The 115,343-nt window shown below is 43.0% G+C and carries 91 protein-coding genes and 1 pseudogene (2 of these 92 cut by a window edge); 40 read left to right on the top strand and 52 right to left on the bottom strand.

All coding sequences use genetic code 11. The features are described 5' to 3' along the window. Window positions 1-84, top strand: partial view of a DMT family transporter gene (locus tag ACROAE_RS09300; RefSeq protein WP_432401025.1) — the final stretch only. 810 nt of this gene lie to the left of the window's left edge; the window shows 84 of its 894 coding nt (coding positions 811-894); the start codon falls outside the window, past its left edge; it ends in the stop codon at window positions 82-84. Between the two features lie 71 nt (window positions 85-155). On the opposite strand, the gene ACROAE_RS09295 is transcribed toward ACROAE_RS09300, so the two are convergent. Both ACROAE_RS09295 and ACROAE_RS09290 read right to left on the bottom strand, forming a co-directional pair. Then, window positions 156-677, bottom strand: a complete 522-nt coding sequence (locus tag ACROAE_RS09295; protein ID WP_432401023.1) for a DUF1993 domain-containing protein — start codon at window positions 675-677, stop codon at window positions 156-158. Between the two features lie 164 nt (window positions 678-841). Then, complete coding sequence (locus tag ACROAE_RS09290; protein WP_432401021.1) at window positions 842-1,357, bottom strand: hypothetical protein; 516 nt, start codon at window positions 1,355-1,357, stop codon at window positions 842-844. Between the two features lie 311 nt (window positions 1,358-1,668). Between ACROAE_RS09290 and ACROAE_RS09285 the strand changes: the two genes are divergently transcribed. Next, on the top strand, window positions 1,669-2,286 hold the full coding sequence (locus ACROAE_RS09285; RefSeq protein ID WP_432401019.1) for an excalibur calcium-binding domain-containing protein: 618 nt from the start codon (window positions 1,669-1,671) through the stop codon (window positions 2,284-2,286). A gap of 3 nt (window positions 2,287-2,289) precedes the next feature. On the opposite strand, the gene ACROAE_RS09280 is transcribed toward ACROAE_RS09285, so the two are convergent. Further along, on the bottom strand, window positions 2,290-3,297 hold the full coding sequence (locus ACROAE_RS09280; protein ID WP_432401017.1) for an AraC family transcriptional regulator ligand-binding domain-containing protein: 1,008 nt from the start codon (window positions 3,295-3,297) through the stop codon (window positions 2,290-2,292). A 164-nt stretch (window positions 3,298-3,461) separates the two neighbouring features. Between ACROAE_RS09280 and ACROAE_RS09275 the strand changes: the two genes are divergently transcribed. The 4 genes from ACROAE_RS09275 (at window position 3,462) to ACROAE_RS09260 (ending at window position 7,223) form a co-directional block, all read left to right on the top strand. Further along, a complete protein-coding gene (locus ACROAE_RS09275) occupies window positions 3,462-4,928 on the top strand; it encodes a flavin-containing monooxygenase (protein WP_432401015.1) in 1,467 nt (488 codons plus the stop codon). A 35-nt stretch (window positions 4,929-4,963) separates the two neighbouring features. Further along, window positions 4,964-5,734, top strand: coding sequence for an SDR family oxidoreductase (locus tag ACROAE_RS09270; protein ID WP_432401013.1), 771 nt, complete (start codon window positions 4,964-4,966; stop codon window positions 5,732-5,734). A 42-nt stretch (window positions 5,735-5,776) separates the two neighbouring features. Then, a complete protein-coding gene (locus tag ACROAE_RS09265; RefSeq protein ID WP_432401011.1) occupies window positions 5,777-6,784 on the top strand; it encodes an alpha/beta hydrolase in 1,008 nt (335 codons plus the stop codon). A gap of 160 nt (window positions 6,785-6,944) precedes the next feature. Continuing rightward, window positions 6,945-7,223 carry a DNA polymerase III subunit epsilon gene (locus ACROAE_RS09260; protein WP_432401009.1) on the top strand — a complete coding sequence of 93 codons (279 nt, stop codon included), beginning with the start codon at window positions 6,945-6,947 and terminating at the stop codon, window positions 7,221-7,223. Window positions 7,224-7,445: 222 nt separating this feature from the next. On the opposite strand, the gene ACROAE_RS09255 is transcribed toward ACROAE_RS09260, so the two are convergent. Beyond that, window positions 7,446-8,195, bottom strand: coding sequence for a class I SAM-dependent DNA methyltransferase (locus tag ACROAE_RS09255; protein WP_432401007.1), 750 nt, complete (start codon window positions 8,193-8,195; stop codon window positions 7,446-7,448). Window positions 8,196-8,494: 299 nt separating this feature from the next. Here ACROAE_RS09255 and ACROAE_RS09250 point away from each other — a divergent pair, with 299 nt between their 5' ends. Then, the gene (locus ACROAE_RS09250) at window positions 8,495-9,529 is read left to right on the top strand and encodes a polysaccharide lyase family 7 protein (protein ID WP_432401005.1); all 1,035 of its coding nucleotides are present in this window, start codon (window positions 8,495-8,497) and stop codon (window positions 9,527-9,529) included. A gap of 109 nt (window positions 9,530-9,638) precedes the next feature. Here ACROAE_RS09250 and ACROAE_RS09245 read toward each other — a convergent pair whose 3' ends face one another. Beyond that, on the bottom strand, window positions 9,639-10,043 hold the full coding sequence (locus ACROAE_RS09245; RefSeq protein WP_432401003.1) for a hypothetical protein: 405 nt from the start codon (window positions 10,041-10,043) through the stop codon (window positions 9,639-9,641). A gap of 729 nt (window positions 10,044-10,772) precedes the next feature. On the opposite strand from ACROAE_RS09245, the gene ACROAE_RS09240 reads away from it, so the two are divergent. Next, window positions 10,773-11,261 (top strand): TIGR00645 family protein, encoded by a 489-nt coding sequence (locus ACROAE_RS09240; RefSeq protein ID WP_188956336.1) that lies wholly within the window; start codon window positions 10,773-10,775, stop codon window positions 11,259-11,261. Window positions 11,262-11,385: 124 nt separating this feature from the next. On the opposite strand, the gene ACROAE_RS09235 is transcribed toward ACROAE_RS09240, so the two are convergent. The 5 genes from ACROAE_RS09235 to ACROAE_RS09215 form a co-directional block, all read right to left on the bottom strand. Then, window positions 11,386-11,871, bottom strand: coding sequence for a hypothetical protein (locus ACROAE_RS09235; protein WP_432401001.1), 486 nt, complete (start codon window positions 11,869-11,871; stop codon window positions 11,386-11,388). Window positions 11,872-11,955: 84 nt separating this feature from the next. Beyond that, window positions 11,956-12,216, bottom strand: coding sequence for a hypothetical protein (locus ACROAE_RS09230; protein ID WP_432400999.1), 261 nt, complete (start codon window positions 12,214-12,216; stop codon window positions 11,956-11,958). A 78-nt stretch (window positions 12,217-12,294) separates the two neighbouring features. Then, window positions 12,295-12,489, bottom strand: a complete 195-nt coding sequence (locus tag ACROAE_RS09225; protein ID WP_432400997.1) for a hypothetical protein — start codon at window positions 12,487-12,489, stop codon at window positions 12,295-12,297. 271 nt (window positions 12,490-12,760) lie between these two features. After that, window positions 12,761-14,389 carry a chaperonin GroEL gene (gene groL / locus ACROAE_RS09220; protein WP_432400995.1) on the bottom strand — a complete coding sequence of 543 codons (1,629 nt, stop codon included), beginning with the start codon at window positions 14,387-14,389 and terminating at the stop codon, window positions 12,761-12,763. A gap of 57 nt (window positions 14,390-14,446) precedes the next feature. Further along, window positions 14,447-14,737, bottom strand: a complete 291-nt coding sequence (locus tag ACROAE_RS09215; protein ID WP_011639076.1) for a co-chaperone GroES — start codon at window positions 14,735-14,737, stop codon at window positions 14,447-14,449. 214 nt (window positions 14,738-14,951) lie between these two features. On the opposite strand from ACROAE_RS09215, the gene ACROAE_RS09210 reads away from it, so the two are divergent. Beyond that, the gene (locus ACROAE_RS09210; RefSeq protein WP_432400993.1) at window positions 14,952-16,418 is read left to right on the top strand and encodes an MATE family efflux transporter; all 1,467 of its coding nucleotides are present in this window, start codon (window positions 14,952-14,954) and stop codon (window positions 16,416-16,418) included. A gap of 93 nt (window positions 16,419-16,511) precedes the next feature. Then, window positions 16,512-16,877 carry a hypothetical protein gene (locus tag ACROAE_RS09205; RefSeq protein ID WP_432400991.1) on the top strand — a complete coding sequence of 122 codons (366 nt, stop codon included), beginning with the start codon at window positions 16,512-16,514 and terminating at the stop codon, window positions 16,875-16,877. A gap of 48 nt (window positions 16,878-16,925) precedes the next feature. Here the strand turns inward: ACROAE_RS09205 and ACROAE_RS09200 are convergent, their stop codons facing one another. After that, window positions 16,926-17,510 carry an FxsA family protein gene (locus ACROAE_RS09200; RefSeq protein WP_432400989.1) on the bottom strand — a complete coding sequence of 195 codons (585 nt, stop codon included), beginning with the start codon at window positions 17,508-17,510 and terminating at the stop codon, window positions 16,926-16,928. Window positions 17,511-17,755: 245 nt separating this feature from the next. Here ACROAE_RS09200 and cutA point away from each other — a divergent pair, with 245 nt between their 5' ends. From cutA to ACROAE_RS09170, 6 genes are all read left to right on the top strand, one after another. Next, window positions 17,756-18,082, top strand: a complete 327-nt coding sequence (cutA, locus tag ACROAE_RS09195; protein WP_432400987.1) for a divalent-cation tolerance protein CutA — start codon at window positions 17,756-17,758, stop codon at window positions 18,080-18,082. Continuing rightward, a complete protein-coding gene (locus tag ACROAE_RS09190; RefSeq protein ID WP_432400985.1) occupies window positions 18,079-19,938 on the top strand; it encodes a protein-disulfide reductase DsbD in 1,860 nt (619 codons plus the stop codon). Before cutA ends, ACROAE_RS09190 begins: the two co-directional genes overlap by 4 nt. A gap of 155 nt (window positions 19,939-20,093) precedes the next feature. Beyond that, the gene (locus ACROAE_RS09185) at window positions 20,094-21,812 is read left to right on the top strand and encodes a cation:proton antiporter (protein ID WP_432400983.1); all 1,719 of its coding nucleotides are present in this window, start codon (window positions 20,094-20,096) and stop codon (window positions 21,810-21,812) included. A gap of 174 nt (window positions 21,813-21,986) precedes the next feature. Next, window positions 21,987-23,129, top strand: a complete 1,143-nt coding sequence (gene galK, locus ACROAE_RS09180; protein WP_432400981.1) for a galactokinase — start codon at window positions 21,987-21,989, stop codon at window positions 23,127-23,129. 24 nt (window positions 23,130-23,153) lie between these two features. Then, complete coding sequence (locus ACROAE_RS09175; RefSeq protein ID WP_432400979.1) at window positions 23,154-24,194, top strand: aldose epimerase family protein; 1,041 nt, start codon at window positions 23,154-23,156, stop codon at window positions 24,192-24,194. After that, window positions 24,184-24,597 carry a DUF2391 family protein gene (locus ACROAE_RS09170; RefSeq protein WP_432400977.1) on the top strand — a complete coding sequence of 138 codons (414 nt, stop codon included), beginning with the start codon at window positions 24,184-24,186 and terminating at the stop codon, window positions 24,595-24,597. Before ACROAE_RS09175 ends, ACROAE_RS09170 begins: the two co-directional genes overlap by 11 nt. 190 nt (window positions 24,598-24,787) lie before the next feature. Here ACROAE_RS09170 and ACROAE_RS09165 read toward each other — a convergent pair whose 3' ends face one another. Then, window positions 24,788-25,228 (bottom strand): hypothetical protein, encoded by a 441-nt coding sequence (locus tag ACROAE_RS09165; RefSeq protein WP_432400975.1) that lies wholly within the window; start codon window positions 25,226-25,228, stop codon window positions 24,788-24,790. A 508-nt stretch (window positions 25,229-25,736) separates the two neighbouring features. After that, window positions 25,737-26,741, bottom strand: coding sequence for an NAD(P)H-quinone oxidoreductase (locus tag ACROAE_RS09160; protein WP_432400973.1), 1,005 nt, complete (start codon window positions 26,739-26,741; stop codon window positions 25,737-25,739). A gap of 195 nt (window positions 26,742-26,936) precedes the next feature. Between ACROAE_RS09160 and ACROAE_RS09155 the strand changes: the two genes are divergently transcribed. From ACROAE_RS09155 to ACROAE_RS09145, 3 genes are all read left to right on the top strand, one after another. Further along, window positions 26,937-27,731, top strand: coding sequence for a substrate-binding periplasmic protein (locus tag ACROAE_RS09155; RefSeq protein WP_432400971.1), 795 nt, complete (start codon window positions 26,937-26,939; stop codon window positions 27,729-27,731). 169 nt (window positions 27,732-27,900) lie between these two features. Then, window positions 27,901-30,357 carry a M1 family metallopeptidase gene (locus tag ACROAE_RS09150; RefSeq protein WP_432400969.1) on the top strand — a complete coding sequence of 819 codons (2,457 nt, stop codon included), beginning with the start codon at window positions 27,901-27,903 and terminating at the stop codon, window positions 30,355-30,357. Continuing rightward, window positions 30,354-30,872, top strand: coding sequence for a DUF6702 family protein (locus ACROAE_RS09145; RefSeq protein ID WP_432400967.1), 519 nt, complete (start codon window positions 30,354-30,356; stop codon window positions 30,870-30,872). Before ACROAE_RS09150 ends, ACROAE_RS09145 begins: the two co-directional genes overlap by 4 nt. Window positions 30,873-30,971: 99 nt before the next feature. Here ACROAE_RS09145 and dauA read toward each other — a convergent pair whose 3' ends face one another. The 6 genes from dauA to ACROAE_RS09115 form a co-directional block, all read right to left on the bottom strand. After that, window positions 30,972-32,696: a C4-dicarboxylic acid transporter DauA gene (dauA, locus tag ACROAE_RS09140; RefSeq protein WP_432400965.1), complete on the bottom strand. Its 1,725-nt coding sequence runs from the start codon at window positions 32,694-32,696 to the stop codon at window positions 30,972-30,974. A gap of 223 nt (window positions 32,697-32,919) precedes the next feature. After that, window positions 32,920-34,191: a sensor histidine kinase gene (locus ACROAE_RS09135; RefSeq protein ID WP_432400963.1), complete on the bottom strand. Its 1,272-nt coding sequence runs from the start codon at window positions 34,189-34,191 to the stop codon at window positions 32,920-32,922. Then, window positions 34,191-34,877 (bottom strand): response regulator transcription factor, encoded by a 687-nt coding sequence (locus tag ACROAE_RS09130; protein WP_432400958.1) that lies wholly within the window; start codon window positions 34,875-34,877, stop codon window positions 34,191-34,193. Before ACROAE_RS09130 ends, ACROAE_RS09135 begins: the two co-directional genes overlap by 1 nt. Before the next feature lie 18 nt (window positions 34,878-34,895). Then, window positions 34,896-38,069 carry an efflux RND transporter permease subunit gene (locus tag ACROAE_RS09125; protein WP_432400956.1) on the bottom strand — a complete coding sequence of 1,058 codons (3,174 nt, stop codon included), beginning with the start codon at window positions 38,067-38,069 and terminating at the stop codon, window positions 34,896-34,898. A 2-nt stretch (window positions 38,070-38,071) separates the two neighbouring features. Further along, window positions 38,072-39,277, bottom strand: coding sequence for an efflux RND transporter periplasmic adaptor subunit (locus ACROAE_RS09120; RefSeq protein WP_432400954.1), 1,206 nt, complete (start codon window positions 39,275-39,277; stop codon window positions 38,072-38,074). Next, on the bottom strand, window positions 39,274-40,680 hold the full coding sequence (locus tag ACROAE_RS09115) for a TolC family protein (RefSeq protein ID WP_432400952.1): 1,407 nt from the start codon (window positions 40,678-40,680) through the stop codon (window positions 39,274-39,276). Before ACROAE_RS09115 ends, ACROAE_RS09120 begins: the two co-directional genes overlap by 4 nt. Window positions 40,681-41,070: 390 nt before the next feature. Here ACROAE_RS09115 and ACROAE_RS09110 point away from each other — a divergent pair, with 390 nt between their 5' ends. After that, a complete protein-coding gene (locus tag ACROAE_RS09110; RefSeq protein ID WP_432400950.1) occupies window positions 41,071-43,428 on the top strand; it encodes a bifunctional diguanylate cyclase/phosphodiesterase in 2,358 nt (785 codons plus the stop codon). 34 nt (window positions 43,429-43,462) lie between these two features. Here ACROAE_RS09110 and ACROAE_RS09105 read toward each other — a convergent pair whose 3' ends face one another. Together ACROAE_RS09105 and ACROAE_RS09100 are read right to left on the bottom strand one after the other, a co-directional pair. After that, entirely contained in the window at window positions 43,463-44,842 is a 1,380-nt protein-coding gene (locus ACROAE_RS09105; RefSeq protein WP_432400948.1) for a sigma-54-dependent transcriptional regulator, read from the bottom strand. A gap of 15 nt (window positions 44,843-44,857) precedes the next feature. After that, entirely contained in the window at window positions 44,858-46,819 is a 1,962-nt protein-coding gene (locus tag ACROAE_RS09100) for an ATP-binding protein (protein ID WP_432400946.1), read from the bottom strand. A 426-nt stretch (window positions 46,820-47,245) separates the two neighbouring features. Here ACROAE_RS09100 and ACROAE_RS09095 point away from each other — a divergent pair, with 426 nt between their 5' ends. Continuing rightward, complete coding sequence (locus tag ACROAE_RS09095; RefSeq protein WP_432400944.1) at window positions 47,246-49,036, top strand: flavocytochrome c; 1,791 nt, start codon at window positions 47,246-47,248, stop codon at window positions 49,034-49,036. Window positions 49,037-49,133: 97 nt separating this feature from the next. On the opposite strand, the gene ACROAE_RS09090 is transcribed toward ACROAE_RS09095, so the two are convergent. Next, window positions 49,134-49,703, bottom strand: coding sequence for a DUF7010 family protein (locus ACROAE_RS09090; RefSeq protein WP_432400942.1), 570 nt, complete (start codon window positions 49,701-49,703; stop codon window positions 49,134-49,136). Between the two features lie 253 nt (window positions 49,704-49,956). Between ACROAE_RS09090 and ACROAE_RS09085 the strand changes: the two are divergent. Then, window positions 49,957-50,247, top strand: a pseudogene (locus ACROAE_RS09085) (transposase domain-containing protein); the annotation flags it as partial. A gap of 44 nt (window positions 50,248-50,291) precedes the next feature. Here the strand turns inward: ACROAE_RS09085 and ACROAE_RS09080 are convergent. After that, window positions 50,292-51,329, bottom strand: coding sequence for a DcaP family trimeric outer membrane transporter (locus tag ACROAE_RS09080; RefSeq protein ID WP_432400940.1), 1,038 nt, complete (start codon window positions 51,327-51,329; stop codon window positions 50,292-50,294). A gap of 117 nt (window positions 51,330-51,446) precedes the next feature. Next, window positions 51,447-53,024 (bottom strand): multiheme c-type cytochrome, encoded by a 1,578-nt coding sequence (locus ACROAE_RS09075; protein WP_432400938.1) that lies wholly within the window; start codon window positions 53,022-53,024, stop codon window positions 51,447-51,449. 509 nt (window positions 53,025-53,533) lie between these two features. Here ACROAE_RS09075 and ACROAE_RS09070 point away from each other — a divergent pair. After that, a complete protein-coding gene (locus tag ACROAE_RS09070; protein ID WP_432400936.1) occupies window positions 53,534-54,136 on the top strand; it encodes a TetR/AcrR family transcriptional regulator in 603 nt (200 codons plus the stop codon). Between the two features lie 87 nt (window positions 54,137-54,223). Here ACROAE_RS09070 and ACROAE_RS09065 read toward each other — a convergent pair whose 3' ends face one another. Beyond that, complete coding sequence (locus tag ACROAE_RS09065) at window positions 54,224-54,967, bottom strand: DUF1499 domain-containing protein (RefSeq protein WP_432400934.1); 744 nt, start codon at window positions 54,965-54,967, stop codon at window positions 54,224-54,226. Between the two features lie 236 nt (window positions 54,968-55,203). On the opposite strand from ACROAE_RS09065, the gene ACROAE_RS09060 reads away from it, so the two are divergent. From ACROAE_RS09060 to ACROAE_RS09050, 3 genes are all read left to right on the top strand, one after another. After that, entirely contained in the window at window positions 55,204-55,725 is a 522-nt protein-coding gene (locus tag ACROAE_RS09060; RefSeq protein WP_432400932.1) for a type II secretion system protein, read from the top strand. Window positions 55,726-56,023: 298 nt separating this feature from the next. Then, on the top strand, window positions 56,024-56,515 hold the full coding sequence (locus ACROAE_RS09055; RefSeq protein WP_432400930.1) for a DUF2798 domain-containing protein: 492 nt from the start codon (window positions 56,024-56,026) through the stop codon (window positions 56,513-56,515). A 34-nt stretch (window positions 56,516-56,549) separates the two neighbouring features. Then, window positions 56,550-56,846, top strand: a complete 297-nt coding sequence (locus tag ACROAE_RS09050) for a DUF3861 domain-containing protein (RefSeq protein ID WP_432400928.1) — start codon at window positions 56,550-56,552, stop codon at window positions 56,844-56,846. Window positions 56,847-56,899: 53 nt separating this feature from the next. Here the strand turns inward: ACROAE_RS09050 and norR are convergent, their stop codons facing one another. After that, window positions 56,900-58,480: a nitric oxide reductase transcriptional regulator NorR gene (gene norR / locus ACROAE_RS09045; protein WP_432400926.1), complete on the bottom strand. Its 1,581-nt coding sequence runs from the start codon at window positions 58,478-58,480 to the stop codon at window positions 56,900-56,902. 184 nt (window positions 58,481-58,664) lie between these two features. Between norR and hmpA the strand changes: the two genes are divergently transcribed. Next, window positions 58,665-59,846, top strand: coding sequence for an NO-inducible flavohemoprotein (gene hmpA, locus ACROAE_RS09040; protein ID WP_432400924.1), 1,182 nt, complete (start codon window positions 58,665-58,667; stop codon window positions 59,844-59,846). Between the two features lie 99 nt (window positions 59,847-59,945). On the opposite strand, the gene ACROAE_RS09035 is transcribed toward hmpA, so the two are convergent. Continuing rightward, window positions 59,946-60,695: a single-stranded DNA-binding protein gene (locus ACROAE_RS09035; RefSeq protein ID WP_432400922.1), complete on the bottom strand. Its 750-nt coding sequence runs from the start codon at window positions 60,693-60,695 to the stop codon at window positions 59,946-59,948. Between the two features lie 70 nt (window positions 60,696-60,765). Then, window positions 60,766-62,142, bottom strand: a complete 1,377-nt coding sequence (locus ACROAE_RS09030) for an MFS transporter (protein ID WP_432400920.1) — start codon at window positions 62,140-62,142, stop codon at window positions 60,766-60,768. Window positions 62,143-62,388: 246 nt separating this feature from the next. Here ACROAE_RS09030 and uvrA point away from each other — a divergent pair, with 246 nt between their 5' ends. The 3 genes from uvrA (at window position 62,389) to ACROAE_RS09015 (ending at window position 68,419) form a co-directional block, all read left to right on the top strand. Next, window positions 62,389-65,253 (top strand): excinuclease ABC subunit UvrA, encoded by a 2,865-nt coding sequence (gene uvrA, locus ACROAE_RS09025; RefSeq protein ID WP_432400918.1) that lies wholly within the window; start codon window positions 62,389-62,391, stop codon window positions 65,251-65,253. A gap of 50 nt (window positions 65,254-65,303) precedes the next feature. Next, entirely contained in the window at window positions 65,304-66,275 is a 972-nt protein-coding gene (locus ACROAE_RS09020) for a M28 family peptidase (RefSeq protein WP_432400916.1), read from the top strand. A gap of 254 nt (window positions 66,276-66,529) precedes the next feature. Further along, on the top strand, window positions 66,530-68,419 hold the full coding sequence (locus ACROAE_RS09015; RefSeq protein WP_432400914.1) for a DEAD/DEAH box helicase: 1,890 nt from the start codon (window positions 66,530-66,532) through the stop codon (window positions 68,417-68,419). A gap of 191 nt (window positions 68,420-68,610) precedes the next feature. Here ACROAE_RS09015 and ACROAE_RS09010 read toward each other — a convergent pair whose 3' ends face one another. Next, the gene (locus ACROAE_RS09010; protein ID WP_432400912.1) at window positions 68,611-69,579 is read right to left on the bottom strand and encodes a DMT family transporter; all 969 of its coding nucleotides are present in this window, start codon (window positions 69,577-69,579) and stop codon (window positions 68,611-68,613) included. 208 nt (window positions 69,580-69,787) lie between these two features. Between ACROAE_RS09010 and ACROAE_RS09005 the strand changes: the two genes are divergently transcribed. The 3 genes from ACROAE_RS09005 to ACROAE_RS08995 all read left to right on the top strand — a co-directional run bounded on the left by ACROAE_RS09005 (window position 69,788) and on the right by ACROAE_RS08995 (window position 74,757). Then, window positions 69,788-70,891, top strand: coding sequence for a phosphoribosylaminoimidazolesuccinocarboxamide synthase (locus tag ACROAE_RS09005; RefSeq protein ID WP_432400910.1), 1,104 nt, complete (start codon window positions 69,788-69,790; stop codon window positions 70,889-70,891). Between the two features lie 493 nt (window positions 70,892-71,384). Further along, entirely contained in the window at window positions 71,385-73,538 is a 2,154-nt protein-coding gene (locus ACROAE_RS09000) for a TonB-dependent siderophore receptor (protein WP_432400908.1), read from the top strand. Window positions 73,539-73,635: 97 nt separating this feature from the next. Then, entirely contained in the window at window positions 73,636-74,757 is a 1,122-nt protein-coding gene (locus ACROAE_RS08995) for a PepSY-associated TM helix domain-containing protein (protein ID WP_432400906.1), read from the top strand. A gap of 87 nt (window positions 74,758-74,844) precedes the next feature. On the opposite strand, the gene exeM is transcribed toward ACROAE_RS08995, so the two are convergent. Then, window positions 74,845-77,460, bottom strand: a complete 2,616-nt coding sequence (gene exeM, locus ACROAE_RS08990) for an extracellular exonuclease ExeM (RefSeq protein WP_432400904.1) — start codon at window positions 77,458-77,460, stop codon at window positions 74,845-74,847. A 683-nt stretch (window positions 77,461-78,143) separates the two neighbouring features. On the opposite strand from exeM, the gene ACROAE_RS08985 reads away from it, so the two are divergent. Together ACROAE_RS08985 and rimO are read left to right on the top strand one after the other, a co-directional pair. Beyond that, window positions 78,144-79,583, top strand: coding sequence for a methyl-accepting chemotaxis protein (locus ACROAE_RS08985; RefSeq protein WP_432400902.1), 1,440 nt, complete (start codon window positions 78,144-78,146; stop codon window positions 79,581-79,583). A gap of 273 nt (window positions 79,584-79,856) precedes the next feature. Beyond that, entirely contained in the window at window positions 79,857-81,275 is a 1,419-nt protein-coding gene (gene rimO, locus ACROAE_RS08980; protein WP_432400899.1) for a 30S ribosomal protein S12 methylthiotransferase RimO, read from the top strand. Window positions 81,276-81,416: 141 nt separating this feature from the next. Here rimO and ACROAE_RS08975 read toward each other — a convergent pair whose 3' ends face one another. After that, on the bottom strand, window positions 81,417-82,784 hold the full coding sequence (locus ACROAE_RS08975) for a hypothetical protein (RefSeq protein ID WP_432400897.1): 1,368 nt from the start codon (window positions 82,782-82,784) through the stop codon (window positions 81,417-81,419). Window positions 82,785-83,010: 226 nt separating this feature from the next. Then, window positions 83,011-84,390: a metalloprotease PmbA gene (pmbA, locus tag ACROAE_RS08970; protein WP_432400895.1), complete on the bottom strand. Its 1,380-nt coding sequence runs from the start codon at window positions 84,388-84,390 to the stop codon at window positions 83,011-83,013. 147 nt (window positions 84,391-84,537) lie between these two features. Here pmbA and yjgA point away from each other — a divergent pair, with 147 nt between their 5' ends. From yjgA to ACROAE_RS08950, 4 genes are all read left to right on the top strand, one after another. Then, window positions 84,538-85,071, top strand: a complete 534-nt coding sequence (gene yjgA / locus ACROAE_RS08965; RefSeq protein ID WP_432400893.1) for a ribosome biogenesis factor YjgA — start codon at window positions 84,538-84,540, stop codon at window positions 85,069-85,071. A 71-nt stretch (window positions 85,072-85,142) separates the two neighbouring features. Next, entirely contained in the window at window positions 85,143-87,608 is a 2,466-nt protein-coding gene (locus ACROAE_RS08960) for a hypothetical protein (protein ID WP_432400891.1), read from the top strand. Between the two features lie 215 nt (window positions 87,609-87,823). After that, window positions 87,824-88,225: a hypothetical protein gene (locus ACROAE_RS08955; protein WP_432400889.1), complete on the top strand. Its 402-nt coding sequence runs from the start codon at window positions 87,824-87,826 to the stop codon at window positions 88,223-88,225. Window positions 88,226-88,569: 344 nt separating this feature from the next. Beyond that, entirely contained in the window at window positions 88,570-89,460 is an 891-nt protein-coding gene (locus ACROAE_RS08950; RefSeq protein WP_432400887.1) for a LysR substrate-binding domain-containing protein, read from the top strand. Between the two features lie 35 nt (window positions 89,461-89,495). Here ACROAE_RS08950 and ACROAE_RS08945 read toward each other — a convergent pair whose 3' ends face one another. After that, complete coding sequence (locus tag ACROAE_RS08945) at window positions 89,496-90,050, bottom strand: aspartyl/asparaginyl beta-hydroxylase domain-containing protein (RefSeq protein WP_432400885.1); 555 nt, start codon at window positions 90,048-90,050, stop codon at window positions 89,496-89,498. A gap of 505 nt (window positions 90,051-90,555) precedes the next feature. Here ACROAE_RS08945 and ACROAE_RS08940 point away from each other — a divergent pair. Beyond that, entirely contained in the window at window positions 90,556-91,068 is a 513-nt protein-coding gene (locus tag ACROAE_RS08940; protein ID WP_432400883.1) for a hypothetical protein, read from the top strand. Between the two features lie 165 nt (window positions 91,069-91,233). Here the strand turns inward: ACROAE_RS08940 and ACROAE_RS08935 are convergent, their stop codons facing one another. The 19 genes from ACROAE_RS08935 to ACROAE_RS08845 all read right to left on the bottom strand — a co-directional run. Further along, entirely contained in the window at window positions 91,234-92,382 is a 1,149-nt protein-coding gene (locus ACROAE_RS08935; protein ID WP_432400881.1) for an ABC transporter permease, read from the bottom strand. Beyond that, entirely contained in the window at window positions 92,379-93,551 is a 1,173-nt protein-coding gene (locus ACROAE_RS08930; protein WP_432400879.1) for an ABC transporter permease, read from the bottom strand. The genes ACROAE_RS08935 and ACROAE_RS08930 overlap by 4 nt, the downstream gene beginning before the upstream one ends. A gap of 21 nt (window positions 93,552-93,572) precedes the next feature. Next, a complete protein-coding gene (locus ACROAE_RS08925) occupies window positions 93,573-94,559 on the bottom strand; it encodes an HlyD family secretion protein (RefSeq protein WP_432400877.1) in 987 nt (328 codons plus the stop codon). Next, window positions 94,549-95,946, bottom strand: a complete 1,398-nt coding sequence (locus ACROAE_RS08920; RefSeq protein WP_432401173.1) for a TolC family protein — start codon at window positions 95,944-95,946, stop codon at window positions 94,549-94,551. Before ACROAE_RS08920 ends, ACROAE_RS08925 begins: the two co-directional genes overlap by 11 nt. 241 nt (window positions 95,947-96,187) lie before the next feature. After that, window positions 96,188-97,636, bottom strand: coding sequence for a metalloprotease TldD (gene tldD / locus ACROAE_RS08915; RefSeq protein ID WP_432400875.1), 1,449 nt, complete (start codon window positions 97,634-97,636; stop codon window positions 96,188-96,190). A gap of 59 nt (window positions 97,637-97,695) precedes the next feature. Then, on the bottom strand, window positions 97,696-98,532 hold the full coding sequence (locus tag ACROAE_RS08910) for a carbon-nitrogen hydrolase family protein (protein ID WP_432400873.1): 837 nt from the start codon (window positions 98,530-98,532) through the stop codon (window positions 97,696-97,698). Further along, the gene (locus ACROAE_RS08905; protein ID WP_432400871.1) at window positions 98,456-102,700 is read right to left on the bottom strand and encodes a YhdP family protein; all 4,245 of its coding nucleotides are present in this window, start codon (window positions 102,698-102,700) and stop codon (window positions 98,456-98,458) included. The genes ACROAE_RS08910 and ACROAE_RS08905 overlap by 77 nt, the downstream gene beginning before the upstream one ends. Next, window positions 102,700-104,190, bottom strand: coding sequence for a ribonuclease G (rng, locus tag ACROAE_RS08900; RefSeq protein WP_432400869.1), 1,491 nt, complete (start codon window positions 104,188-104,190; stop codon window positions 102,700-102,702). The genes ACROAE_RS08905 and rng overlap by 1 nt, the downstream gene beginning before the upstream one ends. A gap of 83 nt (window positions 104,191-104,273) precedes the next feature. Continuing rightward, complete coding sequence (locus tag ACROAE_RS08895; RefSeq protein WP_432400867.1) at window positions 104,274-104,861, bottom strand: Maf family protein; 588 nt, start codon at window positions 104,859-104,861, stop codon at window positions 104,274-104,276. A 41-nt stretch (window positions 104,862-104,902) separates the two neighbouring features. After that, window positions 104,903-105,394, bottom strand: a complete 492-nt coding sequence (gene mreD, locus ACROAE_RS08890; RefSeq protein WP_432400865.1) for a rod shape-determining protein MreD — start codon at window positions 105,392-105,394, stop codon at window positions 104,903-104,905. Beyond that, window positions 105,391-106,491 (bottom strand): rod shape-determining protein MreC, encoded by a 1,101-nt coding sequence (gene mreC, locus ACROAE_RS08885; RefSeq protein WP_432400863.1) that lies wholly within the window; start codon window positions 106,489-106,491, stop codon window positions 105,391-105,393. The genes mreD and mreC overlap by 4 nt, the downstream gene beginning before the upstream one ends. Window positions 106,492-106,552: 61 nt before the next feature. After that, complete coding sequence (locus ACROAE_RS08880) at window positions 106,553-107,602, bottom strand: rod shape-determining protein (protein WP_188956447.1); 1,050 nt, start codon at window positions 107,600-107,602, stop codon at window positions 106,553-106,555. Between the two features lie 193 nt (window positions 107,603-107,795). Beyond that, on the bottom strand, window positions 107,796-111,614 hold the full coding sequence (locus tag ACROAE_RS08875; protein WP_432400861.1) for a DUF6701 domain-containing protein: 3,819 nt from the start codon (window positions 111,612-111,614) through the stop codon (window positions 107,796-107,798). Continuing rightward, on the bottom strand, window positions 111,604-112,059 hold the full coding sequence (locus tag ACROAE_RS08870; RefSeq protein WP_432400859.1) for an MSHA biogenesis protein MshP: 456 nt from the start codon (window positions 112,057-112,059) through the stop codon (window positions 111,604-111,606). The genes ACROAE_RS08875 and ACROAE_RS08870 overlap by 11 nt, the downstream gene beginning before the upstream one ends. After that, window positions 112,049-112,876 (bottom strand): prepilin-type N-terminal cleavage/methylation domain-containing protein, encoded by an 828-nt coding sequence (locus tag ACROAE_RS08865; RefSeq protein WP_432400857.1) that lies wholly within the window; start codon window positions 112,874-112,876, stop codon window positions 112,049-112,051. Before ACROAE_RS08865 ends, ACROAE_RS08870 begins: the two co-directional genes overlap by 11 nt. After that, window positions 112,876-113,460: a type IV pilus modification PilV family protein gene (locus tag ACROAE_RS08860; protein ID WP_432400855.1), complete on the bottom strand. Its 585-nt coding sequence runs from the start codon at window positions 113,458-113,460 to the stop codon at window positions 112,876-112,878. Before ACROAE_RS08860 ends, ACROAE_RS08865 begins: the two co-directional genes overlap by 1 nt. Continuing rightward, the gene (locus ACROAE_RS08855) at window positions 113,450-113,968 is read right to left on the bottom strand and encodes a type II secretion system protein (protein ID WP_432401171.1); all 519 of its coding nucleotides are present in this window, start codon (window positions 113,966-113,968) and stop codon (window positions 113,450-113,452) included. The genes ACROAE_RS08860 and ACROAE_RS08855 overlap by 11 nt, the downstream gene beginning before the upstream one ends. Window positions 113,969-114,195: 227 nt before the next feature. Continuing rightward, window positions 114,196-114,708, bottom strand: a complete 513-nt coding sequence (locus ACROAE_RS08850; protein WP_432400853.1) for a type II secretion system protein — start codon at window positions 114,706-114,708, stop codon at window positions 114,196-114,198. A gap of 67 nt (window positions 114,709-114,775) precedes the next feature. Beyond that, window positions 114,776-115,343, bottom strand: partial view of a pilin gene (locus ACROAE_RS08845; RefSeq protein WP_432400851.1) — the 3' portion only. 38 nt of this gene lie beyond the right edge of the window; 568 of the gene's 606 nt are visible here — the last part of the coding sequence; its start codon lies beyond the right edge, outside the window; its stop codon occupies window positions 114,776-114,778.

Here is a 115,343-nt window from a genome sequence, read left to right as displayed (position 1 = left end):
GCCGGAATGATATTAGCCTCAATCGCACCGACATTAATCAATCTATTACGGGTTAAGTTACGCCGCTCTGCGTTGATAAAGTAGCCGATTAGTAACGCTTAAAAATTAAAAAAGGATAAGCCATGGCTTATCCTTTTTTGTTAACCCGTATTAACTTAAAGCACTGGCACTTTATAAGGCATAGCACCTAAATAATCTTTTTTACCGACTTCAACGCCGTTATGACGCAAAATTGCGTAAGCCGTAGTGATATGAAAATAGATATTTGGAACCGCATGCTCAATGGCAAATTCATATCCTGTTAGATACTTACCTTCCCAACGCGGCTGCGACACATGCACCTTGTCAGCATGGCCAAAATCAGCCTCACTAAAACCTTCAAGATACTTTAGCACTGATGCTATACGCTGACGCAATTCTGCTAATGTGGTTTCACTGTCATCGTGCTTTGGCACTGTGTCCATGTTTCCAGTTAAACGAGCTACACCCACTTTTGCCGTGTCGCAAGCAATCTGCACTTGGCGAATAAGGTTAAACTGATCAGGCGCTAGGCGAGAATTTAACAGCACAGCCATGTCGACTTTTTTCAGTGCAGCAAAGGCTTCTGCTTTATCAAGAATATGGTTTAAATTATTCAGCATCTTGCTGAATTGCACTACAGTCAGATCGTAAAGCATGAAAAATCCCTCAATGAAGCTGCAAAAACGGCAGCGTGTAAGTAGTTAGTCTTTAGTATTTAGTAGTTAGTAATGGCGAATCAGTAATAACGAGCTTGATTGCAACAAGATGAACCTATTTTCATGCTCATGCAACACATTACTCCGACGAGTATCGCGAGCTTTTACAGTAATGCCCGCAATGCATTAAGCGCATCAACCGAGAAACCCTGATCATAAAAGTAAATCACTTTACCCTGAGGGTTTAACAGCACAACCCGAGCATTATTTGGCTTATCGTTACCGGTAAAAGCTTGTACTTGCTCACCATCTTGATAAACAGTGACCACGCCTTTCCATAGCGGTTTAGGAATACCCGAGCGCATACCGTTGTTTATCAAAGTGCTAAACATCCTCGGAAATAATCCCTGAATAGTCGGCACTTCGTAAACCGGCACCTGAGTTTGGGTCATGTCGAGCCCAATTAACCAACGATCAATATCAAATTGCGAATCTTGTTTATAGCCAATTAACAGTAATGATGTTGTTCCTTGTAAATCGTCCGGCAGTGTCATCACCTGCTGCTCAAGGGTTTCCCCTGATACAGAAGGGAAAAATTGACCTGTAATCGCCTGGTTTGGATAGCTGGTGCTGCAGGCACTGAGAAGCAATATGGCAGTAATTGTAATTAAAAAACGCATGGTTAAGTCCTTTGATAGCAATAACGATTATTGATATACGCTTACAAGCAATAAAAAGATTGTAGTACCCAAATTCAGTTTAGAAGTGTGATCTTCAACACATTACTTATTATGACTCAAATTAAACTGCTCTTGATATTATGAAGACAATATTAATATTGAATTTTCGGTAATCAGTAACGTTTTTTGTCTAAGTCTATCGACAGTAGCATACCCACATAATTAACTTACATCTTTTATCGTTTACGATTATATTACTGATTTAAAGTATAATTTTTTATTTACGTCATCTCGATTAGGAAAGTATCGCCATGGAAAGAGGCACGTTAGTTCGCTGGAACGATGAAAAAGGCTTTGGGTTTATCAAACCTGAAACGGGTAATGATCAAGATATCTTTATTCATATCTCAGCGTTAAAGCACATGGCCAGAAAGCCCGTGGTTGGTGATGAAATTGTATTTCATCGTGAAAATCAGCCAGACGGAAAAATCAGAGCCATAAAAGCCAGCATCGAAGGCGTTGCCGTTGTTGCGAACACCCTGCACTCATCAACCAATAGCACCGCACGAAACACAAATCGACCCAGCCAAAAACATCACAATCATCGTAACAGCAGCCCAATACTCGGCCGTATGTTTATGATTATTCTGTTTCTTGGGGTCGGGATTTTCGGCTATAAGCAATATGAGAAAATGACGGCTGTCCCGGTGTTAACCAATGCTGATATTGACCAAATGCAATGGCAACCTTCAGTGCCAAATCCAAGCGCTATTAACCAGCAACCACAGTTTAGGTGTGAAACAGGTAAGACCCATTGTAGCCATATGCGCTCATGTGCCGAAGCGACGTTTTATATCAATAACTGCCCTGGCACAAAAATGGATGGAAATAACGATGGTGTGCCATGCGAAATGCAGTTCTGTAATTAACACTTAACGCAGCTTCTTTGTTTGCTTGCGATACTGGCTTGGGGTCATCTGTTTGCAGCGTTTAAAGCTGTGGCTAAAATTGGCCCCATTGCTGTAACCAAGCCTCTCAGCGATTTCATCCAGGTGCATTGGCGTTAATAGTAAAGCCTCTGCAATGCCGACGCGCACATCGTCTCGCACCTTGCGCCAACTGGTTTGTTCCTGCTTAAGTTGCCGATGTAAAGTGCGAGTAGTACGGGCTAAATGGGCGGAAATGTCTTCCATTGATGCTGTTAAACCTAAATGCACTAGGGTGTCTTTTACCAATTTGGCGACGGGTTTCCAGTTTTGTTTTTGCTGTAATAATTGGCTGCATTGCGCTTCGCACAGTCTGGCCGTGGCTTCATTGGCTTTGGTTAATGGTAAATCGAGCAGAGGCGCTAAATGAGCAAAGCCATTGTAATCAGCATTAAATCGAATATTAACCCCGAGGGTTTGCTCAATATCCGCTATTGATAAGTGCGCCGGTGGGACTGCAGTAAACTGCAGTGTTATCGGTAAATCTTTATGTTCAAAGACTTCGCGCTGGATCATCGCCGCGCCAACCATATCTCTTACCAACACCAGTTCGCCTAACTCGCCCGGCACATCACATAAAAATGTCAGCGCAATATCATCATTAATCTGGTTTAAGGTAATTTGCGAAAACACATAGGTTAAATCTAAATAACGTAAGCCCAGTTCAATCGCTTTTCTGGCGGTACTGCTGGCTAAAAGAGCGTAACCCATGATGCCATAACTGGTTAAATGGTATCGACTGCCTAAAGCTACGCCAGCAGTAAACGGCGACGATGTGTGCTGTACTAGATTATTTAATACCTGTAATTCTTGTGTATCTTCAACCAGTTGGTCGTGATCGTGTAATTGCTCGCTTGTCAGCCCTGAGCCATTAAGTAAAACGCCCTCTTCAACACCCTGCTCAATGCCGTAGGCCACAATAATTTGCACACTGGTAATGCTGCGAAATGCCATAAGTGACGACCATGATGTCTTAAAATCACAAATATACGTCCATTTTAAGCGTAGATCAATTAAGCGTAATTTCCTATGCTGGGTAATCGACACAATTTATTAACAATATTTGCATGCGCATGCAGAATAATAAGACTCACAATAATGAGAATAATTGAGGCCCTATGACTCAAACAAAACGCAACCCTTCAGTGGTGATTATTGGCGCCGGTATGACAGGCATTTTAATGACCATTAAACTGCGCGAGGCAGGCATTACCGACATTGTTGTCCTGGAGAAAAAAGAGTCTGTTGGTGGTACCTGGCGAGAAAACACCTACCCAGGCGCAGCTTGCGACGTACCTGCGCACATGTATACCTATTCGTTTGAGCCTAACCCAAACTGGAGTCGTTTTTTTGCCCGCGGACCAGAGATAAAACAATACTTTGAGCACGTGGTCGATAAATACGATGTCGCGCGTGATATACGTTTTAATGAAGCGGTAACCGACGCCAAATATACCGATGGAAAATGGACCGTAAAAACAAACAAAGGGCAAACCTACATTGCCGATTTTATGGTGTGTGCCACCGGCATTTTACATCATCCCCAATTCCCAAATATTGCTGGGCTAGACGAGTTTAAAGGCGCTAAGTTTCATACCGCACAATGGGATCATAGTGTCGAGATATCAGCCAATACTCGTGTTGGAATAATCGGTACGGGGTCAACGGCGGCGCAAGCGATACCTGAATTGATTAAAACTGGCGCGGCCGTGTCGGTATTTCAGCGTACGCCGCAATGGTTAATGCACCTGCCGGATTTTACGTTTTCACACACCATGCGAAAACTCATGACCCGTTTTCCAGTTATTACCAAAATCCATCGCAATACCGGTAAATTCTTTTTAGAGCATTTTTTTACCAAAGCCGTGACCGGCCAGTTTATCCAAAAACATTTGTTGAGTTTTTTGTGTAAAGCAAACTTACGATTAAGTATTAAAGACAAAGTATTACGTGAAAAGCTTCGGCCTAATTATCAAGTCGGTTGCAAGCGAGTCATTATCAACAGCACATTTTATAAAGGCATTCAAAAACCCAACGCACAGCTGATCACCGAAGGCATTGAGCGCATTACTGAAACCGGCATTATCACCAAAGATGGCAAGCACCACGAACTGGATGTATTAGTGTTATCGACCGGATTTAATGCATTTAATTTTATGCGCCCAATGAACCTCATTGGCCGCAATAATGTACACATTGATAAAGCCTGGGCACATAAAATCAAAGCCTACCGTTCAATGCTGCTTAGCGACTATCCAAACTTCTTTTTAATGCTTGGCCCCAATACTCCCATTGGTAATTTTTCGGTTATCGCCATGAGCGAAGTACAAACAGATTACGTGATCAAATTAATTGATAAATGGCGTGCGCATGAATTTGATGAGTTTGAAGCCAAACCACAAGCCATTGATGACTTTACGGCTTATGTCAAAGAGGGTTTAAAAGGCACCAGCTGGATGGGTGGCTGCCAAAGTTGGTATTTAGACGCCGATGGCGACCCTATTTTATGGCCATACACCTGGCAGCGGTGGGTTGATGAAATGAAAGAGCCGCAAATGGAACATATCCATACCACCACGTTTTAATTAACGGTTAACAGAATCATTAAATGGATTTCGTAATGAATAAAAACACCATATTTATTAGCGGCGCGGCTTCAGGTATTGGTCTCGCCACCGCTCAGCACTTTTATAAAAAAGGCTACTGGGTCGCCATGGCCGACATCAATATGGTGCAACTAACACAAGCCACCGAAATATGGGATAGAACGCGAATACGCTTGTTTCAACTGGATGTTGGTGATGTTTCACAAGTACAACATGCTATGGCTAAATTTTGTGCTGAACATAATGATTGTTTGGCGATATTGCTCAATAACGCCGGCATCCTAGAAATTGGCCCGTTTGAAGCCGTCTCGATTGAGCAACATCAGCGCACCCTTAATATTAATGTTAACGGGCTGATGAACTTATGCCATGCGGCCTGGCCCTATTTAAAAAACCATGGCAATAGCACTGTGATTAATATGTCATCGGCCAGCAGTGATTACGGCGTACCAGAATTGGCAAGTTATTCCGCCAGTAAGTTTGCAGTAAAAGCCCTGACCGAAGCGTTAGAACTAGAGTGGGCAAAATATGGCATTAAGGTTTGCGACGTCATGCCGCCCTTTGTGGCAACTAACATGCTTAAATCACAACAAAACAGCGCTAAAGTGCTGCATCGCCTTGGGGTGAATATCACCGTTCAAGATGTGGTTGCTGTCATCGACAAACAAGTTAGACGTCCAAAAACTCACCGAACAGTCAGCGTGTTTTATGGGGTATTACACAGATTAAGTAACGTATCACCGGCGTTTATTAATCGTTTAGTGATGAAATGGTTAAGTCGATAACCCCTTTCAAGAACTACAATAAACATTAAAAAGGCCATAAAAATGGACAACAATAATAAGCCTCAACCATCATCTGACAACACAATATTACACACTGCTAAACTCGAATCGTCACAGTTAAGCGCCGCTAAAATGTTGTCACTACTGCCTTTATATAAACTCCCCGTAGCACTGTTTAGGGTTATCTATGCTGCAATGGATAAGCTGGTTGGGCTGAATAAAATTGCCATGGATAAGGTGACAGATTTAACGATTCCAATCAGCACAGATCTTGGCGACACAAATACCATTAACCTGCGGATTTACCACCCCAGCAGTAACATCCCTAAAAAGTCCTTAGTGTATTTTCACGGTGGTGGTGGCGTGATTGGCAGTATTAACACTCATGACCGTTTTTGCCGGTTTTTGGCTAAGCACGGCAACATGAATATCATCTCAGTGGGGTATCGTTTAGCCCCTGAGCATAAATTCCCTAGCGCCATTTGTGACAGCATCGAAGCCTGGAACTACATTAACGACAACCATCAACAGCTTAATATCAATCCAGAACATATCGGTGTTGGCGGCGACAGCGCAGGCGCTTATTTAGCCTGCATTATTGGTTTACCGTCATTACACACAACGCTGCCAGTACAAGTCAAAGCAAAACCTAACTTTCAATTTTTAATTTACCCCATGGTCGATTTACAAGGGCTCAGCGAGTCTTACCGTTGTTTCAATAAGCAGTTATTGGTAACACGCGATTTAATGGATTTTTTTAGAGGCCACTATGTCAATTCACTCGACGAAGTCACCCTGCCCTTAGTCAGCCCACTTCAGGCCGTCGATATAAGCGATTCGCCTAGCACTTACTTATTAACACTTGGGTTTGATCCATTAAGGGATGACGGTATTGCCTATGGTAATCGATTAAAAGGTGCCGGCGTTAACATCCACCACGAGCACTATGACGATTGCATGCACGGGTTTATCTCCATCACCACACTCAGCAAACGCGCCAAACAGGCTTGTCATGATATTGCTGCAGCATTGAAGCGCTTTAATGATTAAATGGCAGATATGAAATAGTTTGATCGCTTATCCCTGCATTCAGATTAGTTAACAAACCAACTTATGCTAAAATGCGCGCTCAGCTTTATGAATGTGCAACCTAACTCATTTGTTTGACTGAACCATCGCCCCAAACAGTAATAACAAATGAGGATATATCATGAGTAAGCTAAATGCAGAAGAGCGCAAAGCGCGCGATAACCAACGTTTTTCACAACGTGTTGATGAACGCAGAGTAAAAGGCGAAGATGTGGTCGGCTATGCACTGGCCAACGAGAAAGCGTTTAAATTTCTGACCAAGACAGAAAAACACAGCTTTAAAGAACGACAAGCCACGCTTGCAGAAGAAGCAAAATTGAAAAAGCTACAACAATTTGAGCTTAAAACACAGCAAGAACTAGAAAAAGCTGAAGCGGAATTTACTGATACTAATCAGTAACCGAAGTGTAAACACCAGCCATTAGTCACCATAATGGCTGGCTTGATTTAAGTAAGAAACCTGAGCCCTGGTTAGAGCCCTAGTTAAGTAGACAATCTATTTAGCAACATTATTTACAGGCTCAAAATCCTACCCATTAATGTGTGCAGAATAATAGCTAAAAATTCATTAGCGAACAGATCTTTTGCACAACAGCCCAAACGCCCACTCAAGCCTTAACTTTTAAATATCCCGTTTAGTACACACAAACAAGGCATTGCCTGAGGCTAAATCCCACGGGATGATTCTATCGTAATCGTGTTCAAATATTTGCACATCAAAATAGGGGCTTAACAACGATTCCAACTCAGTAAAGCTTGTGGCGACCATGGAATGAGAGTCTTGCCACATCTGTGTGGCGTCAAACTGAGTTTTGGCAATACTCAAATTAAGAGTCTGCATCTCACCTGCACCGCTGTAATGCCAACCCGACTCAAAAATAAATCGGCTGTCTTCAAAATCAGCACTGTGACGCACTAAGGCATTATTATTAATCTTGTGCTTATCGACAGAATTAAAACAAAATAAACCGCCAGAATTTAACGCCTTATGCACACTGGCAATACAGGCTTTAAGCGCCTCGGTACCTTGTGAATAATGAATGGAATACAAAAAGCAGGTAATTAAATCGAGCTTCTCTTCAACATAAAACTCAGTCATGTTTTGCAAACTAAACAGTGCTTCAGGGCAACGACGCATAGCAATGTCGAGCATAGGCTGATTAATATCAAGCCCGCTGCTTTGAAAGCCTAAGTCGATAAAGTGCCTAACATGCGGCCCAGTGCCACAAGCTAAATCTAAATGTTGTTTACCATTATTGCCCAAAATCTGATGCAAACGAGCTACGCTATTGCTTTGCTGTTGGTAGTTAATATCACAACACATTAAATCGTAATAACCGGACAAATCGGTATAAAGGGCATTGGTAGACATAAAATAGAATCGAAGACAGGCTAAATTTAAGGTGGCGCATCATATATCAATTAGCCTGATTGAGAAATCATTAAAACCAGCCAATCCATCAACAATATTGACGCGCTAAACTTTCGCTCCAGTAAATTTGAACGATGCTGGCTACAAACCCTTATTACGGCCGATTTACTCCGTTGATTACCTGCTTAACGATGAGCTAACTCACAGTTAGCGCAACGAATACAAACCACCATTTGTAATACAATATGATTGTTGTATTCTGGTGTTCTGTTTTAGTCATGGTTTTGAGGAACAATCCAATGAGAAAGATCCAACTGAGTTTGTTAACCGCCAGTTTACTTGCCGGTTCTGCAGTCGCTTCAATTGAACTTGATACAGCCAAACAATTTAATCTTGACCCCACCCATGCTCCGGCACAAAACTTCGATCTATCTAAATGGAAAATAACCTTACCGGAACTCTCTACTGAAAAATCAGCCAAGGCGTTAGAAATAGACAAGCAACAGCTTAGCGACACCCAAACGCCTTATTCTCATCCGCAGTGGTTTTATACTGATAAAAACACCGGCGCATTAGTGTTTGTTGCGCCAAATGAAGCACCAACCACCCCCAATAGTAAAAACACTCGCAGCGAACTTCGCGCCATGTTGGCCGATAAATACAATGAGCCTAAAAACAATTTTGTCGTGGCATCACACCCTAATGCCAGCGAATACGGCGCGATTGGCGGGCAACTAAAAGCAACGCTATCAGTCGATAAAGTCAGCAGTAGCGGTAATGACAAAAAGAATGGTGCATATGCTGTGGTTATTGGTCAAATTCATGGCTCAGATAACGAACCGCTTAAAATTGTTTACCGTCAATTGCCAGAGCATGATTATGGCTCTTTAGCCTGGAGTTACGAGCTTAACCCAGAGCCAAAGCTACAAGATGCTGTCGACAGTAATGGTAAAAAACTTCGCCAAGATATTCGTCATAATGTGTTTGGCAAATACAACCTGCGCCAGGGTGCTAGCGATCCAAAAGATGGCATTAAATTAGGTGAGATATTCGCGTACGAAGTGAATGTTGAAGGCGATACTATGAAGCTGACATTTACCAAAAATCCAGGCAGCGACAAACCTATCGTAAAGACCTTCGAAGTTAACCTGGCTCAGGGGAATTACCAGGGCAATAAGGTCGACCTAGGTTATAAAAATGATTGGATGTATTACAAAGCGGGCGTTTATAACCAATGCAACACCAATAAAAGCAGTTCAGATTGCCAATGGCGCGGCATGGAAGCAGGCGACTACGCCCAGGCGAGCTTTTATCAACTTGAGTTGAAGCAGTAATTACTCTTGTAAACCGTGTAAATAAAAAGCCTGCTGACAATCAGCAGGCTTTTTATGTTTAAGCAAGGTTAAGTTATTTTACGATGTTTATACCTCCCCCCAAAAACACCTACCGTACCAAACGCATCAGTTCATTAGCATCTAACACCGCAGGCTTTCTTTTAATGAGTACACCTTGAGAGTCAAACAGAAAGACTTCAGTCAATCCAGCATTATGCTTAGCAATAAATGCTTCCCCCTCTGGCGTTGCCGTTCTGGCAAGTAAAAAGAACACATTATCACCAAGATGATCACGGGCTTCATTCATTTGCTCAGTTTGGGTGATACTCGACACAAGGTTAGGATCGTAAACAAACACAATTGCAGGTTTACCCGTGCCTATCTGTTCAAGATCTGAGGTAAATCCCTTAGGCATTTGCGTAACGAGTAGGCTAAACAGCAGCACGATTAACGCAATGATACCAATTGCAATCCAGGGCATTTTTCGCTTGGTGTTTGAATTCGCTTTATCCATAATGATAGATCCCTCTTATTGCTGATGAAATATAACTAGGGCCTGTTGATCTTTGCAGGTTAAATTTTGTTCGAGTTAAAAACGTTTTAATCGAGGCGAATGGATTGATGCCTAGTCATCTAAGCAAAATTCATTCAACAAAGAGTAAAACGTTTTTAGCCGAACCCTTCGGGCAGCGTTTGTTGGCCATTTTTACTGCGTTATCGACTTTTTATGTAGAATAACTACACCTCTAAGTCTCTGCCGCGCAGTTGTATATGTGAGTAATGGCCAACAATTCGCTGCAAAAACAACCTTGAAAGATCAACAGGCCCTAATGATTTTAGTTTAATGGGTCAACCTGAGCACTAGATTAAAATAGACTAAATAAATATACACGTCAGCAGGTTATCTTTTAGTCTGCCCTAACAATTCCTTTTATCCTACTAATTAACCTTAACTCTGGATAAATAAGATACGCCACAAAAAGTCTAGCCTGTTACCCTATTGACTTACTGAGGTATTAACAAGCTGTTAGCGCTATTTTCATGAAAAATTTAAGCTGCTACCCAATGCTGTTTTCAATATTTTAGAGTCAGTAATAGGTTTATTGACTACCACTAAATCTTAGATAAAGCATCACCAGACTTGCCATAATATGTCAGCGCAGTTACAGTTCACTATCCCATTGTTTTACAGCAAATGGCTCGATTGATTTTTAGCGTATTTATTTGAAGGGTTACTATTTTTATGGAACAAATATTTGAAAAATTGATGTATGCATCCCGCTGGATCATGGCGCCGATTTATTTGGGATTAAGCTTAGTCTTACTCGCCTTAGGCATAAAGTTCTTTCAAGAGATCTTTCACATCATTCCGATTATTTTCACCATTGCAGAAGTGGATCTCGTGCTCGTTACCCTGTCACTCATCGACATCACCTTAGTCGGTGGTCTGCTGATTATGGTAATGTTTTCAGGTTATGAAAACTTCGTATCACAACTTGATGTCGGCGAAAACAGTGAAAAACTCAGCTGGCTAGGCAAGATGGATTCCGGTTCACTTAAAAACAAAGTGGCCGCATCGATTGTCGCCATTTCATCAATTCATTTACTCAAAGTCTTTATGAATGCCGAAAACATCGAGAACGACAAAATAATGTGGTATTTGCTCATCCATATCACCTTCGTATTATCGGCCTTCGCCATGGGATATCTGGATAAGATTACCCGTAAGTAACCAGTCATATCCAAATAAAAAGCCCAAACAAAAAGCCCTGATACATCGCTGCATCAGGGCTTTTCTTTTTCTATCGATTAGTACCACACTTTAGGATCAGCCTTATCATTCTGCGCAGTGTCGACTAATTAGTATCTAATTTCTGAACCTTTTCTATAGGAGAATCTAGTTCGGATTCAGTATTTATATACTCACATAGTGCAGTCGTATTATTAGATAATTCCTCGGTTAAAATATGTTTAGAAAATACCTCACCACTTTCTCTGTCAACAACATAAAATGAACTAATTGATTTTAAGGCATTAAATCCAGAAGTGATTTTTTCAAATACAAAATATTCGATATGTTCTGAATTCGACTCTGCATTATCAACATACCTTTGAATCACTGGAATAATATATTTTTTATCAAGGCAACTAACTAAAAACTCACCTTTTAAGCTAAGTTCATTTGCTCCTTGCATCTCAACAATAACATTATAATTTAAAGAGTTAGGGGTTTTTAACGTGTATTGATGATCAGATAAAGGCTCGATAGAAAACATGTTTGCGTGAGCGTTTGGAAATGAAAGTAACAGGATAAAAAACACTTTTAAAAAATTAGAAAACATCACTAAAAACCTGCCTATTCATAATCATTATTTTACTCTGTTTCTAAACAGCCCACACTAAATCGATTGATCAGGTTGGTGAATTTATCGAGGCAAACGGCTTTTTGCCAGCAACTGCATAAGCCTATCTCGAGTAGCTAGAAGTTCAGTTCTTTTCGATTTCAAAAGTTCTTCAGTCATCCCCTCTTTACCTTCAAAAAATAAACGTCTAAAGTCTTTCAGTTCCTCCCCATAAGTTCTTACCAACTCTGAAGATTCAACAAAGCCAAACAGAGCCAGTTTTGATTCAGCAACGGTTAGCTCTTTAAATACAGCAAAAAGTTCAAGCTTTGATGTATTAAACATAGCTTGTCTTTCTTCCGACATCTTTGTTGTATTTGTTTTATGTCTTGTATGCTCAACTAAGTAAGCCCAATAAACCAGTCATGAATGAGTAACCTCGACGATATTTAATGCAACTGATTCAAGAATTTCATCAATACGCTTATTCCGCTCAACGCTCTCTTCATGCTTGTTCTTCCTATTGGTAACAGTTACTGTCCCAATAACTGCGATAATGCCACCTAAACCTATTTTCACCGCATTATCAATAATCTGTAATACTGTTAAATCTGCCATGCCAATTCCTTTTGCTCAAAAGACTGAACTATTCCAAAGATCTATCAACATCACTAATAACAAAAAGCCCCGATACTATAAGTATCGGGGCTTTTTAAATTCTTTTACAAGAAATTTAGCTTTAGACTTTAGACTTTAGACTTTAGACCAGCATACAATTCATCTAGCGCAGGAAAAATCAGCTTAGAGCAAGGCTTTTTGTCACGAAGCGTAGTGTTTTTCTACGTGAGTGGCAAAGTAACGCCGCTATAACTGATTTTAACCAGTTAGATTACATCATGCCGCCCATACCACCCATTCCGCCCATATCTGGCGAAGAATCTTGTGGTACTTCAGCTATCATCGCTTCAGTGGTAATCATCAAGCCAGCAATCGATGCTGCGAACTGTAATGCACTACGCGTCACTTTAGTTGGGTCTAGGATACCCATTTCTAACATGTCGCCGTAAGTGTCGTTGCCAGCGTTGTAACCGAAGTTACCTTCGCCGTTTTTAACAGTGTTAGCCACAACTGATGCTTCTTGACCTGCGTTAGTTGCGATTTGACGTAAAGGTGCTTCCATAGCACGTAGTGCGATTACCACACCGTGCTTTTGGTCTTCGTTCAATACTTCAACATCTTTAATTTTGCTTGCTACGCGAACAAGGGCTACACCGCCGCCTGCTACTACGCCTTCTTCTACCGCTGCGCGAGTTGCATGTAATGCATCTTCTACGCGGGCTTTTTTCTCTTTCATTTCAACTTCAGTTGCTGCGCCAACTTTGATTACTGCAACACCGCCAGCTAACTTAGCCATACGCTCTTGAAGTTTTTCTTTGTCGTAGTCAGATGTTGACTCTTCAACTTGTTGTTTAATTTGAGAAACGCGTGCTGCAATTTGCACTTGGTCGCCGTTACCATCAATGATGGTGGTGTTATCTTTAGTAATGATAACGCGCTTAGCTGTACCTAAATCTTCTAGTGTGGCTTTTTCAAGTTCTAGGCCGATTTCTTCAGCGATAACAGTACCGCCAGTTAGAATTGCCACGTCTTGTAACATTGCTTTACGACGGTCGCCAAAACCAGGTGCTTTAACAGCAGCCACTTTAACGATGCCGCGCATGTTGTTTACAACTAGCGTTGCTAATGCTTCGCCTTCAACGTCTTCTGCAACCATAAGCAATGGCTTACCGGTTTTCGCTAGACCTTCAAGGATTGGCAATAATTCACGAATGTTAGACACTTTTTTGTCGACTAACAAAATGAATGGGCTGTCTAGTTCAACGCTGCCAGTTTCTGGCTTGTTGATGAAGTATGGTGATAAGTAACCACGGTCAAACTGCATACCTTCAACAACGTCTAATTCGTTTTCAAGCGCTTGGCCTTCTTCAACGGTGATAACGCCTTCTTTACCGACTTTTTCCATTGCGGTAGCAATGATGTCGCCGATTGATTCGTCAGAGTTAGCAGAAATAGTACCCACTTGAGCAATGGCTTTAGTGTCTGAACATTCTTGAGAAAGTAGCTTAAGTTCAGCAACAGCTGCGATAACCGCTTTGTCGATACCGCGCTTAAGATCCATTGGGTTCATACCCGCAGCAACTGCTTTTAGGCCTTCAACAACAATAGCTTGTGCTAATACTGTTGCAGTAGTGGTACCGTCACCGGCTGCATCATTGGCTTTAGAAGCAACTTCTTTCACCATTTGTGCGCCCATGTTTTCGAACTTGTCTGTTAATTCGATTTCTTTTGCCACTGACACACCATCTTTGGTGATCATTGGCGAGCCAAAGCTTTTATCTAAAACAACGTTACGACCTTTAGGGCCTAAGGTTACTTTAACTGCGTTGGCTAGGATGTTAACGCCTGCAAGCATTTTTACGCGTGCGTCGTTACCAAATAAGACTTCTTTTGCTGCCATTTTTTGATGTTCCTTTAAATTTAATGATTAATTGGAAAGTCGATTGATGCGTGAGGCTTAGCCTACTACTGCCATCAGGTCAGCTTCTGACAGGATCAAGACTTCTTCACCGTCAATTTTTTCTTTCTTAACGCCGTAACCTTCATTGAAGATCACAACGTCGCCCACTTTAACGTCAAGTGGAGTAACTGTGCCGTTTTCTGAAATGCGACCATTGCCTACAGCAAGGATTTTACCGCGAGTTGATTTTTCTGCTGCGCTGCCTGTAAGCACGATGCCGCCTGCAGATTTTGATTCAACTTCTAAACGTTTAACGATAACGCGGTCATGTAATGGACGAATATTCATCTATGAACTCTCCTAATGATGTGATGCCCAAAAAACGAGGCTATTAACTAACAAAAAAGGGTTTTCCCCTTGATGCATGTGATATGGGGGTGATTGATCACAGATCCAAGGGGAATTTTAAAAAAAACTACACTTTTTTTAAGTCTGTTTTATTAAAGCCCGATTAATCCTGATAGAATTCGACACCTTTAAAATCCCAAACGATAGAGAATAGATGAAAGACAGACACGGGTTGCTCAGCGCACCTATTGGCCGTGTACTATTTAATATGAGCTTGCCTAACCTGATTGGAATTATGACCATTCTGGGAGGCAGTCTTGTAGACATCTTTTTTATCAGCCAGTTGGGGACCGAAGCATTAGCGGCGGTGAGCTTTACCTTTCCGGTTACCTTAGTGATTTCAAGCATTGGCATTGGTATTGGCGCTGGAGTGTCGACTAACCTTGGGCGTTTAATTGGCTCTGGCCATGCGCCAGAATCTAAGGTGTTTTTGTTTGACGCCTTGTGCATGACTTTATTGATTATTTGGGGTTTATCGATACTCGGCTGTGTGTTTATTGAACCCATCTTTAGCCTGCTAGGTGCCAACGAAGCCAGCTTACCGTTAATTAATGACTATATGTGGTACTGGTATTTAGGCGCGCCAGCACTGGTGTTGTTGATGGTGGGTAATCAAGGATTGCGTGCCACGGGCGACACTCGCTCCCCGGCAAAAATTATGATGTTGGCTGCAGTAGTGAATTTAATTCTTGACCCTCTGCTTATTTTTGGTATTGGACCATTTCCGCGCTTAGAAATACAAGGTGCCGCCATTGCAACCACGCTGTCATGGGTTGTGGCAATGTCGTTAGCCGGTTATTTGATTGTGTTCAAACGTAAACTGGTTGAGTTTGTCAGTTTTGATATTGGCCGCTTTATTTTGCACTGGAAAGCCCTTGCACACATTGCTCGCCCTGCCGCGTTAATGAATGTGATTAACCCTATTGCCAACGGTATCATTATGGCCATGCTAGCGCGCATTGATCATGCTGGTGTCGCTGCATTTGGAGCAGGTATTCGTCTGGAGTCGGTGTTATTAATTGTGGTGATGGCTTTATCATCAAGCTTAATGCCGTTTATCGCGCAAAATTTAGGAGCCGATCAACCAGAGCGTGCCAAAAAAGCCTTATTGATGTCGCTACAATTTGTGTTTGTGTTTCAAACCCTGTTATTTATTCCGCTGTATTTTAACGCCACAGCCATTGCCCAACTGTTTAGTAGCGACCCGTTAGTGATCGATTGGTTGAGTTTTTATGTCATGGTGTTGCCCGCAGCCTATGGCCCGTTAGGCATTGTGATTATTTTTGCGACCAGTTTAAATGCTTATCATAGACCACTGAGTTCACTGGTGATTAACCTATGTCGATTAATGTTAATCATGCTGCCATTAGCGGCGCTAGGCGCTTATATTGGTGGTGTTAAAGGTATATTACTGGCATTACCTATTACTAACACCTTAATGGGCATTGCTTGTTATTATCTGGCCACTCAAATTAGCGAACCCGAGCACATTAAGCACAGTGTACCGTGCGGCGATAAAACCAATGGGGCCAATAATGGTCAGCGTTATGATAACGACCACGACAGTAAATCTGAGCGTAATAAAGAACTGTTGCGCACTAATACTAATCCCTCAGATTAATTCGACATTAACCTTATGCCCAACGCTTGCCTTTAGCGGGCGTCAGTGAGTTAATATCATTCATTATTCTCCTTAACATTCAGCCGTATTATCATGAAAAAATCCCTCTATGCCGCATTATTGTCGGCCATTATATGCCCTGGCAGTGGTCAGGTTTGGTTAGGTAAAAAATGGTTGGGCTGGGGGTTTATTAGCGTCAGTTTGCTGTGCGTGATGGTGTTAATGAAGCACATTATTGGCCGGGCGCAAGTGATTGCCGATCAGATTTTGGCCGGCAATATTGGCAACGATTTAAGTGCCATTTACGCCGAGGTGTCTAAAGCGGCAATCGACACACAATCGGCTGACTTGTCTGCCATCACCTGGTTGTTTATTGCTAACTGGGTGCTCAGTATTGCCAGCGCATTTTGGTTAGGTGCCAAACAAGATAAGCAGCGACAAACAAAAACAGCCGACTAAATCATAGGTAGTCGGCTGTTTTCGTTGGTTGGGTATAGACTCATTGAGTTACTTTTTGTCGTCTTTTGGATCTATTGGCTCAACATCAATAATGTCGTCGTCAGATTGTTTTTGCTCTATATGATGGCTGCGAGGCTGCTCGTCTTTACGCTCAAAATCGCCATCAAACGTATTGCCGTTTTGGTCATCGGGGTTTTGTCCGCCAAATGGACCCGGTTGACCAAATGGGTTTTGTCCTGCACTGAATCCGCCTTTAAAACCCCCATTAGCAACCACGCGTAATTGCATACGTTTATACAAAAACGCCGCGATGGGTGCTCGGGTTAATGGGGTTAATAAAATTAAGCCGATAAAGTCAGTCACAAAACCTGGGATAAGTAATAACACGCCTGCTGCGGCTAACATCATGCCTTCAACAATTTCTTGCCCTGGCGCTTCGCCACGCGCAAGCTTTTGCTGCACGCTCATTAAGGTGCTTAACCCCTGGCTACGTACAAGCGACACTCCGACAACGGCAGTAAATAACACTAAGCCCACCGTGGTCCAGGAGCCAATGGAGCTGGCCACTTCAATCAACACATTGAGCTCTACAACCGGAATAAGTACAAATACTAACAATAAAATAAAAAACATATTGGCCTCTAATCATCGCTTTTTGTTACAGTTGGCGACTGGGTAAATAATAAAGTAGCGACGTATAATTATACGCTAGCGACCTAAAAAATAATGCCGATGAAACTTAAATGGGGGTTATCGGGTCTGTTTTCAAGACAGGTCACGATTATCATCTGTGTTTAGTGAAAATTCCGCGAAATAAGCGTAATGTGATGACGCTTTTAGTATAACGCCTTTAACTTAAGTAAACTTTAAGACTATATATGTATAAACCCAAGCAACTCGTGATTTTAACCACGTGTCCAGATGCCGAAACAGCAAAAACTATTGCCACGGCACTCGTTGAAAACCAATTGGCTGCTTGTGTGCAAATAGGCCAAGCCATAGAGTCTGTTTACTGTTGGAACAATGAAATTTGCCAGTCACAAGAAGTGCCATTGCAAATAAAATGCATGGCAGAACAGTATAATGCCATTGAGCAACTTGTGATCCAAATGCACCCTTATGAAGTACCTGAATTCATTGCCACTCCGATTATCGGTGGTTTTGGCCCTTATCTACAATGGATAAAAGACAACTCATTATCATGAAAAAAATCGTCGTATTCTGCCTCACATCATTGCTATTGATGTCATCAATCATCCTCTCGCCAACGGTACACAGTGCCAATAGCACGAGTAACACATTTAGCTTTTTAAGCAATGAACCCAAGCTGATGCCAGTGAAAGAGGCATTTGCGTTTGATTATGAGCAACAAGGTAATCAACTCAAAATCAGCTTTGTGATTGCCGACGGTTACTACTTATATCGCGATAAGTTGCAGTTTTCTGCGAATGGCGCGGTGATTGGAGATATTGAATTACCTCGCGGTAAAAACCATCACGATGAATATTTTGGCGACCAGGAAGTCTATTACTCGTTTGTAGAGATCCCAGTTGCGCTTAAGCAAGCTGACGCTGACGCGCTATTACAGGTGACGTTTATGGGTTGTGCTGAGGGCACATTATGCTATCCGCCAACCAAAAACGACGTCAAATTAACGGCTGTTGCTGATAACGACGGTAACATCGCCACCAAAAAAGTCATTGGTGCGCCAGAAGCAACGCAATCAGTTGCTGACACCGAAACGACAAAAGCACCCATTACTCAACAAGACACGCTTAACCAGATGCTGCAAAACGACAGCCTGCTATGGACCTTAGTGATCTTCTTTGGTTTAGGTATCGGTTTAGCGCTTACACCTTGTGTGTTTCCTATGTACCCAATTTTGTCGGGCATTATTGTTGGCCAAGGTAAAAAGCTGTCTACCGCTAAAGCCTTCACCTTATCAATGGCCTATGTGCAAGGCATGGCAATTACCTATTCTTTATTAGGATTAGTGGTTGCCTCAGCTGGGCTTAAGTTTCAAGCGGCGCTGCAGCACCCTGCCATTTTGATTTTCTTGGCAGTGATGTTTGTATTATTGAGCTTGTCGATGTTTGGCATGTACGATTTGAAACTGCCATCCAAGTGGCAAGAAAAAATGAATTCGATGTCGAACAACCAAAAAGGGGGCAACCTGATTGGCGTGTTCATGATGGGGGTGATTTCAGGCCTTGTCGCGTCACCTTGTACTACCGCGCCATTGTCTGGCGTGTTGATTTATGTGGCGCAGTCTGGCGACTTGCTGCAAGGCTTTTTAGCATTGTACGTTCTCAGTATGGGCATGGGCTTGCCGTTATTAGTGATTGGTACTTCTGGTGGTAAAATCTTACCGCGTGCAGGTGCCTGGATGGACATCATTAAAACCATATTCGGTTTCTTACTGATTTCGGTCTCTATTGTGATGGTGGGTCGTATTTGGCCTGGCCTAGTATCAGACTTATTGTGGTCGATATGGGGCGTGGCGCTAACCGGCTACTTAATGCACCAAAACAAACTCAGTGAATTTAACTGGAAACAAACCACCCGTGGCGTATTACTGTTGCTGACATTGTTAGCCAGTTTCTCGTATGGTTTCCAGGCGCTGATGACAGGTTTTGGCCACGAGACACCAAGCATTACTCAAGCGGGTATTGAGGGCAAAGGTAAAACCGAAGCCAATCACTTTATTCGCATTAAGTCGCTGGCTGATTTAAACCTCGAGCTCGATAAAGCCAGTATTAGCGGTAAAACCGTGATGTTAGATTTATACGCAGACTGGTGTGTTGCCTGTAAAGAGTTTGAGGCCATTACTTTTAAAGACAAAGAAGTGGCTAAACGTTTGGATCAAATGATTTTACTGCAAGCCGACGTTACCGCCAGTGATGACATTGATATTGAATTACTGGAACATTATGGCGTGCTGGGCTTACCCACGTTATTGATGTTTAACCAAGACGGCGAGCAACGTGAAGACTTACGCGTAACCGGGTTTATGGGCCCAAAAGACTTTGCCGCTCATCTTGATCTGTTATTAGCTAAATAAATTTTAAAATTAGCTAAATAGAATTTAAAAACTAATTAAAAACAGCATCTTTAATGACTAAAGATGCTGTTTTTTGTATTTACGACATTAAAGTCATCGAAAGTTACACTTTTTCTTATACAATGTGGTTTTGTATTCTTCATCCAAGGAGTTTTATGGAACCCGCTATTCTTATTATCACCTTATTGTGCGGCATGTTGGTGAGTCGAGTCGGTTTACCGCCACTCATTGGATATCTTGCCGCGGGCTTCGTATTATTCACTTTCGGCATAGAAGACAGCAGCTTACCTATTTTACAGCAACTCGCTGATTTGGGTGTCACCTTACTATTATTTTCGATTGGTCTTAAGCTCGATCTCAAAAGCCTGTTTAAAGCAGAAGTCTGGGCGGGCTCAAGCCTGCATTTAATCGGTTCTATCCTGTTTTTTGTGCCAATACTCAAACTATTGGGCTTTTTAGGCATAGAACAACTCGACGGATTTTCGATAAATCAACTGATGCTAGTGTCATTCGCACTGAGTTTTTCAAGTACCGTATTTGCGGTAAAAGTGCTTGAAGACAGCGGTGATATGCAGTCGCTTTATGGCCGTGTCGCAATTGGTATCTTGATTATGCAAGATATCTTTGCGGTGATATTTTTAACCATTTCTAAAGGTAATATCCCGTCAGTTTGGGCCTTTGGCTTATTGTTATTGCCTCTTGCTCGCCCGTTAATTTATAAAGTTTTCGACCGAGTTGGTCACGGTGAAATGCTGGTGCTCTTTGGCTTAGTCATGGCATTAGTTGTGGGTGCTTGGTTGTTTGAAGCCGTCGGTTTAAAACCCGATTTAGGCGCGCTTATTATCGGAATTTTACTGGCTGGACATGCTAAATCATCAGAGTTAGCCAAGTCGATTTACTTCTTTAAAGAACTATTCTTAGTCGCCTTCTTCTTAACCATTGGTTTAAATGGCCTCCCAACCTTAGCCGATATTGGTTTAGCGGCTATTTTAGTTGCGCTAGTGCCCGTTAAAATTGTGATGTTTTTATACTTACTCACTCGCTTTAAGTTACGTTCGCGCACCTCGTTGCTGGCCTCGTTTAACTTAGGTAACTACAGTGAGTTTGGCTTAATTGTCGCGGCAGTGGCGGCACATAAAGGTTGGTTACCACCAGAATGGCTGATCATTATTGCGGTGGCATTGAGTATTAGCTTTTTATTTGCTGCGCCACTTAATAATAGCGTCAGCAACATTTACCAACGTTATCAAGCCAGACTTAGCAAGCTTGAACGCCACCCATTACACCCAGAAGACCGACAAATCCGCATTGGCAACCCACGTTTTTTGATTTTGGGTATGGGCCGAATTGGTTCGGGTGCATACGATGAGTTACGCGCTAAATATACCGGTGAAATTTTAGGGATTGAGCACAAGCAAGAATTGGTGGATTTTCATCGCAACGAAGGGCGTAACGTCGTGCAAGGCGACGCCAGCGACACCGACTTTTGGGAAAAGCTTGAACGCGCGCCGCATTTAGAATTGGTACTACTGGCAATGCCGCATCATGTGGGTAATTTATTTGCAGTAGAACAACTACAAAAAATGAACTACGAAGGTAAGATTAGTGCCATTGTGCAATATGCTGAAGATGGCAACGCGCTCAAAGAATTGGGTGTGCACACAGTGTACAATTTATATGAGGCTGCGGGCGCCGGTTTTGTCGACCATGTGATCCATGAGCTATTGGATTCACCGCCAGAAATTGTGCCAGAATATGCCGCGGCTAATGTGGGCGAAAATGCAGTCGATAATGTAGATGAAAATGTGGCTGAAAATACAGCCGCAACAGATGATGCAGAGATTGAAGCGCAACAGATTAAGTCGCCATCATAAAACTAATCAACCTCAGCTCGGAATAATAAACGCCTACAAATTATTGTAGGCGTTTTTTGTTTGCGACACAGTATTTTCATTTTTGCTTCAGATAAGAAAATCTAAGTTACAGACACCGTAAAGTCATGCTATAACTCAAGGGTTCTTGTCACTTTTTGTTGGATTTTTTGAAGTATGTCAAACCCTGCTCAACGCGCGACTAAATTATTTGTTCAAACATTCGGCACCAAGCCTGACGAGTTATATCAAGCGCCTGGGCGAGTGAATATTATGGGTGAGCATACCGATTATAATGAAGGGCTTGCGCTGCCCGCGGCCATTAACTTTCATACTGTAATTGCGGTTAAACACCGCGACGACAATTTATTCCGCGCCGTCACCACAGCCTTTCCTGGGCAAATTGAACAATGGCATTTTGGTGAAGAAGGCCCTGTTGCTGCCGCGGATGATTGGACACATTACTTAAAAAGTGTCACGGCAGCCATGAATCAATCAGGCTTACAAGCCAAAGGGCTAGACCTAGCCATTGTCGGCGATGTACCACTTGGCGCTGGGTTGTCGTCGTCTGCGGCGTTAGAGATTGCTTTTGGCACAGCCATTAGTTATGCCAGTCAATTGCATTTATCGCCGTTAGCCATTGCCCAATTAGCCCAGCGCGGCGAAAGCCAATTTATGTGTTTAGACTGCGGCATGATGGACCAAATGATCAGCGCCCTGGCCGAACCCGACCACGCACTATTAATTGATTGCTTAGAACTTGAGAGCGAGCCGGTGTTATTACCCGAAGAGCTCAGTATGATTATTATCGACCTTAAACAAGGCCGACAAGCATTTGTCCAACAATTTGAACAACGTAAAAAAGAGTGTAGCCACATTACTCAATTGCTAGGGCTCGATTCGTTACGCGACTCTTCATTAAGTTTATTGAGCCAAAGTAAAGATCTGCTCAGCGAGGAACAATTCCGCCGAGCGCGTCATATCATTACTGAAAATCAACGCACCAGTAATGCCGCTCGCGCTTTACAACAAAACAATATTGCTCGCTTTAGCCAGTTGATGGCGCAGTCTCAAGCATCAATGCGTGATGACTTTGAGATTATCACTCCCGAAATAGACGCCTTAGTTACCCTGATTTCTACCTTAATAGGTGAACAAGGCGGTGTGCGCATGAGTGATGGCTGTGTACTGGCATTAGTGAACCATGACTTAAGCGACGATGTGATTAATTTAGTTGAGAATCAATTCTTTACTCAAACAGGAATTGAAGCAACCATTCACTTATGTTCAGCCAGTGGCGGTGCAGGACGCATCCGCTAAATTAACCAAAAGAGAGAGGCGTAAATGGTACGTTTTAGTGTGCTTGAACCTTGGCAAGATCCCCGTGGTGGAGAGATTGAACGGGTTAGAATTGATAATGGCATCATCGCACTTGAAGTATTAAGTCTAGGCGGCATCATTCGATCATTATGGACACCCGATCGAAATGGCGAACGTAAAAATATTGTTTTAGGCTGCGATAGCGCTGAAGACTATTTAGCCCAACAAGTCCATTTAGGCGCTGTTGCTGGGCGTTACAGTAATCGCATTGCTAATGGTGCAATGGAATATCAAGGCCAGCGCTACTCGTTGAGCGTCAATCAAGCCACCAACTGTTTACACGGTGGCGCTGAAGGCTTTAACCGTAAATTGTGGCAATTAGGCACCTTAAGTGACGGAGTGCGGTTAACCTTAAAAAGCCCAGACGGCGACATGGGGTTCCCGGGCAATTGCACTGTACAGCTAGACTACCGCTTAGTAGGCAATAACTTATATGTAGAAATGCTTGCTAGCACAGACAAAGCTTGCCCAATTAGCTTAACCCAACACAGTTACTTTAATTTAGACGGCAACCGCAGTGACACTAATACCGAGCACACTTTGCAAGTTGATGCTAAAACCTACCTCACCATGAATGATGTTGGCGTGCCGACCGCAATAGAATCTACTCAGGGCAGTGACTTAGACATGACTGTCGCCACGCCGATGTCAGTGCAAACTCAGCGTGCTGCTTTAGCCGCTACAAAAGGGTTTGATCACTGTTATGTTCTCGATAACCCAGGTGCTGATCTGCAACGCTTTGGCTGTTTAGCCAGCCCAAACAGCGGCCGGAGCATGACGGTTTACACTAACCAACCTGGGGTACAAGTGTACGGCGCTAACTTTTTACAAGGCACTGTTGCGAAAAAGCAGCGGGTATTAGCCGATCATCAAGCAGTATGTATTGAACCACAAATGCTGCCAGACTCGCCTAATCAACCACATTTACCGGGTGCTAGCAATGTGTGGATTACGCCAGAGAGCGTCTATCATCACATTACTCGTTATCAGTTCGATGCCAAGTAATCCGCCGGCAAAGCCCACCTTTAACACCGAAGATATTGGCCAAATTGCAGTCGGGGCTTTTGCCCTGTCTGTGCCCATTGCGTTTTCGGAAGAAGCGTGGCGACTATCGGCGAGTTTACCAACGTTAAACTTAGTGCTTGTGGTGTTTTTGTCGTTGGCGTTTATCACTCTATTTGCTTATCAGAGTGTGTTTCAAGGCAATATCATTACACGCAGGCGGGCTTTCTTTTTACGGGTGGTCGCAGCCTATTTATTGACATTAATCGTGGTCGCGATTGTGTTGTTAGCATTAAATAAACTGCCGCTATTAACAGAGCCTATCTTAGCGTTAAAGCGGATTATTTTAATCGCGATGCCCGCGTCAATGGGCGCGATCATTGTCGACAGTTTTGATAAAGAATAACCTACGCCTAAGTCTTAATGATTTAATGTAAACGCTTTAGTCTAGGCGCTTAAGTTTAGGGGCTTAGCCCAAAAAGAAACGGCATAAAGAATTAACATTCTTTATGCCGTTTTCATCAATGGGTATCGCAAGCTGATAAATCACTACTACACAATATGCTGCTATCAATAACAGCATATTATCCACGCGATTAATCGTCTACATTATCACCCATGTCATCAAAATCATCACTATCGTCGTCATCAGAGTCATCAAAATCTGGAATATCATCATCTGAATCTACAACTTCATCTGGCTCAACCACAGGTTTTGCTTTGCGAGGTGGTGCCGTATCTGGCACTTTTGACAAGTCTATCCGTGATTGGTGCTTTAACATAAACTCAGCACGTGCAGCTTTCCAAGCATCCCCAAACTCAGCCATAGCGGCTTTTGCTTGTTCGTCATCTAAGTCGTGTAAGTTAACTTTAACGATGTCTTCTACGAATTCAACAATCGTATTGCGCGTAGTATGAAACATATAAACGCGCCCAGGTGACGCTTGTGGTAGTTGATTATCATGAACCACGACAGTATTACCTTTCGATGTTCTTAATTCACCAAACCAAAGTTGTTTTTTTGCTGTGTTATACATATATGCTAACGCCCTTAAATCAACACATATACTCAAAATGATGCAAGGTAATGAGTTAAAACACCCTCATTCTGCACCACGATTATCTCTTCTGTATTTACGTGGGTATTTAAACAGAATATTTCTGAGAATCAATGCCTAAAACGATGAATTTTTCGCGCAACCGCATAAAAATGCCAATATTGGAAAAATTTGCCCAGATAAAGACCATTACCATTACTAAAAAAATGGTCTTTAAGCTACCTAACGATACGATTGAATTGCTACCGTTAGTTCACAACCCCAATTGAATTTTGCTCAACTGACTCACTACAATGTGACGTTGTGGGCTGCATTAGACCCTCTTAATAAACATTGATAACAGGACAATAGCTGAAATCAAACAGCCTTCAAGTTTTTTATCTAAAAAACCTTGTCAATATCGCATTATCTTTATCACGCTTTTATTCATCTCAATTCAGCACTTGCCCTAAGATATTACGACCTGGCCAAATTGAGATACGTAAATTTACGCCAATAAATCTAATACTATCTTACCTTTATGCTTACCCGACTCCATTAACTCATGTGCTTTTACTACCTGCGAAAACGGAAATACACTGTCGATTGGAATGTTCATTTTGCCGGCGTTTAATAACGGCCATACATGTTCAGCTAAGCCTTGGGCAATTTGTGCTTTATTTTCTACGCTTTGCGGGCGTAATGTCGACCCAGTCCACACCACTCGTTTAGCCATAATACGAAAAATATCTACAGTTGCCTGTGGGCCACGTTGCATGGCAACTGACACCATACGGCCGTCTGTCGCAATGGCTTTGAGGTTTTCATTGATAAAGTCACCTCCGGCAATGTCCATAATGACATTAACGCCAACACCCTCTGTAGCCGCTAATATCGGCTCAACAAATTGTTGTTCATTATAATTAATCGCAGCACTGGCACCTTGATCTAAACAATATTGGCATTTTTCATCGCTGCCAGAAGTTGCAAAGACTTTTGCGCCTAAACGACTTGCCATTTGAATTGCAGTAGTACCGATACCGCCAGAACCGCCGTGGATCAATACCGTTTCACCCGCTTTAAGTCCGCCGCGAATAAACAAGTTACCCCACACAGTAAAAAAGGTTTCTGGTAATGCGGCTGCCTGCACATAACTGTAACCCGTCGGAATAGGTAAACAATGTGCTGCGTATGTATTCACTAACTCGGCATAGCCGCCACCTGGCACTAACGCACACACTTTGTCGCCCACTTGCCACTGAGTAACATCGTCTGCCACGGCAACAATTTCACCGGCGACTTCTAACCCTATAATCGGGCTGGCATCTGCTGGCGGTGGATAAGCACCAACGCGCTGTTTAATGTCAGGGCCATTGACTCCAGCAGCATGCACCTTAATCGTCACCTGGCCTTTTGTTGGCATGGCAAGCGTTGATTGGGTCATGGTCATCACACTGGGTTCGCCAGGCTGCTCAACCATTACATGGGTAAATTGTCTATTTACTGTCGCCATAAAAATATCACCTTGGTTAATTGTTACCAAAAGGTAACTTTGATTAATAGTCTGTTACTGGTACTGGTTGCCTGTTCACAAAATAGGCATATTTGTTAGCAAAACATAAAGTAGTATCTTTTTTAATCAAAAAAGATTGCCTATACACTTTAAACCATTACTATACCCGCCCGTTCAAGTCATGGAGCACAATAGTTGTTTAAGTACCTGTTGATACTACTGTCGCTAATCAGTATTCACGCCCATGCAACGCCAATCCGTATTGCGTCGGATATTTGGTGCCCTTATATCTGTGAAAATGAAACGGGTTATGTTGTTGAGCTAACAAAACGCGCCTTTGAAATTCAAGGACAAACAACTGTATTTGTGACTATTCCTTATAAACGTGCCCTTATTGAGCTGCAACGACACAATATTGATGCGGTACTGGCATTAACGCCTAGTGCCATTGCCAACAATCAACTCATCGACGCGAATGTTATTATCGGCTATAACAGCAATGACTTTTATACCCTCATTGGTAAAGACGAGTCGTTTGAAACCATTGCCGATCTGAACCAAACTTCACAAGCAGCGGCAGTCAGTGGCTACGACTATGGCGTTGAACTTGATGCCTGGCTAAACGCTCATCCAAATACCTACTTTGCCTCGGGTAACGATCCGTTAGCGATGAATATTATTCGATTAGTAAAGGGTCGGCACTCGGTTATTGTCGACAACAAAAATGTCATTGAGTACACCGCAAGTCAATTAAACTTAAGTCAACACTTGCGCTATGCTGGCACCATTGGCCAGCCAGTGCCGTTACATGTGGGCTTTAGTCAGCAAAACCAGGCCAATGCGACCCTTTTTGCTAACGGCATTGAAATGCTAAAAGCAAATGGTGAGTATCAAGAAATAATTAACAAATACAAAATCTTACCTGGTATTACAGCGAATAAAGCGCGACATAAGCGCTTACGAAAATTTCTGCCTGCCATAAATCAGTGATACTCCCTGTTTATTGGGCACACAAAAATCCGCTTTAAAAGTGCAAACTTTCGTAACATTATTTCTCTGTATATTCACTTCAACTTAGTTACACTCTGGCCACAAAAAATACAATAAATCATCATTTTGGCAATATTGGCACTGGCTCGCTGGCGTCAAAGGAGTGTTTATGCGCGTGTATCGTCAACTGCTCGTCTTGGCACTGACCAGTTCAGCAATGTTTACCAGTTCGGCTTCAGAAATCGTCCAAAGTAAGGGCCACTTTGTCGATAAATTTCGCCAACTTGAAGAAAGCCTCCCTACCCCAAATGATTACCGCAATGCAGCAGGCGAACCAGGTAAAGAGTATTGGCAACAGCAAGTTGACTACAAAATTAATGTCACATTAGATGAAGAAAAGCGTCGTATTGAAGGTGAACAAGTGATTACTTATCACAATAACTCTCCGTATACGCTTAAATATCTATGGTTACAGCTAGAGCAAAACCGCTTTAAATCAGATTCAATTGCTGAGCGAAGCAGTGCTTTTTATGGGGTTGATGGTAGCGTAAGTGCCACCAACACTTATGGTGATAATGCATTTGCAAAAATCAGCCTGCAAGACTTACGACGCCAACAGTTTTTAGCCGATAACAACTTGGGCTATCAGATTGCTGCTGTGACCGACGCCAACAAAAAACCGCTCAAGTACACCATCGTCGGTGCTCAAATGCGAGTCGACTTACCCACGGCATTACGTCAAAACCAATCAACTCAATTGCGCATTAACTACGGCTACAATATTTTGGAAGAAGACGCTGTTGGGGCTCGTTCGGGTTATGAACACTTTCCTGACGATGACCGCAAAGGTGGCAACGACATTTTCTTGTTAGCACAGTGGTTTCCGCGAGTAGCCAGTTATTCAGATTACGAAGCGTGGCACAACAAAGAGTTTTTAGGCAGCGGTGAATTTACTCTCGAGTTTGGTAATTACGATGTGAGTATGACCGTGCCGAGTGACCATATCGTCACAGCCACAGGCGTATTACAAAATAGCAAAAAAGTGTTGTCTTCAGAGCAACTTAAACGTTTAGAAAAAGCTAAAACCGCTGAAAAGCCAGTGTTTATAGTATCGGCAGATGAAGCTCTCGCCAATGAGTCGAGCGCGGCTACAGGCAGTAAAACCTGGCACTTTACAGCCGACAATGTTCGCGATTTTGCATGGGCATCATCGCGTAAATTTATATGGGACGCTCAAGGTTATCAGCAAAAAGACAGTAATAATCCGCACGTAATGGCAATGTCGTTTTACCCAAAAGAAGGTGGCGAACTGTGGCAGCGCTATTCAACAGCGTCAGTGATTCACACCCTTAAGGTCTATTCGCGCTTTACCTTCGACTATCCCTACCCTGCAGCCATTAGCGTTAATGGTCCTGTCGGCGGCATGGAATATCCAATGATCAGCTTTAATGGTCCTCGTACCATTTGGCACGACGATGACAGCCGTACTTATACCTTGTCGGAAAAACAATTCTTAATCGGCGTGGTGATCCACGAAGTCGGTCATAACTATTTTCCGATGATTGTGAATTCAGACGAGCGCCAATGGACCTGGATGGATGAAGGCATCAACAGCTTTTTAGACGGTATTGCGACTCGCGAATGGGACCCTAAACTGTCTTGGGGACGTGAGCCAAGTGATGTGATTGAATACATGAAGTCTAACGTGCAAGTGCCGATTATGACGCAGTCAGACAGTGTGTTGCAACTTGGCCCTAATGCCTATATTAAACCTGCTGTTGCGCTCAATATTTTGCGTGAAGTGATATTAGGCCGTGAATTATTTGATTTCGCCTTTCAAGAATACAGCCAGCGTTGGATGAACAAACGCCCAACACCAAGCGACTTTTTCCGTACCATGGAAGAAGCCTCTGGGGTTGATTTAGATTGGTTTTTCCGAGGTTGGTTTTACAGCACCGATCATGTTGATATTTCGTTAGACCGCATTTATAAACTGCGTTTAGACAGCAACAATCCAGACATTGATTTTGAGCGCCGCCGCCAAGATTATCAAGGTAAACCCATGCCTTATTCGGTAGAACGTAATCAACAAAGTGGTCAAAAAAGCTGGGTTGAACTGAACTCAGACAACCTTGATTATCATGACCAAAATGATCAATTTAGCGTCACCAATAAAGAACGCAACAAGTACAACAAAAAACACGCCGAACTCGACGAATGGGAACAACAAGTACTCGCTCGAGCCATTAAAGAAGATAAAAACTATTACGTCTTTAACTTTGCTAATCTCGGCGGCCTCGTGATGCCCATTTTACTCGAGCTAACCTTTGAGAATGGCAACACAGAATCATTGGTTTTACCTGCTGAAATTTGGCGCCGCTCCCCCTTTGAAGTCAGTAAACTCATTGTGACCGACAAAGACAATGTTTTAGTGTCGGCGGTGGTCGATCGTCGCGGTGAAACGGCCGATGTCGATATTGAAAATAACTATTATCCACGCCAAATTATCCCTTCACGTATCGAAGCCTTTAAAGAAGAAGAGCGTAAGGGCAATCAGTATCGCGATATTATGCATGACAACAAAGAAGCGCTTAAAGAACCCGAGATTAAGGTGAAAAAGAAGTGATACGTCAATTAACCTTACTATTAATCAGTATTGTGAGTTTGGGTTTCTTTACAGGAGAAGCTCTTGCCCACCAGCAAAAAGAAGCTTACACCAGTATTGTGTTCAATCAGCGCAGTGGCATGCTTGAAATCCAACATCGATTTTATTTACACGATGCTGAGCATGCCGCCCAGCAAGTGATCGATAAAAACACGGATTTGATCAGCGATCCGGTTGGTCGTGATGCCTTTGCTTATTACGCTATTTCGACCTTTTCAATGCAAGACCAAAAACAGCAACCGCTCACGCTGACTTATGTTGGCACCGAGTTAGAAGGTAAGTATTTGTGGGTGTATCAAGAAACCCCGATAACTGTAGATATGGATGGGTTTTACCTAAAAATGACTGCGCTACAAGAACTGTGGTCAGAACAAACTAACCACATTAATGTAGAGCGCAATAAACGTGTCACTTCAGCAAGGCTGCATATTGCTGATTCGTGGCATTATATTGAAGTCGTTAAACCTGCCAAATAACTAAATCTATTCAATAGATAGCACTTCTGCGCTGTGGATCGTTATAACGGCTCCTGTAAGTTTACTTATAGGGGCTGTTAAGTTTACTTATAGGGGCTGTTAAGTTTTCACTACATCATCGAGTGCATCGGTGAGTGTTGAATACGTCACACAATGTACGCCATCGGGTTTAAAGCCGGCTTTTGCCAAGGTTTTAAGTGGCTGAAATTGAAAATCAGCTAACAGTACCCGGGTATTATCGTGCTTACATTTAGCGATATATTTGTATAACGCCGCTACACCACCCGAATCTAAAATAGACACCCCGTCAAAATACAACACCACACCATCTTGTTCAGCACTTAAATGTACCAACTCACCAAATACCCCATCAGCAGCGGCAAAAAATAATGGTCCGTTGATTTTAAATACTTTCCAGCGCGGCGGTAGTTCTACATGAACATGCTTTTTCTGCTCGCTAATGTCTTGTACCTTGGTCATGTCGGCCACTTGTTTCATAAACAATAACGATGCCAAAATAATCCCAGCGCTGATCGCTATCACCATGTCGAAAAAGATGGTCAATAATAAACACACCATTAATACCAGCACTTCACTGGCAGGGGCTTTTTTGATTAAGTGAATAATCTTGGGCGCTTCGCTCATGTTCCACGCCACCATGATAAGCAATGCAGACATCCCCGCCATTGGGATATACGCCAAAATGGTACTCAACGATAATAAAGACACCAATACCACCAGCGCGTGGATCATTGCGGCAATGGGGCTCACTGCACCGGATTTATAATTGGCTGCCGACCGAGCGATCGCTGCAGTGGCCGTAATCCCGCCAAAAAATGGGGCAATAATATTGCCGATACCCTGGCCTAATAACTCACTATTGGCACTGTGCTTTTTACCTGACATACCATCTAGCACCACAGCGCACAGTAACGATTCAATGGCCCCTAACATGGCAATAGCAAATGCGGCAGACAATAAGTCACTGACCAGTTGCCAAGTGAATACCAGCGGCGTTTCGCCCATTTGTGCCCGCAGCCAAGGCCACTCAAAATCGGGCAGCATTGACGGTATACCGGCACCGATAGAGCCGTCGGCTAAGGTAAAACTGAAGGTTGAGCCTATCGTCGACACATGAAACCCTAACAGGTTTAACATCAAAGCCACCACACTCGCCGCCACCACTGCGGGCAAATGAGCGGGTATGTTTATCTTGAGTTTAGGCCACAAAATAAACACCACTAAGGTGCTTATCCCCACCAGCATCGTCGGCCCGGAAAACCCAGGAATTTCTTGTATTAACGTGGCAACTTTACCCACAAAGCTCTCTGGCATGTCAGTAATGTTTAAACCAAAGAAGTCTTTAACTTGCAATACCGCGATAACCACCGCTATACCACCAGTAAAACCTAACGTGACTGACTCCGGAATATATTGAATAAAGCGTCCTAAGCGAAATAACGCCATAACGATTAACATCAACCCTGACAAAATGCTGGCAAGCAGTAATCCAGACAAACCATATTGATGCACGATAGGATAGAGGATCACCACAAATGCGGCTGTCGGCCCAGACACGCTATAACGCGAGCCACCGGTGAGCGGAATAACAAACCCGGCAATAATGGCGGTATATAAGCCGTACTGCGGTGCCACGCCAATAGCGATCGCCAGCGCCATGGCTAACGGGATAGCAATAATACCGACGGTAAGGCCAGCTAATAAATCTTTAGACAATGCAGTAACACTGTAGGGATTGTCTTTTAGTGATTCTCGGAGCGCGTGCCCGATACGGAGAGAAAATAAATGTGTGCGGTATTTCATTGCAGCGATCCCATAACCTAGTACGGCGTCAAGATACCCCTCATTATAGACCGATTGTTTCACAGCACAATCGAATTAAGTTAACACTTGATGATAATTTAATTATCATCACATTATAATAAAAAATCCTATAATCCGATGTACTAGTCCTCCGCATAGAGACAATAAAAAAGCCACTGAAGTGGCTTTAGGAAATCATGCTGTAAAACAAGTGGCGACCAACTTAATAACGGCCACTTTTATGACAAAAATCAACGGATACTTTACGGCCCCGATTGGTTTCAATGTTTTGATATGGCCAATCATATTGAGTGATCAAACGCGTGGTGAGCTCAAGCCCTAAACCAAAGCCTAAATCTTCACTGCTGTTGGCGTGCGATTCACACTGATTGATAATACTCACCGATGCAGCTGACTGCTCAATAGTGACCGACCCTTCTAACGTATGTTGAAACGCATTACGAATAAGATTGGTCATGATAATCCGGCATAACGTGCTTGGGAGTTGTTGCGCTGACTCATCTGTATTGATGTGAATTTCAATATTTTTGCCATGGGTTAAATACGTTAAATCTTGCACTAATTGACGGATCAGTAGCCCTAGGTGAACCTCATTTAGCGGTAAGCTTTTACCTTCACGCCGATTTAGCCACAATAACGTTTCAGTTAAATCTGTCATTGTGATGCCAGCACGTTCAATCCGCTCAACGACCAGTGCTTGTTTTTCAGCACTCGCGCCTTTGCTTATTAATTTTTGCAGTAGCTCGGTATTGGTACGAATAACCGCTATAGGCGTGCGCAACTCATGGCTGGCATAACTTAAAAACTGTTGCTCGCGCGCTAAGCTGTCTTGCACCGTGCTTAAACTGGTTTTAATGATGGAGGCTAAGGTATTAAGCTCGCTGTAGTGAAAGTCTGGCGTAGACAACTCAAGCTGTTGAGTATTGAGGCCTTTGGCCCAATTTTTGAGCCTTTCTATTGGCAACGTAACACGGCGCATCACCAAAATCAGCACTACAGCAAAGGCAATAATGCCTAATATTGCCGTTAGCAAAATGATTAAAAAATATGGCGGACCATTTCGCTTAAAGGCACCTATTTTACTGCGTTCAAATACCGTTGACACAAAACGTATTTCATTATCGTGTTGAACTTTCATTACAAAATAACCGGCATCAGGTGGGGTGATTAAGTTACCGCCGACAATAGCCTTATTCAGTACATTTAATTCTGTTGGTGGCTCAAGCATAATTTGGCGCACTTTTTCGGGTAGATCTTGCCAACGACTGGCGACTGTAAATGATTCAAACTGATAGGGCTTTGCGTCTGATACATTTTGTTGCTGGCCCTGGGCATACATTGATACTCGCAAAGACGCATCCATGCCCGAGATAAAATAGTGCAGGCTTAATGCAGACAAAATCAAAATGGTACTGATACCCGTAATCAACATTGCCAATAATATATAAAGCCGAATGCTAGGGATTATTTTCATTATGAATGGCTTTCCTTTATCGCAAAACCGTAACCGCTGATGGTGTGCAATAACTTGTGCTCATGCTCGGCATCGACTTGCTTACGCAAATTAAAAATGTGTACTTTTAAGCTGTTACTGTCGGGTTGTTCATCGCCCCATACCGTTTGCATTAACTTTTCCCGCGACACAGGGTTCGGGCTGGCTCGCATGAGTACGGTTAAAATTTTCAATGCGGTCGGCGACAGTTTTAATTCGATATTGTTACGAAAAGCCTGTTTTTGCTGTACATCAACGGTTAAATCGGCCAGCGCTAAACGCTGCACCTGGCCACTGCGCCGACGGGCTAATACCTTAACTCTGACAATGAGCTCTTCCATGGCAAAGGGTTTCACTAAGTAATCATCTGTACCATTGGCGAAACCGCTGAGTTTATCGTCTAGCGTGTCACGCGCCGTTAGCATTAATACCGGAACATCAATACCTTGAGCGCGTAATGACTCACACACCTGCAAACCGTTCATTTTAGGTAAATTTAAATCCAGAATCACCGCGTCATAATGATTCTGTTGAATTAAATGAAGTCCTGCCAGGCCATTTGCACTGTGATCACACAAAATGTCTTCTAGCTCAAAATACTCAATAACCGCTGTAGCGAGGTCAAGATCGTCTTCGACCAGTAACAATTGCAACTTATCCATTGTCATCAAGCGGGCTCCTTAGTGTTATGCTGGCGCAGTTTCGTCATTATTAGGGCGTAACTTATTCATTATACGAGTGATAAAGTCTTTTGTTTCACACTGAATCAACAACAGTGACGGGGTTAAAATCAAGGTGATCACTGTGGCAAACAAAATACCATAACCCAGCGCCGCTGCCGCAGGAATTAAGAACTGCGCTTGCAATGAGGTTTCACCTAATAATGGAGCTAACCCCGCAAACGTGGTAACCGATGTTAGCAACACGGCACGAAGTCGTCCGGTGCATGACTCAACAATGGCATCGTGTACCGACAAGCCTTCTTCTTTAATCAATTCATTAAAGCGTGACACCAATAATAGGCTGTCGTTGACCACCACACCACTGAGCGCCAATATACCATTTAACGATAAAATACTGATGGTTAAGTCGTTCCACCAATGACCTAAAATCGCCCCAACAATACCAAATGGAATCGCGGTCATGATAATAACAGGTTGCACATATGACCTAAGCGGCACGGCCAGCAAAGCATAGATAGCGATTAACGCGAGCACAAACATAGACTCAATAGAGCTCGTGGTTTCTGCCTGTTGTTCTGCTTCACCAGCAAAGTTAAAGCTTACCCCTGGATATTGCACTTCAAGCTGCGGGACTAACGACTGCTTTAATTGACTCACTAACTCATTGGAAGCAATTTTATCTTTGTCTAACACCGCACTGATATACACGGCGCGTTGGCTGTCTATGCGGGTAATATTCGAGGGTTGATAATCATTAATGATTGTTGCCACATTGCTTAATGGCACTATGGTTCCGTCGCTGGTACGCACATTAGCAAGCTTAATATCACCGATGGTTTGGCGGTCTTCATCAGGATAACGAACACGGACTTTAACCTCGTCTTTACCACGTTGAAAACGCTGAACGACACCACCGCCAAACGACTGCAGTATTTGAGCCGATAAGCTTTCGGTATCAAATCCTAGGGCGCGACCTTGTGAAGTTAATTCAAAACGATATTGTGGCTCACCTAGGTCTAGGTTGTTATCAATACCACTGACGCCGTCCATGGTTTCAATTGCCGCTTTTAACGCTTGGCCGGCAGCAAAAACTGATTCGGTATCGCTGGCCTTAATCTCAACTTTAAAATTATCGAGCATTTCTTTTTTCGCTAATACTTTAAGCTTTTTGACTCCTTCCATTTGGCCAACGGCCTCAGTCCATTTAAGGGTAAATGCTTTTAGCGTATATGGGCTATTAGGGGCTAACTCAACTTGCACCTGGCCTGAGCTACTGCTGCTGGCCAACACATGTAGGCTTGTTAAATAACTGTCCTTACCCTCACTATCACTCGATTCGGTAGATGATTGCGCTGAAAGCTGTGCATCAACATCTTTTGCCGCGCGCTCTAAGGTGGTTAAATTTTTATAGGTTTGACCAAAACTGGCATCATTTTGCATTGAAAAATCAGCCACGGCAGTATCACCGGTAATATCAGGGAAGAATGCCACTCTCACGCTGCCAGTTATCGGCATGCCGGCCACCATAATAAACATCGCGATAAACACCATAAGAACGGCATAGCGAAAACGCAGGGCAAACTCAATTAATGGCTGGTAAATCACTCGGCTAAACCACTTTAAACTGCTGTCTGCTGCATGTTGAAGATGGTTAAACCATGATTTCTTGGCGCGCTTTTTAGTATCGATATGAGCTAAATGTGACGGCAGAATAAACTTAGACTCTACCAGCGATAACATTAAGCAAATCGCCACTACCGTACCAAACTGGGCATAAATCTGCCCTAAACGCCCTTCCACATTGGCTAATGCCACAAACGCCACCACAGTGGTTAACACACCAAAAATAGTTGGCGTCGCGACTTTTAACGTACCTTTAATGGTGTTATCGATGTTGTCGCCGTATTTTTGTCTGGTGCTATACACGCTCTCACCGACCACTACCGCGTCATCCACCACGATCCCCAGGGCCATAATAAAACCAAAGGTGGTCATTTCGTTCAGGGTTAAGCCGGCAAAATTGTTGGTCATGAAAAACAAGGTGCCAAAGAACACAAACGGCAAACCTGCTGCCACCCAAAATGCCACGCGAAGGTTTAAAAATAACGCCAAAATAATAAACACTAACGCAATACCGCTTAGGGCGTTTTTAACTAATAGGCTTAAACGTTCGGTGATCATGGTGCTTTTGTCATACCACGAGGCAATACTGACATTCTCGGGCAATGCACTCGAGTTACGCCACTTTTCAACCACCTGTTTAGCTTGCTCAACAATATCAACGATGTCGCCGCTCTCATCCATAACAATCTGAATCGCGCTTGAGTTGGCATTGTTATAACGCGACAACACAAAGGTGTCGTCGGCAAAACCGTCTTTTACCGTGGCGATATCGCCTAAGGTTATTAACGAACCCTGGCTGTTTGTAATGATTGGCAAAGCCATAAAGTCTTGTTGTTGATATGCCTGATCTGACACTTTTAAACGCACGGTTTTATCGTCGTTGTATAAGCTGGTCGAAATGGATGTCGCCGATTCAGCATTAATCGCGCTGGCCACTGTGGCAAGCGTTAACCCATAGGCTTGTAACTTAGCTTCATCAACTTCAATCGAAATCATGGGCTCAGCTTTGGCTTTAATCTCAAGGTCATGAATCGCATCCTGGCTGAGTAAATCTGACTTTAATTGCTCGGCTAATGCCTGCAATGTTGCGCGGTCAGCATCGCCATAAATCTCAATCCACAATGCATGGTCTTGCATGCGCATTTTATCGATAACGGGATTTTCAGCTTCGCTTGGAAAGTTATAAATTGCGTCGACATTGGTTTTAATGTCGGTGAGTAAGGTGTCTAAATCATACGAGCTGGTTTTCTCAATCATCACACTACTGCCATTGGCATTAGAGGTTGAGGTGATGCGCTTAATGCCTGGTACGGTTTCTAGGGCATCTTCAATTTTGATTGCGATACCTTCTTCGGCTAATACCGGATCGCCACTGTCGTATGTGACAGACACGGTGACATTATCTGGCTCTAAACTCGGAAAAGCCTCTTTACGCAGGCTATTAAGCGAGAACAAACCCACGATAATCATGCTAATAAGCAATAAGTTAGCGGCCACTGAATTTCTGGCAAACCAGGCAATTGCCCCTGTGTGTGTTGATTGAGGAACAGACATGACTATACCTCTTCCTTAGCAAGCACTTTGGTGCCGACTTTAAAGTGACTTAACGGGCGTTTTACAATTTGCATTGTGGCTGGCATACCCTGTTTCGTGGTTAAAGGCATCACGTATACGAAACCGGCTTTTTCAAAGGCAATCGTGACAGCTGACTTAGCGAGTAGGCTATGTTCGTCAACAAACCAAATGTCGCCTTGTTGCGAAATAGCCGATGAAGGTAATTGCCATAAATTCTCTAATGACTTGCCGTTTATCTGCGCTTTAACAAAGGTACCTGGATACAAATCAGTTTGCTGTGCCAGCGGGTTGTCGACCACCACCACTAATGAACGTTGACGACTCGCTTGGGTTAAATGCTGCTCTACCCGCTCAATATAACCTTGCCATTGATTTAGACCATCGGTGCTTTGTAACGTCACACTCCAGGGAGTTTTGGCTAACTGGTCGTTATCAAATGCAGGTAAGTTTTTCCATTGCTGCTCAGACAAAGGGACGTTGATTTCAACTTCAGCCACACTGTATAAGGTGCCAAGTTGGGTGCCCGTTTGCACATAACTGCCAGGTTGAATATCACGGCTAATAATCAGCGCATCAAATGGGGCGGTAATTTGGGTATAAGCCACATCTTGTTGGGCTTTTTTGAGCCCAAGTTTGGCATTATCCAATGCGGCTTTGGCCTGGGCTAATTGCGGGGTACGCAATACCAGCGGTGATGCTGGCTCGCCAGATAAACCTGAGCGCAACCACTCCGCCTTAGCTTGCTCGCCTTGGCGTTGCTCTTCTAATAAATCGAGTTCAGCTTGCGCTAGGTCGGTTTGCGCTTGAGTTAATGCTTGCTGATAACTGGTGTCATTGATTTGGCCCAGTACCGTGCCTTTTTCGATCACCTGGCCTGACTCAAATTGACGATTTAGCTCAATCACCTTACCGTTCACTTCAGCACTTAAGGTGAGCTCAAAGCGTGGTCTTGCTTCACCAAAACCTATCACTTCTGCCTGGTATTCCTGGCCATTAACGGACACTACTCCTACTTGAGGTAATAGCGTTGCTGGTGCACTTTTTTCAAGGGGCTTAGCCGGAGTTTCCGCTGTGGGTGCTTTTTGATTAGGCCCTGGCGGCATTTTAGAGGCGGTATAACCTAATGCTGCAAAAATGCTGCCCACAGATAAAACAGTGACAATAACGTTCATACGGTTAAGTTTCATGCGGATACCCCTAGACCTAATGCCAGGCCTAAATCAATGCGGTTAACAAGACGGTTATAAATAGTGGTGGCAAGCTGCGCTTCAATATCATAGGTTTGCTGCTGCACTGTGAGTAGGTCAAAAATATCAACCAAACCCTGACGATACTTTTCTTCGTAACTCACAAAACTACGCTGAGCACTCATTTGTGCCTCGGTTAAATATTGTTGTTGTTTGGCAAGGGAATACTCTTGACCAACGGTGTTTTCAACTTCGTTTACGGCGTTGAGTAAGGTGTCTTGATAAACCCAGTAACGCTGCTCCGTGGTTAAGCGAGCCAATTCGGCTTGCGATTTCAATTTTCCACCTTGAAATAACGGTGCAGATAACTGCCCAAGCACACTCCATAGCGGGCCGGTGAGTAATGCATCACTTGGCGACTCTGCCATGTCGGTTAAGCTGGCAGATAAACTGATCGACGGTAACATCGCTTTATAAGCAGCGTCGGTGCGTAATGATTCTGCTTCAATATTATAAAATGCCGTTTTAATGTCTGGGCGGCGGCCAAGATTTTGCTCACCAAGTACACTAATTGGATTGATCACTGCCGGAAATTTCGCTGCAACATCTGCCGCTAAATCCTTGCCAGTCCACTGCCCGGTTAATAAAGTTAAATCACGTTTACTTTGCGCAAGTTGCTCCTGGTAGCTCACCAATGTTGCACGAGTGCTAGCTGCGCTGGTATTGGCGTTATCAAGGTCTTCTAAACTGCCTAAGCCCACCCGATAGCGCGCCATAATCAATGCCTGGTTGTTTTCGAGTACCGCTAAACGTTGCGTTTCAATCGCCACTAATTGTTGCTGTAGGCTAATGTCTAACCAACTGCGCATCACATTGGCAACCACTAAATCTTTGGCACTTTGTAAACTGGCTTGTGAACTGGCAATGTCTTTTAGCGCAGCATTACTGCTGTCGGCGATTTTTTGCCATAAATCCAGTTCCCAACTGACGGTAATGTCAGTGGTGTAGCTGTCGTCACTGTCTTCTGTTTTTGAGCCGCTAAAGCCCGCATCTACCGATGGTAAACGGCTTGCAGAGGTAATACCGTGCTGGGCATACGCCATATTTAACGCCACAACGCTTTGTTGCAAACTGGGATTATTTTGCAGTGCTGCCGTGATAAAACGCTGTAATTCAGGCACATTGACCAGATCGGTCAAATTCGCCACTGCAACGACTGAGGATGTAGAGGTATCATCAGCCTTTGATTCAGCCAATAACTGCGCCAATAAACGTTGGCTAACATCGGCCTCCGTTTTGCTCGCTTGGTCACTATAATTGGCATAGTCAACGCTGCTGCAACCCAAAAGGCTCGACACCATCAGCGCAAGCATGACATTACGTACCGCAGGTTTTACCATCATCAACCGCCTCTCCAAAACATGTGTATGACACAATAATGGAACAAGTGTACTGATGAGCTGGTTAAGGAGGGGTTAAGATGGATGTTGTCGCTCATCTCTGATCGAGTTTTTTCGAGTTAAAACATGTTAACTGAAGCGAATTGATTACGGCCTATTAACCAAAGCAATGATTGATTCGCGGAGTCACATTTAACCATTTGTATGTAGGTCTGAGCGATGAAAGTTAGAGGTGCTATATCTATTTACTGAAAGACAAATTGTCACTCACAATTTTAAACCTTTCATTGTAATATTTATTATATTGGATTTTTAACCTATTCTATTAAAACAGATTATCAATGCCCTCAACCATTAGGTTAATTAGATGGTTGTTCCCAAGGAAGACGTCGTATGGCGATAGCGCAAAATCAAACTATTACTAGCAGTATGGGGCGTTGGATGCTTTACGCCATGGCTGCACTGTTGATATTTGTGGGTGTCTGCTTTCTGTGGATTTCGAGCCATTTAATCAATTCACGCTTCGATAATTTTGACGCTAAATTTTACGAGCAACAACTGATGCGGGTTAACGGTGTATTTGAACAAAACAACCAGGCATTTGAATCAAGCTTAATTGATTACGCCCACTGGAATGACACCGAACAATTTGTACTCGGTAATAACCCGACTTATATCGAAGATAACTATACTTCTGAAGCACTGGATAATATCCAAGTAAATGGCTTTATCATTACTCATTTAGATGGCAGCGTAGTGTCTGCGCCATTAGTGACACAAGCAGAAAACTTAGTACCAATGCCTGAAATTTTATGGGCAATACTGCAACCTGTTATACCGTCGCTTATGTCACCCACACAAACAACAGTAACCAGCAAAATCATTTGGCACAATAACGTCGGAATTATGATATCTGGCGTTGCGATTACCAACACGTTCAAAAATACTCCATCAAGCGGTTATTTATTTTTTATCCGAATTCTTAATGAGTCGTTTTTGAATGGTTTGCGAGAGTTAACCCTTGTGCCTTTTAAGTTAATCAAAAGTTCATCAAGCCCGCAGTCGATATCTTCAGTCGTACGGCAAAATAATGATGGAGATAATCAATGGTTAGCGACTAAATCGTTAATCGGCTTAGCGGCAAAAACACAAGTACAAGGTGGTACACACCTTCAGGCTGAACGAGATCTCACCTTTAATTTATTATTATTTAGTGTGCTGGGTTTAACACTGATTTCACTTATTGGTAATTATTGGATTGTACATTTTAAGGTATTAAACCGACTGCGTATATTTTCAAGACTTGCTGACCAATATAGACAAGAGTCGCATTCAACCATTCGCTGGCTGGTAAAAGGCCATGATGAATTAGATAACCTCGCACAATCTCTTAATGAATTTATTGCAGAGGTAGAAGTACGACATGAAGATTTACATCACCTTGCTCACCATGACCCACTAACCGGTATTGGCAATCGACGTCTATTACAGGCAAAGCTAGACATTTACATGCATCAACATGAGCTCACGCCCCATTTTTCCAGTACGTTGCTGTTACTCGATCTTGATGGCTTTAAACTGCTTAATGATGGTTTAGGGCACTCTGCTGGAGATCATATTCTTAAGTTAATAGCCCAAAGAATGACTTCTCAAGTACGAATAGATGACACTGTAGTGCGTTTAGGCGGTGATGAATTTGCTATTTTATTAGAAGGTACCGATCCCGATGGTGCTCACCTATTTGCGGAACACTTACTCAAACATATTGCAGAACCTTTTGAGTATGAGGGTCATAAACTAAACCTACAGGCATCAATCGGACTCGCTCCGCTCAAATATGCGCTATCTAAAGAAGATGTTATTCGCAATGCCGATCTCGCCATGTATGAAGCGAAACGCAGAGGAAAAAACCAAGCTGTCGTCTTTAAAATTAACTTCCTTGATATCGTCTCTCGCCGTATGCAGCTTGAACAAGCATTGCGAGAAGCATTAAATGAACAAGAGTTAGACATTTGGTATCAGCCTATCATTGATGCAAGGAACGGCGGTATTATCGGCCTAGAAGCGTTATCTCGTTGGAAATTATGCAGCGAATTTATCCCGCCCGATGAATTTATTAGTATTGCAGAAACATCAGGGATGATTACAAAACTAGGACAGCAAGTATTTGATAAGGTTGGCGCTGAGCTGCAAGCACTGCGTATTGATTACCCGGAACTGCAATGTAATGTCAATTTATCACTGAGGCAGTTTAGGGATTCAGATCTAACAAAAGATATTATGCAATGCATTGAGAAGTACCATTTACCGCCTTCTGCACTGCATTTAGAGCTGACTGAAAGTATGATTGCTGAATCAGAAACCGAAATATTGCCCACCATGCAAAATTTAGTAAAGCATGGGTTTAAATTTCATTTAGATGACTTCGGCAAAGGATACTCGTCACTTGAACGCCTAAAAAGCTTGCCTTTTGACACCTTAAAAATTGATCGTAGCTTTGTTGTCCCTCTTGGGCAAAATGATCACGTTATGGTGAAAAATATTATTAATATCGGCCATGAATTAGGCATGAACTTAATTGCTGAAGGTGTAGAAACAGAAGTTGAAGTTAACAAACTCCTGCAACTAGGTTGTCATCAAATTCAAGGTTATTATTTTGCTCGTCCTATGCCTCTAGATGACTTAAAAGTCTGGCTGGTAGACAACAAAATACAGCAACTGTCTGCACACACATCAATAAAAGAGGATTAAAAAGATAGTGCTAGTCATAACAAGTACAGAAGCACTAATGCCCTTTTAGTCGCCGACTCAAAGCGCTTTGGCTGATCCCCAATATTTGCGCTGCGGCGGTTTGGTTATTGGCTGTGCGACTCATGGCTTCATCGAGTAATGCTTGGTTCATTTGGGCGATGGTCGGCAATGACTTCGGAAAGATAATTCTATCCGCTGGCGCAGCTATTAATGACTTATGTTCATTTATAGCCTCCATAAACGGACTGGTATTAAGGGCTATACCGTCACTTCTGCTTACGGCATCAAATACCATTCCCTTCAGCTCATGTAAATTACCGGGAAAATCATAACTTGCTAACTGAGAGGCCAATTCTGCGGGTTGTATGGGTGCGGGTAAATTCATTTCAGTTGCGGCTAGGGTGATAAAATGATTGATCAACATCGAGATATCTAACTGACGCTCAACCAGTGGCGGTAATTTAATTTTATGCGCGCGCAATCGATATAAAAGATCGCTTCTAAACTCGCCAGCGTGATGAAGCTTAAGTAAATCATCTTGAGTCGATACCACGAATTTACATTTTACTGGGTATGCGGTGTCACTGCCTAAAGGATAATATTGCTTGTTTTCAAGCAGGGCTAATAATTTCACTTGTGCATCAAGTGGCAGTGCGCCAATTTCGTTAAGATAAAGTACGCCGCTGCCGACTTGATGCAATAGACCTGCAACCGCTTCAAGTTCACCATTATGGTGATGATACAACTGACCACACATTTTTTGTTCAAAGTATTCACTGCTAATGCCCGCAAGATTAATGCAGATAAAAGGTTCATTTGGGCTATAAAGCGCATGGCAAGATTTTGCGAACTCACTCTTACCGGTACCGCTCGCACCAGAGATTAACAGCGGTTCAGGGCTACACGATACCGCTTCAAGGTAGCGAAATTGATCTAATAACAACGGCTCACAGGTTAAAATATTATTAAATGCTTGTGGGTTATCTAAGGTGCGACTTAAAAACCTCTCTTTAATGTATAAATAGTTACGCTCAAGCCCAACCACTTCAAGTGCTCGTCGCACTGTCCGTGCAAGGTCGTCGACATTATCTGTTTTAATAAAATAGTCATAAGCGCCATTTTTAATACACCGTACTGCGGTATCCACTTCATTTACCCCAGTAACAATAATGACCCGAGTATTAGGAAAGTCACTGCGGATCATCGCTAACAGCTCTTCACCTGAATGAAATGGCATCGTAAGGTCAACCAATACCAGTGCATAGTCACCCACCTGCAAACGACTTTGAACCTGACGACTGTCAATACAGGTGTCAATAACAGCTTCGGGAACCAGGCGGTTTAATGTCACGGCCAGTGTGCGTAACCATGCGGCTTCATCGTCGATTAACAGAATATTTCGAGCTAACTTCATTGGTTAAATCCTAGTTTAATGCGCTAAAGCAAACGTTAAGCAAATCCGAGTACCTTGGCCTAACGTTGATAATATCTGCATTTCGCCTTGGTGCTCTTTAATAATTTTACTGCATACCGACAACCCTAGCCCACTGCCACCTTCGTTGCGTCTGGTGGTAAAAAAAGGTTCGGTAATTCTTTTTAATGTTGCGCTATTCATGCCGCAGCCATTATCGACAATACTTAACATTGCCTTATCGTCTTGTACGTTGGTTTCTATGACTATCTCAGCTTGTTGAGCAGTGCAGGCGTTACAGGCATTTTGAATAAGGTTAATTAATACTTGATGCAGTTGCTGAGCATCACCTTTAATACAAGGTGAAAGCTCAGATAATATGATACTGACTTGATGTGTTTTAGTTTGATTTGCCGTTAACCGCTGCGCGACTTGAACAACATCATTTAAACACACGCGGGTATATTCATCGGCTATATGCGGCATGGCATAACGTTTTAAATCATTGACGATTCGGCTAATACGTTTAGCGCCCTCTTCAATGGCGCCGCAACTGTATTGCAACTCGTTGATGGCGACGTCGGGATTAAGCCCCGCAATAAGCCAAAAAGGATTTTGTTTTTGGTAATAGCTAGCCGCAGGCGCTAAGTCTTTCATCGCCGCACTAAATAACGACACTGCATGGACAATTAATCCAGTGGGATTATTAATTTCATGGGCTATACCGGCAGATAATTCCCCCAGTGATGCTAAGCGACTGGCCTCTTCATTGGCCTGGCGTAAACGATGCTGCTCGGTTGACTCTTCAAGTAAAATAACCACCTGGTCTTGAGCTATGGGGTGGATTTGTAACTGCCAAAACTGTTGTTGGTAATGCATATCTGCGATAAGCGATTTTTGACTGGATAACACATTAAGCACCGCGGTCTTAAGCACAAAAACGTCGTTGTCTATGTAGTAAAATGCATCTGAGTCTAACAAATGAATATTGTTATCGTTACTCCATAAATGCTGTAAGGCGTGATTAACGATGGTCACGCCATTGGGAATGCCATCGAGCACAGATTGAAACTGTTGTGACAGTTCGGATATCTCGGCTTCAATCAGTTTACGTTGCATCAATTGGGCATTTAGCGCTTTAGCGTGACGGCGTAAACTCGCACTAATAAATCCGGTGTAGACCAACCCTGCTGCAGAAATGATGGCAACCACAATCGCAAGTGCGAACAGGCGCTTTTCGGTAAAGGTTAAATCGACTTTTTCGCGGCCGGTGCCAAACCATTTATTGACCAGTAAATCATATTCACCCGACAACTTTAATTGCCTTAATGCATCATTAATTTGCTTCATCTGCCTGGCTTTAGTGGCATTGGCGACAAAATTAAACGCGCCGTAAATTAATGCATCACTAGAGCTTCGTACCGACGGATACAAGGGCTGTAGACGCCGAGCAACAAAGCTTTCGGCAATCACCACGTCGACCTGATTTTTAATCAGCAACTGAAAGCCTGTTTCATAAAGATCAACATCAACCCGATCAAACTTTTGCAGTTTGTCGGACAAAAATACATCAACAAAAGCGCCTTTTTTAATGGCGACACGCTTACCGGTTAAATCTGCCCAGTTATTGATTAACGCTTTACCCTGCAAGGTATAGGCTTTGGCGTGGGTGGCATAAATAGGGTCCGATTGCGCTAACTGACGGTTCATATTTATTGGGCTCACTACCGCAATCACATCAATGTCGCTGTTGGGGTTATGCACATCGTTTAACAGTTGCTGAAAACTCTTGCGCCGAACAACAATCCGCGTGCGGGTTAACTGGCCAATTCGGTTCATCAGCTCAATATTGAAGCCTTGATCGACACCATTATTGCGCCATTCAAGCGGCGCTGTATTTGAGTGCACGCCAAATACAATGCTGTCTTGCGCCAGCACTGGCAGGGTAAAGAATATAAGGCAAAGCAATATCAATCTCATCCGCTAATGTTACTCATTTAGCCTATTTGAAACTGTGCAGCATTCCGCATATGAGTAAATCATTATGTAATAAACGCGCTTAGTCTAAATTCATCAGCATTTCACTCAATGTGATCTCGCTCAACATCCGCTATGCAAAATTGCATATACCTCTTTGTAGCTATGCATGTTTGCATAGTGAGTTTTAGAGCTTGTGATTAAGCAGTCATTTATCTCTACATAATCACCTATCACATTGTTGATTTTACGATCATGGGTAAAACTAAGTGTGAGCAAATAAATAACCAGGTCGGGATAATCAATTCGACCCACATTTAGCCGTATTTGTAGCGTGGAGTGATGATCACTTCTGCCTTGATAAAACAAAAATAAGACTTCTATCATTAATTGGCTTATCGCCGTTAAGGCATAGAAGGGGGAATCAACATGAAAAAGATGAAAATTGCAGTCTGTCTAGCCACGTTAATGGGTACCGCAGGCCTAATGGGTAATGCCGTAGCCGCTGACAACTTAGCCGACTTCCATGTACAAAACCAAGAATGTGATAGCTGCCATACAGCAGATGGTGAACTCTCAAATGACAGCTTAACTTATGAAAATGCGCAATGTGTATCGTGCCACGGCACATTAGCAGAAGTGGCAGAAACTACAAAACATGAACACTACAATGCCCACGCCTCTCACTTTCCTGGCGAAGTGGCTTGTACTTCATGCCACAGCGCTCACGAAAAATCGATGGTCTATTGTGACTCTTGCCACAGCTTCGACTTTAACATGCCATATGCTAAAAAATGGCAACGTGACGAACCGACTATTGCAGAATTAGCCAAAGACAAAGCAGAACGCCAAGCAGCACTAGCAAGTGCACCACGCGACACAGTTGATGTGGTTATTGTCGGTTCGGGTGGTGCAGGTTTCTCTGCTGCGGTAGCAGCACATGACAGCGGCGCTAAAGTAATTTTGATTGAAAAAGAACCCGTGATTGGTGGTAATGCTAAGTTAGCAGCCGGCGGCATGAATGCAGCCTGGACTGACCAACAAAAAGCCAAAAACATAACTGACAGCCCAGAGTTAATGTACAAAGACACCATGAAAGGTGGCCAAAACATTAACGACCCAGCTTTAGTTAAGATTCTAAGCTCACATTCTAAAGACTCTGTTGATTGGATGACAAAAATGGGTGCCGACTTAACCGACGTTGGCATGATGGGCGGCGCATCAGTTAACCGTTCACACCGCCCAACCGGTGGTGCTGGTGTAGGTGCTCATGTGGTACAGGTACTTTACGATAATGCGGTTAAACGTAACATTGACTTACGCATGAACACTCGCGGCATTGAAGTGCTTAAAGATGATAAAGGCAGTGTAAAAGGTATCCTCGTTAAAGGGATGTATAAAGGTTACTACTGGGTTAAAGCTGACGCGGTTATTTTAGCAACGGGTGGTTTCGCTAAAAATAATGAACGTGTTGCTAAGCTAGATCCTTCTTTAAAAGGCTTTATTTCAACTAACCAACCTGGTGCTGTAGGTGATGGTTTAGATGTCGCTGAAAATGCCGGTGGCGCGTTAAAAGATATGCAATATATCCAGGCGCATCCAACACTGTCTGTTAAAGGTGGTGTGATGATTACCGAAGCGGTACGTGGTAATGGTGCGATTTTAGTTAACCGTGAAGGGAAGCGTTTCGTTAACGAAATCACGACTCGTGATAAAGCCTCTGCAGCCATCTTAGAACAAACAGGTAAAACAGCTTATTTGATTTTTGATGACTCTGTACGTAAGTCTCTGTCCAAAATTAACCAATATGTCGGTTTAGGTGTGGCTCCATCGGCTGACAGCTTAGCGAAATTGGGCAAAATGGAAGGTATTGACGGTAAAGCATTAACTGAAACTGTCGCGCGCTACAATAGTTTAGTCACCAGCGGTAAAGACACTGATTTTGAACGTGCAGACTTACCACGCGCACTAAACGAAGGTAACTACTACGCAATCGAAATCACACCCGGTGTACACCACACCATGGGTGGCGTGATGATCGATACTAAAGCCGAAGTGATGGATGCTAAAAAACAGGTTATTCCTGGTTTATACGGCGCGGGTGAAGTAACCGGTGGTGTTCATGGCGCTAACCGCTTAGGGGGCAATGCGATTTCAGACATCATTACCTTCGGTCGCTTAGCAGGTGAAGAAGCAGCAAAATACGCTAAAAAGAACTAAGCAATTAAGAATTAACTGATTTGCTAGTATCAGTGAAGCCACAGCTCAATGCTGTGGCTTTTTTTATGTTTATACCTATTACATTGGTCGTATCGAGCTAAACACTCATGCTTAGTTTTTGTTGCTGGCGCCAATGAGACTGCATGATGGGTATGGTAAAGCCATAGCATAAGACCACGATTAATGGTTGAATTTGGAAGCTTAATTCTGGCCAAAGTTGAAAGGCTACAACACAGGCAATAGTGCGAACAATAGCGTGAACTATGGCGACTTTTTGCGCGGCAATCACGCCATGGACTAACCACATCAATCCCGTCTGAATCGCTAATACAAAAGGTAATGCGAGATAATTTTCCATAAAAAATGGAATGCTGATGCCAAAGGTTAAAAAGCTCATCCCTACCGCAGCCAGAAATACATTTTCAAACCAATTACGGTTAGCTTTTTTCTTAAACGAGATATTCTCACCTGTTAGTCGAGACACTCCCATAGCCAAATACACAATAGAACCGGTGCCAATAAAAACCGCTAACACTAACTGCGATGTCGGTAATATAAAACTGAGCACAAACAATACACTCCAAACAATCATGCCAGATAATGGCATCGCTAACGCGCGTAGTTGACGGTACTCAATTAACTGCTGGTCCAATGATTTATGTTGCATGATAAAGCCTCCTTGTTGGTATGGATTTATTATCAGCAAAACGCTCATCGAGCAGTAGTGTGCTTTGTCAGCAATACGCCATGACAAATGTCATCTGTTGCAGCTGTCTTAAAGGCAGGATTTTTAGCCATAAAAAAGAGCACCTAGGTGCTTAATGTCGATCAGTTAAGAAATGAAATTAAAAAAATATATCGCTCTATTTACCTATCTTTCAGCCTGCCAAAATCTGGTAATCTTCATTATCGGATTTTTTATGGAACTTTCAGAAGCACTTGATCGCTCTTCAATTAAACCGCTTGACCGAATTCTCATGCTTTTCTGATTTCATTGACCCCGATATTATTCAATCTTGTCTAGACTCCAACGGCATTACAATATTAAGATGCCGAAAACTCCCCATGGATGCTATGGTCTTGGCTGTTATTGGTATGTCTTTATTTCGCAATGAATTCGTTCGTCAATGAATTAACAAGCTTCACATTTTACTACCAGATAAGTGGTTGATGATGTCGCTAGAAGTGCTGTAACGCAGGTCAGAAAAAAGTCATAACATCATTGTGATGACTTTTAGTACATAATTAGTAAAGGTTAAATGGCATATATCATTGAAAATTGTCCATAAAATGAGTTTTTATCTTCATGTTCCAACTCGTAATTTCCCACTTCAAAACCAACTGAAAGTTCTGGTGTTAAATTTTCAAACAAGTTAACAGCCCACTGACTAATTTCAGTATCGCTATTATCACCTTTGATATAACCATATATGAAAGTAGATCGCATCGTGTCAGTCCAGAAATGACGATATGCCACATTATAAGCAGTAGACTCTTCAACGTCGTCTCCTACCAGATCTTTTACTGCGGCAGTTCCTACATAACGACCCAGTTCACCGGTGTGGAATTGAAAACGGAGATCATCGTGACCAAATGTATTCACTTTACCCGCAAAACCACCACCAATAGTCGTTTCTGTATTTCCTTCTAACGTATTTAATTGACGGCCAAGAGCAGAAAATGAAACATTACCCCAGTCACCTTGAAAAGTATATTTAGCAATAACATCTGGCACATTATCATTGGCTGTATCACCACCATAACTTTCTGGATTTTCTAAGGAGAATTGGAAGCCTCCATTTGTATATCTAATCTGTCCTTGACGAACAAATGAAATCCCCATTAATGTACTACCAAAATCAGCAGTTTCAGCAATAGCACTTGGATTCATGAATGTTGTCCAAGTCTGTCCTGCGAGAATATTTTTATAACTTATATATGCATGTCTAACTCTAGGATTATAAGAGTTTGAAACGATTTCATTTCCTGAACCACCATATAAATCCATTTCAATAAAACCTGTGACATCACCGTGTTCATACTTTGTATTAAAACGTGTTTCGTTTGCGAAAATTTTAAACTGAGAAGCATTTTCATCTAACCCTACACCACCACCTTTCCAATTATCTTGATAGGCAACATCACCATCAACATAACGGGCATCAACTTTAATATAACCACCAAAAGTTATTTTATTATCATCGTTAATTTCAAATTCATATGCAGCAAAAGAAGATGAAGAGATACAGCTTAATGCTATTGCTAGAGCAATAGTATTTAATTTAGAGTTCATAATTTATTCCTATAGACGTAACTCTCCCTACGTAGGGGGAGTTACGTAATTTAATTAATACAATGAGTTAAATTATTAGATATTAAAATATTAATTTAATATTTTTAATAAAATAAATTACATAGCTTTTTTCATATGATCAGTTAATTGCTGATATCTTGCTTCAGCTTTATGTAAACGTTCTACTTGTGTGTCATCGAATTTACCAGGTTGTGGGAATTCCGATTGATGGCAACTAGAACAAGCGTTTGGTAGTACATCAAAATCTGTACAGTAGTGTACATTTTTTGGATGCTTCACACTGTCATAGCAAGAACCGAAGTCTTTGTTTATTTTCCCCCAAGATTGAGTCAATTTAGCTTCAGGATCTGCATCAGGAAGTGTAAATTGTTTGAGATAATTAAACTGTGCTAATGATTCTGTCGGAGTAATTGCTTTGAAAACATGCAGTCTGCCATCATAGCGGGTAGAGCGAAGAAAACTAATCATGCCATATGGCATATGACAATCAACACAGTTAACATCCGCTTGCATATGAGAATTCCCCTGATGTTTAGCTGTACCTTTGTCTTTATTATGACAACTTAGACATAAATCATTAGCAGGTAATCGGGTTTTCTGTGTATGTGGATCATGACAGGTTTTGCAATTCATACCGTTTTGAAAATGCTTGGTACTTTCTATTTGCATGGTATAAGACTTTCCTTGTTGGAAATAATCCGTACCAGCCCATTTTTTACGAACATTATCAACGTAAAACTCATCCAGTTTATCGCCAACATTATAATGTTGACCTTGGCCTAGAGGATTTTTTTCATCGAATTTAATCGGAAGTTCGCTCCAAAAACCATTGTCATAATTAATAGCATGGCCAGACTGATGACACTGATCGCACTCTTCACTTCCCGTCTTACTGTCTAAGTTTTCTGGGTTTACAATATCTTTTTTATCTCGACTTTTGGCATGTGCGCCCCCTGGGCCATGACATTTTTCACACCCAATAGCAAATTCAGTTGTTGTCCAAATATTAGTTTTATCTGCTGAACGCCCTAACTTACCTGCATCTGTCCATGTTTCAGCATTAAACCCAGTTAGATGGCATTCTGCACAACGGTTTTCGTAATTATGAAATTGTTCGAATGTAGCGAGTTTCTCATCTGATGAGATAGAACCATCATCGTTAAACCAAAATAAGTCAAAAGCATTTCCCCAACGCTCTTGTTTTTCTTCATTATTCCAGTAATTAAATGGTAAAACAATTAAAGAATCTGATTCTTCTGCATAGGAAAAAAACATCGTTTGAGAAGTATAACCAACCGCATCGACTTGATAAGAAAGTTCACGATTAGGATCTTTTTTATCATGAATGGTGACCCAATATTTTTTCCCTTTCATAAACAAAGTAAATTTTCGGTCTTTATTACTGGTTGTAATAACTTTAGGCTCTTTTTCTGTACCCCACGGCGCACTGATGGAATTATTGTCTTTTGTATATAACTTTCTCATCACGTTTGCATGACGAGTTCCCTGCCATTCTTTATAAACATCTTGATGACATGTTTTACATTTTTGGGAGCCGACGAAATCGCCTCTTGGATTCACATCTTGATTCGCAAACGATGGGTTAAAGCTACTAAAGAATATTATTAGAAAAAACAACGGCATGTTTTTCCCAATGGATTTTAAAGCGTTCATATTTATCACCTCTCATAATTATTATTTTTTGAAAAGTTTAATTAACTATCATCACTTCATAAAAAAAAGACAAAGTCACCCTATAAGAAAGCATTATATTAATAATGAAAACTCACAATAATTAAACTTAAATAGTATATTTACCTAATGTAAAAAATTCAGTAAACCTCCTTTTTATGTAACATCTTTTATCAACATAATGAATATAGCCCATTTTTGACCGATTGGTCATTAATTAAGTATTTTTATATACCCAATTAGTGATACAGGTCGACTTTTATTATTAATGGTGAAATATACCTATATGGGAGTGTGAGGTGACGTTAAATAATTATCATATAATTAAACCATACCTAATAAAGTGATTGATTTTATAATTGTGCTCTTATTTAGGCTGCACTAATTCTAATTATTTGACTTAGGGCACAACTAACTACCCCTAAAAATGATATATAATTGGAAGGTGTCTACATTGAAATAGAGCAATAATATACTATTGACGAGGTTATATGGCTGCTGGAAGAAAAAAGGAGTTTGACGAAGACAAAGTTCTTGTTTCTGCTATGAAGGTATTTTGGCAGAAAGGATACGTAGGGACTTCTATGAGTGATCTCACAGAGCAAATGGGTATCAAAAAACAAAGCCTTTACAGTGCTTTTGGTAATAAAGAGCAGCTTTTTATCAAAGCAACTGATTTATACCTTAGCAATAGAGAAGCACATAACTTCAGCCTCCTAAAGCAAGAAGACACCTCTTTGAGTGAAAGAGTGATGAACTGTATGATGTCTATTTTGGTACGCCAGTGCGATTCGAGTGACCACAAGGGCTGCTTTGTCACATTATGCCAGTCGGACTTAGATAGTGAAGCCATGCCGGCTGAAGCAACTCAGAAATTAGTAGATTCAGACAATGACATTATAAAAATGTGGCTAGACTTATTTTCAACCGATCCGGAATCTATAGCATTAGGCCTTGATAAACGCGCTGAAGAATGCGCTATATGCATTTTTACAACACTAAAAGGTACTGCTTGTATGTCTAGAATCAATATGACTTCAAATAGCCTAACCTGTGTCATAACCAACTGCCTGAAAAATATAGGCTTACATTAGAATACTTACACATAAGTGTCCTTTTTAAAGCCTTTTGACAGTATATTTTTTATTATTCGACTTTAATCTATCATCAAAAAACCTCTATTATTCAGTGAATTTATGGCTAAACTCTTGAATACGCTTTGCATTTACACCCGCATCGCCAATGCCGATACGTGACACACTGCGTAAATCAATGCGACTACCCTGCTCTGAACTCGTCACAACGACAACAATATCGTCAGCAAAATTGAAAAATGGCGTTCTCGCTGTAGCTTCAAAACGCAGTGTTTGCGGTTGTTGCTCCACAATAATCCAGTCCATTTCGTTGGCGATACTGAGTGCTTTTTTAAACGCCGCATCGGAACTTAACTCCGACATAATAGGCTTGATATAAGGAAAGGCTTTTAGCTGCTGCGCAGCAATTTCAGCCCCGCCGTAAACTAAAGTATTTTTAGCGCCTATTCGGCTGTCGGTTAAAAACACAAATTGCGGCGGTGCATCAGTATTTGTCGTAATATCATGAATAGGAGGGTACTTTACTGGCTCGATAATAAGCCCCTTCAACATGGGCGACAACATCGCAATCCCCAATACTAATGCTACGACTGACTTTGCAGTGCCTCGCGCTTTAGGGCTGTCAGTCTTAATCATCATACCGCTGACTAAACTGATTAGCGCCAATGCCACCACAATATATCCAAGCACATTGTGGTATTTACGGCTCGCAATAAAGCCCGTTATTGGGTCCCATAGTCCCATCGACGAACCAAAAATCATCACACCAGCCGCGATGACCGCAACCAATGCAACTACCAACGCAATATGACTAATAACATTTTTTTGCATTACATCCATCCTGTAAAAGAAACTTATGATTTATAACTATATTGACCTGCATTTTTGAGAAATAATTTCTGCTCTCACATAAAAAGGTAAAAAATGGTACTGTTACGACTCTATATAACAAATATCAGCACATTGATTATTCAGTAATACTCATCTGCTATTCAAATTTGTATCCACCGTATTGTTAGCGTTATCTTAAATTTTTCTTATTTTTTTCATACAAATAGGTACCAACGATGATAAAGCAGGCTTCTAAACAATCTGGCTTCACACTCATTGAACTCGTCGTAGTCATTATTATTTTAGGCATTCTTGCTGTCACTGCGGCACCTCGCTTTCTAAGTTTAAGCTCCGATGCAAATAAGGCGGCACTTCAATCAATGGGAGGTGCTATCAAATCAGCAGCCAATTTAGTGTACGCTAAATCTGTCATTCAAGGATTACAAAACAATGCTAAAACAACGATAGATATCGATGCAGATGGGATTGATGATTTAGAAATTTCATACGGATACCCAAGTGCTAATAGAAATAATAGTATTTCAAAAATTATGGGAAGTGGCTTCGACAATGATTGGACTTGGTCAACAACCTACGGTGATACTCGTTTTTGGTTAACCACTGCATCATTAGGTGGACGTTCTGGCGTTTACGTAAATCAAACAGCGGTATTAAACAGTGGATGCTACATACTTTATGATCCGGTGACCACAATAGGTTCAAGTCCAAAAATATCTTACGTTACAACTGATTGCTAATAAAATAATATGACTAATTTAAACCTCAATATCTTTGTTTTCGATATTGAGGTTATCTGCTGCAAAGTAAAAACGCCTCCTACCAACCAGAAATAAATACATATCAAAACCTTACAAAAAAAGTAAGATTTACCTACAAAAAACACCTCTCTATATACCTACTTCAACGCCATCCCAAACAAGCATAAAATTAATATATTCAACACAACAACCAAACTAGTTGACATAATCAACAACATTGAATATAGTTGACTAAATCAACCTAGTCCATTTCCATTTTAATCACTTGAGAAACAAAATGCATGCACAACCCGTTATGCCATTAACCCAAGTAGGCCCAACGAAAACCCCGATCATTTATAAAGTGCTAGTGGTGTTTGCGATGATGACCTTCATGGGCGGTTCACTCATTGGTTTAATGACCTATATCAACATCGGATATAGCGAGATGTTTTTCAATGATTGGTTAACATCATTCCTATTTGCGGCAGTAACCGTGATGCCTGCGGGATTTATCTTAATGGCTTTGTTAACTCAAATTGTTGAACAGTGGCTACCTGATACCAGCGAGAAAAAGCGCAACATTATTGTAGGGCTGTTTATGGCACTGACGATGGAGTCTGCAATGGCCTTATCGACTTCGATTAATAATATTGGCTTTAACAGTTATTCTGCACTGTTTAGCCACTGGCTTGATGCGCTACTCGCCGCGCTGCCTTTAGGCTTAACGTTAATGGTCATTACATCATTAACCATCAAACCTAAAATTGAACGATTTTTAAAAAGTTAACTTATTTACCCATAAACTTATTGAGGAATTCACCATGAGCAAAGAAAACCAATATCGAATTACCGTCGAGCAAATTAATCCAGATAACGAAGCCGCTCAACCATTACAGTTTGAATTCCAAGACCGAGAAGATCTGTTTAAACTCGTTGAGAACCTTAAAAAAGGCAGTGGACTCCCGGAGTCAGAAGCCACTATCTTAAGTGTTGGTTTACGTTTGTTAGGCCCATTAATGATGCAAAACCGTAAACACCCGCTGTTTATCGATTTTATGCCGCACTTTAAAACCTTTATGCAAAACTTAAAAACCACCATTAAAAGTGCACTGAGTTAATCGTTCATTATTTATTGCTAAATACCCAGTATTGAACACTATACCCCACGGGTTTATACCAACATAAACCCTGCATTGGGGTCTATATCCAAACGGCGCATGGTACGAATGAGGTTGCTTCGGTCAAGTTTTAACGTTCTGGCTACCGCTGCCAAATTACCGCGTTCTTTAACTAATATCGCTTGAATAATTTGGCGCTGATACTCATCGGTTGCATCGCGTAACCCGTAAATTTCGGCATCTGCTAATACAATTGATGAAGGATGATCAACGCTGTGCGTTATAACTAACTCTGATGTAACTTCTGGTTGATGTGCAGCAAACTCCATCCCAAGATGCGCACAATTAATGCTAATAATGCTGGCAAGACGACCTTGCTCGCTTATTGCCCTTAATGCTGCCCGACTCAACAGATGCTCTAACTCACGTACATTTCCAGGCCAATCATATTGCATAAGCTGTTCGATTGCCGTTTGCTGTAATCTCAGTTTGGCGACGCCCAATTGATGCTGACTTTTTTCTAAGAAATATCCAGCCAGTAAAATAACGTCTTTACCGCGTTCGCGTAAGGGCGGCACAGGCAAAGGATAAACACTCAAACGATGATACAAATCAGCCCTAAAGCGTCCTTCTTTCACTTCTTGCTGTAAATGGCGATTGGTTGCCGCAACAATCCTAACATCGACCACAATAATCTTGTCGCTGCCAACACGTTGGATCTCGCCATTTTGCAGCGCCCGCAATAACTTCGCTTGTACGGCTAACGGCAACTCTCCCACTTCATCTAAAAATAACGTGCCACCATCGGCCAGTTCAAAACGGCCACAGCGATCATTCACCGCCCCAGAAAACGCCCCTTTTACATGACCAAATAATTCACTTTCTACAATGCTTTCAGGTAATGCGGCGCAATTAATTTGCACTAAAGGCTGTAAATTACGTCGTGATTGTTGGTGAATACTCTTCGCGACTAACTCTTTACCCACGCCGGTTTCACCGGTAATCAACACCGACAAATCACTGCTGGCGACAGTATCGATGTCGGCTTGTAATGCGTTTATAGCCGCACTCTTACCAATAATCGTTGAGGGGCCAAGGGTTGCCTGAGCAACTTGATGGCTTTGCTCAATTTTGGCCTCAAGTGCTTCAATATATTCGCTGGTTTTAATCGCCGCGGCCACCCCAGCAATATACGCTCGGGTTTCTGTAGGATTAAGTGCATCAAAACTGCCCGCCTGCATCGCATCGAGGGTGAGTACGCCCCACACTTTGCCATCAACATAAATAGTGCTACCCATACAGTCATGTACGTGTAACTGCTCACTGCCGTCGTCCACCAAACCGTCATAAGGATCGGCTAGGCTAGAGTCGGCATCAAAACGCGTAATGTGTGGGCTGGCGAGTATTTGTTGTAATCGCGGATGATGATGAATAGAAAACTGCCGAGCAAGCGCTTCTTGTTTGAGCCCAACCACCGCGACTGGCACCAAATAATCTTGCTTGAGTTTTAATAACGCCACGGCATCACAAGGAATAGCGCGTTGAATCGCTTTAATAAGTCGTAAATAACGTTCCGATTTAGCCAGATCGCGATTTAAATCTTCTACAATATCAATGAAAGGAGAAATATTCATAGTAAGTCAAATTAACTTAATTTAGGTTAATTTGACACATTTAATGATCTAGGTCAATTTAACCTTTAACTATATTATCGTATATAAAACAATTAGATAAATATTGGCACGTTATGTGTAATACGAGAGTATCGCAGATAAACAATTGAAGTTTATCGCAATTTAATCCCAGAAGGACTCATCAATGTTAGACACTGCAACCGTACAAATTATTAAAGCCACAGTGCCAGCACTGCAAATTTACGCTAATGACATCACTAGCCATTTTTATCCTTTATTGTTTGCTCAGCATCCTGAAGTGCTGCCGTTTTTTAATCAAACTAACCAAGGTAAAGGAACCCAGCCTAAAGCATTAGCGAACGCAGTAATTGCCTATGGCGCCAATATTGATGAACTCGGTAACCTAAGCGACGCTGTGAGCAAAATTGTACAAAAACATGTGGCATTAGGTATTTTACCTGAGCAATACGACGCAGTGGGCAGCTGCTTATTACAAGCCATTAAAGCCGTATTAGGTGATGCCGCCACAGATGAAGTGATTGATGCATGGGCCAAAGCATACGGCCAATTAGCCAATATCTTGATTGCTGCAGAAGAGTCTATTTACACGGCCAACGAGCAAAAAGAAGGTAGCTGGCGCGGCGAGCGTGAGTTCATTTTAGTGAAACGTGAAGATGAAAGTTCACTGATCACCTCATTTTACTTTCAGCCTTTTGATAACCAAGGCTTACCCGATTTTGAAGCAGGACAATTTTTAACCATCGTATTTGACGACATTGATGGTATTTCAATGCGTCGTAATTACAGCTTGTCTGATGCAGCAGGCAAAGATTACCTCAGAATTAGCGTGAAACGAGAGCCAAATGGCATAGTATCCAGCCATTTACATAATAATATTCAACTTGGTGATAAAGTGAAGTTACGCGCACCAAGCGGTGACTTTACCTTACGTAAAAATGCAAAACCATTAGTGTTGCTCACTGGGGGCGTCGGTATTACGCCCGCCATCAGCATGCTCAATACTGCTGCAGGTTCTGGCCGTGATATTCGCTTTATTCATGCCGCGATTAACAGCGACGTGCACGCCTTTAAGCAGCATGTAGATACTCTTGCCGCTACCAATAGCAACATTACACCACTATACATTTACAGCCAGCCACAAGCGCATTGCCAACCGCATGCCACTGGGTTTATTGACGCCTCAATCATTGAAGCGCAATTACCGGCAGACCGCGATGTTGAGTTTTATTTACTCGGCCCTGTTGGGTTTATGAAAGCCGCTTTAGTTATCGCCACCAGCCTAGGTGTACCAGCAAGCCAAATTCATTATGAATTCTTTGGCCCAGCGGAATCATTAACCGCTTAACTGAGCCACAGCATCAAAACTTGAGCTGAGCGACGAGAGATCAAAAAAGCCCTGACATGACTGTCAGGGCTTTTTGTTAATTCGTTGTTCTAAATTGAATTAAAAAGGAATATCGTCATCCCAACCTTCATCCAAATCTGGAGTAAAGTTTTGTGCAGGCTGTGGCGCTGGGCGTTGAGCCGGTGCATTTTGTGGTTGGAAGTTACCTTGTGGAGCCGCTGCAGGCTTAGGCGCATAAGCAGGCGCTTGTTGCGCTGGAGCTGGCTGCTGATATCCACCTTGTTGGCCCGCATTTGACTGGCCCTGGTAAGTGTTGGTATTGCCAGCCGGTGCAGCTTGGTTATACTGCGGACGTGGAGCAGGTGCTGCGCCTGGAGCTGCTGGAGCTGGACGAGATTGCTGACCCATGCTTTGCTGACCTTGGCTTGGGTTTTGGTTGTACTGACTTTGACCTTGACCCTGGCTTTGATTGTACTGACCTTGACCACCAGCGTTATCGCCACCCGCATTGCGACCGTCTAGCATTTGCATTTCCATCGCATTGATTTCGGTTTTGTAACGGTCTTGACCGGTTGCTTGGTCTTGCCACTTACTGGTCTGCAATTTACCTTCTAGGTAAACCTTAGAGCCTTTCTTTAAATACTCACCCGCAATTTCAGCAAGACGACGGTACATAACAATATTGTGCCATTCAGTGCGCTCTTGCACTTGACCTTGTTGGTCTTTCCACGACTCACTTGTCGCTATTGTAAAGTTGGCTACGGCATTGCCGTTTGGCATGTAACGAACCTCAGGATCTTTACCTAAGTTACCGACCAAAATCACTTTATTCACACCACGACTAGCCATCGAAATCTCCTGAGATTTTTATCTGTTTACTTTATCTGAATTTATTTTATCTGAATTCTAACGAAATGATCTACACGACCTGTTGCACAGAGCCTAACACAGCTCGGGCTTCGCTTAAATTGAATTTATCATCGGCCTTTAAATAAGCGACCTTCTCTTCAAGCACCACAATGGCTTCAACTACACCTGCCAATTGCGATAATTCGGTGGCCATAATTTGAGCATCATTTTTATCTTTTATATTAGCTTCAAGGGTATAGCTTTTTAATAACACCGGTTTTTGCATACCAATCGTTAATAACAGCCACACAAACATCAGCCCTAATGCGACAAAAAACACCCCAGAAGCACCCACTAATTGATAAGCACCACCGCCTAACATACCACCACAAAATGCACCTAAAAATTGGCTGGTTGAATACACGCCCATCGCTGAGCCTTTTTCACCGACAGGGCAAAATTTTGCAATTAAACTCGGTAACGAGGCTTCTAGATAATTGAAGCCAGTAAAAAACAACACAATTGCCGCACTTAACATCCAAATGTTATCAGCAAAAACACCCATAATGGCCAATGAAAGCATCATAATCACTAATGATAACTGGAACATCGTTTTAGTGTTGTTACGCTTAACGCCAATGATGATTAACGGCACCATTAAAAAGAATGCGCCGACAAATGCAGGGAAATACAGCATCCAATGTTTTTCTTTGACCAAACCGGCATCCACTAAATCTAGCGGTAACGCAACAAACACCGCGGTTAATACCAAATGCAGAATGAAAATACCGGCGTCTAAACGAAACAGCTGCGGGTCTAGCAACATACGTTTTAATTTAGTTGGTGTGGCAACAGTGTCACCTTTTGGCGCTTGAGTAATTGGGTTAGGTACAAAAAACTGCACGATTAACATGCCTAATACTGCCAACACGGCGGTTAGAAAAAACAACCCCGTTAAACCCATATATTGCGCCACAATTGGCCCAACTAATAACGACAGCGCAAACGAGAATCCGATACACATGCCTATTACGGCCATGACTTTCGTGCGTTGTTCATCGCGGGTTAAGTCGGCGGCTAAGGCTAATACGGCGGCGGCAATCGCGCCCATACCTTGTACTGCGCGGCCAAATACCACACCGTAAATATGATCAGATGAGGCAGCAATCAAACTACCAATGGCAAATAACACCAAACCGCCTAAAATAATTGGTTTGCGACCATACTTGTCTGACAAAATCCCCATTGGAATTTGCAACACTGCCTGAGTCAGTCCATAAGCACCAATAGCAATACCCACCCATAACGGTGAAAAGCCCTCTAGGTGCTGACCATACAAGGCGAAGACAGGCATGATCATAAACAGCCCCATCATTCGTAAACCAAACACACTGGCTAACGAAAAAGCGACCTTTTTTTCCATACCCGACAGTCCATTACTGGCCATGCAATTGCCCTTCGAAAAATGATTCAATAAAATGATTAGCTGCGCATATTATCACAGCGTCATAAATTAGCTCAAAAGGAAATCGTAGTTTGCGACCTATGCTTCATTTAGTTCATCATTTACTAATCTTAATCTTCGTTTACTGCGTATTTAAAACATCATTCATAACAAAATTGATCAACAGCCACTTAGTAATGTATGCGATACTGATCATCGTTTTGTTTACACCAGTCATAGAGCGAATAGATGGATAAAATTGAAATACGCGGTGCCCGAACCCACAATCTAAAAAACATCAATCTAACAATTCCACGTGACAAACTTATTGTTATTACTGGATTATCTGGTTCTGGAAAATCATCATTAGCCTTCGATACCTTGTATGCAGAAGGCCAGCGTCGTTACGTCGAATCCTTGTCGGCTTATGCGCGTCAGTTCTTGAGTATGATGGAAAAACCCGATGTCGATCATATCGAAGGCTTAAGCCCAGCGATTTCAATTGAGCAAAAATCGACTTCGCACAATCCACGCTCTACCGTGGGCACGATTACCGAAATCTACGATTATTTACGCCTATTATTTGCCCGCGTGGGTGAGCCTCGCTGCCCAACGCATAATTTACCCTTGTCGGCACAAACGGTCAGCCAGATGGTCGATAAAGTCTTAGCCATGCCGCAAGACAGTCGTCAAATGTTACTGGCGCCAGTAGTCAACGACCGTAAAGGTGAGCACGTTAAACTGCTTGAAAGTTTGTCGGCCCAAGGTTACATCCGCGCCCGAATTGACGGCGAAGTGTGTGACTTAACCGATCCACCAACCTTAGATTTACACATAAAACACACGATTGAAGTGGTTGTTGACCGCTTTAAAGTGCGTGATGACATTAAACAGCGTTTAGCTGAATCGTTCGAAACCGCATTAGAACTCTCTGGCGGCATAGCCAAAATCGCTAGCATGGAAGACTCAAGTACCGAAGAGTTAGTCTTTTCGGCTAACTTTGCTTGCCCGCACTGTGGCTATTCAATGGCCGAGCTTGAACCACGCATTTTCTCGTTCAACAATCCAGCTGGTGCGTGCCAAACCTGTGATGGCCTAGGCGTACAACAATTTTTTGACCCAGACCGCGTAATCACCAACGATGAATTATCATTAGCTGGCGGTGCCGTTAGAGGCTGGGACAGACGCAATTTCTACTATTTTCAAATGCTCAGTTCATTGGCAGAACATTACAAGTTTGATGTTGAAAAGCCGTTTGCCGAACTCAGTGATAAAGTGAAAAAGATTGTCTTGTACGGCTCAGGCAAACAGAATATCGCCTTTAAGTACATTAACGATCGCGGTGATGTGGTGGTGCGTAACCACCCATTTGAAGGCATTTTAAATAACATGGACCGCCGCTACCGTGAAACCGAAAGTAATTCGGTACGCGACGAGTTGTCTAAGTTTATTAATATGCAGCCTTGTAATAGCTGTGGCGGATCACGCCTTCGTGAAGAAGCACGCAATGTATTTATTGGCGAACTTAATTTACCGCAATTAACCACCTGGTCGATTGGCGAAACTAAAGAGTATTTTGATACTGTTGAATTTGAAGGCCAACGCGCACAAATTGCTGAAAAAATCTTAAAAGAAATTAGTCAACGCCTGGGCTTCTTAGTCAATGTCGGACTTAACTATTTAAGCTTGTCACGTTCTGCCGAAACCCTGTCTGGTGGAGAAGCTCAGCGTATTCGCTTAGCCAGCCAAATTGGTGCAGGGCTTGTGGGCGTGATGTACGTGTTAGATGAACCTTCTATTGGTTTACATCAACGCGACAACGAACGCTTACTGCAAACCCTTATCCACCTTCGAGATTTAGGCAATACCGTCATTGTGGTCGAACACGATGAAGATGCTATTCGCCTCGCCGACCATGTTATCGATATCGGTCCTGGTGCTGGCGTGCATGGCGGCGAAGTGATTTGTGACGGCACATTGGAAGACATTCTTAACTGTGAAGAGTCAGTGACGGGTCAATATATTTCCGGCAAAAAGCAAATTCACATCAGTGACGAACGCACCCCAATCGACCCTAAAAAAGTTATTGAACTATTTGGTGCCTCAGGCAACAACTTAAGAGATGTCGACTTAACCATTCCGATTGGTCTATTTACGTGTGTTACTGGCGTATCAGGCTCAGGCAAATCGACCTTAATTAACGACACCTTCTTTAAAATTGCCCATCGCATGCTCAACGGTGCCACGGTAGATGAACCCGCACCGTATAAAAGCATTAAAGGCATGGAGCAATGTGACAAGGTTGTCGACATCGACCAAAGCCCTATCGGCCGCACCCCACGCTCAAACCCAGCCACTTATACTGGCATTTTCACACCTATACGTGAGTTATTTGCCGGCACGCAAGAATCACGCACTCGTGGCTACCTTGTGGGACGTTTCTCGTTTAACGTTAAAGGCGGTCGTTGTGAAGCCTGCCAAGGTGATGGCTTAATTAAAGTGGAAATGCACTTTTTACCTGACGTGTATGTCCCTTGTGATTCATGTAAAGGAAAGCGCTATAACCGCGAAACCTTAGAAGTGAAATACAAAGGTAAAAACATTCACGAAGTGCTGCAAATGACGGTTGAAGATGCGCGTAGTTATTTTGATGCCATCCCCTCCATCGCACGTAAGTTACAAACCTTAATCGACGTGGGTTTGTCTTACATTCGTTTGGGACAAAGTGCGACAACCTTATCTGGCGGTGAAGCGCAGCGGGTTAAACTGGCTAAAGAGTTATCTAAACGCGATACGGGTAAAACCTTGTACATTTTAGATGAACCTACCACAGGCCTTCACTTTGCAGACATTCAGCTATTGTTAGATGTATTGCATCGCTTAAAGTCGCATGGCAATACCGTTGTGGTGATTGAGCATAATTTAGATGTGATTAAAACCGCAGACTGGATTATCGACTTAGGCCCAGAGGGCGGCGCTGGCGGCGGTATGATTTTGGCGGCTGGCAGCCCTGAAGATGTCGCCGAGCACCCAGAGTCACATACCGCTCGATTCTTAAAGCCAATGCTTGCTATTCATAAGCAGCGTGCAAAGAAAGCCCAAGCGAAAAAGTAACGCCATAAACGGCAACCTAGCCACTTAATCACTCAGAGGAGAATACAAATATGTTGCAATCTCTTATGTGTTATCGAGTGGCGAGGTTATTGTTATTGACCAGTTTTATAGGCGGCTGCAGCGCAAGCTTGCCCGAATGTTCATCTGAGCTAATCTCTTCATGGCCTGAAGCAAAACAACAAATCAACCAAGATATAATCCAGCTGACCTCAGCCGAATTTCAAGGGCGCAAAACGGCCACCGCAGGCTCAAAAGTCGCGCAAACATTTTTGATATCACGCTTTAATCAACTTGGGCTTAAGCCTTGGCAAGCCGAGTTTGCGATACCTTTTACTTTTGATTATCAATTCTCAACCATGACCGGCACTAATTTAGTCGCCACCATTCCCGCAAAAGTACCATCACGTCGCTGGCGCATCATTACCGCCCATTACGATCATTTAGGCCAAAAAGGCGGTGAGTTTTTTCCGGGTGCAGATGATAACGCTTCAGGGGTGGCGGGTATGCTCGCAATTGCCCAACGCTGGCAACAATATGCACCAGTAGATGATATTAACTTGATGTTGGTCGCAACCGATGCTGAAGAACCCGGATTGTTTGGCAGTGATGCGTTAGTGAAGTTATTGCAACACGACCCCACTATAGAAGTGGAGTTAAGCGTTAATCTTGACATGATTGGCCACCCAGACCGACGTCGAGCCATATACATGGAAGGCGAAAAGAATCTCGCTCAGTTTTCACAAGTCCAACAGCAATTAATGCAACAAACACAATTGTGCATTCGTACACATCGCAGAAATTTACTCAGCGGGCGGTTAAATAAAACAGATTGGTTACGAGCCTCAGATCATTATCCGTTTCACAAAGCAGGCTATAAATGGGTGTATTTTGGCGTGCCACCACATGTGCAATACCACACCATAAATGACACGGCTGATACCCTTGATATCGACTTTATTGTTGCTGTGGCCGAAACCGTGTATCAGATGTTAAGCATTGATAAATTGACTGTGATCCCATAAAACACATCATAAACCGCAACAAGTGTTCACTTTTCAATCGATTAGCAAGTACCATAAATCAAGAATCAGGCCAATCTTGACTATTAATAGCCAAATTAAGGTTTATTTTCAGTTTTTACGTGGTCAAATCGCATACTTGCTGCTATAATACGCCCCCTTATCGGCGCGGGAAATCGACACGGGGTTGATTTTCTGTCTGTGAAACTTTAGCACGAGCTTCCGAACTTCGTGCGCATCCACAAGGCTACAACTCAATGTCATCCAATGAAAGAACTTTCCGCGAACTCGGCCTGTCTGAGTATTTGTTGCGTTCACTTGACGAGCTTGGTTATGAAAAACCAACGCCAATTCAGTCTGCTAGTATCGACCCGCTTATGGCTGGTAAAGATATTATCGGTCAAGCGCAAACCGGTACCGGTAAAACAGGTGCTTTTGCCCTGCCTTTACTAAACAAAATCGACATGAAAATCAATGCTCCACAGATTTTAGTGTTGGCTCCAACTCGTGAACTAGCCGTTCAGGTTGCTGAAGCTTTTGGTAGCTATGCAAAACACATGAAAGGCTTCCACGTACTGCCGATTTACGGTGGTCAAAGCATGCAACAACAGTTAAACGCCCTTAAACGTGGCCCACAAGTGATTGTTGGTACACCAGGTCGTGTAATGGATCACATGCGTCGTGGCACACTTAAATTAGACTCATTAAAAGCATTAGTGCTTGATGAAGCTGATGAAATGTTAAAAATGGGCTTCATCGACGATATCGAATGGGTATTAGAGCACAAGCCTGCTGACAGCCAACTTGCATTATTCTCGGCAACTATGCCAGAGCAAATCAAGCGTGTAGCAGCTAAGCATTTGAACGACCCTATTAACATCAGCATTGCTGCCAGCCACACAACGGTAGAGTCAATTGACCAACGTTATGTGCAAGTATCACAACACAACAAACTTGAAGCGTTAGTTCGCGTATTAGAAGTTGAAAATACTGAAGGTATTATCATTTTCGTACGTACACGTAATAGCTGTGTTGAATTAGCAGAAAAATTAGAAGCACGCGGTTATGCATCATCACCACTACACGGTGACATGAACCAGCAAGCACGTGAACGTGCTGTTGATCAACTAAAACGCGGCAAGCTAGACATTTTAATCGCGACTGACGTTGCGGCACGTGGTTTGGACGTTGAGCGTATTGGCCACGTTGTAAACTACGATATTCCTTATGATTCAGAAGCCTATGTACACCGTATCGGTCGTACAGGTCGTGCTGGTCGTACTGGTATGGCAATCTTGTTTGTAACCAACCGTGAAATGCGTATGTTACGCACTATCGAACGCGCTACAAACAGCCGTATTTCGCCAATGAAAGTGCCTAGCCCTGAATCAGTTGCAGAGCGTCGTTTATCTCGTTTAGGCGAGCAAATCCAAGAAACCATCAATGGCGACTTAGATTTCATGAAAAACGCAGTTGCTGAATTATGTCAACAGCTTGAAGTTGATACAGACTTACTTGCAGCGGCATTGTTACAACAAGTACAGCAAGAGCGTCCATTACAGTTACCAACCATTACTGAACGTCAACGTGATTCACGTGACGAGCGCAGTGATCGTAGTGACCGCGGTGACCGTAACAGCGATCGTGGCGACCGTCCACGTCGTGAACGCAGCGAACGCGGCGATCGTAGCAGCCGTCCAGCACCAACCAGCTTTGGTAGTGCAGACACCCTAAAAGATAACCCAGACGTTAAAATGAACCGTTATGTTATCGATGTGGGTCGTGAAAATGGCGTTGGAGTAGGTAACATTGTTGGTGCTATTGCTAACGAAGCTAACATCGACAGCCGTTTCATTGGTCAAATTCAATTATTCGACCAAGTGACCACAGTTGACTTACCAGACGGAATGCCAAAAGACATCCTTGCTCACCTAAGAAAGGTGCGTGTATGTGGTCGTCCTTTGAACATCCGTGAAGCTGGCGATGAAGTATTTGCAGACTCAGGCCGTGGTGCTCCACGTAAACCTCGCAGTGACCGTCCTCGTGGTGATCGTCCACGTGGTGACCGTCCTGCTGGTGACCGCCCAGCCGGCGATCGTCCTGCAAGTGTTGAACGTCGTCCACGTAAGCCACGTGACAACGGTTAATCATTCAGCTGAATGACACAAAAAATGGAGCCTAACGGCTCCATTTTTGTTTTCAGTTTTTAATAATAAAGACTCTAGAGCGCTACGCTGCTAGGTTCTAGAATATTAGAGCGCTTGTTATCATTTCTAGCAGGACGAAGTCCGTCCTAGCAGCGAAGCGACTCTAGTGATAATCTTTTTATACCAAAATGTTACAGCACCCTCCTGAATGCTTTAGCCTGCTTGCGCTTTTGATACATAGGAACGATTTGCACCAAAAAGACTGCACACACAATCAGCACTATTCCCATAAATGACAAGCCATCGATGTTGGCACTGCTAAATACCCCACTCCACCAGCCTAAACTGACGACTATTTCTGTCGCGGTAAAACTCAATACCGGCGTTAACGACAACATTGCACTGACTTGTGCGGTTGGCCAATAATGTAAAGCCTGACCAAAACAACCATACGCTATCAAAGTATTGGCGCCGCAAAATAGCACTATCCACCATTGATCGAGTGTCATGGTTTCAAACTGACTAAAATCGCTGAATGGCGCCATAAGGACAATGCCTAATGCATAGATAAATAACAGCACATTACTCGGCGACAGACGTTGGCTCACCGACTTTTGTAATAAGGCATAACTGGTCCACGACATCACTGAAAACTGCACAATCATAATGCCGATAAGCACTTGCTCATCACGAGCTTGGTCCATATCAAGTTGCGGATGGAAAAACATCAGCATCCCCAATCCAAGCGTCGCAAAACAACTTAATTGAAACGCATTAAAACGTTCTTTAAAGAATAACACCCCGCCAAATGCCAAGAAAAATGGCGCGGTTTGAAAGTTAAGCTGCGCAGTGCCTGGAGCTAAATACCCCAACGAATACACAAACGACACGTAATTGCACATCAGCAATACACCAGCCAATGTGAGTTTGAGCCATATTGCCCGAGGTAAATCCACAAATTGGCGTAGCGCCCCGATTTTCCATTGAATAACCAACGTCACAACGAGAGCCATAACAAACCGAAACCAGGTCAACGTCACTGGTGTAATAAATCCACCAGACAACTTTAATGCTATAGGCAAAATACCCCAGAAAAATACGGCTATAGAAACAAATATCAATCCTAAACGGGCATTCGCGCTTTGTTGTTCACTGTTCACGTTGGTTTATCCATTACATCATGAAGGCGTGAATTTTGCCTGATTACCCCGATAAAGTCTTTATCAAGAATGGCTAGCCTTATGCTTGATTGTTCGCATAACAAAAAAGCCTATTTCAACCACTCCTTTTATCGTGCAAACACGTTGAATGCAGGTAAAATAGCCGCCATAAAAAACCTATGTGCCCTACTACCTAAGGAACACTCGCATGAGTCTTGCTGATTCCGTTCTTGCCGTGAACAATGATTTACCTATCCGTACCGATAAGCCTGTCCACAGTGGCAAAGTTCGCAGCGTTTACTGGTTAACAGATGCTGATAGCCGCCGACTTATTCAGGATAAAGGCTACGATGTCCCAGAAGATACTCCACTCGCGATTATGGTGATCAGCGACCGAATCTCGGCATTTGATTGTATTTTCCATGGCGAAGGTAACTTGCAAGGCATTCCTGGTAAAGGCGCTGCATTAAATGCGATTTCTAACCACTGGTTTGGTTTATTCGCTGAGAACAAGTTAGCCGACAGTCACATTCTTGACATTCCGCATCCGTTTGTGTGGATAGTCCAAAAAGCCCGCCCCATAAAAGTTGAAGCCATTTGTCGTCAGTACATTACTGGTTCGATGTGGCGCGCCTACTCAAAAGGCGAACGAGTCTTTTGTGGTATTACCTTGCCAGAAGGCTTAACTAAAGATCAAAAACTGCCAGAGTTGCTAATAACGCCATCAACAAAAGGGATTTTAACCGGGATACCTGGCGTACCAGCACAAGACGATGTCAACATCAGTCGCAGCGACATAGAAGCCAACTACCAAGCATTTGGTTTTGAAAAGCCACAAGATATCGACCTATACGAAACCCTGCTAAAACAAGGCTTCAAGGTCATTTCAGACGCACTGGCTAAACTGGATCAGGTGTTTGTCGATACTAAGTTTGAATTTGGCTACGTGAATGACAAAAACGGCCAGTCAAAACTCATTTACATGGATGAAGTCGGTACTCCTGACTCATCACGTATTTGGGACGGAGCCGCATATCGCGACGGTAAGATTGTTGAAAACTCAAAAGAAGGCTTCCGCCAGTTCTTATTGAACTATTTTGACGATGCCGACATTCTATTAAACAAAGACAGAATGCCAGAACGTGAAGCCCTTGCACGTGATAACGACCTACCACTAGATGCGATGATGAACGTGTCGCGCACCTACACAGGCGTAGCTGAAAAAGTCACCGGGTCAAGTATTCCATTACCCGCAAACCCTAAAGCAGACATCATCAAAGTGCTGCGCGAGCAATATGATTTAATTGACTAATCACGCTCGTGCTATATACATTAAGGCGCCTTATGGCGCCTTATACCAATTCCATTAATTATCTGGTCATTCAGCGGGAGTTCTGTGTCTTCTAGGCAAGTAATAGAATTGTAGGCATAGTTGTTCTACGTCAAAATGCTATTAAGCAGCATAGAAGGCACAGAAACCCGCCTTGCAGGAGACACTCAGACCGTTCATTTCTTTGTTGCATGGCCTTAAAAGGGAATAACCATTCTTTCAACAATGCGCCTCAAACTGAACAATCTGAGTGACTCTGATTGGTCACATAATTAATGGAATTGGTATTAATTCCATTCGCTATCATGATGTTCAATCCCTAGCCAATTCTCCCCTTCAAAGACCATAAATTTACAAAACACCAAAATGTAAATGATAATGATTTACGTTTGCAATAAGTGTATTATCCCGGCAATAACATAATGACTCATAACAGAACAAGGATTCGTTCGTAGCCGTTGAAGATGATAACACCATGAAACTAAACAAAATTAGCCTAGCTGTTCTTTGCGCTATCAGCTTATCGCAACACGCCATTGCTGCCGATGAAACCATCGCAAGTCAAAACGAACCAGTAAACACTGATAATATTGAAAAAATTGAAGTCACCGGCAGTTATATTGCAGGTTACAACGCTCACTCCGTCAGTGGAGCGTCACGGTTAGACTTAGCCATCATTGATATCCCCCAGTCAGTTTCTGTTATCACTGAAGCGCAAATGCAAGACTTTCAATTGCACGACATCAATGCCGCATTAGACTCAGCAACTGGGGTGAACGTTGAGCGGATTGAAACGGATCGAACTTACTATACCGCCCGTGGTTTTGATATTACTAACTTCCAAATTGACGGTATTGGTTTACCGCTTACTTCAGGGAATAACCACGCCGATGAAGATACTGCCATTTACGATCGCATCGAGGTTATCCGCGGTGCTAACGGCTTAATGACAGGTGTGGGTAATCCATCTGCCACCATCAACTTTATTCGTAAACGCCCTACCGCAGACAATCAACTAACCGTTAGCGGTACTTACGGCAGCTTTAATAACACCCGTATCGAAGCCGATGGTTCTGTCAGACTCAATGACACCTTTGCTGCCAGAGCTGTAGCGGTAACTCAAAGTAAAGATTCGTATTTAGACCGCTATGAAACCGATAAAAATGTCTTTTATGTATTTTTAGAAGCCAACTTAACAGACGACACTAGCTTATCACTAAGCCACAGCTACATTAATAATGACGCCACAGGCAATAACTGGGGCGCCCTGCCGCTGTTTTACACTGACGGCAGCGCCACCCATTACGACAGTTCGACCAATACCTCTGCTGACTGGTCTAACTGGCAAGTGATTAAAAATAATACTGTGTTAGAGCTTAGCCATCATTTTAATGATGATTGGCGTTTACGAGCGACTTATTCACATAAAACAACAGATGAAGATACAGAGCTATTTTATGTTTTCGGTACGCCGGACAAGGATACCGAGTTAGGCCTAACGGGTTATGGCAGTGAATATGATTTAGATGACACAAGTGATTTAGTGGATATTTATATTGATGGTAACTTCAGCCTCTTTGGCCGTGAGCATCAACTTGTCGCAGGGGTTAACTACTCTAAAATGAGCTACAACGACAGCTCGCTTTACGATTACACCACAGGTAACGGATTCCCTGCGATGCCTGATCTCAACACCTGGGACGGCAATACACCAAAACCCACTTTTAACGATGATTTACGCGGTAGTGATGTGACCCGCAAACAACAAGCAGCCTACTTTACCGGTCGCTTTAGTATTGTGGATGATTTACACGTGATCATCGGCGGACGTTATAACGATTGGCAAGCCGAAGGCGAGTCGTACGAAATTGACCAACAAGCTGATTATGACAAGTTTATTCCGTACATTGGCGCTGTTTATAGCTTCACCCCTGAACTGGTCGCTTACGCCAGCTACACCGAAAACTTTGTCGCACAAACTGAAACCAACAGTGTCGGCGTGTTTCTTGACCCCATTACCGGAGAAAGCCGCGAAGTGGGCGTTAAAAGTGAGCTGTTCAACGGCCGTTTAATTGCCAGCCTAGCCTATTTTGACGTAGAGCAAACCAATATTGCCGTTCTCGATCCAGACACCGCAGGATTACCTATCGACATGCAAACTTACTATGGTGCTGACGGGATTAGCAGCACAGGTTTTGAGTTTGAAATTGCGGGTGAAATTTACCCTGGTTTGAATGCCAGCATAGGTTACACAGATTTTGACATTGAAGGTGACGATACGGTTGCAGCTTACACTCCCAGCAAATTATTAAAATTTGCCGCTACCTATGATTTTGAAACCATAGAAGGGCTCTCTATCGGGATGAACATGCGCTGGCAAGACGATATCTCGCGTAATCAAGGTGTCGTAGCAACAGGTTTTGACAACGCAGGCGCCGAGATTATCACCAAACAAGATGCGTATGCGGTGATTGATTTAATGGCCAAATATCAAATTACCGACAATTTAGGTTTGGCATTAAATGCTAATAATGTGGCCGATGAAAAGTACATTAATAGCTTATATTGGGCCCAAGGTTACTACGGTGCACCAGCAAACTACAGTGCGACACTGAGCTGGAAAATGTAATTACTCGTTCAATCTGTTTCAGTGAGATAACCCTTGCGCAAATCCACACGCGTTAGGTTATCTCGCTGAGCTCATCCAATAATGAAATGACATTCTTATGAGAAAAACCTTATTTAAATGGCACTCCTACGGTGCCATCATCGCCATGCTGCCGTTATTGATTATTTCAATCACCGGCAGCATTTTAGTTTTTAAAGTCGAAATAGACAGCTTATTACGCCCTGCTCACATGTTAGTTGACGCATCAGCCTCTAGCCCCAGGGTCAGTTTAGACACTCTAATGAATACTATGCTAAGCGCCAATAACGATTATGAATTAGGTGGTTGGGAAATTTTTGATGATAAATCGCGATCTGACGCTGGCTATTTAATTAAACGCGGCACTGAAGATTGGTTTAAAGTCTATGTAAATCAATACAGTGGACAGCTTTTATCTGAACCACAAACGTTAACGCATTACATAACCGACTGGATACTTGAACTGCACTATAGCTTTTTATTCCACGTAGCTGGAACTAGCGTTGCCTTAATTGTCGGCTGTATCATGCTGTTTTTAGGGATCAGCGGGATCATATTATATCGCCGCTTTTGGCAAAAATTATTTACCTTACGATTTAACGCCGTCAGGCGAATATTGTTTAGCGACATTCATAAATTTATCGGTATTTTAAGCTCGCCAGTGCTCATTATTGTGGCTTTAACTGGCGTGTATTGGAATTTTATTGGCATTCAACATGAACTTAGCGAGCATGCCGATGGTGAACATTATTTAGTCAGTGCGCCACGTCATAACCCTAGTATTGCCTTTGAAGCACTCATGCAACAAACAGAGGCCGAAATTGCCAGCTACAAAGCGGGTTACCTTACCATGCCATTTGAACCCGGCCGTGATATCACCTTTTACGGCGAGGTCGACAGTCGCAATCCATTTAATAGTGAGTACGCCAATTATGTGAGTTTTGACAGAACCACAGGAAAGTTGCTCGCCAAGCAAGATATACGTCAGGCGGACACTTTAACCGTGTTTTTAGACAGCTTTCGTAAATTACACTTTGGCTATTTTGGTGGCCTGCTAAGCCGTATTATTTGGTGTGCTATTGGCTTAATGCCACTTATCCTTGGATTTACAGGGTTGTATATGTATTGGCACCGCCGTAAACAACGGATTAAATCAGCACAAAATCGCCGCCAACAAGTCGTAAGCGCATCAATAATCTGAGTGCATAAAATGGCCAATAAAAAAGGATGACTATATAGTCATCCTTTTTTCTTAAGCACTAAAACAATTAGCCCACATTAACCAACATTAGCTGCGACGACGTAAGCCTAGTGCACCTAATAACATTAATGCGAAGTAGCCTAAGCTACCACCGTCACTCTTTTTCTCTGGCTCTACAGGATCTGGAGTCGGGGTCACTACTGGCGCTGGGTAGCTTAATGCAATAATCACTGGGTCGTGATCAGATGCTGAAAATGCATTTTCAGACTTCACTAACTCACCAGTGTACTTGCTGCCATATTCAAATAGATTAGATTCAACCGAGTTGATGTGCCAGTCATCAATATCGACTAACTTAGCGGCTAAACTCGCATTACCTAACGCATGGTCTAAGTTACCTAGCTCACCGTTGTAGCTATATGAGTAAGTGTCAGCACCGTGCGCTTGAGTATTTAAGTTAATTAACCCGTAACCTTTATCAATCACACTACCTTCACGTTCATACACTTTGCCATCAAGGGTAGTCCATGACGCAGTACGGATAACATGGTCTGTTGTCGATGCATCATAGTCGGTTAATACAGCGACAGGATCTTCTTTGCCATAAGCATTTAAATCACCAATCACTAACACATCACCGTCAACATCTTTAAGTGACTCACCTAATACTTTGGCAGCCGATACGCGGAACGCAGTACACTTACCTTGTAAGTCAGCAGGCTCTGAGTTGTCATTAAATTTAGCCCAATCTTCAACACAACCTGAACCTTTCGACTTAAGGTGATTTACCACAATCGTGAGTTTTTCATCATTAATGCTAAAGCTTTGTACTAGGCTGTGACGTTGGAACACATTATAGCTAGGGCTAGATTCAACAACATCATTTTGCTCGCGAGTTTCAGCACCTTCAGCAGCATGCTGCTCAGGTGTAGCAATCACTTGCGCGGCACCATTTAAGCTAATACGGGCTGGGCGATATAACATGCCCACAGTAATGGCATCGCTACCAATGAATTTGCCTTCATACTTATCAGCATCTTCAATTTCAACAAAGCGATATGCTTGCTCGTCTGTCAGCTCAGCATTTAATGCATCAACTAGGTTTTGAATCGCACTTAGCTCGCCAAAACCGTTGTTAGCGATTTCCATTAAACCAACAACATCAGCATTCATGGCAGCGAGTGCAGTCACAATCTTGGTGCGCTGTAGTACCATTTCGTCTTCAGTTAACGCACCACGGTTGCTGTTTGATGGATTAGCATCGCCACCCACTGCGTCATTGAAGAAGTTAAGTACGTTAAAGCTTGCTACACGAATGTCGCCCATGTCTGCCACAGTTGGCGCATCGGTACGGTCATCAACACGGATAAAGTCACCCGCAGTGATAGTGTTCGTCGCTAAAAGACGGTATGAGCTGTAGCTATAACCAATCACACCTTCAAGATTAGTTAACTGATCACCAACGCGGATATAACCTGTTTCAGCATTAAAGTCAGGGAAGTAAGGTACTTCGCCGTCTTTAGCTTTGAAATCTGACTCAACAAATAGCTGGTTAACGATATTGGCATCATTTAATGCTACCGCTTCTGCTGAATTTGGCTCAAATACTTGAGTCGGTTTCATTAAAGGTGCTTTATGCGACAACACCATGTTGTTGCGATAGCTTGAGTAATCGAAACTAAAGGTACGAGTGACTTTCATGTCGCTGCCAGCATCTAGCTTCACTTTCATGCCTTCAACGCGCTCTAATGCTTGTGCAAGTGTTTCGCCGTCAGCAACATAAAATTCAACAGCAGCCGGCACATCGCCTAACACACCCACTTCAAATTTTTGATCGTCTTTAATATCAATCTGAGTTGAGCCGAAATACTCTTTAACTTTACCTTGTACACACACTTCTGTACCAGGCTGAACAGTGTCTGGCGCAGCTTCATTCAAATAAACAAAAATACCGTCAGAGGTGTATGGCGAACCGTCACCTTGAGCATCTTGAATAAAGAAACCTTTATATAAACTGTCACTTCTAGCGCTAACAATACCTTTTACGGTCACTTCATTAGCTGACTCAAAGCTGCCACTCACAATCAATGGGCTTGAATCACCAGCGCCTTGAATGTCATAAATATTAGTCAGCGTGGCGCCGTTACAGGTAAAGGTGCTTGGCTCTGGAGCTGCTGCAGCTTCTAGGGTACCTAAGCCACTAAAGGTATCTTTTTCTAACTCAACCCATTGGGCAGCAGCGTAAGTTGTGCTTGCCGTTAAGTCGTCAACATTACGTTGAAAGGTGGTATCAAGCCCCCAACCCGCTGGCGTAGGAATATCGCCAATCACATCAACCAATACTCCATCTTTTAATAGGCCGACTGCATCGCCACCATTAAAATATAGGTTACCGGTCATTGAGTCGGTACCTGCTGGCAAAGTGATTGCCGCGCTTGGATGTAAAATCACTTTGATGCTTTTCGCCGCAATAGAGTCAACAAGGTCGACCATATCTGTTGCTGTGGTATCACCGTCTTTGTAGCGAACTAATTTGTAACCTGTTAAATCAACGGCGGCGTCACCGTTGTTATACAGCTCAATAGCTTTGTTGTTTGAGCTACCTTCAACGTATTCACTAATAAGCACATCTGCATTCGCCATCATTGGCAATGCAGCGGCTACTGCGAGTGAAACCGCCGTTAGTTTAGTCAGTCCTTTCATGTTTTTAACCCCATACTTTGTAATAAAAATGCTATTTTTTTGTAATATGCGGCCAGATTGTCCCAAAGTTCTGTGACATAAAAAAGAACATTGATCACATAAACTCACTAAGCCAATTCACTATATACTTGATTAGCAGAACAAAATAATCCGCCAAAAAGAATACCATCTAAAATGTGATCAAATACTCATTAAAAAACAGAAGCTAAGTAAAGAACAATACCTCAGGGTTTGATAGAGCATTGAGATAAGTTTTGTAACACTTATTATTCAAAATAAGCCAAGAGCATTACAAAATATTGTTTTGCAATGTAATTATTTCATCTATTTAATCATTTGACCTTGAAACGGTAAAATAATGCGCGGATGATAAAACAGATTTTTGAATGAATGGATGTATTTAAAAGCACAGTTTGTGATGAGCATGTAGCAAACTATGGTGCATAGCGGACTCTGGCTGTGCAGATCCGTGCAGCTGCGCGTTAAGTGGCAACAGGAAAACAATAAATCACTTTAGCTATTCGATTTATTGTCGATATGAATTTAGAATAATTGTAATTTAGCTCATAAAAACTGTATTTAGGCTCATAAAAACGGTAGTAGGCTGAGTATTTAGTATCAAAATACGACCAGCTCATCTACTATTTGCATCTATTGTATTTACCGATTTAGGTACCCTCGCTATGAAACAAGTTGATTTCAGAAATATCGATAAACTCTTCATCAAAATGTCTATTAACGATAAGTTTTGGACCATCTTCGGACTGTTTCTTATTATTTTGTCCAGCGTTTCCATCAGCAGTTATTTCAGCAAACTTGATCAAATTGAGCAGCAATCAGTGCAGATGCTAGAGCAAAAAACCGCATCGATGGTGCAAGCACTCGATACGACTGGTCAACTTGAACAAGCTGCGAGTTTAGGCTTACAAGTCTCTAACCGTGCCCAAACCAGCACTCGTTCACAAGACACGGTAACCGCCGTTTATGCTTCTGCAGGTCAATATTACACCTTGAGCGAATCGGTTTATAACCTCGAGTCTGACGCCAAACAAGCCGCGATGACATCGATGCTACTGTCGTTTTTATGGATATTACCCTTTGCGTTGGTCATTTATTGGAACGCTACATTTATCGGCGGTGCGCTATGGGTGTTATGGGATACCACAGAAAAAATTGCTAAAGGCGACTTAACATCACGTTTAGGTTTTCACCCTGGCCGTGACGAGTTTGGTACGATTGGCTGTGCACTAGACAAAGCTATGGACACCTTAAGTGAACTGGTTATTGCGGTTAAAACAAACACCGATACCTTGCATACTACTTCAGACTCTTTTGCTCGCGATGCAGAACAAAGTGCTGAACAAATCGACCTACAGTATGCATCACTCGACTCTGTTGCTACCGCAATGGAAGAGATGACAGCTTCTGCCGCTGAAGTGTCTAATATTGCGCGCAACTCTACCGAGCGTGTGGAGCAAGACTCAGAATATACTCGCCAAAGCTACGACAGAGCAAAACGTGCAATTAACGAAATTAAACAATTGTCTCAATACATTGAGCAAACCTCCAACTCGGTTAATACCCTAAAGATCAATGCCACCAACATTAATGAAGTGATCACCACCATTAATGCGATTTCAGACCAAACCAACCTACTGGCGCTTAATGCCGCCATTGAAGCGGCACGAGCAGGCGAAATGGGTCGTGGTTTTGCCGTGGTTGCCGATGAAGTCCGTACCCTTGCGGGTCGCACTCAGGCTGCAACGGTAGAAATTCATAAAATGATTGAGCTACTGCAAAGTGAAACGCTAAACATCGACAGCATCACTCAAGACACCGTTAAACAAGCACAAACCAGTAGTGATTTAATCAGTAATATTGGTACTGACATTGATGCTATTGCCGAATCTTCGCGCTCTATTATGGACATGAGCTTCCAGATTTCTACTTCGTCTGAAGAGCAAAGTGCTGTGGCGAATGATATCGCTAAAGAACTGACTGAAATTCGTCATAAATCGAATGTTATCCGCGGGCTATCGCAACAATCATCACATGGTGTGAAAGATCTAACGAAAGCATCGGCTAACTTAGGTAAGATTTTAAGCCGTTACCGCACTAACTAATGTGCGTAACTAATGTGCGTAACTAATGTGCGTAACTAATATGCATAAATAATGTGCATAACTGACACGATGCGTTTGCTATAACCCATAACAAACGCATGCTCAACACCCTTCGGCGTGGCATCTACAGATGTCACGCCGTTTTTATTTATACTCGCACTGCTTTTGCAGTATACTTTTCAACCACATTGGATCTATACCTTTTACGACTTTCAGGTATAATCCGCGCAATTTTATCGCGACGATAATCGCAAACTCTATGTGTGAGATCTTATGACAGTTGAAACTTTTACACCGAAACAAACCACCACGCTCGATATTCCAGTCAAAACCCTTGAAGCAAACAGCCCAAGCACTCCAAGCACTGGTAATCGAATCGGGTTTGTTTCCTTGGGCTGTCCAAAAAACCTCGTCGACTCAGAGCGGATCCTCACCCAATTACGTACCGAAGGTTATGACGTAACTAACAGTTATGACGATGCCGACCTCGTTATTGTTAATACCTGTGGCTTTATTGACAGCGCAGTACAAGAATCGTTAGAAACCATCGGCGAAGCATTAGCCGCAAACGGTAAAGTGCTCGTAACAGGCTGTTTAGGCGTTAAGAAAGACGAAATTATTGAGCTACACCCTAACGTATTAGGCGTAACTGGCCCGCATGCTTATGACGAAGTGCTTAAACAAGTGCACTTGCATGTTGCAAAGCCAAAATACAATCCACTGATGGACTTAGTGCCAGATCACGGCGTCAAACTCACGCCAAAACATTACGCCTATTTGAAAATTTCTGAAGGCTGTAATCACCGTTGTACTTTCTGCATTATCCCTTCAATGCGTGGTGATTTAGACTCTCGCCCGATTGGTGATGTATTAGGTGAAGCCCAGCGTTTAGTTAACGCAGGCGTAAAAGAGCTATTAGTCATTTCACAAGACACCTCAGCTTACGGCGTTGATGTAAAACATAAAACGGCATTTTGGGATGGCATGCCAGTCAAAACTCACATGCAGCAGCTTTGTGAAGAATTAGCTAAGCAAGGTGTGTGGGTACGCCTGCACTATGTATACCCTTACCCGCATGTGGATGACATTATTCCATTAATGGCGCAAGGCAGCATTTTACCGTATTTAGATATTCCGTTTCAGCATGCTAACAAGCGCATCCTTAAATTGATGAAACGCCCAGGTAGCTCAGACAAAGTGTTAGAACGCATTGCTAAATGGCGCGAGATTTGCCCAGAATTAGTGATTCGTTCAACCTTTATTGTTGGCTTCCCAGGTGAAACCGAAGAAGAGTTTGAAGAGCTATTAGACTTTTTAGAAGAAGCACAACTTGATCGCGTAGGTTGTTTTAAATACTCGCCAGTAAAAGGTGCCAAAGCCAACGATTTACCAGACCATGTACCTGATGATGTTATGGAAGACCGATTACAACGCTTTATGGCGGTTCAAGCACAGATCAGTGCCGACAAGCTGCAAGCCCGTATTGGTCAAGAGTATTTAATCTTAATTGATGAAGTGAACACCGAAGGTGCTATTGGTCGCTCATACATGGACGCACCAGAAATTGACGGTAAAGTGTACTTAACCGACGAGTTTGACGTGCAACCAGGCGACCAAGTTTGGGTACAAATTATTCACGCGGATGAACATGATGTATGGGGCGTTAAAGTCGACGATGATCAAGACGAATAACCTTGATAAATTAGCCTCATAGCGCATTAACCTCATAAAAAAGCCGATATCACTGATATCGGCTTTTTAGCTTTTACACTGGCTTATTTACAGCTTTGGTATCGAATGACATCTTATAATCGATACCCGTTTTAAGCTCAGTTACTGCAACGAGGTTAATCGATGACCTAGTGCACTTTCTGTGTCTGGCGTAAGGATAAAGGTAAAGTTGTTGCTACCGCTAATACTTAGAGATTCAGACTGATACACTAATGTTTGCGTGCCGTTGTCGTCTTCATAGACGATGTTAATTTCATAGTCGTCAGAAGGTAACGTTAAGCTCTGTTGTTCAACAAAGTCTAAGTCAGTCAAGGTGTATTCTGCCGTTTCAATGGTTTCTGAGTCACGAACAAAATACACAGTTAAATCATTGTAATCATAAGATAAATTAACAACATCGACTTTATATTCGTATGCGCGTGGGCGTAAGTCTTGAGAGATAACCATGCCTTTAACAGAACTGTCGGCTTTTTGGTAAATCAGTAGCGATTTAACATCATCCTGGTTAAAGGTGACCAATAAATTATCGAATAACTTGGTTTTACTGGTGGCATCTCTCACCGTAATACCATAATCGTTGAACGACGTTGATTGGTAATCTGTTACCGCAAAAGATGCAACATCATATAAATACTGTGTTTCTTGCTTACTGACCACATCAATATCAATGTTTTGCGTTTCAAGTCCGTTAAACACTCGGTAGTCAGCAGTGGCTTCTAACGCTGCATAGTTATCTGGCGTTGTTGTAGAATCAACACTGTCGATGGTGACTTTAATGTCGCCTGCACCAAAACTGTTACGGATCACAAATTTATAAACCGTTTCAGTGGTGAGGTCCATACTGCCAGTGGTGTAAACCACATCTTTAGTACCCGCTGTCGTGAGGTACACAATGTAATCGTCGGTATCAAGAATGGTTGAGTCGGTATACGTGCTATATGCTGCGCTGCCTATCATCACTGCATCGTCAATACTTTGAGTATCAAGTGAGATGTACGCATCAAATGTGCCTTCGTCTGTTGCGACGTTAGCCACTAATACCTGCATTTTACTGTATTCGTAATCATCATCCGCGTTAAGCTCGTCCATTTCATCGCGGTTGTAGTTTATATCCAGTAATTGTGGGTCAAGGTAATCACCGTATAACACGAATAAGTGATTATCATCAGCCTCTAAACTGACAGTATCACTATATACCGTGACCGTTTGACCATCTTCATCTTGGCCATAAATATCTAAATCTGTGCTCCCCACGCTGTAGCCATAACGAGGCATTGCATCAGCAAAGTCGATGGCTGTGTAAGCGTAATCATCAAGCACTAACGATGTAGAAGTACTGTTAGGTGATGCATTATAATATTGTACATAAGCAACATCGCTGCTACTGCTACTGCTATCAGAGCCACACCCTAAAAGTACAGCTCCAACCGTTGACAACAATATCAATCGGCTTACTTTCTTGTTAAACATAATTACTCCATTAACCGCTTAGCTACATTTTCAGTATTATGACTCTTTGTATGCGTAAACGACTGTCAAGAAAGGTAAAGTAGATATATAAAGCGTCAAGATGGACAATTTTGGTTATAAAAAGACCTCTTATCGGCCGATAAGAGGTCTTTAACGAAAGTATTAACTAAAGCTAATGCATCACAACCCAGCGATTACGCGCTTGGCTGAGGTTATTTGTAACAAATTAGTTACCGGCAATCTTCATTTCACTGAGCAAAATACCACCAGTACGAATAGATGAACGCAAGTCGCGATCTTTACCTATGCCCTGAATGCCTTTAAACATGTCTTTTAAGTTACCCGCGATGGTAATTTCTTCGACGGGGTACATTACTTCACCGTTTTCAACGTAGAAACCCGCTGCGCCGCGAGAATAATCACCCGTAACGCCATTAACGCCTTGGCCCATGACTTCCGTAACAATTAAGCCGGTATTCATGGTTTTAACCAAGTCATCAAATGTTTGATTGGTGTGGCTTAATGTCCAATTATAGATACCGCCCGCATGGCCAGTATTGGTCATACCGAGTTTACGTGCTGAATAACTGGTTAATAAGTATGTCTCGAGGTTGCCACGATCAATAATGCGACGATCTTGGGTGGCGACACCTTCACTGTCGTAATTAGCACTGGCCAGGGCTCCAATTAAATGTGGCTGCTCTTCAATACTAAACCAGTCTGGGAATATTTGAGTATTTAGGGCTTCCATTAAGAAGCTCGACTTACGATAAATACTGCTACCACTAATGGCACCGATTAAATGGCCCATTAAACCGGTGGCAATTTCTGGCGCAAACAATACTGGCATTTTTGCCGTGGCAATTTTACGAGCATCTAAGCGGCTTAAGGTTTTATTTGCTGCTTGTAAACCTACCGCTTCAGGTGACAACAAATCATGATATTTACGCGCCACGGTATAGTCGTAGTCACGTTGCATATTTCCGTCTGACTCTTCGCCAATCACAACACAACTTAAGCTGTAACGCGAGCTGCAATAACCGTTTAAAAAACCATGACTGTTACCGTACACTCTGGCGGCAGTATGCGCATTAGCACTCGCACCATCGGAGTTACGAATGCGGCTGTCTACCGACAAACTCGCGGCTTCTGCACGAATAGCCAATTGCGCTAATTCTTCAGCATCAATATCTTGTGGGTGATATAGCTGTAAATCACGAATATCTTGTGCCATTAAAGCGGGATCGGCCAAACCACTAAATGGATCTTCTGAGGTATATTTTGCAATACCATCTGCCGCTCTTACGGCTTCACGGATAGCCTCTGGGCTTAAATCTGAGGTTGAAGAGTTACCTTTGCGGCCATCACGGTAAATGGTAATCCCTAATGCACCATCTTTATTAAACTCGACCGTTTCGACTTCTTTTTCGCGAGTCGATACCGACAAACCTTGTTGCTTGCTAATCGCGACTTCTGCAGCAGTAGTGCCCAATTGTTTGGCATACTCTAATGCAACGGCTACGGCATCTTTTAGTGCTGATAATTCAGAATCAATTCTTGGTGTTGGTTCACTGGCGCTAGGCGCTGAAGAAGGATGAGAAGCCACAAATTTACTCTTTAATTAGTCTAATTGTCGCTAGCATATCAAATTAAAAAGGCGATTGATAACCAACCCGTTATCTTGAATAAAATCTGCATATTCAATGCCAAATAAATGCTATCATTAAGGCATATTGACTCGAGGTTTAAGACTATGAAGATTGTTGGCGATTCTGAACTGTTTCAGCAGCCCTATGATAATGATGACAACTATGTCAGCAGAACAGGCGTTAAAAAAGAAAGCGAGGATGCTCAAGCACTTGGCATGCGTCTAGTGGCGCTGAGCAAAACTCAATTAGACAAAATGGGTTTAGATGAATTTCTATATGATGCGATTCTAAAAACAAAACTGATCAAGCAAAAAACTGAAGCCTATCGTCGTCATTTACAATATATTGGTAAATTGATGCGCGGATTTGAGCATGAACCTATTGAAGCAGCACTCGATAAAGTGTTGAACAAAAACAATAATGAAGCAGCTCAAATACAGATTTTTGAAAAAATGCGTGAGCGTTTATTGACTAATGGTGACGATGAAGTTCAAAGCTTATTGGACCAATACCCACAATTAGACCGTCAAAAATTACGTCAATTAATCCGCCAAGCTAATAAAGAATTAGCCAAAGGCCCAGAGTCAAAGTCGTCAAAAGAGCTGTATAAGTATTTACGCTCTGAAATTAAAGACTAAAATTTACGCTCTGAAATTAAAGACTAAAATTTACTCTCAATTTATCTGATTAATCAATAAGGATGTTGCTAATGCGGCTTGAAACAACGATACGTGCACTTTTTCTATCTCTTGCTTCAATGTTGGTATTTACAGGTTGTAACGGTGCCGCTGATGGCACCGATTCAGATACATCAGATGACAGCTACAACGTGTCGGTTAGTTATCAAAATGTGGTCAATGGCCAATGCGATACCGGTACCGACAGTTTAATTTTTGATATCGAAAACAGCTTTTGTGCGGTAGCACAGCTTAAATTGGGTAACGCTAATGTTAGCGGTGCACTCATTGAATTTAGCACCAGTAATGCCACGCTAAGCACAGCGTCTGTATTAACCAACACGAACGGTATCGCCTCAACAATCGTCAGCTCCACCAGCACAGAGGCCGGCACGTTAAGCGTGACCTATACGCCAGATGATGCTGATGCCGTCAGTGCCAGCCGTAATTATCAGTTTAAAGAATACACCACTACAGCACCTGTAGAAGCAACTAACTTTACGGTATCGATTAGTGACAGTAGCGGTGTAATCACACGTTTCAATGTTGGCGATACAGTACAGCTAAACGCGCAACTGACCGACAGCAATAACCTAGGCATTGCCAATCAAATAGTAACCTTTAATGCCGGAAGCGCTTCATTAACGCCAACAACAGCATTAACTAAAACTTCAGGTATCGCCACACTTAACTTCACTCCGACAGATACAGAGTTAGGCGCTAGCTTACTCACAGCAACAACAGAATACGACAGCACCACTCTAACCAGCAGCAGCGCCTATGAAGTATTAGCAACAAGTGATGTGCCGACCGATGGCACGATAAAGATCGGCTCGTATGATGCGACAGGACACTTCGTTGAAAACGTCTTAGGGACAACACTAACCGCAGATACCGATGGCGAATATACCATTAGTGCTGGCGGGACTTTTGGCGTTACAGCCACCTTAGTGACAGAAGCGATAGATGGCACAATTACTCGTTTACAAAACCCAACCAGCATCAGTTTTAGCTCTGATTGTATGATCACGAGTAATGCTAATCTTGATTCACCTGTGACCAGTATTTCAGGCTCGGCAAGGTCAACGTTTTCTGACTCCAGCTGCAGCGGTAACAGTGAGCACAGCGATACAATCATTGCGACGGCTATCGTCAATGGCACCAGCTTAACGGCAAGTTTACCTTTTACATTAGCCCGTCAAACCTTGTCGAATATTAGTTTTATCTCTGCTGAACCTAACCAAATCCGCATTAAAGGTGCTGGCGGTACGGGCTCAACAGAATCATCTTTAGTCACTTTTTTAGTGAGTAGTGCAAGTGGCCAACCGGCAATACAACAAAAAGTTGATTTTACATTAGACAGCTCAGTCGGTGGTTTGAAATTTATCAACAATGACATTACTGATAGCAGCGTGACTAACTCAGAAGGCTTAGTCAGTGTTCGTGTACAAGCCGGAACAATCCCTACACCTGTTCGGGTGATGGCTTCAACTTCAGATGCCAATCAAACCATCACAACCCAATCAGAACTATTAACTGTCAATACTGGTTTGCCACAGCAATTGGGTTTTAGTATTTCAGCATCGACATCTAACCCTGAGGCTGGCGATTACAATGGCGAAGCTGTCACCATGACGGTTTATGCATCAGACAGTTTTGGTAACCCTGCGCCAGATGACACCACGATTAACTTTACTGCAGAAGGTGGCCAAATCGAACCATCTTGTACTGTCGTAAGTGGCACCTGTGCAGTTACCTGGACCTCTGCCTCACCTCGCGTAAGCGATCACCGCATCACCATTTTGGCTTATGCGCTTGGCCACGAGACCTTCTTCGACACCAATGGCAATAATGTATTTGACGATGCTGACGGCGCTGCAGTTAATGGCTGTTTAAGCGGATCGGTACTCATTGCTTGTAGTGGCAACGGTATGGATATTGAAACCTATAATACTGGCGGTTTTGTTGATTTACCTGATGCCTTTAGAGATGACAATGAATCTGGCGTTCGCGATTCAGGTGAGGTGTACTTTAATACAAAATCAAGCGACGAATACAAAGTCGCTGACGATTTATTTAATGGCCCTCAGTGCTTGGGCAGTTTATGCGACAGCACGGCCATGACAACGTATATCCGTAAAGCCCTGGTGTTAACCATGTCAGGTTCAACAGCCAACATTATTGTCAGCAAAAACGGGACTGTGATTAATAACACTGGTACTGATATCGCCAATGGCACTACAGAGACATTTAAGGTGCAACTCGCTGACAGTGCTAACCAAATCTTACCTGCGGGCACGACCTTAACGGTAACAAGCACATTGGGTGACTTACAATTTGCAGGTTATAGCGTACCGAGTCAAAACTCCGCTGGCGGTACGTCAACATCATTTACCCTGAAAAATGAAGACGCATCGGGTATTGGCCAAGTCACCTTAACGGCTACAACACCAAAAGGTGTCGTTACTACGTTAAGCTTTTTTGTCACCTTATCGTAATTATTTTCAATTACAGTAACCTAAAGCCTGCTGACTCAGCAGGCTTTTTTGTGGTTGGCATTCGTTGATAAGTTGTTACAATAGCGACCGAAATACAGTAAACAGTGTTGTTGCTGTATTTCAATGGTTTTTAAATCAATTCAATTTATAAACAGGGCTAGTTTATTAATACGAGAGACAGGTAAACGTCTTTCGACGCATACTAAGGAACAATAATGCGCAAACTTTATGTAATTTCTACCTTAACTGCAGGCGTGCTTCTTACTGCTTGTGCAGCTAAACCACCTATCGTGGCACAAAATAAAACGGTTGTGGTTAATGATCAAACCATCATCTTTGGTGGCATATACGACAAAGAAAAAAACAAACTGCAACTTATTGCTAATGGCGACGCTATTATGCAAGGTCAATTCCCACCAATGACCCCAACTCAACATCTTAACGCTAAATACAAAGGTATGGCTGTTAAGGGCGATTGCTATTTTGGTTCGGTTCTAGGCGACCAAGGTGGAGCTTTTGGCGTGGTAGCCAGTATTGTGCAATCAGCGAAAAACAGCACTGCTGACAAGTGCGACATCTTTATTGATGGCGAGCAAAAAGAAACACTTTATTTCTAGTCGATAAAATTCACTCAGCACTAGCCCTGCTTGATGTTGCCTAAACGAGATTGCCTAAACGAGGTTACCTAACCGATACTGCACTACTGTGGTGCGTATACTTATTCGCTAGGCACCATCACGACTCAATAACACCCTCCAAGATTAATTAACACATTGTTTTAAATATATATTAACAATGGTCTAATCTTTGCTGTATTAACTATTAACCCGCTAAACAGTTATCAAATCAGGTTAGTGGTCAATTTGAGTTAAGTGACAATGTCAGTTATGGATAATCCCGCCAATGATTGTCATCTGTGTCATTTACCCTATGAAAAGTCATTATAGTTGTTGAGAATTGAATGCTGCCTTTACACACTTCTATGCGCGGTTTACGCTGTTTTTGCGTTGCTGCTGAATGCTTAAGCTTTAAAGAAACCGCTAAAAAGCTGTATTTAACGCCTTCTGCGGTAAGTCATCAAATTAAACAACTAGAAGAAACATTAAACCAAAGTTTGTTTATCCGCCAAACACGCTCAATAGCATTAACCGAAGTCGGGGCACGCTTTTATCAAGCCATAGAGCCTGTTATGCAACAACTGGTCAATACCGTTAGCGAGTTTAATCAGTCTGACCGAATGCTTGAAGTGAGCATTTCCATGCCTGAATTTTTTGCCAGTGAATTGTTTATGCCAAAACTCATTGGTTGGTCATCGAAATACCCTAATATCAATCTAAAACTTGAAACCATTAAGTCGCGCAGTGATGTCATTAAGCATACTGATGTGTCGATTATGCTGTCGGGTAAGCAACAACCGAGTGAAGATGTTTACGATTTATTTCCCATCACGTATATCCCTGCCTGTAACCCACAACTTCACAGCGAACTGCATTTTCAAGGCTTTAAAGCACTGACAACAGTGCCGTTAATACTGCATAAAGCTAGACCTTACGCCTGGCATCAATGGGCAGAAAATGTCGGTTTTGAGCAATTTAAACCAAAACAAATTATACAATTAGACAGTATGTTCAGCGTCGCACGCGCCGCAGAGCAAGGACTAGGTGTGGCTTTAATTCCACTGCCCATTAGCCAAGCCTGGTTTGATAACAACACCCTTATTCCACTCTTCTCTCACCCACTTTACAGCCATGACCGCTACTACCTTACCCGCCATACAAATGAGCAACAGCGCCCCGAAGTAAAACTGCTGATCGATTGGATCCTTAAAAGCTTTCATGACGAAAGTAATTAATAATTAGAGTGATAACGACTTTATTAAACTGTTTATTATCGCTTCAATAGCTGTTCAGCGTATTGTCTAACGTCGTCTGGCACCATATCTTCTGTGAAAGAACAAATATCTGGCCGAAGAAAGTCCAACATTAATGTGCCACGATATTGAACAGAATCATTCCAAGCCTCATGTTCAGCCGTATCATCAAATATTAAACATTTACCATCTTCCCAATAACGGGTTTCGCTGGCAACACGAAGCCTACAGTCAGGTGGCACCACTAATCCAAGATGTAAACGATATACACTATTGGCCCAGCCGACATGTGGTGCTATGTGTGTATGGGGGGCTAGTAACGAAAAACCAGCAAGAGAAATGCCGCCGATGTTTTCAAGGAGCTTTGCAGTTTGAGGACATTTAACACATGCATCTTCAACACGATTCCCAAGCGCATACAAACCGAAGACACTCCAGCCTTGACCATGCATTTGTTGTTGAACCCATGGATCAAATGAGTCCTTTGGCAGTGCAAGAAATTCATCCCGAATTATTTCCCAATTGGCTTCAAGCTCTTTCACAAAAGAAAATTTAGAGGCTTCAATAAACATTATCATTAATCCTAAATATACTATTAGCATTATCAGCCACATTCAGGCTGAAAATCAGTGATTATTGCCAATAGTTTCTGGCTGCCTTTGATTAAGTATTAGTTATAATCCTACATGCTCTATCTTATTGATGTAAAGACATTAAAACTTTAAAAAAGCAGCTCTCTATAAGTAAAAATAGACTTTAATTATGTCAATTTGGTTTACAAACTACCAGTATTAAACCCCTTGATACCGTTGAAGAGGGTTTATAAAAGGATGTGTAAGTTGTTAAGGTTTCAGGTTCAGTCAAAATTGTGGAGGTTAAATAAAATCGTTTGATGGCCATGTCATGAAACACACAACATTAATTGCCGCTGGCGAGTAATTAAACAAAACTATCAAACCACCATAAGTGAGTTTTTTTAACCCATTAATGCGTTTTTTATCGTTTGTCGCCTATGTGTCTTTTCACTAAAGTTCAGCTGTAGCACGGCGCTACACAAACCTCACACGGAGCGACATCATGAACAAGAGCATCATTAATGGTCTAATTAGTGCCACATTACTATTAACCGCATCTGCCAGTGTAATGGCGAATACTCAAGGTCAAAACATGAGTAGTACAGCATACAAAATGGTACTTGTTGAAGACGTACCAGGCGTGAGCGCATTGCAAGCGGGTAATGTTGAAGAAGGGTTAACAGCGACGCTATCTGCCAGCAAATATACAGTAGACGACTATTCTCGTAATGTGAACTTATGTGCCGGTTACGTGCAAATGGCGGACATGGAAAAAGCGGAAAAAGCGTGCAGTGCTGCGGTAAAAAGCGCGCGTTCTTTAGTGGCCATTCCTTCGATGTCTGTGCGTGCTTATGCTTACAACAACCGTGGTGTAATGAAGTTAATGAACAATGATAATTTAGGGGCATTAGCTGACTTTAAACGCGCAGCTAAAGTCGATAGCAGTAGTATTTATAAGCATAACCTTGAGCGTTTAGAAGCGACATTAAACACAGTACAAACAGGTATGTTGTAATTGGAGAGCGACCAAATAACCGCGATGGTTAACGCCAATCAGTTAATACTCATGAGTATAACAACATCATATCTAGCTGAGTGTGATGCGATAGACAGGTCAATCATTGCGATGCCTGTCTTTTTACTTCGGCAACACTTAACTATGTTGAATGTGATCGCGCGTTTAACTTAACATCGCTTTAGCCTGTTTTTGCCTCGCGGCTACCCTCATGATTGCGATACACGCAAACACCGCAAATAATCCCCAAAGCTGCAGCCATTTAGGCATAACCGCTAACCACCCCGCACCAAGTTGATTGAGTTCTAGCATGCCCATAATGGCGGGCACGGCAGGAATAACTTGAGATACTAATACTAATGGTTCTGGAATTAATGCTATAGGCCACACAAACCCAGACACAAATAGCACCGGCATCGACATGAGTAAGTACAACTGAGTGGGTAAATCTCGCCTCATAAACAAACTACTCAACACAATCCCTAGGGCGCCTGTGGCTAACAGAAACGGCAGCATAAATAAGCCCACTTCAATAATGGTTGCCGCAACACTGACTTGATACCAATAAAAGCAGTAACCCAAATAAAAACTGCTAAACACACTATAAATCAGTAAAAATACACTTAAACGCGCCAACACTAACTGAGTAGGACGCACTTGCTGCCAGTAGCCTTTTTTACGCCACTGGCCTGCGCCTAAAATGCCAGTGCCAATTAATAATGTTTGGTGCAATATAAGTAAAAAGAGCCCCGGCACCACATAAGGGGTGTAACCCAAGCTAGGGTTAAATGCCGGCACAGCGTTAATATTAATAGAGTTAACGCTTTGCTGCGCCAGTTGCGGGTTTTGCCCACGCGACAGCAAACCAATGAGCTGCACGTCTTTACTGGCATCCATACCTGCTGCGACTAACCCTTCTGCCACGGCGGAGTAAATCAAAAAGTAACTGGCATCGCCGCCATAACTTAACGTTGCGCCCTTTCCTAACAATAAGTCTCGTCTAAAATTAGCTGGGATCACTAACAAACCGTGGGCTTTCCCTTCACTAATCCAGGTTTTAGCTTCATCAATACTGCCCAAATTAGCCACAACATGAATTTTGGCACTGGCATCGGCATGACGTGTTACCAACCGGCTCAGCGATGAATTATCATGATCGATAACAACCACTTGTTGCTCTGTAGGTACTTGTTGCAAATAAGGTAGTGGATACAACACTGAATAAAATAACACACCACCAAACAAGGTCACCACAATGGCTTTGTCGGCTAAAATGGCCTTAAATTCAGCAAGCATTATTTGCCAGAAGTTCATTGGATCACCTCCTGACCTGCGGTGATGGTCGCCGACTCGGTGCGTGGTACTTGTTTGGCTTTATGTGCTAATAACACAATGATTGGCAGCAATAATAAAAAGCCCCAATACGAACTGATTTGCGCTAACACTTGAGGTAATTGCGCGCCATAACTGATCACGCTTACATGCGAGTCGATATAATGGCTCGATGGCATCACTAAACGCCACCACTGTGCAAGCACAGGCATATCATTCACTGGAAAAGTAATCCCCATAAATGCAAAGGCGGGGGCAAATAATGCAGTGCAAAAACTCACGGTGCGCGCACCGTCTCGCATCGCCATAAATATCACTAATACCAATAACCACAACGCTAATAGCATAGCCGACTGTGCCAGCATTAAATCAACCAAAGCACCTGCTGCTGGCAAGCCTAAGTAGTGATATAGCCACAATAAAATAAACCCACCATGCAACAACATTATCGGGCTGTAAAACAAGACTTTAGTGGCGATAAGCGACCCTATATTACTCGGTAAGTAATAGCGGTCTTGATGCAGAATAAGCTCTTTATTTAAGCTGTTAACAAACACTAACATCGATAATAATTGCCATAACGCAATCAAAATGGGCGGCACTAAAAAGCCAACATAATTATTATTACGATTAAATAATGCCGTTGTTTGATTAGTAATAGGCGTGAGACTGACATCAACAGTGGCTTTAGTGGCACCATTAAGTAGTAAGCGTTGCTGACCTATATGGGTTAGCCCTTCCGCTAGGCTCAACTGTAATTGGCTTGAAAGCAGCTTGCCCACCAGTAAAAACTGGCTGTTATAACGAATATCAATCGTGGGTTGCTTAGCGGTTAACAGGTCTTTTTTTAGCTGATAAGGCAACACGACCATGGCGTACACTTTAGCTTGGCGCATGGCATCTATCGCTTGCGCCTCATTAGCAAACGACTGTGGGGCAATGACAGAATTGGCCGCAAGCTGCCGACTCAACATTCGGCTTATTTGGCTGTTGTCGAGATCCACTAACGCCACAGGCAGTTGCCGTGGCAAGCCCGCACTAAACAGCCACCATAGAGCCAGCACACCAATAAGCGGAATATAGCTCATCAGTGCTAGCTGCCATGGTGAGTGCCACAGGCTTTTAAGTTCTCGCTTAATTAACTGTCTCATCATTAAGCCTTGTGATGCGACTTATTGGTCAAGTTTGTCGATACGAAATAAAACCGACATGCCGACGCGCAAATCAGTTATTGGCTGCTTTGGCGTTAACTCCACTTCAAAGGTACGCATATCAAAATCGTGGCCGCTTTCGGTTGAGCGCCACGTCGCAAAGTTGCCCATTACGCTAATGTGCGACACCACAAATTCAACCTGTTGTTGCAGTGCTGGGATATCTAAGGTTAAGGTTTGGTCTTGCTTAAATTGGCTCAACTGATCTTCACGCACTTGCATTACTGCCCAGGCATCATTCATATCGATAATGCTCACCACAGGAAAACCACTCGGCGCAAGCTCACCTGCTTGCAATAATACGTCACTCACCTCAGCTTTTTTAGGTGAACGCATTTGGCTGTCGGCTAAAATGGCGTTCACTTCTTTTACCGCACCTTCAGCCATACGAGTTTGCCCAGCGGCAGCGGCTTTGGTTTCACTGCGCGCGCCCTCTTGTGCCATTTGATACATAGCATAAGCGGCTTGCTCAGTATATTTAGCAGCTTGCCATTGGGTATAAGCTTCATCACGCTTTTGCCTGGCGACTACGCCTTCATCAAACAAATTTTCAACCCGTTGATAGGTTTTAACTCGTAACTCAGTGGCCGCTTTTGCTTTGCGCCATTGCTCTTGTGCGGCAGTGACTTCTTGTTGTCTTGCACCGTTATCCGCTTGTTGCTGCATCGCAGTTGCCGCGTCTAAGCCACCTTGAGCTTGCATTAATTTAGCATCTAACTCTGGGCTACTAATGGCAAATAAAATATCACCTTTAGCAACCATGTCACCTTTACGCACTAGGACTTGTTCAACACGGCCAGGTACCTTAGATGAGATATTATATTCACGCGCTTCTATTTGCCCTTGTAGCACCAATGGTTTGGGCGTAAATGCCAGCGTGATGCCGTAACCCAGCAATAACAATAACAGCACCAATGCGAATACTGCGATCACTCTGTTAGTCCGCATGTGAAGCTCCCTGAATTTGAGTTCGATTAACATATTCATCTACTTGACCACTCACGGCCATGACTTTGGCATAGGCTTGCATATAGCGATACTTTGCCCCTAACTGCTTGGTTTTTACTGCCGTTAAGCTCAGCTCAGCATCGACACGGTCAATTGAGGTGGATAACCCTTGATTAAAGGCTAATTCGCGTAAGCGTAGGTTTTCAGTGGCAAGTGCGAGTGAGGTGTCGAGTGCATCAACCTCTTCTTTGGCTTGCAGCATTTGCCGATAGCTTTGGTCTATCAATAAGCTTAAATCTTGTCGAGTTTGCGCCTTGGTATATCGCGCTTGCAGTAATGCACTTTTCGCTGCAAGCACTTTACCACTGCGACCGTCACGGCTAATAAGCGGAATACTCACACCGACGCCGACCATCCAGTCTGGTTCCACTTGAGAAAATAAGCTGTCATCTTCATATAAGGTGTAATTCCCATATAAATACACCGTTGGAAAATAGCCGCCTTTTTCTAAATCGACCAATCCATTGGCTTGCGCTTCTTTAGCCTCAAGCAGTTTTAACGCAGGATGTTGGGTTAAGGTTAGCTGGCTTAAGCGCGATAAGGACGGTTGCTGATCAAGCATAAATAACGCGGTCGTTGGATTAACCGCTGGCACGTGTAGCATTCTCGCTAATGCGATTTCGGCCATTTCATATTGGCGCTTCGCCTTACCCCAATCGACTTTGGCATTTTCGAGTGCGACTTGCGCATTAAGGCGCTCGACTTTGGCTATCTGCCCTTGTTGCTCAAGCTTTTCAGCATGTGACACATGTAAACTTAACGAGTCCACCAGCTGTTTTTGCGTGTCGGCCAACGTTTGCGTTACCGACACAGCATAATAACGGTCAACTAATTGTAAAAATAACTCACGGCTGGCTAATGCAAACTCTTGTTCTGTCTCAGAGACTTGCGCTGCATGAATCCCTTGTGCCGCGGTAATTTTACCGCCAGTATAAATCGGCCACATGGCTTGCAAGCTAGCACGAAACACATCTTGTTCAGTAAATGGCGTGACATACATTGAGCTGGGAATAGTGGCTAACACTTCGGTAATCGCGCTAGGTAATGAGCTGACATCAAGCGAGGCAAGTGGGTTTAAATCTTGTAAATCTAATTCGATAGGTTTTTCTAAGCGCGTATAGCTGCCAGCAATATTGAGTGACGGGTAGTTTAATGCATCACCGGCACTTTCTTCCGCTTTGGCTCTGTTAACATGTTGATTTTTGGCCTGCAGTTGATCGCTCACTTGCAATAGCTGCTGCCACGCTTGTACAAAGCTCACGGTTTCAGCATTAGCCAACCCGGTAAAGGCTAACGCACTAAAACATAGCGCAATACAACCCGCCATACGTCTAGGGCGCAGTATGCATTGCCTAATCACATTCATTAAAATCATAATCACCTCTAGAGCTTATGCTCTATTTTCTTAATGAATTATACCCTGTCTCTACCTTGCTTATCAGTCAATCATTGAGATCCACTGCACAGGTAAGCAATACAGTTAACCCTTAGAGAACAAATCGTTTCAAATACATAAACGAGCTTAATCGACTGTAGCACTCAGCATTAAGCTCATTCACTAACGTTTGTTACGCTGTACCGCCTACTGTTAAACGATCAATTTTTAATGTCGGTTGGCCCACACCTACCGGAACACTTTGGCCATCTTTACCGCACACGCCCACGCCTTTATCTAAGGCTAAGTCATTACCGACCATTGAAATGAGTCCCATGGCTTCAGGGCCGTTACCAATTAAGGTTGCACCTTTAATGGCTTGCGTCACTTCACCGTTCTCAATGAGATACGCTTCAGAGGCAGAGAATACAAACTTACCCGAGGTAATATCCACTTGTCCGCCACCAAAGTTGGGTGCGTAAATACCTTTTTTAACCGACTTGATGATGTCGGCAGGGTTAGACTCACCCGCATTCATGTAAGTGTTAGTCATTCGTGGCATGGGTAAATGCGCGTAAGATTCGCGGCGTCCGTTGCCTGTTGGCGCTTGGCCCATTAGACGCGCATTGAGCTTGTCTTGCATGTAACCTTTTAAAATACCGTTTTCGATTAAGGTGGTCTTTTGGCTTGGCACACCTTCGTCATCAATACTTAACGAACCACGGCGATTCTCCATCGTGCCATCGTCGACGACTGTCACTAATGTTGATGCCACTTGCTGGCCCATTTTGCCGCTAAATGCACTGCTGCCTTTACGGTTAAAATCACCTTCTAAACCATGGCCTACCGCTTCATGCAATAACACGCCAGGCCAGCCATTACCGAGCACGACTGGCATTTCGCCAGCTGGTGCATCAATAGCATGAACATTAACCTGAGCTTGGCGCACCGCTTCACGAGCAAATTCAAAGCTAAGGGGTAAACCAGCCTCGTCAGTGGCTAAAAATACACTGTAGTCATGACGACCACCGCCACCAGCGCTGCCACGCTCACGCTTGCCGTTATCTTCTAAAATAACGCTGCAATTAAAACGCACTAATGGACGAATGTCGGCGGCTAATGTCCCGTCGCTAGCGGCAATTAATATCTCTTCATGCACACCAGATAAACTGACCACAACTTGAATAATACGGCTGTCGAGGCTGCGAATATAAGCATCGGCTTGCTTGAGCAAATCGATTTTCTTCACTTCGTCCATCGCTGCAATCGGGTCGGCGCTGTCATACAGTTTATGAGCAGTTTGGCGAGTAAATGCTTTTACTTTATGCTGTTCACCCGCGCTAGCTATACCACGCGCGGCTTTTGCTGCGGCATCTAATGCTGCTGGGGTAATTTCATCGGCATAAGCAAAACCCGTTTTTTCACCGGTAATAGCACGCACCCCCACACCACGCTCAATGTGGAAACTGCCTTCTTTTATAATGCCATCCTCTAATACCCAAGACTCATGACGACAAGCTTGAAAATACAGATCTGAAAAATCAACATTGTGTTGATGAATCGTATTTAAGTAACCCTGCAGTCCATCTAAGGTTAATCCATCTTGCAATAAGCTTTGCTCTACTTGGGTTAAAAATGGCATTCAAATTCTCTTTTATTAATAGCTAACGCGTAGTGCGAATGAGGTTCTTAAGCGCCCACTTAAACAGGGGTTAATTGTGGCGCAATGAAACGATTATGGCCGATCACCGGCATTTGTTGGCGTATACGTTGTAGCTCACTGAGCTCAACCCTGGCTTGGGCCCAACCACACTCTGTAGCACGTTCGGCAATGACACGACCCCATGGGTCAACAATCATACTGTGGCCCCAGGTTTCTCGGCTACCTTGATTATGCTGGCCCCATTGCCCTGCACCCAATAAATAGCATTGAGTTTCGATGGCCCGAGCCTGTAATAATACTTGCCAGTGCGCTTCTCCGGTCACTTTAGTAAAGGCCGAAGGCAGTGCGATGTAATCAGCACCCGCTAAACGCAGCGCTCTAAACAAATCGCCAAAGCGAATGTCGTAACATATCGCTAATCCTACTTTACCAAAAGGCGTGTCGACAACACACAGGTGATCGCCTGGATGAAAGGTGTCACTTTCGCGGTAGGTTTTCGTACCGTCGGCAACATCAACATCGAATAAATGCAGTTTATCGTAATGACCTAGGGTGACGCCATGATCATCAAAAAAATAACAACGACTGAACACTCTGCCATCATCGGCACGCATCGGAATAGTGCCAGCAATTAAATACACTTGATATTGTTTGGCCATATTGGCTAATGCGGTTTTTAGCTCGCTTTGATGTTCGCTGCCGGCATATTGTAATTGCTGGCTTTCATGGCCGCCAAACAACAAACAGCATTCTGGCAATACCACCAATTGTGGCTCGCCTTGTTCACGCGGTAATAGCTTAAGCTGCGAGTCGATAAACGCGAGGTTGGCTTGAACGTCGCGACTGCTCTGGCATTGTAATAAGCTGATTTGCATAGTGCGCTCCTTGTAGCGTAACGACATTGCTAGCATCTGTATGTGAGTATGAGCTTGTATTTGAGATTGAGTTAGAGTTTGAGTTTGCTTGTGTAACAGGCTCTTCAGTTGCGGATTGAATTTCTGGTACCACGTTGTCGCTAACAGTATCTTTCGCTTTTGGGCTGATGCTTTCAACCGCATCAATACTGGTTTCATCTGGTTGCGGCAATATAGCCTTTGGAATTTCGATCTCTTTACTCTTGCGCTCTAGCTCTTCTAATTCAGGGTTGTCCATGGTGCCCGTGACCCGAAAGCGAATTTCTGAAATCACTTCAATTACGGGCTCTAACACTTTGGTTAATGCAAATGCGCCTAACCCTAAAGTCCATGCACTGGTGCTCAGTAATACTACGGTGGGTACGCTTGAGGCTAATTGCGGCACAAAGCGAATATCGTAATTAAGGCTTTGGGTCGTTAAGTCGGTATACCCTCTCACCTTCATATTACCGGCTATGGCATCCATTTCAGTATCGGTAGTTTTTACTACCCCGTTATCAATGGTTAAATTACCCGCAAAAGTATTAAAATATAGCCCTTGGCCAAATACGTCTGAAAAATCTAACGACAATTTACGCAATAATGAATCTAAGCTAAACAATGAAAACACCCGTGCGCCTTTATCACTGATTTCCGATAAATATCCTTTACCTAGGTCAAACTTAATTTGGCCGTTTAAGGTGTCGAGCGAAAAGTGATAGGGCGCGGCTTGCCATGATACTTTGCCACTGAGATCTAACGGCGCCTCTTTGAGGCCAGGGTTAATGCCCAGTGTGGTCGATAAGTCGTCAAAGTTGTCTGCCAGCAGTTTGACATCAAACTCAGTGTTGTCGACACCCTCATTTAATGACCATAAACCGTTGGCTTGTAAAGATAGCGCAGGCTTGGTAAGTGATAATGTTTGGAATTGATAACCTTGCTCGGTAGGTAAACCTTGTAATACCAAATGCCCTAATGACAGCTCATAAACGCTAAAGTCCTCCACATCAACGGCAAGCGTTGGCATTTGCTCAATCATGCTAGCTTCATTAGTCGCATCAACAGTTTCACTTGATATGGCGGCTTGTGTGGTCGATGGTAGCTTTTGTGTCTTTGGCGATAGATGCAGTTTATTTGCCACCACTTTTATACCTTGCTCACGCCAGTTTGAGTAAAAATCGATTCGACCGTCAAATTGCTCAGAAATCGCATCAAAACGCCATACATATTCCGTTGGTTGGGCGTCAAATTGTAATTGATCAAACGATTGGCCTAATACATTTAGCTGAGCAACATTGGCATGGATCCCCACGAGTGGTGGAAATGCCGCTGGAGCGGGAACATTGTTAACCGCTGCTAAGGTGGGGTTATTTAAAGATGATAATTCGGTATCAGTTAAAATCCGGTCTCGTACCGATGATGCGATAACTTCTGGCTCAGCGGCTGCACTAAACCGTTTAATCAGTGGTAACCATTGCGCTAACTCAACTTTTGGTAAGTCGAGATGTAAGTGACCATATTGTTTTCTCAGCTTGTCACCTAATTTAAAATGACGGCCTACCATCACATCGTAAAATGCCAGGTTATCGCCATATTCGGCGTTAAACCCGCCCCAAAACTCAACATCGTTGCCGAGTTTAATGCTCAGTGATGACTGTTTATTGTCGCCGATTAGATCAGCACGCAGTTTTTTCGGTTCGTCTGCTGATTTTGCATATGGAGTGGGTAAATCGAGTGCAACACCGACTAAGTCTGAATTTGCCGACACTTGTAAACTGTAACCGCTTGAGTCAAACACCATCGTCAGTGCGCCGTCCCAATCAAGCTCGCCATGGTATAAACCTGTCATGGGATTATTTAGCTGGTTTGATAAAGTATCCAGATCCCAGCGGCCACCCATATTGACGTTTAAGGCAAAGTTGTCGTTTTGTTTACCCGTGCTCACGCTAAACGTCAGCGGCTGTTTAAACAATTTTGCCTTGATATCTTTGGCTTCAATGAATTGATTTACAAAACTGACTTGCCCTGTGACTTGTTGTAAATCTAAGCCGGGACTAGCAATAAAAATAGGATTATTGGTTAAATTAACCTGACCTTTTAGTTGTTGCTGACCACCTTGATAAAGTGGAATCGCTAAATCTAAATTAATGCCAATAGGCTGTTTTATCTGTACCACATCTAATGTCGTGCCGACTGAATCTTTAAGTGGTGATTGATTAATGACTTGAGTCGCGGCCTGACCATCTGCACTGATCTCGGCTTCGACTTTTAATAACGATGCTTTACCAAGCTGCGGGATAGACACCCTGGCACCATCGACAACCACTTTGCCTAACATCCCTTGTTCAATATGCAGGTCCATTAAGGCATTTTCAAACAATGCCGACAAGGTTAAGTCGCTTACGGCGGGCCAATCCGGTTGGAATTTAAAGTTGCCTTGCGCTAACTCAAAACTAGCTTGAAATACGCCACTACTGTCTTGATACGGATAACCGCTTAAATCACCGTGCCACACCACTTGCGCGTCTTCAATGTTACCTGCTTGTAAGCCACCATTAAGGTAATCAACTAAACTTGGGCTCATGGCCATTAACGGAAAATATCGCCCTGCATGGGCTACATCAAAAATACTCATGTTGGCGGCTAACGCTAAATGCTTCGTCTCGCTTAAGTCAAGGTTTACCCCTGCTTGCAATGCAATATCGGCATTGCTTAAGTTGATATTGGGAATCGTAAGGCGTTGTGCCGTCAAATCGACTCGGCCCTTCATCGCCTCACCTTGCAATGCCAATGGATGACTAAAACTGTCGCCAAAATCAAATTGGTAAGCTTGTTGTGGCAGAGCAAAATCAAGTTGATTATTAGCCCATGTAAGCTGTAAATCAATGGGGTTTAATCCGGGAATGGCATTAAATGACTGCCATTGTAATTGTTCAATATCGGCGGTGGCGATAAGGGGTTGTTGTGCTTGTTTGTATAACCGAATTGGCCCTACAACGCCTTGAGGATTAAGCTGTTGCCAACGGTTAACTTGTTCTAACCCCAAATCTGGGATTAAAGGCAGTAAAGGCGTTAATAAAGGTGGGATAATTTGATTAATATAACCAAAAAGTTGTCCTTTTTGAGCGCCAAGGGCCAGTGTCAATTGTGGCCATGCTTGCTCGTTAGTCGATAATGCTAAATCGTCACTGCGTATTTTCCAGCCACCTTGCTCAGGTGTCCATTGTAATACCCCAGAATCAATGGAAAATTTTTGCAGGCTATCACTATCTTGCCACTGTAACCAACTCGGTTTAAAGATCAATACACCATCACGAAGTTTACGGTTAGCAAACGTCATCCAGGCATCTAAATTGATCACGCCTTGAAACTCAATCTTGTCAGTTGCTTGTTGAGCATTATGCTGACGAGATGCCCACTCTCCCAAATCAAGCGATTCTGCAGACACATATAACTGCCCGCTAACAGACTCTGGCTGATAACCATCACCACTAAGATCAATTCGTAAGGTCAGCTGCTCATTATTTGATTCAAGTTGATCAACATGGATTAACCCTTGTGCTCGATGGCGATTTTGGCTGTTCTGCCATTCAAGGTTATCGATAAAAATCGGTCGATAGTCATGCTCACTGCTGATTAATTGTAATGAGGCATCGGTTATCGAAAAATGCGCTAACTGCTCCAATAACAAGTGATAAAGCCAGTCTACATTTGCTTGCGGTTGGCTGTTGTTGTCGCGGTGATCGCTGTCGTCATTGGTTGACAATTGGTCCAAATTTAACGCCACACTCACACCGTCAAACACTACGGTTTCAACTTGTGGACTCAGGGTAAAAAGAGACTGCCAAAAGTCGAGCTTTATGTGCACGTTTTGGCTAATAACCGTCATAGGCAGTGACGCTTGTGGAGGCAGGTTTAAATTTTTAATGCTCAGTGCAGGACCAAAAGCTTGCCATTCGGCATTCAATTCATCCATTTGTACCTGTAAATGATATTCAGTGTATAAATAATTAACCAGCTCGGTTCGCACTTCAGGAATATGTGGTAACAACCCGCGAATAAGGCTAACAGCCAGTGCAAAAAGCACTAGCGTAATCGCCAATATTTGCCAACAGATCCTGTTGATAGTTGCTGCCCGAGTTGTTGACACTACATCATCACCACATCATATTTGCTTTGAATATATAGAGGTTCGTTTTGCAGACGGATGCGTTTACCGATGTAAACTTCAAGCTCTGCCAATAAGTGCGACTCTTCACCGCTAAAACTCATGTAAACCGCAGGCGAGCAATACAATAAAAACTCATCGGCTTTATAGGCTCGGTTTAAGCGGATAATTTCGCGGAAAATTTCGTAAGACACCGTTTCGATGGTTTTCATGGTGCCCGTTCCCTGACACGATGGACACTCACCACACACCACATGTTCAAGGCTTTCGCGAGTTCGTTTACGGGTCATTTCAACTAAGCCCAAACCAGAGAAACCACTCACACTGGTTTTAACGCGATCAAGGGCAAGTGCAGCGTTTAAGCTTTCAAGCACCCTTGCCTGATGTTCTTTATTCAACATATCGATAAAGTCGATAATAATAATACCGCCCAAGTTACGTAATCGCAGTTGTCTGGCAATGGCTTGAGTGGCTTCTAAATTGGTATTAAAAATGGTTTCTTCTAAATTACGATGGCCAACAAATGCGCCAGTGTTGATGTCGACGGTGGTCATGGCTTCGGTTTGGTCGATAATTAAATAACCACCCGATTTAAGCTCCACTTTACGGCCAAGTGCCCGCTGCACTTCATTTTCAACATCGTATAATTCAAAAATAGGTGCAGGCCCAGCATAGTGCTCAATCTTGTCGGCTATTTCTGGCATAAACTCTTGGGCAAACTGCTGTAATTCAGCATAAGTGCGGCGTGAATCGACTTGAATATGGTCAAGCTCAGTACCGACAAAATCACGAATAATGCGAACAGGTAATGCCAGGTCTTGATAAAGTAGCGTGGCACCTTTTCGTTTACGACGCTCACTCACTTTGGCCCACACTCGGCGTAAAAACGCTGCATCTTGTGCCAGCTCGTCTTCACCAATATTTTCTGCGGCGGTGCGGATAATAAACCCGCCGTCATCGTCGACGTACGGTAAGGTGATATTTTTAAGGCGTTGACGCTCTTCTTCAAGCTCAATGCGTTGCGACACACCCACATGGCTAGAACCAGGCATAAACACTAAATAGCGCGACGGCAAAGTAATGTCAGTAGTGAGGCGAGCGCCTTTGGTTCCCAGCGGGTCTTTAACCACTTGCACTATAATATCTTGCCCCTGGCGAACCAGCTCAGCAATGTCGCGCACCACAAAGTTGCCTTTTTCGACATCGGCAACACATTCGGTATGGGGAACAATATCAGAGGCATGTAGAAAAGCGGCTTTGTCTAAACCAATATCCACAAACGCAGCTTGCATGCCGGGGAGCACACGACTAATTTTACCTTTGTAAATATTGCCCACCAAACCGCGCTTCATACGGCGCTCGATGTGGACTTCTTGCAACACACCATGCTCGACTAATGCAACACGCGCTTCGGTTGGCGTAACATTGATGAGAAGTTCTGTGCCTTTTTTACGTTGTGCTTTTATGTTCATAGGCCACCTGTATTCAGGTCATGCTCCAATCGTAATATTGACAGCAGTTGCGCCACCGTATGAAGACCGATTAAAGCAAAAGGTTAAGTTTGCTGCATCATGCAGGCTAATAATTCTCGAGTTTCAACTAACGGTAAACCGACTACTGCAGAATAACTGCCCGTAATCGACTTAACAAAACAGCCACCCAAAGCTTGAATACCATATGCACCCGCTTTATCCATGGGCTCACCAGAAGCAACATAAGCATCGATATCGGGGGCAGATAATTCGCAAAAGCTAACTTGAGTGCGGCAAAGACGATTTAAGGTGTGCTTGCCATCGGTTAACGCCACTGCGGTCATCACTTCATGGGTGTTGCCAGATAACAAGGTTAACATGCGCTTAGCGTCTTCAGCATCGACAGGCTTACCTAAAATGACGCCGTTAAGCACCACAATGGTATCTGAACCCAGCACTCTTGGCTGGCTAAACTGTGCACTTAATACCAGCCCAGCCTGGGCTTTTTCTATCGCTAACCGACAAACATAATCTGCCGCTAATTCATTGGCGTTGGGTGTTTCATCTATATCAGGCGCGACAAGTTCAAAACTAAACTCTGCAAAACTAAACCCCGCTTGCGCGAGTAATTCTTTTCTTCTTGGTGAAGTTGAAGCCAGTACCCAAGTCATGTTTATTCACTCTATTGATGCTATTTAATCAGAAGGCCTGATTAACGTACTTTATATCGACGGCGTATATTGCGTAAAACCCAAAATACCCACCACCAAATAAATAAACTCGACACGGCAGGTAAAAACATATTGAAATCAAACGGTGTAGCACCAACCACCACAAACTGCACCCAAAAAATCAGGGCATGATAAATACATATCAAACTGGCGATAACCAGCGACTGTTGCCAACGAGGGTAATTTCGCAAACGTTGGCATATAAGCACCACAATATAAATCACTAGCGATAGCGCTAAGGAGCGAATACCTAACGTCGCGCCCAGCAATACATCGAGCATCACCCCGAGTATCCACGCAGTAAGAATACTGTATCTATGCGGTAGTGCCATCGCCCAATACACCATGACCATCAACAACCAATCTGGTCGCCAATTTTCTACCATGCTCGGCAAGGGCATAATTTGAAACATCATCCCAATAAAGAGCGTTAGCCATACCACTAAGCGGCCACTGGCGATATGCGCACTCATTGGTTCACCTCACTGGTGTTAGGAATTGGGGTTGACGATGAAGCGGGTTGGTTTGTATTCGGTGCAACCACTGAATTAGAAGTAGGATTAAGGGATGAATTAGGCGCTGTATTATTCGCCGCAGGATCCGTTCCAATGGTTGTTGTAAGTGACGTTTGTGTTGGTGTAGGTGTTGTGGCTTGTCCAAGAGGTTGTTCACTATTAGCTGGCACATTATTTTGCGGTGCACTTGCTGGATCGGTGGCAACAACGCCGACCAAATCAGCAGGTAAAGTAAAAGGCTTGGTTTCATCAGGCCAAATCAACAACACATAACGAATACGGTCTAGCGCAGCTAACGGTTGGGCATTGATCACCGCATAGCTTTGGCCATCGTCACGAGAGACACTAATCACCCTTGCCACAGGGTAGCCTTCTGGAAATCGATTTCCTAAGCCAGACGTCACTAATAAATCACCGGCAATAATATCGGTACTTTTCGCCACATGGCGCAGTTCTATTTGGTCAATATCGCCCGTACCGTTGGCAATCGCTCGCACGTCGTTACGGGTAACACGAACCGGAATGCCATGAGTCGTATCAGACACCATTAACACGCGACTGGTAAATTCACTGACCTCAATAACCTGTCCCACAACCCCTTGAGCATCAACCACCGGCTGACCGACATAAACGCCAGTTTGCGAACCATGATTGAGCACTACAAACTGACGAAACGGATCGCTGGCCACTTCCATGACTTCGGCAACCACTTTACGTGAGTCCATGTGAACAGGAGAACCGAGTAATGCGCGCAGTCGTTCATTCTCTTGGCGAACATGTTCAAAACGCTGTAAGCGTTCAGACATCACCAATTGTTGACGCAACAGTTCTTTATTTTGCAATTCAAGCATATTACGCGTCGCAAATGCTTCAGCAGACCAATCGAGCATCACACCGGGTACATTGGCTAAATATTGTAATGGGCTTAACAGAGAAGAGAGTGATTGGCGGATAGGATCAAGGCGATGATTCGCAACAAGCAAAGCCACCGACAAAATAATTGCCAGTGTCAGCCTAAATTGATTTGAAACGCCACGAACGAAAATTGGTTTCATAAATTGTGCGCGGCTTTGCTAGCACATATTGCTGTTAACAAAGCCACTGTGCAGTTAATCATTAATTCTCTTCTGAGAACAAATCACCACCGTGCATGTCAATCATTTCAAGCGCTTTACCGCCACCACGAGCCACACACGTCAGTGGGTCGTCGGCAACCATTACAGGGATACCGGTTTCTTGCATCAGCAAACGGTCTAAGTCACGCAATAATGCACCACCGCCGGTTAACACCATGCCACGCTCTGAAATATCTGATGCTAATTCTGGAGGAGATTGCTCTAAAGCCACCATCACTGCGCTGACAATACCTGATAAAGGCTCTTGCAGCGCTTCTAAAATCTCGTTGCTGTTTAGCGTAAAGCTTCTTGGCACACCTTCAGCAAGGTTACGACCACGCACTTCGATTTCGAGCACTTCATCGCCAGGATAGGCTGTACCAATAGTATGCTTAATACGCTCAGCTGTTGCTTCGCCAATTAAGCTGCCGTAGTTACGACGAACGTAGTTGATAATCGCATCATCAAATTTGTCGCCACCAATACGCACAGATGATGAATACACGACACCGTTTAACGAAATAATCGCCACTTCGGTAGTACCACCACCAATATCAACAACCATTGAGCCTGTTGCTTCTGATACCGGAAGGCCAGCACCAATTGCAGCAGCCATTGGCTCTTCAATTAGGTAGACTTCACGTGCGCCTGCACCCATTGCTGATTCGCGAATTGCACGTCGCTCAACTTGAGTTGCTCCAACAGGAACACACACAAGTACACGTGGACTTGGGCGAAAGAAACTGTTGTTGTGGACTTGTTTAATAAAGTGTTGAAGCATTTTTTCAGTCACATAGAAGTCGGCGATGACACCGTCTTTCATTGGACGAATTGCTTGAATATTACCAGGCGTTCGGCCTAGCATTTGTTTTGCGTCTCTGCCAACAGCAGCAACTGACTTTGGTCCATTGCTATTGCGTTCGCCACGAATGGCAACTACTGAAGGTTCGTTTAGCACGATACCTTCATCGCGAACATAAATAAGAGTGTTTGCCGTACCTAAATCGATCGATAGGTCGTTAGAAAAAATGCCGCGCAGCTTTTTGAACATGTATCAGGCCTGTATTCTGTGAAGTCAGAAGAAAGAAAAATCAGGTAACTTTATCAATGACACCCCTATTCTACAAGACCGAACAGGTTAACAATTGCTAATCTGGCGTTTTTTTTTACAAAAGTATGTAAAAAAACGTCAATCGAGCAATTTTAATCCTAAAAAGCGTAAAAGCGATGCTTTTTTATTCCGATTATTGACCGACCTCACGCCAATAAATGATCCTATCATGACCTCGATAGCGACCAAAGAAGGCACTTGCTCTTGGGTCATAAAGTGCAGTCGGGCTTGCCTCATCCCAATTCCAATACCATTTGAGCCAATTGTCGACTTGTAGTGGTGCAGTCACTTGACCACGATATGGAACAGAACCCGTGTTTTTCCATAATAAGGTTAATTGGCCATTGCTCACTAAACTGCCCGCATCACTGCGGGTCACGCTTTGCCCAGTGGTTAATAAAGGTGCATAAATTTCAGCGCCATCAAGCGGGTCAATGACCTGGCTACAACTGTCATTAATATTGGTTATCCAACCCGTACCATTCCAATATTGGGCATAGGTTGGCATGCGCAATATTTCGGTTTCTGGGCCAAAGGTATTGTCCATTACCACACGGCCATGGCGAAAATCCTGAGTCGACAATAATGTAGCGTTGCAATTGCTGCTGTCACTGCAGACTGAGTTTGTGTCTGCTCGCATATCGGGCGAAGCAACAAATGACACATTGCCATCGTTATCAGCAACCTGAACGCCAATAGCTAATTGGCTAAAAGGACCATCGACACCCGATGCAGCCAAGCGACTAAAATTAGCTTTATAATCCACGTCAACACTAGCCTCTCCTAGACTCCATGAGCTGGCATTAATAGGTAAAGTGCTTAAGCGGCTGCTTAAATCAACGCCATCATTAAGATTCTCTCCAACTAAACTAGCACTGGCTTTGGCAAAATCTCCCTGATAATTCTGGGTGATATAAGAGCCAGTATTGTATGCACTTAAGGTAAGGGTTAAGCCAAAAGGCTGGTCCATATAGGTAAAGCTGCCACAACTTGGTATGACACTTGAGCTGGTAACGGTAAACCTGTCTGGTACAAACCGACCAATATTAGGTGATGCTGCCAGCGGAATATCGTAAAAGCTCGAACCTAAATAAGAACTGGGTGGATTAGCGCTGAATTTAAATACACCGACTTCACTGACGGATTGAGCTACGGTATTCGTGTTTGTTGCTTCTGCTACATGGTTATACTGTGATGAGCCAACCGCACCTAATACACCGCCCGAAGGTGACACTAATTGATGGCTTAAGACGATATTACTGTGGACATAATTAGGCGTATTGAGATTGTCGCAATAATTAGCATCGCCATCGACTTGCCATGCTTTACCTTGAATGACTAAATCAAACGATTCACCGGCTTTTTTATAGCGATTACAACTGCTATTTCCTGCCGAGCACTCCGCGGTACTGTCTTTGGGTGCTACACACAATCCCACAGGGAAACTCACAAATTGATCAGAGCCCAGCATCACCAATCCGGCTTCATCGCCACTGCCAGTGTATTTTGCATCAAGCTGCATTTTGCCCGCATCGGGGTAGTTAACATCAATATTGGCTTTACCCGTTGCATCAAAAGCCAACGCAATCGAGGTAGCAGCCGAGCTTTGCTTGCCGACAGTCGTATTATTCACTGTAACCGACGACCCAATGATTGGCGTAACCGGCTCAATGTGAGTACTCCAAAAGCTGACATTTTTTGTGGTGTTGGCAAAGGTCGGAATACATTGCAAGGTTTCATCGGATTTTTTCACCGCACTAATGGCAATATTACCCGTAGATTTATTGGCTAACTTATCCGGCACATCAAAAATAAAGCCACTGTCGGCAAAACTAAATTTACAGCTTGCAGAATTTAACGCACTTGAACCACTGCGGCACAAGGTATTACTGCCTGCGATAGTAGAAGGAACAGAAGATTTTACTCCTATCGTGATAGGTGTAATAACATTATTACGCAATGCAACTGTAGCAATGCCACTGTTAAACTGAACTAAATTAGTTTTAGCCGCATTGACGTACCACGATCCATTCGTGTTTGGATCAAGAGATAACTCAGCTTGTACGGGGTCGGTAAACAAATCACATGCAGCATTTTTACAGGCTTTAACGGTCATCGCCTCGGCCTTACAAGTCAGTGGAGAACTAGTGTAATCAAACTCAAAATGATGAATTTGCTGGCCAACCTCTCTGGATTTAAGAGCGCAAACCTTAAAGTTATCCATCTCATGATTATTGTTTGAGCCACCAGTTGAACCTGTTATAGACAAATAAAAGTCTTCCGGGACAGGAGCTTGCCCTGAAAAACTTAATGCATCAAAAGGCTCGATTAACGTTTCATAATTATCCGTAATACCATTATTCGTGGCATCGCGCAGCACTGAAACTATTGCTGTTCCTGACACTCTTGAGTCAATAATGATTTTATATTTATGATTTGGTTGAGCACTGGATGTACTCCGCACATCAATTTTAGGACTAATATTGGCTTCCGTACCGGTTAAATACCGATAACTTGTGTTTGCAGAACCACGAATTGCCACGGCTTGAGCCCTACGTCCAGGACCTTCATTTTTACCTTCGTTGGGACTAGAAAAATTACCGTATTCATCTAAAGCTATGCCTAGCCATCCCCCCGCAAAACCAGGGGTACCGTTATTACGCGGAGCATAGCCTAAAGCACCACCAAAACTCCCAGGTTGTGGGGTAATACTGGCATCAGACAAAATAATTGCGATACCATCTGCTCCTGTGCCCGACTGGCTCGACCAAGCAAAATAATCAAACTCAATTTCAACTAAATTATTCGCTGCAGGAAATATACGTTGGTAAGTACTCGATGTCGCTTGATTGCCTCTAGCGGAGGTAAAACGCAGTCTATTGCTCACGATTGAGGGCGGCAATGAAGACCCTAATACCTTAAGCGCCCAATCATCACCAACGTCAGTACGATCAAAATTATCTGTAAAACATTCGCTAGGTTCCAACGCAACAAAGCTATAGTTTTCATTGAGATGATTACGTTCACTGTCACTATAGGTGTCTTCATCAACAAACATACTCACTGTATCGTTAGTTAGATGACAACGTCGCAGCCATCCCCCATTACCACCTAAGCGACTATTTTTACCCGCCACAAAGATTGGAGCATCAGTAAAACCGACTAACTCAGTTGTTTTTTTACATTGTTCAGTGATATTTCCCACTGAAGAACCATCAAGCGTATTGGAAGTACCAAAGTGATAATTGGTGTCGACACCATTTAACGTCATGCGACCGATGGCAGTCATTGTACCGTTAGGGGTGCTCAACGATAAATAACCAATGGTTTCATTTTGAATTTGGCTATTATTTAAATCTCCAGGCTGACATCGATTATTACTTTTCACCTCAGAAGTATCTAACGCAAGCTTGATCCCCGAACTCGTAAACTCAGAGGTACTCGTTAACCAACAGTCATTATTCTGAGTTTGAATCTGATTCAACAACACATTTTGGCTTGCAGGTAAATCAACAGAGATATAGGGTGAGTTAGAACCAAATAATGCCTGATTATAATTAACTGAACCTGCAATGAGCTTGATGTCATTAGGCAGTTCATAGGTCCCTGGTGTGACGGCAATCCAATGTACTTCAGACATTTCAATTGGTGCTACGTAACGGTTATCAGGTGATACTGGTTTTTTTTGTGACCATGTGAAACCTTGTGCCGATACACTATCAATAAATACCGATGCTGGACCATCGTTAGTCTCGTCTTCGGTGGTCGGCATTAAAAAAACCAAAGGAGTTACACCTGAAGGAAATGACGTGTCAAATGTAATATTATTGGCATCTGCTTTACCATATTGAATATGAAAATCACTGTCATTTGCGTTGGCGCTATGTATCCAAAAAGCAACAATAATCGCGCTTAATCCCAGCCACACTTTTTGTAGTCGTTTAATTCCCACGCGCTTCTACCTCTACTTGGCGACTCACTCGTAAACACGTTGAGCTGCTTGAGTTACCCGCACAATCACCGGTTTCGCATACCGCTAAGCTATTAATTCGATATTGAACAACACTGCCAACACTGGCGGTATTACAACTAATACTAACGCTACAATTATGAAATCCAACCGCGTTGCTCGGAGGCGTCCAAGATGATGACACATTACTACAGGTTGCCGCACTGCCACTGAGCGGGAACAACTGCGCTAATGCCGCATCAGCACCACTGTTAGCGCTAAACAATGCTCGCGTTCCCCACACTTCCATATTCACCGACTCATCAGCATCGCCAACGATACGAATTAAACTCGCTGCAACCAGAAACATCACGGTTAACACAAAAATACCAATAATTAATGCGCTACCATGTTGAGCATGATGAGTTAACTTATGCTTAGGGAACATTCATCACCTGCACTTGATGTTGATATTGAAACGTCTCACCATTAACCGCAAACAGTGGCTGTAAATGCACAATCGCATTAGTCACTAATGTTGCAGGAGTTAAAATAATGGCGGGGTTAACGGTTAAGTTATTAGTAATATTTTGCGCCATTAGCACCCCTACGCCCATTGTTGTGGGCGTGGGTTGAGTGGCCTGATAACCGTAATTTTGATAAAGCCGTAATTCAACCGTACTTGCAGAGGAGACAAAGCAATAGCTTAACGGGCTATCGGCAGCATATAAACGCATTAATGGCGAAGCCTCAGTAAAACGCACTGATTGAGTCAAGGTGATGGTTAATTGATCGCCCGTCTCAGACACACTTTGCACAATAAAGCGTTTCGCTGTTGTCCCTTGAGGGTTGTAAACTTCAGGATCGGTTAGCGGGTAAATCAATACTGACTGCCCTGCGCTAATTGGTCTAATGCTTTTGATTGCGGTAAGGCTATTGCGCGCAGTCTCAGGTACAAACGGCGCGTCAAGGTATGAGGTACTTGTTAAAATGGGCAGCAATTCAATACATTGATAACTGCCATCGGCTGCGGTTAACACCCGAATACTATTGGGCACTGCACGGCGGATGTCTCGGGTCATTCTTTCAATGCCAAAACGGCTTTGACTCAGTACTTGATCGACCGCGCTCGACTCAACAAAAATACGGGTGCCAAATATCACAAAGCCACTGACGCCAATAATCACAATACCTAAAATCAAAATAACCGTGACCATTTCGATTAACGTAAACCCAACGGCTTTAGCACGTGAATTCAACAGCATCAGTAATTACTCCTTACCGCTTGGTAAGTAATCACTTCATTGCTAGGTGTAGTGACATCTACGCTAATTAATTTTTGCGCCTTCGTTACTGAGTCGAGATAAGCCACCGACACTTGTATTTCATAATTAGGATAGGCCTGGGCATAAGCTTGGCTTGAGTCGAGCATCATGTCATCTTGATCTAAGCCATGGTAATCATCAACATCATTAAACGCATCACGGCTTTCACCGTCAGGCCCAAGAAAAGGAGTTCCGTCAGTAGCTAAAGCATAAGAACAATCTAAACCGGCAGAAGCATTACACGCTGGAATACCACCATTGGCATTGGTATTTTGATCATAACGCTTACCCCAGATCTCATTCATGACCGAATGAGCGAGCTCAGCAGATCTCACACGTTGCAGCGTAGCGGCTGCTCTGTCGGCTTGAGGGAACAACATGCTGGTTAACATGACAATACCGATACCAATGACCATCATGCCAATCACTAACTCAATTAACGTAAAGCCGGCATTAAGGTGACGAGCGGTGATGTTATGTTGCTTACTGAAGTTGACGATGTTGAAATTAAATTTATTGGGCATAAATATAGCCCTCAGATTCAACTGCGATAGCCAGTGTTTCATCTGCCATTGCATTAAAGCAATGACCAGAACACGCTGGTGAAATCATACGTCCCAGGCTGTCAAATGTAATCGAAAACACCTGGCTCGCAGTACTGGCAAGTGCGATGTGAGCACCACCACTAAAAGTTTGCGGCTGCTCAGTGCGAAATGGGTTACTACAACTATTACCGACTCTATTATTAAAGTAACGCAAGGTATAACCGCTTGCGTTCACGTCGACTTGGTAACATTGATCGGTATTTTGAATGGCTTTTAGCTGTACGTATCTGAGCTCACTGATAAACTCATTACGTAAGGTGAAGGCACTGTATGAACTTGCTCCGATTAAACGAGGTAAAATGGACACAGTAAGAATGCCAACCAAAATAATCACTGTCACCAACTCGATCAAACTAAATCCTTTCGAGGTTACATTTTGATATATAGGTTTAGTGAATAGGCGGCTTCGTACTTTGCTGTAATTCATCGCGTTCATTCTGTCCTATGCTTAAATGTTGCACCAATACCAATAAGAACGATTACTTAAATGTGAATTGCTCACCAGCTCTAACAACTTAAGCGGCGATATTTTAGTTTGTTACAACTTTAGCAGTATGGCAAATTTAATGTTCGCGATCACTCAAACATGGTGATTTTATTATTTATTTTTGCCAAAAAAAAACCTGCAAAGCAGGTTTTTTGATTGCCATTTATTTAACAACCATTTGTACTTAAGACATAAACTGGTGTTACAGTCGCTGTTGCATTTGTATACTGCAAATAACAAGCATTAGCCGCTGATGCAGAAGCGATTTTACCTTTGGGGATAATTCTGAAAACAGAGTTACTCACACGACGTACGCCCCAATCACTAGTAACTACGGTAGTATCGTCAGTTAGAGCTTCAAAATCTGACTCTAAAGCTGATTCTAAATTTGTTTCAATGTCCCCTACAGTCGCTGATGACGCAATGTAACCATAGACAACATTTACTGTTGCAGGGACAGTAACACTAGAACTCGCTAAGGTATTACTACCGGCAATAATTGATTTAGAATAAACTAAACTATTAGCACCTTGAATAGCAGCTTTCATTCCACTTAACGCCGACACGCGTGCATCACTTTGTAAGTTAATAAACTTAGGCGCTGCGGTAACAGCTAAAATACCGAGAATAATGATCACAACCACTAATTCGATTAATGTAAAACCTTGTTGCTTTTGCATATAAAACACCTCTATTCAAATGACTCTTTATCCATATATGATGGATCAATCGACTTGGTGGTTAAAATTAATTATTGGTAAAAGAAACAACTTGTCCTGTACCTGGGTTATATGTCACGCCTTTAGCACCTGCGGTCGTTAAATCAGGTGCGGGTGTTGCCACACCACTAGCCTGGTTCAATACTAATGAAGCCACTTGATGGTATACGCACAAATCTAGGTTATTCACTGTAACGCCATCAATAGTGGTTGATGAACCGCCTGCAGCATTAATCACCCTTACAGTGTAACGCTGGTCACTTGCGTCTTCATTAAACAACACGTTTCGTGGTGCATTTTGCAATACCGAATCAAACACCTGTTGGCATGCCGCATTACCCATTGAGTTGGCGCTGGTGTTTGTTGTACCGGTTGGGAAACCAAAACGAGTATCTAATGACACAGTCGTTCCATCTAATACCACACTGGTATTACGACGGCCATCCACTTCCCACTGTGCACGCACAAAGCTTACTGCTGTGGCTAAACCACCAGCGACACCATCAACACTGGCATCTTCTGCATCATCGGTAACATTTAAAAAGCGTGGAATTGCTGTCGCAGCTAATAAGCCTAAAATGACAATCACAATAACC

The organism is Shewanella sp. MF05960, assembly GCF_050849305.1.
Classification (GTDB): Bacteria; Pseudomonadota; Gammaproteobacteria; order Enterobacterales; family Shewanellaceae; genus Shewanella.
This window is presented reverse-complemented; position numbering and strand designations above follow the sequence as displayed.

Bases quoted from the DNA above. Each gene is read 5' to 3' on its own strand.
- ACROAE_RS08930 (WP_432400879.1), bottom strand. From the start codon at position 93,551: ATGAGACAGTTAATTAAGCGAGAACTTAAAAGCCTGTGGCACTCACCA.
- ACROAE_RS08960 (WP_432400891.1), top strand. From the start codon at position 85,143: ATGCGGCTTGAAACAACGATACGTGCACTTTTTCTATCTCTTGCTTCA.
- ACROAE_RS09210 (WP_432400993.1), top strand. From the start codon at position 14,952: ATGAAAGACAGACACGGGTTGCTCAGCGCACCTATTGGCCGTGTACTA.
- uvrA (WP_432400918.1), top strand. From the start codon at position 62,389: ATGGATAAAATTGAAATACGCGGTGCCCGAACCCACAATCTAAAAAAC.
- ACROAE_RS09285 (WP_432401019.1), top strand. From the start codon at position 1,669: ATGGAAAGAGGCACGTTAGTTCGCTGGAACGATGAAAAAGGCTTTGGG.
- ACROAE_RS09130 (WP_432400958.1), bottom strand. From the start codon at position 34,877: ATGACAATGGATAAGTTGCAATTGTTACTGGTCGAAGACGATCTTGAC.
- exeM (WP_432400904.1), bottom strand. From the start codon at position 77,460: ATGAAAGGACTGACTAAACTAACGGCGGTTTCACTCGCAGTAGCCGCT.
- ACROAE_RS09135 (WP_432400963.1), bottom strand. From the start codon at position 34,191: ATGAAAATAATCCCTAGCATTCGGCTTTATATATTATTGGCAATGTTG.
- ACROAE_RS09275 (WP_432401015.1), top strand. From the start codon at position 3,462: ATGACTCAAACAAAACGCAACCCTTCAGTGGTGATTATTGGCGCCGGT.
- ACROAE_RS08975 (WP_432400897.1), bottom strand. From the start codon at position 82,784: ATGTTTAACAAGAAAGTAAGCCGATTGATATTGTTGTCAACGGTTGGA.
- cutA (WP_432400987.1), top strand. From the start codon at position 17,756: ATGTATAAACCCAAGCAACTCGTGATTTTAACCACGTGTCCAGATGCC.
- hmpA (WP_432400924.1), top strand. From the start codon at position 58,665: ATGTTAGACACTGCAACCGTACAAATTATTAAAGCCACAGTGCCAGCA.
- ACROAE_RS08995 (WP_432400906.1), top strand. From the start codon at position 73,636: ATGAGAAAAACCTTATTTAAATGGCACTCCTACGGTGCCATCATCGCC.
- ACROAE_RS09080 (WP_432400940.1), bottom strand. From the start codon at position 51,329: ATGAACTCTAAATTAAATACTATTGCTCTAGCAATAGCATTAAGCTGT.
- ACROAE_RS09270 (WP_432401013.1), top strand. From the start codon at position 4,964: ATGAATAAAAACACCATATTTATTAGCGGCGCGGCTTCAGGTATTGGT.
- ACROAE_RS09295 (WP_432401023.1), bottom strand. From the start codon at position 677: ATGCTTTACGATCTGACTGTAGTGCAATTCAGCAAGATGCTGAATAAT.
- ACROAE_RS09215 (WP_011639076.1), bottom strand. From the start codon at position 14,737: ATGAATATTCGTCCATTACATGACCGCGTTATCGTTAAACGTTTAGAA.
- ACROAE_RS09260 (WP_432401009.1), top strand. From the start codon at position 6,945: ATGAGTAAGCTAAATGCAGAAGAGCGCAAAGCGCGCGATAACCAACGT.
- ACROAE_RS09245 (WP_432401003.1), bottom strand. From the start codon at position 10,043: ATGGATAAAGCGAATTCAAACACCAAGCGAAAAATGCCCTGGATTGCA.
- ACROAE_RS09105 (WP_432400948.1), bottom strand. From the start codon at position 44,842: ATGAAGTTAGCTCGAAATATTCTGTTAATCGACGATGAAGCCGCATGG.
- ACROAE_RS09070 (WP_432400936.1), top strand. From the start codon at position 53,534: ATGGCTGCTGGAAGAAAAAAGGAGTTTGACGAAGACAAAGTTCTTGTT.
- ACROAE_RS09100 (WP_432400946.1), bottom strand. From the start codon at position 46,819: ATGAGATTGATATTGCTTTGCCTTATATTCTTTACCCTGCCAGTGCTG.
- ACROAE_RS09120 (WP_432400954.1), bottom strand. From the start codon at position 39,277: ATGAAACTTAACCGTATGAACGTTATTGTCACTGTTTTATCTGTGGGC.
- ACROAE_RS09150 (WP_432400969.1), top strand. From the start codon at position 27,901: ATGCGCGTGTATCGTCAACTGCTCGTCTTGGCACTGACCAGTTCAGCA.
- ACROAE_RS09240 (WP_188956336.1), top strand. From the start codon at position 10,773: ATGGAACAAATATTTGAAAAATTGATGTATGCATCCCGCTGGATCATG.
- ACROAE_RS09020 (WP_432400916.1), top strand. From the start codon at position 65,304: ATGTTGCAATCTCTTATGTGTTATCGAGTGGCGAGGTTATTGTTATTG.
- ACROAE_RS08895 (WP_432400867.1), bottom strand. From the start codon at position 104,861: ATGACTTGGGTACTGGCTTCAACTTCACCAAGAAGAAAAGAATTACTC.
- ACROAE_RS08880 (WP_188956447.1), bottom strand. From the start codon at position 107,602: ATGTTCAAAAAGCTGCGCGGCATTTTTTCTAACGACCTATCGATCGAT.
- ACROAE_RS09035 (WP_432400922.1), bottom strand. From the start codon at position 60,695: ATGGCTAGTCGTGGTGTGAATAAAGTGATTTTGGTCGGTAACTTAGGT.
- ACROAE_RS09110 (WP_432400950.1), top strand. From the start codon at position 41,071: ATGGCGATAGCGCAAAATCAAACTATTACTAGCAGTATGGGGCGTTGG.
- ACROAE_RS08920 (WP_432401173.1), bottom strand. From the start codon at position 95,946: ATGGCGGGTTGTATTGCGCTATGTTTTAGTGCGTTAGCCTTTACCGGG.
- ACROAE_RS09125 (WP_432400956.1), bottom strand. From the start codon at position 38,069: ATGTCTGTTCCTCAATCAACACACACAGGGGCAATTGCCTGGTTTGCC.
- ACROAE_RS09090 (WP_432400942.1), bottom strand. From the start codon at position 49,703: ATGCAACATAAATCATTGGACCAGCAGTTAATTGAGTACCGTCAACTA.
- rng (WP_432400869.1), bottom strand. From the start codon at position 104,190: ATGAACATAAAAGCACAACGTAAAAAAGGCACAGAACTTCTCATCAAT.
- ACROAE_RS09185 (WP_432400983.1), top strand. From the start codon at position 20,094: ATGGAACCCGCTATTCTTATTATCACCTTATTGTGCGGCATGTTGGTG.
- ACROAE_RS09060 (WP_432400932.1), top strand. From the start codon at position 55,204: ATGATAAAGCAGGCTTCTAAACAATCTGGCTTCACACTCATTGAACTC.
- ACROAE_RS09065 (WP_432400934.1), bottom strand. From the start codon at position 54,967: ATGCAAAAAAATGTTATTAGTCATATTGCGTTGGTAGTTGCATTGGTT.
- ACROAE_RS08855 (WP_432401171.1), bottom strand. From the start codon at position 113,968: ATGAATTACAGCAAAGTACGAAGCCGCCTATTCACTAAACCTATATAT.
- ACROAE_RS09265 (WP_432401011.1), top strand. From the start codon at position 5,777: ATGGACAACAATAATAAGCCTCAACCATCATCTGACAACACAATATTA.
- ACROAE_RS08860 (WP_432400855.1), bottom strand. From the start codon at position 113,460: ATGCCCAATAAATTTAATTTCAACATCGTCAACTTCAGTAAGCAACAT.
- norR (WP_432400926.1), bottom strand. From the start codon at position 58,480: ATGAATATTTCTCCTTTCATTGATATTGTAGAAGATTTAAATCGCGAT.
- ACROAE_RS09115 (WP_432400952.1), bottom strand. From the start codon at position 40,680: ATGATGGTAAAACCTGCGGTACGTAATGTCATGCTTGCGCTGATGGTG.
- ACROAE_RS09005 (WP_432400910.1), top strand. From the start codon at position 69,788: ATGAGTCTTGCTGATTCCGTTCTTGCCGTGAACAATGATTTACCTATC.
- ACROAE_RS09030 (WP_432400920.1), bottom strand. From the start codon at position 62,142: ATGGCCAGTAATGGACTGTCGGGTATGGAAAAAAAGGTCGCTTTTTCG.
- ACROAE_RS08850 (WP_432400853.1), bottom strand. From the start codon at position 114,708: ATGCAAAAGCAACAAGGTTTTACATTAATCGAATTAGTGGTTGTGATC.
- ACROAE_RS09165 (WP_432400975.1), bottom strand. From the start codon at position 25,228: ATGTATAACACAGCAAAAAAACAACTTTGGTTTGGTGAATTAAGAACA.
- ACROAE_RS08910 (WP_432400873.1), bottom strand. From the start codon at position 98,532: ATGCAAATCAGCTTATTACAATGCCAGAGCAGTCGCGACGTTCAAGCC.
- tldD (WP_432400875.1), bottom strand. From the start codon at position 97,636: ATGCCATTTTTAACCCAAGTAGAGCAAAGCTTATTGCAAGATGGATTA.
- ACROAE_RS08940 (WP_432400883.1), top strand. From the start codon at position 90,556: ATGAACAAGAGCATCATTAATGGTCTAATTAGTGCCACATTACTATTA.
- groL (WP_432400995.1), bottom strand. From the start codon at position 14,389: ATGGCAGCAAAAGAAGTCTTATTTGGTAACGACGCACGCGTAAAAATG.
- ACROAE_RS09075 (WP_432400938.1), bottom strand. From the start codon at position 53,024: ATGAACGCTTTAAAATCCATTGGGAAAAACATGCCGTTGTTTTTTCTA.
- ACROAE_RS09280 (WP_432401017.1), bottom strand. From the start codon at position 3,297: ATGGCATTTCGCAGCATTACCAGTGTGCAAATTATTGTGGCCTACGGC.
- ACROAE_RS08925 (WP_432400877.1), bottom strand. From the start codon at position 94,559: ATGCGGACTAACAGAGTGATCGCAGTATTCGCATTGGTGCTGTTATTG.
- ACROAE_RS09200 (WP_432400989.1), bottom strand. From the start codon at position 17,510: ATGTTTTTTATTTTATTGTTAGTATTTGTACTTATTCCGGTTGTAGAG.
- rimO (WP_432400899.1), top strand. From the start codon at position 79,857: ATGACAGTTGAAACTTTTACACCGAAACAAACCACCACGCTCGATATT.
- ACROAE_RS09175 (WP_432400979.1), top strand. From the start codon at position 23,154: ATGGTACGTTTTAGTGTGCTTGAACCTTGGCAAGATCCCCGTGGTGGA.
- ACROAE_RS08955 (WP_432400889.1), top strand. From the start codon at position 87,824: ATGCGCAAACTTTATGTAATTTCTACCTTAACTGCAGGCGTGCTTCTT.
- ACROAE_RS08935 (WP_432400881.1), bottom strand. From the start codon at position 92,382: ATGAACTTCTGGCAAATAATGCTTGCTGAATTTAAGGCCATTTTAGCC.
- ACROAE_RS09170 (WP_432400977.1), top strand. From the start codon at position 24,184: ATGCCAAGTAATCCGCCGGCAAAGCCCACCTTTAACACCGAAGATATT.
- ACROAE_RS09230 (WP_432400999.1), bottom strand. From the start codon at position 12,216: ATGTTTAATACATCAAAGCTTGAACTTTTTGCTGTATTTAAAGAGCTA.
- ACROAE_RS09225 (WP_432400997.1), bottom strand. From the start codon at position 12,489: ATGGCAGATTTAACAGTATTACAGATTATTGATAATGCGGTGAAAATA.
- ACROAE_RS09190 (WP_432400985.1), top strand. From the start codon at position 18,079: ATGAAAAAAATCGTCGTATTCTGCCTCACATCATTGCTATTGATGTCA.
- mreD (WP_432400865.1), bottom strand. From the start codon at position 105,394: ATGAGTGCGCATATCGCCAGTGGCCGCTTAGTGGTATGGCTAACGCTC.
- ACROAE_RS09095 (WP_432400944.1), top strand. From the start codon at position 47,246: ATGAAAAAGATGAAAATTGCAGTCTGTCTAGCCACGTTAATGGGTACC.
- ACROAE_RS08950 (WP_432400887.1), top strand. From the start codon at position 88,570: ATGCTGCCTTTACACACTTCTATGCGCGGTTTACGCTGTTTTTGCGTT.
- ACROAE_RS09000 (WP_432400908.1), top strand. From the start codon at position 71,385: ATGAAACTAAACAAAATTAGCCTAGCTGTTCTTTGCGCTATCAGCTTA.
- ACROAE_RS09255 (WP_432401007.1), bottom strand. From the start codon at position 8,195: ATGTCTACCAATGCCCTTTATACCGATTTGTCCGGTTATTACGATTTA.
- ACROAE_RS08865 (WP_432400857.1), bottom strand. From the start codon at position 112,876: ATGCTGTTGAATTCACGTGCTAAAGCCGTTGGGTTTACGTTAATCGAA.
- ACROAE_RS08870 (WP_432400859.1), bottom strand. From the start codon at position 112,059: ATGTTCCCTAAGCATAAGTTAACTCATCATGCTCAACATGGTAGCGCA.
- ACROAE_RS09050 (WP_432400928.1), top strand. From the start codon at position 56,550: ATGAGCAAAGAAAACCAATATCGAATTACCGTCGAGCAAATTAATCCA.
- ACROAE_RS09160 (WP_432400973.1), bottom strand. From the start codon at position 26,741: ATGGCGACAGTAAATAGACAATTTACCCATGTAATGGTTGAGCAGCCT.
- ACROAE_RS09015 (WP_432400914.1), top strand. From the start codon at position 66,530: ATGTCATCCAATGAAAGAACTTTCCGCGAACTCGGCCTGTCTGAGTAT.
- ACROAE_RS09055 (WP_432400930.1), top strand. From the start codon at position 56,024: ATGCATGCACAACCCGTTATGCCATTAACCCAAGTAGGCCCAACGAAA.
- ACROAE_RS09205 (WP_432400991.1), top strand. From the start codon at position 16,512: ATGAAAAAATCCCTCTATGCCGCATTATTGTCGGCCATTATATGCCCT.
- mreC (WP_432400863.1), bottom strand. From the start codon at position 106,491: ATGAAACCAATTTTCGTTCGTGGCGTTTCAAATCAATTTAGGCTGACA.
- dauA (WP_432400965.1), bottom strand. From the start codon at position 32,696: ATGAAATACCGCACACATTTATTTTCTCTCCGTATCGGGCACGCGCTC.
- ACROAE_RS08945 (WP_432400885.1), bottom strand. From the start codon at position 90,050: ATGTTTATTGAAGCCTCTAAATTTTCTTTTGTGAAAGAGCTTGAAGCC.
- galK (WP_432400981.1), top strand. From the start codon at position 21,987: ATGTCAAACCCTGCTCAACGCGCGACTAAATTATTTGTTCAAACATTC.
- ACROAE_RS09235 (WP_432401001.1), bottom strand. From the start codon at position 11,871: ATGTTTTCTAATTTTTTAAAAGTGTTTTTTATCCTGTTACTTTCATTT.
- ACROAE_RS09250 (WP_432401005.1), top strand. From the start codon at position 8,495: ATGAGAAAGATCCAACTGAGTTTGTTAACCGCCAGTTTACTTGCCGGT.
- ACROAE_RS08985 (WP_432400902.1), top strand. From the start codon at position 78,144: ATGAAACAAGTTGATTTCAGAAATATCGATAAACTCTTCATCAAAATG.
- yjgA (WP_432400893.1), top strand. From the start codon at position 84,538: ATGAAGATTGTTGGCGATTCTGAACTGTTTCAGCAGCCCTATGATAAT.
- ACROAE_RS09290 (WP_432401021.1), bottom strand. From the start codon at position 1,357: ATGCGTTTTTTAATTACAATTACTGCCATATTGCTTCTCAGTGCCTGC.